Below are 111,098 nucleotides of genomic sequence, written 5' to 3' on the forward strand. Positions count from 1 at the left end.
CATTATTACAGGAGAAGTAGGAAATCCAAATTTTAATGGATTAACCATGATTAACTGGGATCAAATTTTTGAAATGACAAGATCAAATCTAGTAACAGTGGGGACACATACTCATCAGTTACATTACATTGAAAAAGATGAGAAACCACCTTTTTTAAAAAGTGAAAATATATCTAAATTTATTACAGATTCCAAACGAGCAAAACAAGTTTTTTATGATCATTTCGGGTATGAACCTAAATATTTTGCATATCCATATGGATATGGGACACCACAGACCGATAACATATTATTATCTGAGCAATATGATTTACTATTCACTCTATCACCAGGAATCGTTAATCAACATAGTATCCCTTTTTTTATTCAAAGAGTATTAATTGATGATGTTTCTTGGAAAGCGATACAAAATTGGGTCCATACAACTTCATGAAACATGCAGTATATGTTAGGCATCCAATGGGTATTCTATTTCTATATATGTTTCCGTTTGGAAATATATATTCTCTTCTTTCGTCAAATTAAAAAAACGAGATGTCATATATGCATGTTGTTCCATATTCCAAACCTGTCTTTTTGTTTTTGATTGAAAATTATAAGACCTATACGTATTCCACAGAAATATGAAAAAAAATGAGAGAATACCCCATGCTAAAATAATAAACATCATTATTCGAATATGTGATGGGTTTGTATTCAATAAAAATAATAGGAATTCAGTATACTCCATATTCCATTTGAGACAAATCATGATAATAAAAATACCAAACATTATAATATACAACCATAAAAAGAAGGATATGCTATATTGTAAAAATTTCATTTTCGTTAAATTCAAATCATATACAATTATTTCGTTTGTTGTAGACCTCTGTCTGGACTTTCCCATACTGCAAATTTTCCTTTCTGCTTTGTTAAAACTTTCATAATAGCCATTAAAATCACAAAAACATTAATATACCAATAACATATGGGATACCAAGCAGCCCATAAATATTCTCTTATTAAATTCACATCATATTTTTTATCTATCATGATCGCAATGAAAAATTGAAACACGCATATCATCGATAATATCCCTGATGATACTGTAAATAATTTCAAAAAATCAAATGTAAAAGAAATATTTATGAAAAGAGTGACACTCATGAGAAACCATACGATTGACCATACAATACTTACAAGTTGTTCTATATAAATGATATATAAACTTTTATATTTCCAATTTAAAAAGATATCCCTATGTTTGATTAAAACTTCTAAACCGCCTTGTGCCCATCGAACTCTTTGTTTCCACAATCCATATAGGGTTTCAGGAACTAACATCCAACAAATAGCGCGGGGTTCATATTTAATTTGCCAACCTTTCTTCTGTAATTTCCATGTCACCGCAATATCTTCCGTTAAAATATCTCGATCCCATAATTGACAATCTAATAATGCTTGTTTTCGAAAAGCAACAACGACACCCGAAACTGTCATTATACTTCCATATATACTTTGTGTTCTTTTAATCATGCCTACTATACTTGAAAATTCGGATATTTGAATTTTGCTTAATAAGTTATTCCGATTTCTAACTCTTGGATTTCCAGTTACTGCACCTATATTGTCTCCTTGATTAGCAGTTGAAAAATGTGGAATCATATATTGTAACGCATGTACATCTAATATCGCATCTGCGTCTATACAAACTAAAAAATCTCCTTTAGAAGCTAATAATCCGGCATGTAATGCATTGGCTTTTCCAAAATTTTTTTTCACATTGATACATCGCAAGTTCGGATATTTATCAATGAGTTGTTTCACAATAGAAACGGTTTGATCTGTACTTCCATCATTTATCACAATAACTTCATAATGGGGATATTTTTGTTGCATTACATGATCTATCGTTTCTCGAATTGTATGTTCTTCATTGTAACAAGGTATTAAAATTGAAACAAACGGTGTTTCATCTCGAGATAGTATTTGCTTAGATTCTATACAAATATAAAATATAATAGCACCCATCATCCAAATAATAGACATACAAATTGGATACCATATTACAAATTCAGATAGAAAAGACATCATATTATATACACCTCTACAGGTTTATTTCCAGAGAAATGTTATTTTCTCCTATACTAGCATAAATGATTTTCTAACTAATCACTATTGTTAAATAATACTAATTCCCGAACTACTTCTGCTCCTTTTCTTCCTTTTTCTACCACTAACTTTACTGCATATAGTTTAAACTCGTTATCGTATGTTTTTGCCATTATGGACATCTCGTTCTTTTTAGTAAGTTTATTATGCTAAAAACCCCAGTTTGTCGTGTCCACTTTTTAGACTAGCATTATATATCTACATCCCTAATGAATTCATTCAATAGAATGTTTAAACCTCATGCAATAAGCACAGAATAATTGAGAAGTTATTTATGACTATCATGAAGGGGTGTTAAATTTGCATACAAAACGTTGTTCGCATAAAAATTGCCAATGTTTTATTGTACCTAACTATATTTTGGAGAATTTAGCTCAAAACGAAGTAGAAGCCGCACGAATCAGTTTAGCAAAAAGTCATCACATTCGAAAACGCAGAATCTTGAAGGAATATGATATTAATGGTGTTGTTGCTTTAACTGATGCAGGAGCAGGACCACGAGGTGAATCTGCTCGCCATGTATACGATTGTAAAGGAGGGACAGAACTTCGGGTTAATGAGGTTAGGAAAGAAGGAGACCGATCAGGTGGAGATACTGTGGTTAACCATGCGTATGATTATGCTGGAATTGTGCGTGACTATTTCAAGAATGTGTTCCACCGTAATTCTATTGACGACAACGGTTTGGATCTCATTCTGAACGTTCACTATGGGCATAATTTCCAAAATGCCTATTGGGACGGTGATGAAATGGTGTTTGGTGATGGCGATGGAATTATTTTTACCAGTTTTGCAAATTCACTCGATGTCATTGGGCACGAACTTACACATGGTATTACTCAGTTCACTAACGGGTTAGAGTATGAAGGCCAGTCTGGAGCTTTGAATGAACATATTTCGGATGTATTTGGTATTGCAATTAAACAAGCGTATTTAAAGCAAACAGCACAAGATGCAGACTGGCTAATTGGTGCTGATATAATGGGGCCAACACTAAAAGGACAAGCCCTTCGTTCAATGAAAGCACCTGGTACTGCATTTGACAACAAACTAATGGGTAAGGATATGCAACCTGATCATATGAAAAACTATTATCAAGGAGATCGTGATCACCACGGTGTCCATATTAATAGTGGCATACCAAATAAGGTGTTTTATCTTGTATCCATGGAAATTGGAACAGATAAAGCAGCCTTGATATGGTATACTGCAATTCAAAGCTTATTTGCAACTGCAAATTTCAATCAATTTGTACAAATTGTTATCAAAGCAGCACAAAAACTTGTTGATAGTGGAGAAGTTCCTAAAACAGCAGCCAAATCTGTAGAATCTGCTTTTAAAACTGTTGGACTACCTTATTAATGGGGTTCTTTATCATGAATTGGAGGCTCAATAATTAACATGTACATCCAATTTAGCTGTATAGGAGGAATTGCTAACTTTGACCTAACCTTTCAGGCAGATACGGGTGAATTACCAAAGGAAAAAGCTGAAAAATTACTAGATTTAATTAAGCAATCTAATCTTTTCAACCTCAGATTAAGTGAAGGGGAGATTGCTACTATCCAAGGAGCGGATGCTTTTTCTTACGAGCTTAGGATAGAAGATGGTGAAAAGGAAAAGTCCTTCTCATTTACGGATGTAACAGCTCCACAGGAAGTGCGCCCTTTATTAGATTACTTACGTAATCTCGCTGTTGCAGAAAAAATGGGAGAATAACAAAAATAAATAATATTTAACGAAATTATCCGAAAGAATTCTCCTTCCTCAAGTGTGTGAAGGACGGTAGCCCAAGGGTAGGTGGGAGATGAATTTCGGTTTGGTGTTAGCCAAAAACTTTTGATAAACTAGACATATGAAGTTCTTTGATAACTTGATATATAAGGTTGCAGGAAGAAAACAGAGTGCGAAAACCAAGCCATTCGGTTCCTGCGTAAAATATCAACCGTAAAAAAGAACGTTCAAGCGTTGGATATCTAGGGGTGGAATAACCCGAAGTAACGCTCAGGGAGACGAAAGGTTGCTTTCGTCGTGGAACTGAGAAGCTCCCACTTCAAAATTCGTTAGAATTTAAGTGGCGGGTAGTTCACAGTGCTAGTGTATTCTAAAGCGATGACCTTGCTCCATTATATTATTTGAGTACTTTTGTTGTCTAAAAAAGCATACCTCCAGGTATATAGCTATCAAGTTTAGAGAAATGAGTCCGATGCGGAGGCATCGGACTCATTTTTTGTTTTGGGGTTTAATCTGTTTTCTTAAGTTGATGGGTATGGGTTATAATACCATTTCGGGAAAATTGTACGTTTAAGCGCAATTTGGACACAAATTAACTCTTCTATTGTACGCTAAGAGATATTTGTACAGAAATCTCTACTTATAAATAAAGGATAAAACTTAACAAATTCAACATTTTCTAACTATATTCACGTTTATAAAGTGTGTAAATAGTTTAATGTTCAATTAATCGTTGGTTTTTATCTTTCTGAACATGGATATATCCTTTGAAAATACTGTCACGTTAAGGCTTTGCATTCCTTAGCGTGCAATTCAGCTATGGAATGAGTATATATGAATTGAGGTACAACGGTGGAATAGTTCAGTGATCATAGCTTTACATACGGACACTAAAACTGCTTTTTTATTCCTTATAAAGGTGGCAATATATAGTAATACTAATAGTAACATTAGTGATACTATGTGACATAAATGTGCCTTCTTACATAATTTGATTTTGCAATCTATAATTTAAAGAGAAGCACAATTTTTATTAAGCGGAGGAAATGAATATGAAAGCAGTTGGTTTATTGGAATATTTGCCTATCGAAAATGAGAACAGTCTAATCGATATTGAATTACCACGTCCGACACCGAAGGGAAAAGATTTACTTGTGAAAATCTATGCTATTTCGGTTAATCCTGTTGATGTAAAAGTTCGAGCACCAAAAGATAAGAAAGAAGAAGCGTACAAAATACTCGGATGGGATGCTAGCGGCGTTGTTGTAGAAGTTGGAGAAGAGTGTACTTTGTTTCAACCAGGTGATGAAGTTTTCTATGCAGGAAGTATTATTAGACCAGGTACATATAGTGAGTATCATCTAGTGAATGAGAGAATTGTTGGAGCGAAACCGAAAAATTTGACTCATGCACAATCAGCTGCTATTCCTTTAACTGCGATTACAGCGTGGGAAGGCTTGTTTGAACGTTTAGCAATTGACATTAATAATAAGGAAAAGAATAAACAGAAAAATATTTTAATCATCGGCGGTGCAGGTGGTGTAGGTTCTATTGCTATCCAATTGGCAAAATGGGCTGGTCTTAACGTTATTACAACTGCCTCTCGAAAGGAAACGAGAGAATGGGTGGAAAGTTTTGGCGCCGATTATGTTATCAATCACCATGAATCATTTAAAGAACAATTATCGCAAATTGAAATAGATGAAGTTGATTATATTTTCTGCTTAAATAATACAGATCAACATTGGAACAGCATGGCGGAAGTAATCAAACCACAAGGAAAGATTTGTTCTATTGTAGAAAATGAGAAACCGTTAGAGTTAGGGTTATTAAAAAGTAAAAGTGCTACATTTGTTTGGGAATTCATGTTTACAAAATCTATGTACCAGACTGAAGATATGATTAACCAGCACCTTTTGTTAAATCAAGTTAGTGAGTTGTTGGATCAAAAAGTGCTTAAGACGACTTTAAACAAGACGTTATCGCCAATTCATGCGGCTAATATTAGAAAAGCGCATGCGATGATTGAAACAGGAAGTACGATTGGAAAGATCGTATTAGAAACATTTTAAAAGTATATAAGTAGATACTGACGAGAGTGATGTATGAAAAATGGGGCTGCATGTACTACAGCTCCATTTTTATATGTTTGAAAAATATCTCCAAATAAACAGTTGGTTCTCTTTTAATTTTTTAAACTCCCGCATATATATTATTTTAACTTCTATCCGAAATTCATCTCCCACTTCTAAACGTGGAGGGTAGTTCACAGAAAGTTCTTGTAAGTAACGTTTAATCGTTGCAAATGAGTAAGTTTCTTTATTTTTTTATGGAAAGGAAAGTGATGGGAATCGTATGTATATTTTGATCGGGAGTGGAGTTTTAATTGTAGTTCTTATTTTTTTATTAGCAGAAAAAATTGCTCCAAACTCAGCTATGATGGTAAGTTTTCAAGGAAAACAACTGAAAAAGTTTCTTTTAGGATTTACAGTTATTGGTGTTCTTTGTACTGCTTTGGGTATATATCATAAAATGACATATAAACTTCCCTATATTGATATTACGGTAAAAAATGAGAAATATACTGTCTTTGGAAATATTGGAGAGTTAGGATATTATTCTGATGAATTGATTAGAAAAGGAAAAGAAACGCACATGCATATAACACTTTGGGAAGAGATTCGCTTAGCGGATGTTCAAATGGTTATCACTTATCCATCTGGAAAAGTGGAAGTTTGGGAGCCGCAAATGTCTTTGCTTACGGATACAATGAAACAAAACGTGAATAAGCAGTTTAAAATTAAAGAAATTTATGAGATGTCTTCTTACACGTTTAAAGAATCGGGAAATGTAAAAGTAACCTTAAAAAATGGAGCGGATACAATTGGGAGCATGTTAGTGAAAGTGCAAGAATGATTTTTGAAGTGTGTACATTTTGCTTTTTATACAAAAGGATTCACTAGACTTTTTGTCGAATTTACAGGAAATAGGTGAATTTATAGGATTACTAATAAAGTGTAGATAAGAAAGAAGGGATTCGTAGTGAATTATGTAGTTATAAAAAGTCATAGGACGAATTATCCGAATCCTATTAGCTTAGTTCAGGGACAGTCATTTATTATTGGGGGAAAATATAAAGGGCCGGAGCATTGGGATAATTGGTACTTTTGTACAACAGTAGATAAAAACAGTTCAGGTTGGGTTCCAGCGCAACTTATCCAATGGAAAGGAACAGAAGGTATTGCGAAGGAAGATTATACTGCAAAAGAGTTGAATGTTGATGAAGGTGAACATCTAGTAGGGTTAAAAGAACTTAACGGTTGGATTTGGTGTCAAAGAGTTCTAACTCTAGAAGAAGGATGGATACCAAAAGAAAATGTGAAGCTTACCATATAAATATATTTTAATTTTCCGACATATAGGTCGCTGCTATGTAGAATACAGCATGACCTGCACTTGCTTGCTCCCTTTGTTTTAAACCTCGCATGTGGAAGGAAAAGGCCCTGACCGCTTCTATGCACGACCAGATGCTCTCGTCCTCTCCTAAAAAGAAAGGGGTTTTTCTGTCTGTATTTATATAGTAGGAAAGTATATAACTTCAAATAATCGCAAAAATTTTGATAGAAGGGGAAAATGTATGATTAAAGCTATTATTTTCGATTTAGATGGAACGCTATTAGACAGAGATCATTCTCTTAAACTCTTTATTAGAGACCAATATAAAAGGTATATCAATGAATTTAAGCATATACCCGAAGAGCAATATGTAACTAGGTTCATTGAATTAGATAATAAGGGTTATGTTTGGAAGGATAAAGTATATGAGCAATTGCTTAGAGAATATGCTATTTCCAATTTAACTTGGGGGCAATTATTAGAGGATTATATAAACAACTTTCAACATCACTGTACACCTTTTCCTCATATGGAATACGTTTTACAAGAGCTTAAAAATAGCGGACTATTATTAGGTATGATTACAAATGGATTTACCGAATTTCAATTACTGAATATTCGTGCTCTTGGGATTGAGAAGTATATGGATACTATATTAGTGTCCGAACAAGAGGGGATAAAAAAGCCAGAAGCTGAAATCTTCTTAAGAGCTTTAGAAAGATTAGGTGTTAGTCCTGAAGAAAGTGTATACATAGGCGATCATCCAGAGAATGATGTAATAGGAGCCAGGAATGTGGGGATGCATGCAATATGGAAGAAGGATACATTTTGGGGACAGCCTTTTACGGATGAACATGTTATTGAGGATTTAGAAGAATTGTTGAATGTAGTGAATATAGTTCAAAAAGTTTAAGGGCAGAAGAGGTTGCTAAATTCATTCAGGAAAAGTTTCAGTTATAAATTAGTATTGCTAATGTACTACATACAAGGGGTGTTTTATGTTGTATATAAGAGAGGCGACAGAAAGTGATGCAGCGGAAATTTTATGTATTCGAAAGAGCATTATTTCTCAAAATGAGTTTTTTATTCCTACAAACGAAGAATTTCATGTTGATGTTGAAACGCAGAGAGAGAAAACAATTACAAATAGTCAGCAGGGCGGTGTAACATTTGTTGCAGAAGACGGTGAACGGATTGTTGGGTTTTTAGTGTTTACAAGAAACTCAATGAAGCGCTTAAATCATACTGGCTTATTTGGAATGGGGATTTTAGAAGACTATCGTAATCAAGGTGTAGGAACAAAATTGCTTTTACAATTAATAGACTGGTCAAAAACACAAGAAGGCATAGAAAAAATTTGTTTAGGTGTTTTCTCAACAAACGAAAGAGCGATAAAAGTATATGAAAAAATCGGTTTTAAAGAAGAAGGAAGAGAGAAACGGCAAATTAAATTTGAGGATGGACGATATGCAGATAATGTTCTGATGGCATTGCATATACAGCAATAACTCAAAGATATAATTTTGAAATATATGATTTTATGTATTATTTACAATTCAGACAGCTATGATTCTAAAGTTTGTTGTTTCATTAAAAAATATTTCAGACTGAGCATCTTTAATCTAATTAGATTTCTTTATTCTTATTTGTTTAGTTTAATGAAATAAATGAGTAGACGAGATAGTAGGAATAATTATAAATGGAGAGTGACTATTTTGATTCAAAGAAGATTGCTCGAAATAGAACAAATGGTAATCGGAGAAGGTTTACAGACGGAGTATCATAGTCATCTTATTGCAGGTGTTTCTATTAATTCAAAAGTGATAAGCCCTGGCAATTTATTTATCCCAATTGTTAGGTTAAAGAACGGTCATGATTATGTGGAAGAGGCTATACAGCAAGGTGCTGTTGCTTCTCTGTGGGAGAAATCTCAGCCAAACCCACCTAAAGGTATTCCATTAATTTTTGTAGATGATACGTTGATAGCTTTGCAACACTTAGCACGTTCTTACAGAAATCAACTGTCTGTCAATGTAATTGGTGTTACAGGAAGTAACGGAAAGACAACAACAAAAGATTTAATTAACTCTGTACTCAGCACAACTTACAAGGTTCATAAAACAAAAGGAAATTTGAATAGTCAAATTGGTTTACCGTTAACAATCCTAGAGATTGAAGAGGATTGTGAAATAACAGTATTAGAAATGGGGATGAGTGAACACGGGCAAATTCAACGTTTATCAGAAATTGCTGAACCAAATGTAGCTGTCATCACAATGATTGGGCAATCGCACATATTAACATTGGGTTCAAGGGAAGCAATAGCAGATGCAAAGCTAGAAATAGTGACGAACTTAAAGGAACAAAGTTTACTTATTTACAATGGGGATGAACCTCTTTTAAATAAAAAAGTTCAAACATTGCCTAACGCTAATCAAATTAAATGTATCAAATTTGGTGAATCTTCTTTAAATGATGTATATCCTGTGTCCATTAAGGAACATTCAGAAGGGATAGATTTTACATTAAACGATGAATCAATTTATTTTATACCTCTTCATGGAAAACATAATGTTTACAACGCTATAATTGCTATAAAAATTGGTCAACACTTCAATTTAAATCAACAGAGAATGAAGCAAGGATTAAAACAAGTAGAAATAACAGAAATGCGATTTGAAATGTTAAAAGCAAAATCAGGAATTACGATTATTAATGATGCCTGGAATGCTAGTCCTTCTTCCGTTAAAGCAGCAATCGAAACATTTGAACAACTCGTAGGATACAAACAGAAAATTATTGTATTGGGTGACATGTTGGAGTTAGGGCAAGAAGAAGAAAAGTATCACCGGAACATTGGTCAAATATTAAATCCAAATACAATAGATTACATTTTCACAATTGGAGAACGTGCCAAAATGATTGCACAAGAAGCGAAACTTAAATATAAAAAAGGTAAAGTGAAAGCATTTCTTACAAAAGACGAAGTTATTATAGAAATTCTGTCTGTATGTAATCCAGGTGATGTAGTCTTGGTAAAAGGTTCGAGAGGAATGGCATTAGAAGAAGTAGTCCAAAAATTAATATAACCATACAAGGTAATCATTTAACTCCACTGGCACAAGTTAGGAGAACAAAAAGTGTTTTCACATAAGGAAACACTTTTTCAGTCTACAACAATTTTTTAATAGTTTAATATTGAATATAAAATTACAAGAAAATGAAGGGGAGCTATTTTGGATCAAAATAAACGAGCACAAACAGAAAATGGGTTATCAATTATACAGAAAATGAAAAAATGGGCTAGGAATTTAAAGAAACAACTTTTTGTGCTGTATTTGGCATATCGAGATGAAAGGGTCCCTTGGTATGCTAAGTTGTTTACGATGCTTGTAGTTGCCTATGCTTTTAGTCCTATCTCTTGTTCCTTTAGGTGTTTACTTGGCGTTAAAGCTTATCCCTGAAGAAGTATTAGAAGATTGTAAAAGGGAAATAGAAAAGAAATTGCTTATGAATAAACCTAAGAATTGGATAACAGCATTTCTTATCATCTGCATTTGGCTAATTGCTTTTATATGGATTGGAAAATTTGTTTTATCATATATGGGTCTTTAACGGGTTATGTTCACTTTAAAAATGGTGGGAATTAAAAATACCATTTAATGTATAATTCCGTGTATGAAAGATGCCATTCATTAATGTGTATGACATTGTTTTAGAAATAAGTATTCGTATGTACTGAAAAGCGGTATTTGATTGAGCTGAACTAGAAAACATCTATTTTCTCTTATTGTGAGGGGTGTATGTAATCTTAATTTTTTCTATTATATACTTTCTTTTCTATAGAGAATATTTCCATCTTTCTCCGTATAAGCTAAAATAAAGTAAAACTTTCATTTTTGAGAATCTAGGAGACAAAGATAAAACATAAGGAATGGTGTATATGTGGAGGAAAATAGCAATTGTTGTTGTGTTATTAGGTTTAGCTGGTTATGCAATATATGAGCAGTTTGGGAAAGAGAAAGTAGAAGTAGCAGATAATCAAAAGCAAAGTACAGAGGATGAAAAAGAAGTAATTGCGCAAAATGGCATTGAAATTGGAAAAATAGCACCTGATTTTGAATTGTCCAAGCTCGATGGTACTAAGGTAAAGCTTTCTGATTTAAAGGGTAAGAAGGTTATTGTGAACTTTTGGGCAACATGGTGCGGTCCATGTCAGCAAGAAATGCCAGATATGCAGGAGTTTTATAGTAAATATCAGAAGGATGTAGAAATATTAGCGGTAAATTATACAGTGTCAGAGGGAACTGAAGGGAAAGAGAAGGTTCGAAAATTTGCAGAAGCGAAAGGGATTACCTTCCCGGTTCTTCTTGATACAGATATAAAGGTAACAACTACTTATAAAGTTATTACAATTCCAACGTCATATTTTGTTGATACAAAAGGTGTTATCCAGGATAAATTTATTGGACCGATGACGGTGAAGGAATTGGAGAAAAGAGTTGCGAATTTAAAGTAAAAGATGAGAGTAGGAATGGGATGTGTACCATTCCTATTTTCTATTTAAAAGCTATATATAAGGGAGTTAAAAAATGACATAAAAGCTCCTTTCTTTTTAGATGGGCGAGAGCATCTGGCCGTGTATAGAAGCGGTCAGGGCCTTTTTCTACCACATGCAAGGTTTAAAACAAAAGGAGTAAGTCAGTAGCGGTCATATTGTATTCTGCATAGCAGCGACTTAGATGGAGAAAAATATATAATTGAGTTTCTTATATTAAGTTATAATATAAATAAAAAGCTGAGGAGAAGGTTATGGAAACATTTACAGGAGATTATGTTGTAATTGATTTTGAAACAACTGGGTTCAATCCTTATCAAGATAGCATTATTCAAATGGCTGCGATTCGATATCGAAATCATATATGTACAGATCAATTTGTTTCGTATGTGAACCCAGAGAAAATGATTCCAAGTCGCATTACGATGTTGACGGGGATTCGAAATTTTGATGTCGTAAATGCGCCGACAATTGATATTGTATTACCAGAGTTCGTTTCATTTCTTAGAGAAGACACAATTATTGCTCATAATGCTTCTTTTGATATGAGATTTTTAAAGAGTAATATGGAACGATTAAGACTTGGTACACCGAAAAATGTCGTGATTGATACACTTAGTTTAGCAAAACGATATATAAAACATACGCCGAACCATAAATTGGAAACTCTCAAACGATTGTTACAAATTGAGGTAGCCTCTCATAATGCATTAGATGATTGTTTCACTTGTGCAGCCGTATATCAAAAGTGTGTAGAGATAAAGGTTGGAGAAGAAAAAAAGAAAGGTATAACAAAGGAAGAAGAAAGAGCATATGAGATTGTAAAAGAAATATTGGAAAAGCATAATAAAGATACAACAGCCATTCGTTCCGCCAGTGTCGGGAATTATTTGGACATTAAAACAATGTATTCATTTGCAAGAATTAAGCTAAAGGGCAGAAAAAAATATGTATTAACAAATAAAGGACAAGATGAAATAGTAGCATTGTATCCGAACGTTATATGTGAAGCTGCTACGAAAGGTGAATGGGGTCTTACAAGAATGATGATTGATGGACCTGAAGATATAGTTGCTTTTGAAGGTGTGATTCTTGAAGCGTATGAGGAAGTAAATCAAATATTGCAGCATTCTTAAAGTGAAGTTAGTTGAATTGTATGTCCGGAAAATAAAATTTTCTTACAAGTCTGATTAGAGTGTTTTTTTGCTGTTCATACTAGTAATACGAAAGAGAGGGTGAACAGTATGAGAAGAACTCGGCGAAAATCGTTTGAAGAGCTTGTGAAAGAAAATAAACGGCAACTACTTAGTGATCGGGATGCGATTGAACGGATTGAAGAAAAATTAGAAAAACGATATGAAATACGTATTTTTAAACAGGCTGAATAATTCTTGCAACTAGAATGATACTAGTTGTAAGGAGGCGATATGATGGGTAATCCAAAGAAAAAACCACAAGATTTTGCACCAAATCAGATTGGGATGCAATCAAGAACAGCAGGCGGTAATAAAGGAAAACAAATGCAAGATAAATCAGGGAAACAACCGATTGTTGATAACGGTTAGAAAGAGGGAGAATGGAATCATTCTCCCCCTTTTTTGCATACATAATTAAAGGATTTTTTTACAAACTAATGTTGTATGTATTTTCAATAAAGGAGGAAGACAGGATGCCAGAACAATATAAAACAAGTCCAAACCCAGATGATCGCAGTGATAACGTTGAGAAATTGCAAGAGGCGGTATATAACACAATTGAAAATATGAATGAAGCAAGGGAAGCTGCGGAATTTTCAAATGAGAAAGACCGCGAGGCAATTGAAGCGAAAAATGAGCGCCGTATGGAAAGTATCGAAGGAATGCGAAAAGAGATTAAAGAGGAAGCTGCATATCGCAATCAGTAAGAGAAGGCTGACAATTGTCAGCCTTTTTTTGTAATAGAAAAGTTTTCAGTAAGGAGACGCCAATTTTGTGGGAAAGGTAAGCCGATTTTCCAATAACTGATACCTCGAATTCCTTGTTCCTTTATTAAATTAAACTTACTTTGAACAGACCTAGCATCTTCAAACCATACTTCATGTTTTACTCCATTTGCATCGTAATAATTGAAATGAGGAGCTTGAGAAGTGAAATCGTATTGAATTGGGACATTGTGTTTTCGGGCAAGCGCAACGGCAGCAATAGAACTAACTGCTTTTGCAGGAGGATTTCCTGGTTTAAACGGAACAATCCAATCAAATCCGTATAAGTTTTGCCCCATCATAATTTTCCGCGGCGGCATTTGTGATTTTGCATATTGAATAACTTGTTTTACAGGACCAATTGGAGATACTGCAAGAGGCGGTCCACCTTGCCATCCCCAGTCGTATGTCATAATGACAATGAAATCGACAATTTCACCTTGTGCTTTATAATCATGAGCTGCAGCTGGACCTTTTTGAGTTGAACTTGTTTTTGGGACGACAGTTGTACTAAGTGTATATCCTTTTGGTAGACGTGTTTTTACTTTGCGTAAAAATTGATTATATGCTTCGCGGTCTGCCGGTGCAAAGTTCTCAAAATCGAAGTGGACATCACGCATTCCGTATTTTTGAGCGGTTTGTAAAATGTTTGTAATAAACGTATTTTGAATGGTTTCATTGCGTAAAATAATGCTTGCTAATTCAGAGCTAAAACTCCCATTTTCAAGATTTGTAATAACAAGCATTGGAATCGTCTGCCCTTGTTTTGCAATTGAGACGATTTCAGATGTTTGGGTAGGTTCTTTCAGTGTTCCATCACGTTTTGCTTCAAAGCTAAAGTAGGCCAAATAGGTTAAATATGAATTGATCGCTTTGGTGGAAGCAATTAAGCTTTCTTTAATTGGAATTGTAGATGGTTGTAAATAGGCAATGGATTCAATAATTTTTTTTGTTCCTTTTGGTACATATAGTTGCTGTCCGACTTGGAGTGGAGATTTTAATGATAAATGATTCACTTTTGCTAAACTGGCAAGAGGTACGTTGTAAGTTAAGGCAATTTTATATAAGCTATCCCCAGGTTGTACAAAGTAGGTATTTCCTTGTGTATTCACGATTAATGCTTGCCCCACGACGAGTGTTTCAGCTGGGTTTAACCCATTATCTTTCACAATTGTTTCAGCTGTTGTTCCGTACTGCTTAGCTAATTTATACACGTTATCTCCGCTTTTTACAGTTATGATTTGTAGCATATGCTCACTCCTTTAAGGAAAAAAAGATCCGCTGCTTCTATTTTATTTTCAGATTCTCTGTATTATGATTAAAGGTGTAGAAAGAAACGCAAGCGAGAAGGAGTTAAAATGATGTTTATAGCAGAACAGGAGATTGACATCCGTTATGCAGAGACAGATCAAATGGGTGTCGTGTACCACGCAAATTATTTAGTATGGTTAGAACTTGGCCGTACGAAATTAATTCAAGATTTAGGATTTTCGTATGTTGAAATGGAGAATGATGGGGTTGTATCTCCTGTACTTGATTTGCAAATTACATACCGAAAAGCAATGCGTTACGGAGAAAAGGCTATTGTGAAAACATGGGTGGAGTCTGTGAGCCCACTACGTGTTGTATATGGCTATGAAATTTATAATGGAAACGGTGAGCGTTGTATTACAGCGTTTACAACAAATATTTGTGCCAAAAAAGAGGGCTTTCGTCCGGTGTCATTTAAAAAATTGTACCCAGAATGGTATGAGGCATACGAAAAAATTAAAAAGCAATAAAAAACGTGGCGTAGGCCACGTTTTTTATTTTACATAATGAAATTGCGGGAACTCGTCATCAGCGTTAAATGTAACAGACAAGTCATGCCCATCAAAGAACCATTCATCATCGCCTTCAATAAAGAAAGTAATACCATCTCCTTGAAATTGTACAACAGGAGTAGCTGGATCATCTTTACGAATTCCTAATGAAAGACCTTTTTGAACAGTACTACATCCACCATATTGTACGAAAAAGCGAAGAGTATCGCCTGTTTGTAAACCAAGCTCGTTTTTATACCAGTTTAGTGCTTCTTTTGATACTGAAATGTTCATTTAGTATTCCTCCAACATAATCGCTTTTTCTTTTAGTATAAAAAATAACGCAAAAAGACGCCATTTATATGCTTTGCGTTTCCTTTTTGCGTTATGTGGGTCACAATCTTATTTTTGTTTTTTTGTTAATTTTGCTTTTGGTTCTGTTTTATTTATAATTCGTCCAATATTTGCACGGTGTCTATAAATAACCATACCAGCTAATAAACACATGGCAACAATGAAGATTTTATCCCCGTTTATAATTGATGCAATAACAGCGGCGATAGCTGTTATCATAGAAGAAAGTGAAACGTATCTCGTTGTAAATAGTAGGGTGAAAAAGATCACAGCTAATATTAAAAAGGTAAGTGGTGCGTAGCATAATAGTACACCAGCAGAAGTAGCAACTGCTTTTCCGCCGCGGAACTTCGCGAAGATTGGGTATACATGCCCTAGTACCGCAGCTAATCCAAACCATAAGGGATGGATATTTAATCCGAAAATGATCGGTAGCGCTGTAGCCAATGTCCCCTTTAAAATATCAGCAATTGTAACAATAAAACCTGCTTTTTTCCCTAGCGTACGAAATGTATTCGTTCCTCCTAAATTTCCGCTGCCGTGTTCCCGAATATCGATTCCATAACCAATTTTTCCAACAACAAGTGCAGATGGAATCGAGCCAAGTAAATAGGCAACGATAAATAAAAGATATGTAAGCATAAGTTCAGTCTCCTTTATTCAAATGTGTTGATAAAGGGTAAAAAGAGTTTTTCCCGTATATTGTACCACACATTTGTAAAGATCACATTTATTTTTTGTAAGATGAAATTTCGATTTGGAAATATGAGAAAAAAGATTCAATAGATCTTAAAAAAACTTTCACAAGAATGTTACATTTATCACAGATTTACTCTTACTATATGTTGTATCATTTTGATGGTAAATGAACTAGATGTTGTTGGGGGTTAAGGAATGAATCAAGAAATGAAAAAAAACAGTGAATATGATGAGAATCTAAAGGGGATTTTTGCGAAAATTGTTCATGCAAATGAACAAGATTTAATGCAAGAAAATGCGAATGTTGATGGTCGATCTCCAATGGGAATGATGGGGAAATTTGCTTCTGAGAGTGCAAGATATTATGCGATAGAACAATTACTTTCTGAGCCAGTGAAACAAGCAATTGATCAAAATATTTTATATCCACATGATTTAGACTTTTATGCAACAGGTACGACAACTTGTTCGCAAATACCGTTAGCGCAGATGCTTCAAAACGGGTTTCATACAGGTCACGGGCATATGCGACAGCCGCAAGATATTAAAAGTGCATTGGCGCTTTCTTCTATTATTTTTCAAGCAAATCAAAATATGCAGCATGGCGGACAATCATTTGCGCTGTTCGATGTGGATTTGGCGCCATATGTGAGAAAAACGTTTGAACGGAATAAAAAACGTTTAGCAACATATCCGTTAACAGCTGAGCAAATAGAAGAGTTTGCGTGGAAAGAAACAGAAAATGATACGTATCAAGCATGTGAGGCGTTTATTCATAATTCGAATAGCATGCATAGCAGAGGCGGGGGGCAAGTTCCGTTTATTTCAATTAATTACGGAACAGATACATCAAAAGAAGGAAGATTACTAATTAAACAATTATTACGAGCGACTCAAGCTGGATTAGGAAAAGGAGAAACACCAATTTTTCCGATTCAAATCTTCAAGTTGAAAAAGGGAGTAAATTTTGAAGAGAAAGATCCAAATTATGATTTGTTTGAATTAGCAATAGAAACGACAGCGAAACGATTATTCCCTAATTTCTCATTTTTAGATGCACCATTTAATGCGGCGTATTATGATGGGCGTCCTGAAAGTGAAGTGTGTTATATGGGTTGTCGTACGCGTGTAATGTCTAATATTCATGGGGAAGAAACTGCGATTGGAAGAGGGAATTTATCGTTTACCTCTATTAACTTAGTGAAATTAGCATGTATTAGTGGATCAAAAGAAGCGTTTTTTGAAGCTTTAAATTATTATCTTGATCTAGGTATTGATCAATTGTTAGAAAGACTTTCCTATCAAGCAACGAAAAAAGCAAGAGATTTTCAATTTTTATATTCTCAAGGAGTATGGCGCGGCGGTGAAAAACTGCAACCTGAGGATGCTGTTGCTGAAATTTTAAAACAAGGTACATTAAGTATAGGTTTTATTGGCCTTGCGGAATGTTTAGTTGCTTTAACAGGAAAACATCATGGAGAAGACGTAGAATCATGGAAGCTTGGTTATGAAATTATCGAATATATGAGAAAGAAAATGGATCAAGCAACAGAGGAACATCAATTGAATTTCTCATTAATTGCAACTCCGGCAGAAGGATTATCTGGGAAATTTGTCAAAAAAGATCGAGCTGAATTTGGAACAGTTACAGGTGTAACAGATCATAATTATTATACAAATTCATTCCATATTCCTGTTTATTATCCTATTCAAGCAATTGATAAAATTCGTTTAGAAGGACCGTTTCACGCGCTTTGTAATGGTGGTCATATTACGTATATTGAATTGGACGGAGCGGCTATTCATAATCAAAAAGCATTACAGCAAATTGTGAAGGCAATGGCCCAGTATGGCGTAGGATATGGATCTATTAATCACCCGGTTGATCGCTGTAAATGTTGCGGTTATCACGGGATAATTAGTAATGAATGTCCAAGCTGTGGGAATGAAAATGAACATGATTTTGAAAGAATTCGCCGCATCACAGGATACCTTGTAGGAGATATGTCAAAGTGGAACAGTGCGAAGCGTAGTGAAGAAAAGGAACGGGTGAAACATTCATGAGAGTAATGAACATCATTCATGATAGTGTGGTAGATGGAGAAGGATTGCGGACAGTCGTATTTTTTGCAGGCTGTCCGCATCGTTGTTTTGGCTGTCATAATCCACAGTCTTGGAATATTGGTAATGGAACTGAGATGACAAAAGAGGAAATAATAAAAGAGATTGAAAAAAATCCCCTTACAGATGTAACATTTTCAGGTGGGGATCCCTTTTTTCAAGCCAGTGAAATAAAAGAGTTAGCAAAAAACGTGAAAGATTTACAAAAAAATTTATGGATTTACACAGGTTATACGTTTGAAGAGATACAGAATTCACAAAATAATGATATGATAGAGTTGTTGCACTATGCTGATGTGCTAGTAGATGGAAGATTTGAGCTAGAGATGCGAGATCTCACCCTGCCGTTTCGTGGGAGCTCGAATCAACGTATTATTCGATTGAAAGAGTAAAAGGACGGGATAGGATTGAATAAAACAGTTTTACTTGTTGAAGATGAAAGAAGATTACGAGAAATTGTTAGTGATTATTTTCGTAATGAAGGCTTTGAGGTGATCGAAGCGGAAGATGGCAAGCAAGCATTAGAACTGTTTGCAGACCACACTGTGGATTTAATTATATTAGATATAATGCTACCAGAAATTGACGGTTGGTCTGTATGTAGACGTGTAAGAAAAGAATCAGCTGTACCAATCATTATGCTGACAGCTCGTTCAGATGAAGATGATACTTTACTTGGTTTTGAATTAGGAGCAGATGAATATGTAACAAAACCGTTTAGTCCGAAGATTTTAGTTGCTCGTGCCAAGACATTGCTAAAACGTGCAGACGGTGCAGTAGGCCAAGCGGAAGAAAACATGCTCTCGCTTGCTGGTATCGATGTGAATCGTTTGTCGCGTACGGTAACGGTAGATGGAGAAGAAGTAATATTAACACATAAAGAATTTGAGCTACTTGTTTATTTGATGGAGAATAAAGGAATTGTATTATCTCGCCAGCATTTATTAGATCAACTTTGGGGATATGATTATTTCGGAGATGATCGTACAGTAGACACACATATTAAAAAACTTCGTAATAAGTTAGGCGATAAGGCAACACATATTAGTACAGTTATCCGTGTAGGATATAAATTCGAAGAGTAAAATATCGGTTCCCATTTAAGCAACTTTATATTCATTGCATGTACAATTTTTTGTATATGTGTCTACAATGAATATGGTAGTATTTTTTTGTTTGGATTTCACGATGAGTTCACAGAAAGGACACACATCGTGTTTATACTAAAAATACGATTTCAGCAGAGAGGGGATAAGGAAATTATGGGATACTATGATCAAACAGAAACGAATGAAACTCGTACGGAAATTGGAAAATCACGCAGTAAAAAAGGATATTTTTTCACAGGGGTTGTTGGTGCTGTGATCGGTGCTGTTACAATCAGCGTTGCAGCTCCATATATGCCTTGGACAAATAACAGTGTCGTTTCACAATCTAAAATAGAGGGAACAGCGGTTCCAGTTGTGAATAAAACAAAAGGTGAAACGGACCTTCCTGGTATGATTGAAGGAGCAAAAGAAGTAGTTGTCGGTGTAATTAACTTTCAAAAAAGTGTAGATCCATTTTCCGCTGATCCACAAGGGCAAGAATCTGAGGCTGGATCAGGATCAGGTGTGATTTATAAAAAAGTTGGAAATAAAGCACTGATTGTAACGAATAACCACGTTGTAGATGGTGCGAATAAATTAGAAGTAAAGTTAAGCAATGGAACAAAGGTTGAAGCGAAGTTAGTAGGGAAAGATCCATGGTTAGATCTAGCTGTCGTTGAGATTGATGGAAAAAATATTAATAAAGTTGCAACTTTAGGAAATTCAGATAAAATCCGTGCGGGAGAATCTGCAATTGCGATTGGTAATCCGCTTGGCTTCGATGGAAGTGTAACAGAAGGGATTATCAGTAGTAAAGACCGTGAAATTCCAGTTGATATTAACGGGGACAAACGTCCTGATTGGCAAGCGCAAGTAATTCAAACGGATGCAGCGATTAACCCAGGGAATAGCGGCGGTGCACTATTTAATCAAAATGGTGAAGTAATCGGTATTAACTCTAGTAAAATTGCACAGCAAGAAGTAGAAGGAATTGGCTTTGCGATTCCAATCAATGTGGCAAAACCAGTTATTGATTCCCTTGAAAAATTTGGTGAAGTAAAACGACCTGTAATGGGTGTTGGAGTAAGGGGTCTTGAGGAAATTCCAAGCTATGCATTAAGTCAATTAAAATTACCGAAAGATGTAACAGGTGGGGTTCTGTTAGCACAGGTTGATCCAGCATCACCAGCAGAAAAAGCAGGATTGCAAAAATATGATATTGTTGTTGGCTTTGATGATCAAAAAATAGAAAATGCAGTACAATTCCGTAAATACTTATATGAGAAGAAAAAAGTTGGCGATAAAATCGAAGTAACAGCGTACCGAAATGGTGAGAAAATAAAGAAAACAGTTACATTAGCTGATAATGCTAATAAGAATTAATAAAGAAAGTCTCTTTCATGTTGAAAGAGACTTTCTTTATCGGCTATACTAAATGAACAGGAGGGATTACATATGACAATTGAAAATCCAACTCGTACGGAAATTGGAGAGATTTTAAAAAATAGTAAGACGATTGCAGTTGTCGGATTATCCGATAATCCAGAACGTACTTCTTATATGGTGTCAAAAGCGATGCAAGATGCAGGATACCGGATTATTCCTGTTAACCCAACGGTAGATACTGTATTGGGAGAAAAGGCGGTTAAATCGCTAACGGAAATAAAAGAACGTGTTGATATCGTCAATGTATTTCGTCGTTCTGAATTTTTAATGGATGTTGCAAAAGAGTTTGTGCAGATTGAAGCGCGCACATTTTGGGCACAATTAGGTTTACAAGACGAAGAAACATATCATTTTTTGAAAGAAAAAGGCTATACTGTCATTATGGATCGCTGCATTAAAGTTGAACATGCAATGACAAGATAAGGTTTATTTGTGAAGTGTATTGAATTCCTATTCATAATAATAGGGAAAAGCAGATGAACGAGGTGTTCATCATGAAGTTTTTTAAAGGTTGTTTGTGGGGATTGCTGCTTGTCACTCCATTTTGGATAATTATCATTTTGTTGATTATAAAATGGTGGAGTATGTAGTTGTTTTGGAATACATATCCATGTTTCGTTGACAAACGATTACTTTTCTGAAATAGTAGCGTAGAGGAATCCTTGTGACAAACAAGGATTTTTCTTATGAAAATAGTATATAAAAGACATAACGTGACTTGCCAAAAGTAAGGGAAAGGCGTTATTCTATAATAAAGAACATATGTTCTGATTTTTAGATAGGAAGGGGCAAGGAGTTTGGCTAAGCGTCAGTTTCAATATGATGAAGATGCAATTCAAGTGCTAGAGGGGCTTGAAGCCGTTCGGAAACGCCCGGGTATGTATATCGGGAGTACGGATAGCCGTGGATTACATCATTTAGTATATGAGATCGTAGATAACTCCGTTGATGAAGCATTAGCGGGATTTGGCGATGAAATTAAAGTGATCATACATAAAGATAATAGTATAAGTGTAGTAGATAAAGGGCGCGGTATGCCGACAGGAATGCATAAGCTTGGAAAGCCAACACCAGAAGTTATTTTAACTGTACTTCATGCTGGGGGTAAATTTGGGCAAGGCGGTTATAAAACGAGCGGTGGCTTGCATGGTGTTGGTGCCTCAGTTGTAAATGCACTGTCTGAATGGCTTATTGTTACAATTAAACGAGATGGTTACGTATATGAACAACGCTTTGAAAATGGAGGTGTTCCAGTTACAACGCTTGAGAAAATTGGAAAAGCGAAAGATGCCGGAACAACAATTCATTTTAAACCAGATCGAACAATTTTTAGCACAACGAATTATAACTATGAAACGTTATGTGAAAGATTACGTGAATCAGCATTTTTATTAAAAGGTATGAAAATTGTACTTCAGGACAAACGTAACGATTTGGAAGATGTTTTTCATTATGAAACGGGAATTGAAGCATTTGTTTCATATTTAAATGAAGAGAAAGACTCTTTACACCCAGTTGTATATTTTACTGGAGAGCAAAACGGAATAGAAGCAGAATTAGCTTTTCAATTTAATGATGGGTATTCTGAAAACATTCTTTCCTTTGTGAATAATGTGCGTACGAAAGATGGCGGTACGCACGAAGCCGGGTTTAAAACAGCGATGACTCGTGTCTTTAACGAATATGCACGTAAAGTTTCTTTGTTAAAAGAAAAAGATAAAAATTTAGAAGGAACAGATATTCGTGAAGGATTAGCTGCAATTGTTTCTATTCGTGTTCCAGAAGAACTGCTTCAATTTGAAGGGCAAACGAAAGGAAAACTTGGAACAAGTGAAGGCCGTTCAGCAGTTGATGCTGTTGTATCAGAGCACTTAGCGTATTTTTTAGAAGAAAATCCAGATGTGGCAACGCTTCTTGTGAAAAAAGCAATCAAAGCAGCGCAAGCACGCGAGGCAGCACGAAAGGCGCGTGAAGAAGCACGAAGCGGTAAGAAGAAAAAACGTTCAGAAGGCACATTAAGTGGTAAGCTGACACCAGCACAATCACGTAATCCGCAAAAGAACGAGCTATATTTAGTAGAGGGCGATTCTGCAGGTGGTTCTGCAAAGCAAGGTCGTGATCGTCGTTTCCAAGCTGTTCTGCCACTTCGCGGTAAAGTAATTAATACAGAGAAAGCAAAACTAGCGGATATTTTCAAAAATGAAGAGATTAATACGATTATTTATGCGATTGGCGGCGGTGTTGGATCGGAATTTTCAGTTGAAGATATCAATTATGACAAAATTGTTATTATGACCGATGCTGATACAGATGGAGCACACATTCAAGTGCTGCTATTAACATTCTTCTATCGTTATATGAAACCACTTATTGAAGCTGGGAAAGTATTCATTGCACTTCCTCCTTTATATAAAGTAAGTAAAGGAACAGGAAAGAAAGAAGTCATTGAATATGCTTGGTCAGATGAAGAGTTAGATGGCGTTATAAAGAAGGTTGGTAAAGGTTATACAATTCAGCGTTATAAAGGTCTTGGTGAAATGAATGCAGATCAATTATGGGAAACAACGATGAATCCAGAGACGCGCACATTAATCCGCGTGAAAATTGATGATGCTGCAAGAGCAGAACGCCGCGTGACAACATTGATGGGGGATAAAGTAGAGCCCCGCCGCAAATGGATTGAACGCAATGTTCAGTTTGGTATGCAAGAAGAAGGTAATATTCTAGAAAATGAAATGATTATGGCAACGGAGGTGGAATAACATGCAGGCAGAGAAGTTTCATGACCTCCCGCTTGAAGATGTGCTCGGCGACCGCTTTGCACGTTATAGCAAATATATTATTCAAGATCGTGCGCTTCCAGATGCGCGCGACGGTTTAAAACCAGTACAACGCCGTATTTTATATTCCATGTATGTGGAAGGAAACGTGCACGATAAACCATTTCGTAAATCTGCAAAAACAGTTGGTAACGTAATTGGTAATTATCATCCCCACGGTGATTCTTCCGTGTATGAAGCAATGGTACGTTTAAGCCAAGATTGGAAAGTACGAAACGTATTAGTTGAAATGCATGGAAATAATGGTAGTGTTGACGGTGATCCGGCAGCAGCAATGCGTTATACAGAGGCTCGTTTATCACCGATTGCTTCTGAGTTATTGCGTGATATTGATAAAGAAACAGTGGAATTTGTTTCAAACTTTGATGATACAAGTGAAGAGCCAGTTGTATTACCAGCTATGTTTCCCAACCTTTTAGTGAACGGATCTACGGGAATTTCAGCTGGTTATGCAACTGAAATTCCACCGCATCATCTTGGAGAAGTTATTGATGCGACGATGCTGCGCATTGATAAACCAAACTGTAATGTTGATGATTTATTAACAGTCATCAAAGGGCCAGATTTTCCAACAGGCGGAATTATTCAAGGCCTTGATGGTATTAAGAAGGCATATGAAACAGGAAAAGGAAAAATCATCATTCGCGGAAAAGCAGAAGTGGAAACAATTCGCGGTGGAAAACAGCAAATTGTTATTACAGAAATTCCTTATGAAGTAAATAAAGCAAATCTTGTCAAGAAGATGGATGAACTTCGTTTAGATAAGAAATTGGATGGAATTGCTGAAGTACGTGATGAAACAGATCGTACAGGTCTTCGAATTGTCATTGAATTGAAAAAAGATGCAAATGCAGAAGGTATTTTAAATTATTTATATAAAAATACAGAACTACAAATACCATACAATTTCAATATGGTAGCGATTTATAATCGCCGTCCAACCTTGATGACACTTCCTAAAATTTTAGATTCTTATATTGGACATCAGAAGGAAGTCGTAACACGACGCTCACAGTACGAATTAAGAAAAGCAGAGACACGTCAACACGTTGTTGAAGGTTTAATGAAAGCTCTCTCTATTTTAGATGAAGTCATTGCGACAATTCGTGCTTCAAAAGATAAGCGTGATGCGAAAGATAACTTAATTGCAAAATTCTCATTTACAGAAGTACAAGCAGAAGCAATTGTGTCGCTTCAATTGTACCGTTTAACAAATACAGATATTACAGCTCTGGAAAAAGAAGCTGATGAATTACAGAAAAAAATTACAGAATTGCAAGCCATTCTACAAAGTGAGAAGAAGCTCCTTCAGGTCATTAAAACAGATTTGAAGAGGGTCAAGAAAACGTATAGTAACGATCGCCGTTCTGTTATTGAAGAAAAAATTGAAGAGATTAAAATTGACGTTGAAGTCATGATTCCACAAGAAGATGTGATTGTGACAGTAACGAAGGAAGGGTATGTAAAGCGCACAAGTTGGCGTTCTCATAATGCTTCCAATGGAAAAGATTTTGGTATGAAAGAAGGCGATTTATTATTAGATCGCTTTGATACGAATACGACGGAAACAATTCTCTTATTTACAAACAAAGGGAATTATATTTATCTTCCAGTTTACGAAATGCCAGATATTCGTTGGAAAGACTTAGGACAGCACGTTGCGAATATTGTCTCGCTTGACCGTGATGAAACGCTCGTCTTTGCAACTGTTGTTCCAAATTTTGAGGAAGAGAAGCGATTTATTACGTTTGTTACTAGAAATGGCATGATTAAGAAAACCGAATTGAATCAATATAAAGTGCAGCGTTATTCACGTGCATTTGTTGCGGTTAATGTAAAGAAAGATGATGAAGTCGTCGATGTTTTTGTTACAGATGGAACGCAAGATATTCTTCTTGCTACGCACGGTGCATATGCACTTGTTTTCAATGAAGAAGAAGTGAGTCCAGTTGGTGTACGGGCAGCTGGTGTAAAAGGAATGAATGTGAAAGAAGATGACTATGTTGTATGCAGTCTTCCTATAAATCATGAGAAAGATCAGCTCGTTCTTGTTACACAACGAGGCGCAGTAAAACGATTAAAAGCAGCAGAAATTGAAAAATCGACAAGAGCAAAACGAGGTCTTGTTATCTTTAAAGAATTGAAAAAGAATCCATATCGCATTGTCGGTGTGGAAGTCGTTCGAGATGATGAAATAGTTTGTATGCGGACAGAAAAACAAATGATAGAAGAAATTAATCCGCAAACACTTCGAAATAAAGATCGTTATAGTAACGGAAGTTTATTAATAGATGTAAGCGATGTTGGTCTTGTTGTGGAAACGTGGCCGCAGAAAAAAGAACAATAAGAAAACGCCCGATTCATTATATGAGTCGGGCGTTTTTGTCTAAATTTGTCTGAGGAATAGTAGTTGTATAAATAAGACACTTCCATTATTATTTAACTAAATATTTTAAATGTTCAGAAAAATAAGATTGGGGTATATGGGTGATAAAACAGAAGAATCTTGCTTTTGTTCTTTCGGCAGTGTGTATGTTTGGTTTATTAACAGGATGCAGTGGTAAAACAAATGGTAATGCCGATACAGCAAGTACGGGAGGTGGTGGTGGAAAGGTCATAAAAATTGCGACGCAATCACCGCTCTCTGGTGGTTCTGCAACACAAGGAGAAGCAATTAAACTTGGTGCACAATTGAAAATAGAAGAACAAAAAGAAGAGTTTAAAAAATTAGGGTATGAATTAAAGCTTGTGCCATATGATGATCAAGCTGATCCGAAAAAAGGTGTTGCGAACGCGCAGATTATTGGTGCTGATAAAGAAATACTCGGTGTCGTTGGACATATGAATTCAGGAGTTGCAATTCCATCTTCTGAAGTGTATGAAAAAAACAATGTTGTTATGGTATCACCTACAAATACTGCTGTTGAAGTAACGGATCGTAATTTAAAAGTAGTAAATCGTATATGCACAAGAGATGATTTTCAAGGTCCTGCCGGGGCAGAGTTTGCATTGAAAACCCTGAAGGCAAAAAGCGTTTTTATTATTGATGATAAAACAGCTTATGGAACAGGTTTAGCTAAAGCATTTAAAACAGAAGTTGAAAAATTAGGTGGAACAATTGCAGGTTATGAATCTATTACGGTCGGGGAGAAAGATTTTAATGGTGTGTTAAATAAAGTACTCGCGAAAAAACCGGATTTAATTTATTTTGGTGGTCTATATGCAGAAGGTGGACTGCTAGTAAAGCAAGCGCGTGAAAAAGGTCTTACGATTCCGTTTATGGGCGGTGATGGCATGGATTCAGCAACGATGGTAGAAATTGCAGGTAATTCTATCGAGAATACGTATTACACTTCTATCGCTGCTGATCCGAAAACAACGGAAAAAGGAAAGAAGTTTGCAGGTGATTATAAGAGCAAATTTAATAAAGAGGTAGAAGGATATTCGGCTTATGGATATGACGCTGCGGGTGTACTACTGCAAGGAGTGAAAGATGCAATTAAAGCAAATAACAATAAAATGCCAACAAGGGAACAAGTGCGTGACACTGTTCGGAAAACAAATAATTTTGGAGGAGTGGTAACAAACGTAGGTTTTGATAGCAAGGGTGATAATAAATTTGCAAAAGTATATATTTATAAATTTGCAGAGCAAAAATATCCAGGAAGACAAGAAGGAGAAGTAGAGAAAAAGTAAGGTGATAGGGGTACGGTGCTTATGTTCCGTACCTTTTTTAGAGAAAAATAAAGGGGAGGAATTTCTATGTTCGGAGAAATAATGCATACACTTCCTCAAGTGCTAATTGACGGATTAACACTTGGTGCAGTGTATGCGGTTATCGCATTAGGATATACGATGGTATATGGAATATTAGAACTTATCAATTTTGCTCATGGAGAAATTTTTATGACGGGTGCTTTTATTGGTACAACAATTTTCCTTGTTTTTATGGGGTTTGGCCTAATGCCAGCTATGCCGGCTTTGCTAGCATTGTTACTTGTTTTAGTTGCAACATCTCTTATAACAGGTTTTCTTGGGATGGGCATTGAAAGGGTTGCGTATCGACCGCTTCGGAAAGCACCGAAACTTATTACGTTAATCACAGCAATTGGTGTTTCTTTTCTACTGCAAGATATCGTTCGCTTTATCGCTGAATTAAAAAAAGGAAATTACATTATAACAGGTCCTACTTTATTCAATGATCAAATTACGGTACAGGCTTCAGCAATCATCTCTTCTTTTAATAACGCTAAGCTTAAAACATCTTCACTTATTCTACTCGTTCTTGCGGTTATTATGATGTTCTCTTTAGACTTTTTCATCAATAAAACAAAGTGGGGTATGGCGATGCGTGCTGTTGCACAAGATCGTGATACTGCTTCATTAATGTCAGTAAATGTGAATAAGGTGATTTCTCTTACGTTTTTTATCGGTTCCGCACTTGGCGGAGCAACAGGCGTACTGTTTGCTGTGCAATATGGAACAATAGACCCGTACATTGGCTTTATTTTAGGATTAAAAGCTTTTACGGCAGCTGTTTTGGGGGGGATTGGTAATATTCGAGGTGCGATGGTTGGCGGTATATTGCTTGGATTATTAGAAATGTTCGCTGCTGCAAATTTATCCATTTTATCTTCTGGAATATTGGGAGCTGAATATAAGGATGTTTTTGCCTTTGGAATTTTAATTCTCGTTTTAATTTTTAAACCAGAAGGCATTTTCGGCAAAGCAGTTGCCGAGAAAGTGTAGGTGATGATAATGAAAAAATGGTTAGAAATGATAAGGAAAAACACGAAGATGCAACTTATACTATTAGTCCTTTATATGGGGATAACTGCTGCAAGTTTATATTTTGCACAAAAGTCAGTAACGGCATTTCTACTATTATTATTGTCTCTTTTATTATTGTATTATACAAATTTACACAGTAAATGGAAATGGTTAGTAGGGTTATTTGTGTTAGTTATATTACTCCCATTCACAGCAAGCGGTGGTCCTGCTTACCAATCTTATATGGAAGTGGCGACATTAGTTGGAATTTATATAGCAATGGCGCTAGGGTTAAATATCGTTGTTGGGTTTGCAGGATTGCTAGATTTAGGATTTGTCGCCTTTTTTGCAATAGGAGCTTACACATACGGTATTTTTGCAACAGCTCAAGCAAATAACTTTATGCCATTTGGTCACTACCCATTGTCAGGAGAAAGCTTTTGGATGTTTATTTTACTAGGTGGTTTGATTGCAGCGGTATTTGGAGTTTTGCTTGGCATCCCGGTGTTGCGTGTGAAAGGTGATTACTTAGCGATTGTGACACTTGGATTTGGGGAGATTATCCGTATTATTTTTAATAATCTAGATAAACCGGTTAATATTACGAACGGTGCAATGGGCTTATCTTCCGTAAAACCACCTTCCTTATTTGGGTTTACATTTTTGCAATCGAGTCAAGTGTATTACATTGTACTCGGTATTTTATTACTCGTAATTTTTATTGTAAAACGACTAGAGTTTTCGAAAATAGGCCGTTCTTGGAAGGCAGTTCGTGAAAATGAAATTGCAGCCCAAGCGATGGGAATTCCGCTTGTGAAAACAAAGCTGCTAGCGTTTGCAATTGGTGCTTCATTTTCTGGAATGATGGGCGTTGTCTTTGCTGCAAAACAAACTTTTGTCGATCCAACAAGTTTTACATTACTAGAGTCAATTACCATTCTTGTTATGGTATTGCTTGGTGGTATGGGGAGTGTGCCCGGGGTTATTTTAGGAGCAGCTGTTATGACAATTTTAAATTTACAAGTACTTACTGAATTAACAAACTGGCTAAACCAATTAAACTTAAGTGGAACGGTTACGATCCCAGATGCACTTTCTCCAGCTAAAATGCAACGTTTCATCTTTGGAGGAATTCTAATTTTATTTGCCTTGTATCGACCACAAGGACTCATACCTGCGAAAAATCGAAAATTTAATGAAGAGCAGTTGAAAAAAGATAGGATAAAACAAATCGAGTCACAAACACAAAAAGAGAAAGTATTTGAAGCCTAGGGGGAAGAATATGGCGATTTTAACAGTTCAAAATATTACGAAGCGGTTTGATGGACTCGTTGCAGTAAAAAGTGTTGATATGAAAGTAAAAAAAGGATCCATTACAGCTGTAATTGGACCGAACGGAGCAGGAAAAACGACGTTTTTTAATATGGTAACAGGTGTATATAAGCCAGATGAAGGTGACATTCTGCTTGGAGAAGAAAAGGTAACTGGTTTAAAGCCGCATGATATTTCAAAGCATGGCATTGCTCGTACATTTCAAAATATTCGTCTTTTTAACAATATGACGGTACTTGAAAATGTAATGGTAGGACTTCACAATCATTTAAAAAGTAATCTTTTGGGGATTTTGTTACATTTTCCGGGGGTAAAGAGAGAAGAAGAACGAGCGCAGCAAAAAGCATATGGGCTTCTAGAATATGTTGGTTTAGCTCACTTATTAAATGAAGAAGCGCAAAATTTATCGTACGGGGCACAACGTCGCCTTGAAATTGCTAGAGCGCTCGCGGCGAAACCGCAAGTATTATTATTGGATGAGCCAGCAGCCGGAATGAATCCAAAAGAAACGAAGGAATTAACAGCTCTTATTTATCGAATGCGCGAAGAGCTAGACATAACAATTGTATTAATTGAACATGATATGAAACTTGTCATGGAGATTTCTGAGCATATCATTGTATTAGATCACGGTGAAAAAATTGCAGAAGGAAGACCGGAAGATATTCGTAACAATCCTAAAGTTATTGAAGCGTATTTAGGGAAAAGCGCAGTGTTAGAGAAGTAATACGAAATAAAGTAAAAAAATGATACAAAATTGTTCGAAAAAATAAAAAGGAGGGGAGTATTTTGTTAGAGCTTACAAATATCAATGCATATTATGGTGGTATTCACGCGTTAAAAGGTATTAATATTTCTGTCGGAAAAGGCGAAATTGTAACGCTTATTGGATGCAACGGGGCTGGAAAATCAACGACATTAAAGACGATTAGTGGCCTTGTTATACCGAAATCAGGAGAAATTTCGTTTGAGGGTAAACAAATTACGAAACAATCTCCGCACGTAACTGCTTTATCGGGGATTGCTCATGTACCAGAGGGAAGACGTATTTTTTCACGCCTCACAGTAAAAGAGAATTTGGAGATGGGAGCATTTTCAGTAAAGGATAAAAGAATAGTGAAGGAACGGATGGAGCGAATCTGTCACTATTTTCCAAAATTGAAAGAACGGCTAGAACAAAAGGGCGGTACGATGAGTGGCGGTGAACAGCAAATGCTTGCAATTGGACGTGCGCTCATGAGTCAGCCTCATTTACTTATGTTAGATGAACCTTCAATGGGACTTGCACCAATTATTGTTGAGCAAATCTTTGAAATTATTTCAGAGCTTAATAAAGAAGGGATGACGATTCTACTTGTTGAACAAAATGCGTATCAAGCGTTGCAAATTGCACATCGTGGATATGTGATTCAGACAGGGGAAATTAAAATGGTAGGAGAAGGAAAATCATTGATGCATAATGAATTTGTGAAAGAAGCGTATTTAGCATAATATGAGAGCTACCCTAGGCAGGGTGGCTTTTTTGTATGTTAATCTATATAAATCCATTTTAATTTTTCGACATATAATTTGCTGCTATGCAGAATACAGCATGACCGCTACTTGCTTTCTCCTTTTGTTGTAAACCTTGCATGTGGCAGAAAAAGGCCCTGCCCGCTTCTATGCATGGCCAGATGCTCTCGCCCGCCTAAAACGAAAGAGGATTGTTATGTCGATTTTTTAATTTGTATTTATATATGTTGCCATTATAAAATGCAAAACATTATGTAGAAAAAGGATAAGTTGATATAATGAAAGTTCATCATATTCCATACATAATTTGGAGGTATTTTATGAACAAAATCGGTGTTGGTATTGTAGGTTACGGCTTTTCTAGTACAACCTTTCATATTCCACTGCTACAAACAATTGAAGACTACGAAATTCGTGCGATTGTTTCTTCACAAGAAGAGAAAGTAAAAGCATCATTTCCACATGTAGAAGTTGTGACAACAATTGATGAGCTTATTATGCATGAGAACATAGATCTTATCATTATTACATCTCCTAATACAACGCACTTTGAATATGCAAAAAAAGCAATTCTTCATGGTAAACATGTTGTCGTTGAAAAACCTTTTGTTGTTACTGTTGAAGAAGGGGAAGAGTTGATTGTGTTAGCGAAGCAGCATGGCGTTGTGTTAAGTGTATATCATAACCGCCGCTTTGATAACGATTTCAGGACGATTCAAAAACTATTACAAGATAATAAAATTGGTAAAATTTATACGTATGAAGCTCATTTTGATAGATTTCGTCCGCATGTTCGTGATCGTTGGCGAGAGCATAAATTGCCAGGATCAGGAATACTGTTTGATTTAGGTTCACATCTCATTGATCAAGCGTTACATTTATTTGGGATGCCGGAAGCTGTTTATGCAGATGTTGTCAATCAACGTCCAGGGTCGCAAATAGATGATTATTTTCATATTATTCTTCATTATGAAGAAATGCGTGTTATTCTTCATAGCGGTAGTCACGTTAAATATGCAGGGCCACATTTTAGCATTCATGGTGAAAAAGGATCGATTGTTAAATATGGAATGGATTCTCAAGAAGAACAGCTAAAGGCAGGAAAGAAACCTGGTGATGAAGGATATGGAGAAGATGCTATGCATATGTATACTGTTCTTTCTACAGAGGAACAAGAAATTCATATTCCAACAGAAATAGGGTGTTATGAGAATTATTATAAAGGTGTCCGAAACGCGATAATGAAACGAGCAATGCCACCTGTTACAGCTGAGGAAGCTCTAAATGTGATTCGTGTTATTACAGCTTGTTTACAAAGTAGTCAGCAAGGAATGATAGTAAAATGGTAGAGTCAGTGTATACGCTGACTCTTTTTGTATGTTAGCAAATCATGTCAGAATTTTACGAGAAAACGCTAACGATTTTTATTGTGCAACCCTTATGTATAGATTAATATTTTAAATATTAAAAATATTACGAATTTAGGGGGAGTACGGTGAAGAAAAAGATATCGCTTTTGTTATCGGGTGTTTTATTAGCGGGAATGATGACAGGATGTACGAGTAAAGGAAATGATAATTCAGCTACTACGAAAAATGAAGCAAGGACAAATAAAGTAATTAAAATTGCTTCTGAATCGCCTCTTTCTGGTGGATCAGCTGCGTTTGGAGAATCCATTAAGCTTGGAACGCAAATTGCAGTAGATAAACAAAAAGAAGAGTTTAAAAAACTAGGTTTTGAATTGCAATTTGTGCCGCAAGATGATCAAGGTGACCCGAAAAAAGGGGTTGCTAATGCTCAGTCTGTCGCGGCTGATAAAGAGGTATTAGGCGTTGTCGGACATTTAATGTCAGGTGTATCTATTGCCGCTTCTGAAACATATGAGAAAGCAAATCTTGTTATGGTATCACCATCAAGTACGGCAGTTGAATTAACAGAACGTGGATTAAAAACTGTTGCACGCCTTGTTGCAAGAGATGATTTCCAAGGTCCAGCAGCGGCGAAATATGCGCTTGAAACAGTAAAGGCAAAAAATATTTTTGTAATTCAAGATAAAACCGCATATGGTACAGGGTTAGCCGACGCATTTAAAAAAGAAGCAGAAAAGCTAGGCGCAAAAATTGTCGGCTATGAAGGGATTACAGTTGGTGAAAAAGATTTTAGTGGTGTATTAAACCAAGTTGTCGCGAAAAAGCCGGACCTTGTGTATTTTGGTGGTATGTATTCAGAAGGATCCGTTTTAGTAAAACAAGCACGTGAAAAAGGAGTTACAGCGCCAATTATGGGCGGTGACGGTATTGATTCTCCAACAATGGCAGAAGTTGCAAAAGACGGATTAAAAGATACGTATTATACAACAGTAGCGACAGCACCAACAGTAACAGAGAAAGGGAAAACATTTGTAACAGAATATAAGGAGAAGTTTAAAAAAGATGTGGAAGCATACTCTGCATATGGATATGATTCAGCTGGCGTTATTTTACAAGGAATTAAAGATGCTATTAAGAAAAATGATGGTAAGTATCCAACACGTGAACAAGTACGCGATGCGGTTCGGGCTATAAAAGAATACGATGGAGTTATTACGAAAGTAGCTTTCGATGATAAAGGTGATAACAAATTTGCCAAAGTTTACATTTATAAGTATGAAGGTGCGAAATATCCAGGAACGCAAGAAGGGGAGATAAGTAAATAATGAAAAAAAACCCGGCATCTACCGGGTTTTTAGTTTGGATTAGAAAGTCCATAGAAAAACATCGTGAGGATTTCTTTTGTTTGCTGTTCACGATTTTGACCGACTATGTGTGTAACGAATTGATCACTTACCTTAGAAAACGCATTGATATATAACAAAATCATATCTTTTGAAAGATTTGGATTAATTTCTTTTTTCTGTTGCGCTTCTTCAATAAAGCGAAGAAAAAGGGGAAGCGCTTTTTCATTTTGATATGTAAATAGAAAATTACGCAATTCTTCATCCGTTTGCATTGCTTGTTCAATCATTTCAGGATGTAAACGGTGTATACTTTGTAATTTTCGAGTCATAATACGATGCATTTTTTCTTGAAAAGATAAGTCGCTCGTTAGCAACTCTTCATAATAATGGACCTCTTGAATTGTAAACTCTTGAATGAGTTCGCGAAATAAAGCATCTTTACTCCCAAAATGATTATAAATTGTAACTTGCGAAACCTTTGCTTGTTTTGCAATATCTTCTATTTTTACATCTTTATACCCATATTTAGAAAATAACTCTAAGGCAGCGGCTTTAATGGCTTGTTTTTTCTTTTTTTTCACCTTTTCGAAACCGTTCATATTCAATCACCTCCACTTAAATATACAAGATAATACGAATAGAAACAACAATTTTGAAATATAGGCTTTATTAAACTTCAAAAAATATTGATTACTTTGTGATGGAGGAGTATAATAATTTTGAAATATGATATATTAAATATTTCAAAAAGGGGTGATTTTATGTTAATTGTTCAAAATGTAATGAAACAATTTTCAAACGGAAAAGGTTTATTCGATGTTTCATTTCAAGTAAAAGAAGGGGAAGTATTTGGTTATTTGGGACCAAATGGAGCTGGAAAATCAACAACAATTCGCAATTTAATGGGCTTTATACAACCTACTTCTGGAACAGCGACGATTTTTGGACTCGATTGTTGGAAAGAAGCAGCAAAAATTCAAAGAAGTGTTGGTTATTTACCAGGAGAAATTTCTTTTATAGAAGGAATGAACGGACTGGAATTTTTACAACTTATGCAAGGAATGCGTGGGATGAAAAATAATGGCCGCCGTGATGAATTAATTGAACGCTTTCAGTTTGATGTGAAAACACCTATTCGAAAAATGTCTAAAGGAATGAAGCAAAAGGTAGGGATTGTAGCAGCATTTATGCATGATCCTGAAGTACTCATTTTAGATGAACCGACTTCAGGTTTAGATCCGCTCATGCAGCAGTTATTTGTAGATCTTATATTAGAAGAAAAACAAAAAGGGAAAACCATTTTTATGTCTTCCCATATTTTCACAGAAATTGAGCGAACATGCGATCGAGTGGGGATTATTAAAGAAGGACGATTACTAACGGTTGAAAATATTCATGATTTGCGAGCGAAACAACGGCAGGTTATTGATGTGACAGTATCTTCGCACGAAGAATTGCAATCATTAAAGAAAACGGCGTTGCAAATTCAGAATGTGCAAGGGAATACAGCTTCTATTATTGTACAGGGAAATTATAATGAACTTCTTCAAACATTGGCGCAGCATAATGTAATTGGTTTTCAGGTGAGAACAATGGATTTAGAAAATATCTTTATGCATTATTATGATGCGGAAGGAGAAAATCGATTATGAGTAAAGCGTTATTTGTTGCTAGTTTAAAAGCAAATGCGAAAATGATTTTGAACTATGCAGTTGGTTCCGTTCTTTATTTATGGTTACTCATTTGGATCTTTCCATCGTTTTCATCTGTAAAGGGAATAGATGAAATAATGAAAGCGATGCCTAAAGGGGTTTTAAAAGCAGTAGGGTTCGAAAAAGGGATTGAACAATTGAATGACTTTTTAGCTGGAGAATATTATGGTTTAATCTTTGTTTTGCTCTTAATGGTATATAGTATTTTAGCATCAACACAACTTGTTGCTCATCTAGTTGATAGAGGATCAATGGCTTATTTATTATCTACATCTGTTTCGCGCACAAAGGTAATTTTGACACAAGCATCTGTCTTAATCATTGGACTATTTACAATCGTCATGGTTACTTATCTTGGCGGTTTAGTCGGGGCAGAATGGTTAATTGAAAAAGTATCCCTTGATAAAGTGCTATTTTTAAAACTCAATTTTCTTGGCGGACTTGTATTTCTTGTTATTTGTGCCTATTCATTTTTCTTTTCTTGCTTACTGAATGATGAAAAGAAAGCGTTAAGTATTTCTACAGGTATAACAGTATTATTTTATGGATTAGATATGCTAGGGAAATTGAGTGAGAAATTGGAATGGATGAGAAATCTATCTATATTTAACCTATATCGTCCACAAGAAATTGTGGATGGAACTTATAACATATGGCCACCAAGCATTGGTTTACTTGCAGCATCTTGTATTCTTTTTGCAATGGCTGTTATGCTGTTTAAGAGAAGAGATTTACCTTTATAAAGATGTTATGTAAACAGGATAAAAAATACAAACAACCTTATTTCACTATTCAACTGAGATAAGGTTGTTTTTTGATCTGTTATTCTTGTAATAACTGCTATATTTTCAAAATAGGAATGCTTGTTTCTAAGAATACTCATTTAAAATGATATATTCAAGTGGAACAAACGACATAAAAAACCTTTCTATTTAGGGGAGGACGAGAGCATCTGGTCGTGCATAGAAGCGGTCAGTTCCTTTTCCTACCACATGCGAGTACAGGTCATGTTGTATTCTGCATAGCGGCGACTTATATGTCAAAAAAATTAAAATGGATTTATAAAGTGAAAAAAAGAATAAGAAGTTGCTATTGTTGTGAGTAGTAAAAATGAGTTTGTCAGATAAAATATGAGAAAGTTCTTTCAGCGTTATGAGAGGAACAAAGGAGAAGGCCAAAAAGACGATGTGTATAAGAATACAATATTACCCAAATAATTGTTTTATATGAGTTTAACGAAGTAGTAATAAATAAAAGAGTTATAGCATCCATATAGTGAGGGGGGCTTTTTTTATAGTTTATTTCATAGAATGATTATAAATATTACTGTAATAAAATAATTTTTAGAATTTTCAATAATATAACTTTACAAAATAGAAAAAAACAGTAGAATATTAATTAATAGAAATTTCTGATAAATATATAGAGGTGTGAAAATATCAGAAAATTCACAATAATAAGTATTGTACATAAAAATTAGGGAGGGTACAAAATGAAAAAGATGAAAAAAATCACAGCTGTAGTAGCGCCAATGTTAGCGATGAGTGTGGCGCTAGCAGCATGTTCTGGGGCAGGAGACAAAAAATCAAGTACAGAGCCGAAAAATGGAGACAAAAAAACAGAGGGTAAGTTAGCGGCAAAGCAAGTGCTAAACTTAGTAGAGGCACAAGAAATTCCTTCAATGGATGTTTCAAAATCAACAGATACTGTTTCTTCACTTATCTTAGGGAATACGATGGAAGGTTTATATCGTCTTGATAAAGATAATAAGCCTGTTCCAGGCATTGCAGAATCTTATAAAAAGAGCGATGATGGTAAAAAATATACATTTAAACTTCGTAAAGATGCAAAATGGTCAAATGGAGACCCTGTAACAGCAAAAGACTTTGTCTTTGCATGGCAGCGTCTTCTAAATCCAAAAACAGCGGCTGAATATGCATTTATTGCATATGATTTGAAAAATGGAAAAGCGATTAACGAAGGAAAATTACCAGTTGACTCTTTAGGTGTAAAACCAGTAGATGATTACACATTAGAAGTAGAATTAGATAATCCTGTTCCATATTTCCTTGGCTTAACAGCATTTACGTCTTTCTTACCGCTAAATGAGAAAGTTGTAAAAGAACATGGAGATAAATACGGTTTGGAAGCTGATAAGATGGTTTATAATGGACCATTTAAAATGACAGAATGGAAGCATGAACAAGGCTGGAAATTACAGAAGAATGATCAGTATTGGGATAAAGCGACAGTTAAGTTGGATGAAATTAATTGGAGTGTTGTAAAAGAACAATCTACTCGTGTGAACTTGTATGAAAGCGGCCAACTTGATCGTGCTCTTTTAACAGCTGAATACGTTGATAAATATAAAGCAAATAAAGATGAATTTGGAACGCAGCTAGAACCGTCAACGTTCTTCTTACGTTTAAACCAAAAACGTAACGGTCAAGATACAGTATTTAAGAATAAGAAAGTTCGTGAAGCAATTGCAATGGCATTTGATAAAAAAGCATTAGCAAATGTAATATTAAATGATGGTTCTAAACCAGTAGATGCCCTGATTGCAGAAAAATTTGCTGCAGGCCCAGATGGAAAAGATTACCGTGAAACATTTAAATCTACTGGCATCAAAACTGATGTAAAGAAAGCGAAAAAAGTTTGGGAAGAAGCGAAAAAAGAATTAGGTAAAGAAGAAGTAACAGTTGAGTTCTTAAACTATGATACAGATAATGCAAAGAAAATTGGTGAGTACTTAAAAGAACAGCTTGAGAAAAACTTACCAGGTTTAAAAATTAATATAAAACTTCAGCCGTTTAAGCAAAAATTAAAATTAGAAACAGCGCAAGATTATGATCTGTCTTATGCAGGCTGGACCCCAGATTATGCGGATCCAATGACATTCTTAGATATGTTCCAAACGGGAAATCCACAAAACGAAATGAGCTATTCAAATGCGAAATATGATGAGATTATTAAGAAATCTCAAGGTGAATGGCTAACAGATCCGAAAAAACGTTGGGAAGAAATGGGGAAAGCTGAAAAAATCCTACTTGAGGATGAAGTAGCACTCGTACCGATGTTCCAAAACGGAAGATCATTCTTACAACGTCCTACTGTACACAATATTTATAAGCATAACGTTGGTAGCCAATACAGCTACAAATGGGCATATATCACTGAAAAAGAAGGTAAATAATCATTTGAAAAGAGGAGGATGCGATATCGTATCCTCTTTTCGCTGTGCATATTTTGAAGTGTGATGAATACATATGCAGTACGACACGAAATGGAAGTTTCACTTTATTATTTTATAGAATGATTATAAATATTACTGTAATAAAATAATTTTTTGATTTTTTTAATAATATTACTTTACAAAACAAAAAAAATTAGTAGAATATTAATTAATAGAAATTTTCTGATAACTGAATAGAAATAGAAAGTTATCAAAAACTTTCTCATAGGTAGTATCGTACATAAAATTAGGGAGGGTACAAAATGAAAAAGATGAAAAAAATCACAGCTGTAGTAGCACCAGTATTAGCGATGAGCGTGGCACTAACAGCATGTTCCGGGGCAGGGGACAAAAAATCAAGCACAGAACCGAAAAATGGGGACAAAAAAACAGAGGGTAAGTTAGCAGACAAGCAAGTATTGAATTTATTAGAAACACAGGAAATTCCATCTATGGATACTTCTAAAGCAACAGATCAAGTTTCGTTTCTTGTGTTAAACAACGTAATGGAAGGTTTATACCGCCTTGATAAAGATAATAAGCCAACTCCAGGTGCAGCAGAATCGCATGAAAAATCACCTGATGGAAAGAAATATACGTTTAAATTACGTAAAGATGCAAAATGGTCAAATGGCGACCCTGTAACAGCAAAGGATTTCGTTTTTGCATGGCAACGTCTATTAGATCCAAAAACGGCTGCTGAATATGCATTTATTATGTATGATGTGAAAAATGCAAAGGCAATTAATGAAGGAAAAGCACCGGCTGACTCGCTAGGAGCAAAAGCGATTGATGATTATACATTAGAGGTAGAGTTAGAAAATCCAATTCCATATTTTATTCAATTAACATCATTTGCTTCATTCTATCCATTAAATGAGAAAGTTGTAAAAGAAAAAGGCGATAAATATGCCTTAGAAGCTGACAGCTTAGTATACAATGGACCATTCTCTTTAGCTGAATGGAAGCATGAGCAAGGTTGGAAATATAAGAAAAATGATCAATATTGGGATAAGAAAACTGTGAAGCTAGAAGAAATTAATGTTAGTGTAGTTAAAGAGCTATCTACTCGTGTTAACTTATATGAGAGTGGCCAAGCTGACCGTGTTCTGTTAGCTGCGGAATATGTTGATAAATATAAAGGAAACAAAGATGAGTTCAATACAGAGTTAGATCCGTCAACATTCTTCATACGCCTAAATCAAAAACGTGGCGGTCAGGATACACCACTGAAAAATACGAAGCTTCGTCAAGCAATTGCAAAAGGCGTTGATAAAAAGGGATTAGCGAATGTTATTTTAAATGACGGCTCTAAGCCAGCGGACTTCCTTGTGCCAAGAGAGCTCACAACTGGTCCAGATAAAAAAGATTTCCGTGATACATTCGGCGGTTCTATTAAAGATGTAGCATATGATGCAAAAGAAGCGAAAAAGCTTTGGGGAGAAGCGAAGAAAGAATTAGGTAAAGACGAAATTACACTTGAATTATTAAACTATGATACTGATAATGCGAAGAAAATCGGTGAGTACTTAAAAGCACAATTAGAGAAAAACATGCCAGGTTTAAAAGTTAACTTGAAAAACCAACCGTTTAAACAAAAGTTAAAGTTAGAAACAGATCAAGATTATGATATCGCTTATGGTGGTTGGGGACCAGACTATCCAGATCCAATGACATTTATTGATCTGTTCGAAACAACAAACTCTCATAACCAAATGAGTTACTCAAATAAAGAGTATGATGAAATCGTGAAAAAAGGTAAAAAAGAACTATTAACTGATGTGAAAACTCGTTGGGAACAGCTTGGAAAAGCGGAGAAAATCTTACTTAAAGATGCAGCAATTGCACCGCTATTTCAACGTGGTAACTCTTTCTTAGTACGTCCGTACGTACATGACATCGCTTCTCACACTTTTGGCGGCGATTTCAGCTATAAATGGGCATATATTACTGAAAAAGACAATAAAAAATAAAAGTCAGCCACAAAGAGGATACAATACAGCAGTCTGCTAAAAAGTCCTAATAGTTTAAAAAGTGATAGCTTTCTCGATGAAAATGAGGAAGCTATCACTTTTTTATGTATAAATGGTTGTATTCCTTCTAGGTAGTGTCATGGATGATCTCGAAACAATAATTTCGTAACCTTTTTTCTTTGTGCACATTTTGAAGCGTGATGAATACATATGCAGTACTACAATAAAACAAAACTTTCATCGATTTATTTTTTATTATTTTATTTAATTTCATTGCCAAGTATAAGATAGAAGGAGATATTTATGAAACAATGTTCTTATTTAGATTTCCTTGCCGCATTTGGTGTTGGCAGTGCACATCCAGGAGGTTTTACAGTAACAAAGCAGTTATTAGCGCAGTTTTCATTAGGACCGTATACAAAGTTATTGGAAATTGGGTGCGGAACGGGCAGGACAGCCTCTTATATTGTGAAACAATATGGCTCGGTGGTAAGTGCAGTTGAAATGAATGAAACGATGGTTCAAAAAGCAAGAAAGAGATGGAATAAAGATGGAGTAAATATTGAACTCATAAAAGGAAGTATAGAGGCACTAACGTTTCACGATGAAGTGTTTCATATTGTATTAGGAGAATCTGTTCTTGCTTTTACGAATAAAAGGAAAGCGATAGATGAATGTTATCGTGTCTTACAACGCGGCGGGGTACTTCTTGTTAGTGAAGTGGTAACTGAGCAACACCTATCAGTACATGAGGAAGAACAGATTATAGCTTTATATGGAATGGAACAACTATTAACAGAGCAGGAATGGATAGCACTCTTTCAAGAAGCACAATTTACAACAGTGCGTGTGCTTGGAGGCGGAACTATTGCAGAGACGATTTCTGCACACATAGAACAACCAGAGTGGGATATATCAGATTTTATTTCACAAGATTTGTATGAGGCGTGGATCTCGCATGAACAAATTTTACAGCAATATAAGCATAGATTAGGACATCGAATTTTTATGTGCCAAAAATGAAGAAGCCAACACATGTTGGCTTTTTTAAATGAAAAATAAAGCAGCTAATGTAATGCCAAAAATGAATCCAAAACCAAGTTCAACAGCACCAAATCCGCCGCGTCCAAATCCGCCACATCCAAACCCGCAATTATCACATTCGCCTAAACCGCCGCAAACATCACACCCACAGTCAGAATAGCCAAATCCGTAGTCAAATCGTTTTTGATGAACGGGTTCAATCCATACTGATTTATTCGTTACATCGACAATTTTCCCAATATGAATATTGCCGTCATGGTCTTCAACACGTACGACTCGTCCGTGATATCGTCGACATGTGTAATAATGTTGATGAGAACACATATAATTTTTCCCCTTTCTCTTTCCGATATTACTATATGATATAGGGACAACAGTGGCTTGTACGTTTGTCTATTCCTTCATAATTGTGATGAAAAACGGGAAGGATAGGGAAAGAATGATGTTAGTAATGAAAAAACTGTTGCCTGTTAGATGAAACGAAAAGGAGAGAAAAAAATGAATCGTTCAGATACGTTTCAAACGTATGAAATGTCGTGGGAGGAATTAATAGATGCACTGCGAAAAGAAATGGTGCGTCAAGTTGGAGCCGATATTATTGATAGTATTGTTTGTGATTTAAAGGATGGATTTGAAGTGTATACATATGTACAGGGAGATCTTGCGTTTGAGTATAAGGAAGCACTTGAACGAAAATTTGGAACAGATAGCAAAATTCCTAACCTATTAACAGTATTACTGCTAGCGACTATTTATGATACGAAAGAAAGTAATATTCGTCTTCATGCCGACCGAAAAGAAAATCCGGTTGTAGAAGTATATGTGAAACAATAAGAGTGCTTATAGAGGGCACTCTTATTGTTGTTATAATAAAAAGAAAATAAGGATTTGAAAACATAGCAAAATATTTAGAAATAGAAATCAAAAATAAGACATTCACCTCTTTTTCTTTACAATCAGTTGACATAATAATATTATAACTACATTTGTTTTTTGAAATACAAGTCATATCTTGTATTTCTTCTCATAAGTTTAAACATAGGAATTTGTCTACAAAGGTGGCGAAGCTTCAACATGTACACTCGAATCATAGCCACAACTATTTTGTTTTTGCTATTTGTATGTATGAACCCTTTTTCTAATTTAGCGAAAGGAGAAGAGGGAAGGCAGCGTGTCGTTTCACTTGTGTATGATGATTCTGGAAGTATGCGTAATAACGATCGATGGAAATATGCCAATTATGCCCTGCAAAGTTTGATTGCATTGCTAGATGAAAAGGATACGTTTTCTTATGTGCCAATGAGTCATCCAGCAGGGGAGATATCTGTTTCTTTAGAGAATAGTAAGCGACAAGGAGAGATTGACAAGATTCAAACATGGAATGAGCAAGTTAATACCCCTTTTCAATCGGTAGAAACGGCAATTCAATCGATGAAGAGGGAAGCTCAGGTAAATGCCAATCGAGAATTTTGGCTTATTGTTCTAACGGATGGTGCTTTTAATGAGTTAGAAAAGCAAGATGATAGTGCGAAAAAGCGAATTTCAGAAACGCTAAGTAAGTTTAAAAAAGAAATGGAAGCAAAAAAAGTTTCTTTACATGCGGTATTAATTACAATGGAAGAAAATTTAGGAACGCAAGAACAAATACAAATGAACAGCTTTAAAGAGATTTGGAAACAACAAACGAATGGAAGCGTGCTACCTACAAGCGGAGAAGATGGTGTTATTCACAGTGTTAATCAAGCGGCTGCATTGGTAGCGAATCGTGATCCATTTTCAGCAGTAGAAGAAGCAGTGAAAACAAATATAGTGGGGAATAAAATGGAAATTACTACACCATTTCCATTAAAACGAATTACACTTGTTAATCAATCTTCTCAGAAAGTGCCATATCGTATTCAAAATATAAAAGGGTCACTCCAGTTACAATCAAAATTTTCGATTCAAGCACCGGCAGGAATGGGGCTATATGGTGGCATTACACATATTATGTCTAAAAATAATGATGTAATCGAACCCGGTGCATATATAGTAGAAATTGATCAAGTAGTTTCAAAGGAAAATATGAAAGTGCTTGTCGAACCAGCATTAGATTATACGATTTCCACTTATGAAAAAGAGCAGAAAAAGAAAACCGAACAATTCTATGAAGGTCAAACAGCAATTATAGAAGCAAAACCAACAAATGTACCAGTAAATACTTCATATTTTTCCGCACAAATAGAAATAAATGGTCAAATGTATGCGATGAAATGGAGTGGAGAGCGGAAAGCCTTTTACTATGAAACAAAGATAGGAAAAGAATCGGTACGCGGAAATGTACACATGAATATAAAAGGATTTTATCGCCAAACGAAAGAATTTTATATTCAATCTGTTCCAAAACCAAAACTATCATTACAAGTTGTGACAACGAATTATACAGAAAAAGTAACAAATTTAAAGCATAGTGAACCATTTATCATACAGCCGCTATTGAATGATGAAGCAATGTCAGAAGCAGAAGTAAAGGAATTACTGAAAACAGCTACTGTTACATTTCATAAATCTATCAACTATGAGATAAAGCAACATAGAAATCAACTGTACGTCTATCCTCGTCCTTATTACTCCAACACATTTAATTTTACAGATACCGGCACCGTAGAAGCTACCATCACATTACGAGATTCACAATTACAAAAAGTGAGTAAACAAATTTCACTTTCGATTATCGATGTCCCTTTTTTCGAGCGTTATGCGATCATTTTCGGGCTCGTTTTACCGTTTAGTATCATCTTACTCATAATTGCAACTCTTATTGTTGGATGGGTGGTTCGTCCGCGTTTTCATAGGAAGGCGCTTATATATTATGAGTGGGATCAATCTATTGCGGAAGATTGGTTATACAAATCTGAACCAGAACCGCTGCGGACAAAATGGTGGAATCATTATTTTGGTATTCCATTTCGAGCAGAGCGGAAAACCGTGCAGTCCGTTACGTTTATTGCAAAAAAAGGTTCAAAATCTATATTTGTGACGAAAGATTCTCAAGTACCAGGTATGGTGATCGATGGTATGTTTTTAACAGATGAAGAAGCAGGACGTGAACATAAAACGTTATATCCGAACGAAATGGTTGTCATTGATCGTGGATATGGAAAAGAGTTATATAAGTATGAATGTGAATAAATAGGAAGGTGGTTCACATGGATTTTCAAGTGCCGACAATTTTAATTGGACTCGGAGGAATTGGCAGCACGATTACGCATGATATTTATCGAAAGCTTCCACTAGAACGGCGCAAAAAAGTAGCGATGCACGTCTTTGATACAGATATTAATACGTTAAGTCATTTTCAGCATATTCGTAAATTTGTGACGCAAACGAGTTCTAGTAAAACACCGCGCGAATATATAGCAGAAGATCCAACAATCCCAGACTGGTTTCCGATTGATCCAACTATACTAGATAAACCATTAACAGAAGGTGCAGGTCAGCTTCGAGTTATTTCTCGCTTAGCACTTCGCGCGGCAATGAAGGAGGATAAATTAACATCGTTTTGGCAGGAAATTGAGAAAATTTTTCCGGTCACTAGTGATAAAACAGAGTACGGTGTACGAGTTATTATTATTACATCATTAGCTGGCGGTACAGGTTCAGGGATGTTTTTGCAAATCGCTCTTTATTTACGAGAAATGCTTCGGAAAAAGTTACAACATCACAACATTTTAATTCGCGGCGCTTTCTTGCTTCCTGACGCTCTCGTAAAGACGCGCACAATAAGCGGGAAAGAATTTGAAGCAGTGCAAGCAAACGGCTATGCATCATTAAAAGAATTGCATGCTATTACATTAGGATCTACAGGAGAATTATCACGCCGCGGGGGCGTTACAATTGAGTTAGAATACAGGCCTGATCAAGTGGATGAAGATGGTCGTACAAATCATACAATTATGCAACATCACTTACCATATAATTATTGCTTTTTATATGATTATGAAAATTTACATGGACATCATTTAAATAGCTTGTCTGACTATATGGAACAAATGACAAATACGATTTATTTACAACTATTTAGTCCAATGTCAACGAGTCATTTTGCGCAGGAAGATAATCAAATTCAGCAACTTGCTGATTCAAATGGTAAAGCCCGTTATTGCGGGGCGGGAGTCGCGAAACTTATTTATCCATATGAAAATGTTCTTCGTTATTGTGCTTTGAGATGGGCGGTACAAGGGCTAGATGAATCATGGCTTCATTTAGATCGACTCTTTTTAGAGAAGAAAAGTCGGTATGAGCAAGATGTTCGCCGCGGCATGCAACGTGAAAAACCAGAGCGAGGGAAAAGTTTCTTAGAGGATTTAGAACATTTAGCGACTCGTCCAGAACAAGCACATGTATTTTATAAACAAATGTACTATGAAGCACGTGAAGGGGCAGAAGGTGGAAAAATCGGTATATCAAAAGCAAAATTGTTTCTCGAGTCAGTAGAAAGTTATGTGCAGCGTACGGTGCAAAAAGATGAAGAGTTAAATCGTTTGCAGCGTGAGTGTAAAATTTCGGCTGCAAAGTTGAAAATTGCCGAGCAAATGAAAGGAGAAGTCGCACGAGTAGACCATGCGGTGCGGTTATATGCGTATGCAATCCCAAGCCGTGTACATGAGCATGTAACAACATTGGTATATGACATAATTGAAGCAGATCGTTTTACGCCAAGTGGTTCAGAGGGACAGTCATATCAGTTAAATACATGGTTTTTGAAGAAAACTGATCCCGTTCATCCTGTTGCTGCAAGGTATATGTTATATGAAATTCGTAAATTGTTAACGGAGAAAATGAATCGTTTGCACGAAAATAATGAGCAAAAGCGTAATCTCGTTCAAAATTACGATAAAAAGTTTAATGTAAGTAATATTGAAGGAACGGTAACAGCCGTTCGACGTGTTGAACTTGCACAGCAGCAAGGATGGATTGGAAAGGTATTTCATAATGAACAGCGTTTATTCCGAAAAGAATTTCAAGATATCGCTACCCAATATGTACACAAGTTAAATGAGTACCGAAAAGAAATGTTGCTAGAACTTGTGTATCAATCTTTATATCAAGCTGTAGATAAAATGATTCAATATTGGGAGCGTTTCTTTGATAATTTACAAGAAACGCGTGAAAATTTATTATTAGATATTCAAAAGCGAAGTAAAGAATTTGAAGGGAAAACGAATCCAACAAATGTATACGTATTAGCAGATGAACGAATGCAGGAAGAAATATGGAACGATATTCATCACCATGTAAACAATGGTGTGCTGCCAAAAGAGATATCTGCTGAAATTTATATGAGTTTATATCGAGAGTATTGCAGGGAAGCAGGGACGGAGGAAGGGCAATCTCAAAAAGTAGAAGATTTTTACCGAAAACACATTTTAACGTATTGTGAAAAAGAACTAAAAGAACGGTACAGAGATAAGCTAGAATTAAATATTATTGAAGCGCTTCGAAAAGAAGCTGCTATTCAAAGGCGTAATATGACAGAGTATGTCAGTGAAAAAGTAGAAGATTTATTACATCTAGCAAGTCCATTTATACCAAAAGTTGCGCATCACCGTGAATTACAATATTGGGGTATTCATCCATTTGTTCATCAAGAATTAAATGAAGAAGCGCTCCAAGAAATGTTTCAAGAAAAAGAAACTGTTGATAAAGCTTTTTCGCCGTATGAAATTGTATGTTATCGCGCACATTATGGATTATCGTTACAAGATTTTCCGAAGTTATCGTCCGGACATCTTGTAAATGGTTATGTGAATGAGAAGGGAGACTACTTTCAAGCGTATTATCGCCGCGTAAATAAATTAAACATTCGTAAATCAAATTTAACGCCTCATCTCGATAAATATTGGCATTTGCCAGCGTTTATGCCAGATTTAAATGCAACGCAAACGAAGTTAGATTATGAGAAATGTAATCGCGCTTTATTATATGCATATATATATCGCTGGATTAGCCTTGCGGCGGTAGATGGTCAGTTCGTTTACCAATATAACGGAGTGGGCCGAAGTTCTCTTATTCAATCGATGGGAAAAAATGTAACGAATGAAGGGTATAAATTACACCGTGCCTTGCTTCATAATCCATTTATATATGAAAATATCATTTCTCGTTTTGAAGAAGAGAAGGAAAAAGCGTTGCAACATGGAGGACATTTGTATACACATTCATTTGTATTAGGTGCGCAAGATATAAGGTGGCTTCGAAAGGAACATGTTCATAATGTTTTAGATATTATCTTGATGTATGATAAGGAAGCGAAATATGATCCAACGTTAGAAGAAACATCTGATGAGTTATTGCGATTACTTGTTGATGAAATTGAACAGTATTTTAAAGCTTATTACGGGACTGGTGCAGAATCAGCAGCAAAAAAAGAAGCAACTTTATTTGTAAAGCAACTATGGAATCGCTCATACGCAAAAGAATTTGTAGATCCTAACAGTGCACCATATAAGAAATGGTTACATCTTCTTAATATACAAATCGAAGAGGAAGATACAAAAACGAATGTTTAAGAAGAGATAGGGAATCCTTAACTTTGGAATGTATTATTTTGAAAAGAGGGATTCTTATGCCGTTTCTTGGAAGTGTGTACCAAGTGTTTGGATTGTATGCAGAAATTTATCACGCAATGGTTTGTATGGAGAATAAAGATACTCAATCTATTGATAACGGTATTATTAAAGAAGAAAATGAAACTGTAGAAGAATAATAAAGAACATGCAGGTTAACCTGCATGTTCTTTTCGTTTTCTTATAGTTTTACAACATTCTTAGCTTGGATTGCTGTTAACTTATTTGCATGTAATTGTTGTTAACATTACTACCATTTGATGCTTTCATGCATTCAAATCCTTTTTCACTATTAAACCATTGTACTGTCCTGGTTGTTTTCATATAAACAATCTTTAAAATATTACTAAAGGTGTGTCTCTTATTTATATAAACCAAGCAAATATAAGCATATATTTAAATTTGTTATCGTTTTTACGTTAAAACGGAAGATAAGAACAGTAAATGTTCATTATCGTTTTTGAAACCTCAAAACAACGAAAGCCCTACCTCTCTTTCGTCCTTACGGCTCCGATGACCGCGCCAGTATGAATCGGGATATCCAAAAACAATGATTGGATAAATGAACCTCATCGTATACTTAGAAGTATGGGAATAAAAAGTGGTGAGAATAATTCATTTAGAGGAAAAAGAATTTTTTTAGAAGGTAATGTTCCTATAATCAAATCGTAATTTAAACCATATCATATTTACATTCATAAAGCAAAAAAAAACAAAATAGATGTTAGGCTATTTTGTCGTTTTAGGTATCTTGTAATAATTAAAAATCAAGTTCAAAGTGGTTTTAAAAGAAATTCTTTACCTAGCCGACTTTCGTATTTAATAACTCAATTGCCTGATCTTCAGTAATTCCTTTAATTAAACTCAATTCACTAATTAAAATTTTTTGTGCGTTGTCTAACATTTGCTTTTCACTTGTATTAAGTGCCCTTACTTTATTTCTGCGTATTAAGTCACGTACTACTTCAGCGCCTTCTTGGATTTCACCCCTCTTCATTTTTTCCATGTTTTGAGTATATCTCTGCTTCCATGAGAGTGAGTTATCTGATTCGCCGTATTGAAAAATCAGTAGTACATTTTCTAATGTGAGGATATCGGCAATTAGTCGTATGCGTGATTGGATCATTTTTTTCATGGGGATCATTATTTCCATATTACTAATGGGGATTCTTATTACATAATATTTTTGTTTTTCGCCTAGAATTTCTTTTTCTTCTATACCTTCAATCACACCTGCTCCATGCATTGGATAAACAATTTTATCGCCAATTTGAAACAAATAATCCACCTCCATATGTGGTAACCTTCTTAATTCTATCACATATAAGATGATAAGTAAAATTTATTATAATATCACAAAATAATTATCAGAGTCAATAGGTTTAGTTTGTTTTTATATGTTTTTTTGATGAAAGAAAATTACTGCTACATACATTCGTAGAAGCACTGGTAAACCTAACGAATTATGAAATTGATGTACGTGAGCAAAATATGATTCATTCAATGGTAAAGGTGGGGGTCTTACTGCCCGTAAAAGCCCGATTGGGCGGGCTAACCATCAGTGGGGGATGAAGTTTTCCAAGATACAAAATTATTACACCACGCCACTGCCGTTAGCATTGTGGGACAATCATATCGAATTAAGAGTCATTTTAGCGAAGAGAAAGAGTAATTGTGTACATTCTTAAACAAGCGAAAGTGTACATATTTAGGTTGACATTTACAGGATAAAATTTACAATTTAAAAAGGAGGACAAGAGGGGGGAACTGACGATAGTTATTAAAAAAATGTATGAAAGCTATAATCTTTTCTAATAATGACAGGAAGTTATTTAGTAAAGAAGGAGAATAAATCTGTTTTTAAAAGTCAGAAATATAGAAATATTAAAAACAAATTGGTTTATATTCTATATCTGTACATTTTCGTGGTAGTCGTAGTAAAAATAGAAACTTAAATATGAGGTTCGTATATTAAGAAAGCCTGCTAGAAATTTGTTTTTTTGTATGGTTTAAAATCAGGGGAAAAGACTGCAATTTATATGAGATTATATCAGTCAGAGCGTTTCGTTTGATAAATAAACACGAGGGAACAGGGGGAATGGAGATGGGATCTTGGATTCGCTTTTCCTTAAAAAATGTAGGTGTTGTTTTTCTTGCAATGATTTTTATTGTTGTTGGGGGAATATACTCTATTAAAACGATGAAAATGGAGCAGATGCCAAATGTTGATATTCCATATATAGTCATACAGGTTCCTTATATGGGTGCCACACCAGATCAAGGGTTAGAAGATATAGGGAGACCGCTAGAAACTGCACTCTCTAATATTCAAAAACTCGATAATTTATATATTGAATCCCACAGCAATAGCGTAGTTGCTATTTTAGGATTTGACATGGATCGGAAAATGGATGAGGCAGAGAAAGATGTAACAAGTGCCGTTGCGTCTCTAAAATTACCGGATGGGGCAGGAAAACCTGTCATTATAAAAGATAGTCCTTCACCGATGCCAGTATTTACTTTTGCCATTTCTTCAGATAATGCTAAGCAAGCTGATATTTCGCAATACGTGAACGGAAAAATTAAAACGGCTTTGTCTACTGTTGAAAATATAGGTAAGGTGGATGTTTCCGGTGAAACGGAAAAACAGTTATCTATTAAACTTGATGCTGAAAAAATGAAAGAAAAAAATATTACTTATGATGTAGTGAAGCAGGCACTTTTAGCACACAACTTTTCTTTTCCAGCGGGGCAGGTCAATTTAAATGAAAAAACGTTAAATGTTCAAGCAGACTTCAAACTGAAATCACTTACTGACGTGAAAAATGTGGAAATGATGGTGCCAGGTCCTGCAGAAGTACGAACAGTAAAACTATCAGATGTGGCAAATGTGGAGTATGGAAGTAAGACAGAAACGATATATACAAGATTGAAGGATACACCTGCTGTTCTTGTATCAGTTAAAGCACAGCCAGGAGCGAACGCGGTTGAGGTTGTAAAGCAAATTAATCAAAAGTTATCTGATTTACAACTGCCAGATGGATATAAATTGACTAAGCTGTATGATAGTTCGAAACAGGTGGAAAAATCGGTTAACAGCATGCTTAAGGAAGTGTTGCTTGGAACGTTATTTGCTGTCATCGTAACATTTGTATTTTTGCGTAATGTGAGAGCTACGATTGTGGCGGTATTATCGATTCCACTTTCTATGTTAGCGGCAATGATTACAATGAAGTATTTACAATACAGTTTGAATATGATGACGCTGGCAGGTATTGCGGTGGCAGTTGGTCGGGTAATTGATGATTCTATCGTAGTGATTGAAAACATTTACCGAAGAACGTTAAATAGTGAACAGCGTGATGAAAGCATGGTTCTTAAGGCTGCTAAGGAAGTTGGCGGTGCAGTTACATCTTCAACAATCACAACTATGGCGGTATTTGGTCCGCTTTCGTTCGTACCAGGAATTATTGGGAAGTTCTTCGCACCTTTTGGCATTACAATTATTGTGGCACTTGCATTCTCGTTACTTGTTTCATTAACAGTTGTACCACTTCTTGCTAAATTGTTTTTATTGCGTTTGGAACATAAGGAACCACAAGAAACAATGTTACAGAGAACATATCAACGTATGCTGAGCTGGGCGATGCAGAAAAAGGTCATAACACTTATTTTGGCTTTCGTTGTATTTTCTTCATCTTTATTACTTGTGCCGATGATCCCAAAAAACTTTCTACCTGAAGAAAAGGCGGTCTCATATAATTTAACAACAGATTTGCCTGTTGGAACTTCACTTGATAAAGCTAACAGTGTGGCGAAGGATATAGAAAGTATTCTTAGTAAACAAGTGAGTGTAAAAAGTTATCAAACAATCGTTTCAGGAGAAAGGGTTCGTTTATCTATTGACCTGAAGGATAACATGACGAAAGAAGAAGTAACAACTTTTGAAAAAGACGTTAAAGAAAAGATGAAAAATTTGGGGACGGGTATTGAAACAGCTTTGACCCCAATCGGTATAACAGGAGGAGGACAATTTGCTCTTATTGTGGATGGGGGGAATGCTAGAGACCTGGAGAATGCCGGTAATAAAATTGTAGAGAAGATAAGGGATATAAAAGGTTTATCCAATGTGAAAACAAACTTATCCGCAGTAAAACCGCAACTTAATCTAGCAATTAATGAAGAAAAAGCAGCAGAAAAAGGTCTGAATCCGATGATGGTTGCCGCTTTTGTAAGAGGAATTATCTCTGGTGAAAATATTACAGCAGTACAATTAGATGGAAAAACGACTTCTGTGAATGTAAGCTTAAAAAGCGATAATCTTACGTCTATTGAAAGTATTACAAGTCAAAAGATTACGAGCCCTCTTGGTCAGCAGGTAAAGTTGTCGGATGTAGCGACACTTTCTGAAGAGCCTGGACCGACTGCATTGTATCGCTTGAATCAACAAGAGTATGTACAAGTAAGCGCAAGATTTACGACAGATAACGTTTCTGGTGTTCAAGCAGAGATAGACAAACGTTTAAAGGATCTAGATTTACCAAAAGGAGTAAAATACCGCTCGGAGGGACAGTCGCAAGCTATGAATGAAGGCTTTCAAAATATGATTGTTGCTATGGGGATCGCGGTTGTTCTTGTCTTCATGGTTATGCTAGTGACATTTGGGAATGTAATAGCTCCATTTGCGATCTTATTTTCCCTACCATTCCTTTTTACAGGTGGTTTGCTTGGATTATATATGACTAACGAACCTTTAGGTATGCCTGCGCTTGTTGGGTTCCTCATGTTGATTGGAATTGTTGTGACGAATGCCATCGTGTTGATGGATCGCGTTATGCAAAATGAAAAGCAAGGAATGACTATAAAGGAAGCTGTATTAGAAGCAGGGGTAACAAGGCTCCGTCCGATTTTAATGACAGCCCTTGCTACAATTGGAGCACTCATGCCGCTAGCGTTGTCTACTGATGGAGGACTTATCTCTCGATCTCTTGCCATTGTGGTTATTTCTGGTTTATTAACATCTACACTATTAACGTTAATTATTGTACCGACTGCTTATTATGTTATGGATATGATAAAGCGGAAATTCACAAAGAAAAAGGCGGTTTTGGAGGTAGAAGAGACAGCGTAAAGAAAGAAGGGAATGGAAAACTTTTTTCCATTCCCTTCACTTTGTTGAAAAAAGATTATGTCAAAGAAAATGCCAATTTTTTTTGGCATTTTTTGATTTTTATTTGTTTTATAAAGTAGTTTATTCTATTCGTTTTCTTATAGTTAAACGATCTCTGTTCACTCGTTTATACGTAATTCATAATATTATTACCATGGATGTTTTCGTATACTATATACATGTTGATTTAGCAACATATAATTCGCTGCTATGCAGAATACAACGTGATCTGCAGTCGCCTACTCTTTTTGTTTTAAACTTTGCATGTAGAAGAAATAGGCTATGACCGTTTCGATGCACGGCCAGATAGTCTCGTCCATCTTAAAAAAGAATTTTTAGTTGTATTTATATAATTTAAAAACAAAATGAGTGTATAATAGATTGAAATTCTCGTCAGTAAGAAGTTTACTACCTAGTGAGTGTAGGACGAATAGTTTGAAAAGTGTATGAAAGAGGTTTTCATAGTATGGTGAAATGGAGTTATTTTGTTTTTATTAATATTTTTGCTTTTATAATGATGGGACTAGATAAAAGGAAAGCTAAGAAGAAACAGTGGCGTACACCAGAGAGTACATTGTTTTTAATTGCAGCAGCAGGGGGAGGAATGGGAGCTTGGATTGGAATGTATATGTTTCATCATAAAACACACAAAAATAAGTTTGTGTTTGGTATTCCATTACTTGCAGCTGCGGGGGTATATGTGTGGATTTAAAATAAAGTTTGACCGTATTGAAAAAAGATGAACTGAAATCCTTACTTAATACAGAAAGGATTTCAGTTTTTTTATTGTTGATACAGTTAGCTTAGTTCAAGAAGGAGATACATTTAAATGTAGAAGTTAAGCAGGCTTTAAGGAATTCTTTATTCTCCAGAAATGTGTTTATTGAGTATAGATGTTTCTTGGGAAAAGTTGTTTGTTTAATCTTACGTATGGTATTTTATTCCTTCTTAGTTTGTGTTCTAATTAATACAAAGGGGGCAGGTAGATGGATAATGATATTAAACGATATTTAATATGCACTCTCATATTTACGTGGGGACTTTGGGGGATATTAATTAGCTTAATAAAATTGAACATTACTACATTTGGAACTCCATTAGCAATGATATTGTTTGTTTTCGGGGGGATCATGCCAGCGATCATTGAAATTAGTCTAAAGAAAAAATATGGATCGAAAGAGGAGTTTAGGGTTTTTATAAAAAATATTGTTAATCCTAAACATCATTTTGTATGGTATTTTCTGATTATTGTTCTAGCTTTTATTAGCTGTTATCTGCCAACGATATTTGATGGAGCAACGATGCAAAAGCCATTATACGTGGCATTACTTAGTTTTCCGATAATGATCATTGGCGGCGGACTTGAGGAAATTGGCTGGAGAGGATTCTTACAACCTGCCCTTCAGAAAAGGTTTTCGGCATTTTTTAGTACGGTGATTGTGAGCATAATATGGGCTATTTGGCACCTGCCTTTATGGTTCATTCCAGGCACGAACCAATCTCAAAGGAACTTTATATCCTTTACAATTACGATAATCGCCGTATCCTTCTTACTAACTACAATTTATAATGCAACTAAAAGTATTTTTATGTGTCTCATTTTTCATGCGCTTCTTAATTCTTTTTGGAGCGTATACGTGCCAAATGATAAGATTTTACCAGCCTTTGCAACCCTTATTTTTGGAATTTTTGTTTTTATTTTGTATAAATTAGTAATAAAAAGGAATAGTCCTTTTTATAAGAGTCATTCAATTTAACGCAAGAAGAGCATGTTTTATTTAATCTTTTTAAAACATGCTCTTTTCTTTTGAATATTATAAAGAGTTTATGTAGCGGAAAATTGTAAAGTAATAAAAGGACATTTTATAATGAAGAAAAAAGAAAAGAGGAGAGTTAAATGGAAGCGCAAAAAAAAGGGATGATATATGCGACAAGTGCATATATGATGTGGGGAATCCTGCCGCTTTATTGGAAATTGATAGACGACGTTCCGGCAGAAGAAATTTTAGCTCATCGCATTGTTTGGGCATTCGTTTTTATGTTATTCGTTTTATTTATTTGCAGACGTTTTGGCCAATTTACGAACGAGTTTGTAGAGCTTTTTAAACGTCCTAAATTATTCATGTCATTAACTATTGCTTCTATATTAATTAGCGGGAACTGGTTTGTGTACATATGGGCCGTTAATCATAATCATGTTATTGAAGCGAGTCTAGGTTACTATATTAATCCACTTGTTAGTATTTTACTTGGCACGCTTGTTTTAAAAGAGAAACTCAACTTTTGGCAATACATTGCTGTAGGGTTAGCGGCATTTGGAGTTGCAATTTTAACCGTTCGCTATGGATCGATTCCGTGGATTTCCATTTCATTAGCATGTACGTTTGGTTTATATGGTTTATCAAAGAAATTATTGGATTATGATTCAATGATTGGGTTGACAATGGAAACGATGCTTGTAACACCGATAGCTCTTGTATATTTAGGAATGCTTGGTGCCGAAGGGGTTAGTTCATTTGGGACAGTGTCGATTACATCGACATTACTTCTAGCGGGAGCGGGAATTGTTACCGCATTGCCGCTTTTATATTTTGCAAAAGGTACAAAGCTTATTCCGTTATCAATGGTCGGATTTTTGCAATATATCGCACCGACAATTAGTCTTGTATTAGGAATTTTCGTCTTTCATGAACATTTTACTACTGCACACATGATAGCATTTTTCTTTATTTGGATTGCGTTAGTTATTTTTTCAATAGCAAAAACAAAATTTATGTTAAATAAGCAGCCGAAATTTATAAAAAATAAATCTGCAAAAGTTTCGTAAAACGGCATAGTATTATGTATGCCGTTTTCTTTATAATGAAAGTAAAGATATTCCATTATAAGCGGTGAGGTGTGAATTATGGAAACAATTTTACATAACAACCCATTAATGTCTGCGGTCATTGCATGGTTTTTAGCGCAACTTACAAAAGTTATCATCACTTTAGTAAAAAAGAGAGAATTTGATTTTGCACAGTTTTTTGCTTCTGGCGGAATGCCGAGTTCTCATTCTTCCACCGTCACAGCATTAGCAATAGCAATTGGAATTGAAGAAGGAATGACGAGCTCTATATTTGCTATTGCGATGATTTTTGCGATTATTGTCATGTACGATGCATCCGGAGTGAGACTTGCCGTCAGTAAACAAGCGAAAATTTTAAATGATTTTTTCCATGGAAGACAAACGGAGTATAAAAAATTGAATGAACTTGTTGGTCATACACCATATCAAGTCGTGATCGGGGCGCTTTTAGGAATTGTTGTTGCGATTTGTTATTGTTCGTAAGCAAAGTAAGGAATGAATCTTACTTTGCTTTTTGTTGTACACATATTTACGTATGTTTTTGAATATCGTATATGGATTCAGTGAAGAAGGGGGGATATCTATATGCTATTGTATGACAAAGTAAAAAACGAAATAGAGCGACAAGTTACAGCGTTACGTACGATGCAGCAAAGAGATGGAACATGGCGTTTTTGTTTTGAAGGATCCCCGCTTACGGATTGCACGATGATTTTCTTGTTACGTATGTTAAGAAAAGAAAAAGAAATAGAGCCATTTGTAGCAAGGCTTACTTCTTTGCAAACAAATGAAGGAATATGGAAGTTGTATGAAGATGAACCAAATGGGAATCTTTCGGCTACCATTCAAGTTTATGCTGCATTGTTAGCTTCTTTGCAATATAAGAAAGAAGACAGAATTATGCGCCGCGCAGAACAATTTATTCGCGAACAAGGTGGAATTACAAATGCTCATTTTATGACGAAGTTTATGTTAGCATTGCATGGACAATGCAATTATCCTCCATTTTTTCATTTTCCTATGCCTTTTTTCTTTCTACCGGATCAATCCCCGTTTAGTATGTATGAGGTGAGTAATACTGCTCGTATCCATTTCGTGCCTACGATTATTTGTTTGAATAAGAAATTTGTAGTAGATGAAATTGATATTCCTGATTTGAATCATATAGTGGGTGTAAATAAAACAAATTGGTTTCATTCTAAACGTTCTTCAGTTTGGCAAACAATTTTATCGGAAGGAAAAAAGCTAATTTCGTATCCATATACACTTCACCATAAAGGATATAAAGCAGCGGAACGTTTTATGCTAGAACGAATAGAAGGAAATGGAACACTTTACACTTATGCAAGCGCTACTTTTTATATGATTTACGCCCTCCTTGCCCTCGGTCATTCTATACATTCTCCTATTATTGAGAAATCTGTATCAGGGTTACAGTCATACATATGGAATACAAAGAATGGTGCTCATTTACAAAACTCACCTTCAACAGTATGGGATACTGCTCTTTTAAGTTACGCTTTGCAAGAAGCAAATGTGTCAGAAGATGATGCGATGATTGAACGAGCAAATCGTTTTTTATTAAAGAAACAGCATACTTCTTATGGGGATTGGCATGTTCATGCACCTGCTTTACCTCCTGGTGGATGGGGATTTACCGAAACAAATACCATTGCACCAGATTGTGATGATACAACAGCAGCGCTGCGTTCACTTACTTCTATGGCGAAGAAAGATAAGAAAGTAAAACGAGCTTGGGATAAAGGAATACATTGGATTCTTGGAATGCAAAACAAAGATGGAGGCTGGGGAGCATTTGAGAAGAATGTCGATAAGCATATGTTTCTGCATATTCCTCTCGATAGTGCAGAAGATATAATTCTCGATCCGTCTACACCAGATATAACAGGAAGGGTACTTGAATTTTTTGGAACGCATGCATCGAATGAAATAAACAGTTATGATTTACAACGCGGGGTGCAATGGCTTCTACGCAATCAAGAACAAAATGGTTCTTGGTATGGAAAATGGGGAGTTTGTTACATATATGGCACATGGGCTGCTGTAACAGGCCTGCGGGCAAATGGTTTGCCAAAGAATCATCCAGCAATAGAAAAAGCAGTACGGTGGTTAGAAATGATTCAACATCGCGATGGAGGGTGGGGAGAATCGTGTAGAAGTAGTAAGGAGAAACGGTTTATTTCCACGTCTTTTAGCACACCTTCTCAAACTGCATGGGCTCTAGATGCACTTATTACTGTGAATGATACAGAGACAGCAAGCATTCAAAACGGAATGAATTATTTGTTAGAGCATTCTTTTCATAATATTGAATACCCGACTGGAACAGGACTTCCAGGAGAGTTTTATATTCGTTATCATAGTTATCATCGTTTATTTCCTTTACTCACCTTGGCACATTATGTGAAAAAATACAAAAAATAAACCGAGACATATTCTCGGTTTATTTTTTGTTTCGTTGCTGTTTTTGACGTGCATCTGCAGCATCTGCACGCGCCTCTGCTTCTAAGTCATCTTGATCAGCAAGTTCCCTAGAAAATTCAACATCAATACCGTCAGATACTTTGTTTTGTTGTACATTCGTTTTCTTCATCTTACACAATCTCCTTGTGTTATGCTAAGTTGCAATTATAGTGTGACACAAATAGACTTTTTTATACAAAAAGGAAAATGACATACATAAGACGAAATATATAGAAAATATATTAGAAAGTGAGGGAGAAAAATGAATTTTTTAGAGGGGAAAACAGCTGTTGTCACTGGTGCGGCGCAAGGAATTGGAAAAGAAATTGCGCGTGTATTTGGTGCTTTAGGAGCAAAAGTATTGCTAAGTGATATGAATCAAGAAATTTTAAATAGTGCGACAACTCAATTGTTACAGGAAGGATATGATGTAAGAGCGTATGTTTGTGATGTAAGCAGTCATACAGATGCAAAATCACTAATTGAGTATGCCATTCAAACATACGGTGCATTGCATATTTTAGTAAATAATGCAGGGATTACACGAGATGCAATGCTGCATAAAATGGAAAAAACAGCATGGGAACAAGTGCTGCAAGTAAATATAACAGGGGTATTTAACTGCATGCAACCCGCACTTTTACATATGCGTAAACAACAATATGGACGCATTATTAATATTTCTTCGATTAGTTGGCAGGGCAATATCGGTCAAGCGAATTACGCTGCTGCGAAAGCAGGTGTAATTGGATTAACAAAAACAGCATCAAAAGAAGCAGCTGGATTTGGTGTTACATGTAATGCAATTTGTCCGGGATTTATGGATACCCATATGACGAAAGCTATACCGGACAAAGTAAAGGAAAAGATGATCGCCGCGATTCCAGCTGGGCGAATCGGAACGCCGCAAGATATTGCGAACGCAGCGGCTTTTCTAGCATCAGACTTTGCTTCTTATATTACTGGAGAAGTGTTAAATGTAAGCGGGGGATTACAAGTATAAAGTAAAACTTCCATCGGTGAACGGTTGATAGAAAACGTTCATCAATCTTATTAGATTTAGATAAGGAAAAAAGTCTTGCCGATTGGCAAGACTTTTTTCTAGTTTAAGTTAATCCAAACACTTTTTACTTCTGTATAGTTATTTAAAGCATAAGAACCCATTTCGCGTCCAAGACCCGATTGTTTATAACCTCCAAATGGAGAGGCTGCATCAAAGACGTTATAACAGTTTACCCATACCGTTCCAGCTCGTAATTTATTTGCAACATAATGGGCATTTTTCATGTTCTCTGTCCACAAACCAGCTGCTAATCCATATGCTGATTTGTTAGCACGTTCAATCACTTCATCAATGTCATCGAATGGCATTGCAGCAACGACAGGACCGAAAATCTCTTCTTTCGCAATCGTCATTTCATCTTGTACAGCTGCGAAAATTGTTGGGGAAACGTAATAACCATTTTCGAAAGGTTTCGTTCCGCCAACTAATATTTCTGCGCCTTCATTTTTTCCTTTTTCAATATAGCCCATCACTCGATTTTGTTGTTCTTCTGATACAAGGGGACCAATGTTAGTTTGTGGATCCAATCCAGCACCCTGCGTTAAGCTTTTTGAATATAAGGCAAGATCTGCTACAACATTATCATACATTTTCTTTGGAATGAACAAACGAGATCCAGCGCAGCATACTTGTCCTTGATTAAACATAACGCCTGAAAGTGCAGCTGGAATTGCACGAGACAAATCAGCATCAGGCAAAATAATATTTGGCGATTTGCCCCCAAGCTCTAATGTCACACGTTTTAAAGATTGAGATGCTTCTTTCATAATGTGTTTTCCAACTTCAGTGGAGCCTGTGAAAGCAATTTTATCAACGAGAGGGTGACTGACAAGAGCTTGACCAGCTGTTTCACCATATCCAGGTACAATGTTAATAACACCTTTCGGGAATCCAGCTTCTTCAATTAATTCAGCTAAATATAGCGCGGAAAGAGGCGTTTGTTCTGCTGGCTTTAATACAACGGTACATCCAGTTGCTAGTGCTGCTCCCAGTTTCCACATCGCCATTAAAAGAGGGAAGTTCCAAGGGATAATTTGACCAACAACACCAACTGGTTCATGGCGTGTATAGTTAAAATAATCTCCTGAAACAGGAATTGTTTGACCAACTAATTTTGTTGCCCATCCAGCGTAATAACGCATATGTTCAATTGCAAGAGGAAGATCTGCAGTTGTTGTTTCTTGAATTGGTTTTCCATTATCTAATGTTTCAAGCTGTGCAAGTTCGTCTTTATGTTTTTCCATTAAATCAGCAAGCTTGTACATGAGGCGGCTGCGATCGGCACCGCTCATACGAGACCATGGACCTTCATCAAATGCCAGGCGTGCTGCTATAACAGCTTTATGAATATCTTCACGGCTGCCTTCATATACAACTGCTAACGTATCGCCAGTTGCTGGATTTGGTGTTTTAAATGTTTTTCCAGAAGCGCTTTCGATAAAGTCTCCGTTTACATATAACTTTTTTGTTCCTTGTAAAAATTTCTCTACTTTTTCATGAAGGTTCACAGCTAGTTGACTCATTGTATAACCCCCTTAAAAATATATAATGTAAACGCAGCAAAATACTGCGTTTATTCCAAATAAAAGAGGCGGTGTTAGATAAACTAGGTGAATGACATCTAATTTCAATCGTAACTTAAAGAATCAGAAATTTCAATCTTTATTTATGTTGAAATTGTTAAAAATATGTAATTTTTCAATGTATGTCCAATGTTTTTTATGAAATCTATTCATTTTGCTTTTTTGTAGGAAAAACTATACAAAGAATGTTACAATAGTACATCGTGGAAGGAGGGAAAAGAAATGAATCGACATCATGATGATCCGCGTTTTCGCATTGCACATCGTGAAGCGTGGATTGGAATTGGACTTGCTGTTATCAACTTTCTGTTATGGTACGGTTTTGCATATGGATTAGGTAGTGGCAATCCAAAAGAGTATACATACATATTAGGATTTCCAGCCTGGTTCTTTTATAGTTGTATAGTGGGATTTGTTGTAATGGTTTTACTTATTGTCTTTGTTGTTCGTTTCGTATTTCAAGATGTTTCGTTTGACGAGGAAGAAAAGAGTGAGGAATGAAAATGAACTGGTATGTTATTATTCCAATGATGTTATCTTTTATTGTTGTATTTTTAATTGGTGTATACGCATCGAGACGTGTTCAAGCGACCGCGCATAACAAATTTTTGCAAGAGTATTTTCTTGGTGGACGCGAACTTGGTGGATTATTATTAGCAATGACAATGATTGCGACGTACGGAAGTGCGAGTAGCTTTATCGGTGGGCCTGGAATTGCTTATAACATTGGCCTTGGTTGGGTGCTATTGGCATCTATTCAAGTTGTAACGGGTTACATTGTATTAACTGTACTTGGAAAGAAATTTGCGATTATTGCAAGGGAAATGGAAGCTATTACGTTAATTGATTACTTGAAAGGAAGATATAATAGTAAAGTTGTTGTTATTTTATCGGCATTATGTATTATTGTTTTCTTGTTTTCAGCAACTGTTGCGCAGTGGGTTGGCGGCGGAAGATTAATTGAATCATTAACAGGTCTTTCTTATACAACGTCTTTATTTCTTTTTACGTTTTTTGTACTTGTTTATGTGTTAATTGGTGGCTTTCGTGCTGTTGCGCTTTCAGATACAATTCTCGGCCTTATTATGCTGCTTGGTACGACAATTATTTTAATTGGTACAATTGTTGCAGGCGGTGGTATTTCAAATATTATGCACGAGCTTGTACAGATTAATCCAAATCTTATTACGCCGTTTGGAGCAGATGGTAGTTTAACAAAAGTATATGTGTCATCATTTTGGATTTTAATTGGCGTTGGAGTAGTTGGCTTGCCGCAAATTAGCGTGCGTGCTATGTCTTATAAAAATTCAAAAGCGATGCATCAAGCTTTAATTATCGGCACTGTAGTTGTTGGGACAATTATGATTGGTATGCATCTAACAGGTGTATTCGCTCGTGTCGTTTTGCCAGGAGTGAATGTACCAGATAAAGTAATGCCGTTGCTTGCGATGAAAGTATTGCCGCCTTGGCTAGCTGGTATTTTCTTAGCAGCTCCAATGGCAGCCATTATGTCGACAGTGAACTCATTGTTGTTACTTGTGAGTTCTTCTATTATTAAAGATATTTATGTAAATTATATAAACGAAAATGCTGCGGATCGAACAGTAAAAAGGGGAACGCTCTGGATTACAGCAATTGTTGGATTGCTTGTTTATGCTGCGGCAATTAAACCACCTGACTTTTTAATTTGGCTAAATCTATTTTCTTTTGGTGGTTTAGAAGCAGCATTTATTTGGCCGCTTGTACTTGGGTTATATTGGAGAAAAGGGAATGCTGCCGGGGCACTTGCTTCTATTATTGTTGGAGTAGGTTCTTATATGGGATTTCATTTGCTGCTCCCTAATGCTTTTGGTGTTCATACGGTCGTATTTCCAGTCTGTTTAGCGCTTATTGCTTATATTATAGGAAGCATGTTGTTTTCACGTAAGTTGCAATAAAGTGAAACTTCCATCAGTGGAGAGTTTTTTCATCTCCCACTGATGGTTAGTTGAACCAATCGGGCTTTTACGGGCAGTTATCCCCCACCTATCTTCTTCGCTTTCTCTAAATCTTGAGGTGGGGGTCTTACTGCCCGTTAGTGCGGGACAAACTTGAAATCTCTACATAAAAAGAGAACATCATTAAACGTACTATATTTAGAAGAGGATACTATGTTAAATATGAGAGCATAGTTCCTCTTCTTTTTTGGTTCATCACCAAAAGACAGGGGGGACATTTAGATAGATGTACACTCCACTCCGAGTGGACGCTTTCCGCGGGCGAGAGCGAGCCTCCTCGGCAAGCCTGCGGGGTCTCACTTTCCTCGCTATTCCCGCAGGAGTCGTCACTCTCCGTTCCGTGTATTGAAAATGATTCACTTTTAAAAAATCAACCCCATGTTACGGTGGTGAACCTCTTTTTTACGTTATTTACTATACATATCCATTTCGATTTTTTTGAAATCTTTGTCTAGCTCTGCCTCCTAGGCCCTCATGTCTAAGAACCTTCCGCACGAGAAGGTAAAAAACACCTTCTGTGTGAAAGAACCTTAGCCAACAGGCCTAAACAGTCGGCTCCGCTTTTCTTTATAAGTCGCTGTTATGTAGAATACAACATGATCGCTACTTGCTTTCTCCTTTTGTTTTCAACCTTGTATATGGTAGAAAAAGGCCCTGGCCGCTTCTAGGCATGGCCAGAAGCTCTCGTCCACCTAAAAAGAAAGAGGGTTTTTATGTCGATTTTTTAATTTGTATTTATATGCATATTCAGAATTTAGAAAATTAGTCTATGATGTAAAAAATATTAAAGGAACGTATTGGGGTCGATAGACAAAGCTTTTTCAACTAACACATGCTTGAATTGAATGGATCTGTTTAAGAAAATTGCTGTTTTATAAATATAGATAATATAGTATGATAAATTGATAATTACGAAATATCAGAAAAGTCAAAGGGAGTTGAAAAATGAAAATTAATAAAAAGGTATTTGAAATAATAGATTCTGTAGAAAACTTAGATGATGGATTTGAAGATATAGTAGAATTATCCATGAAATGTAAGTTTTCTAACTGCACTCATACAACCGAGCCTGGCTGTGCAGTTAAAAAAGCGATTTCTGAGGGCATTTTCTCAGAGGAAAGATTTAATAACTATTATAGAGTTACAAACGAAGCAGAATATGTTTCTCAGCAAAAGAATAAAACTAAGGCTATTGATTATATGAAACAATTGAAACTTTTTCATAGGTCTTAGCTAAGTTTATTCATAATTAATTACACTGCAATACATATAAATTATAAATAAAGAGCAATACATATTTATATGTATTGCTCTTTATTTATTGGGATTTTTTAAAATTTAGGTTTTGATAAATGTATTCTCCTGCTCTTCTTATTATGCAAATTTACGTGTTCTATATGTAAAACGGTCGTTTTTATGAAATAGTTTTGGAAAGACATAGCCATCTAATCCAATACGTCCAGCATTATAACCTGATACTAAAATAAACATAGTTAAAATAATCATATTTGGATTTGTACTTACAGTTCCACTTAATAAGAAAGATAGATTCATCATAATTCCAAAAAATGCAGCTGTTTTTGTTAAGCCACCTAAAATAAGACCAAGTCCTACTAAAATTTCTCCCCATTGTACAAGGAAGCTGAATAATTCTGCATGAGGAAGAGCAAAATGTTGAAGGAAATCAGCCCACCAGCCTTGTACAGCAGGATGATTGCCAGATGCTTGAGCGATTGCCCCTTTTAAAAAGCCGCTTGCATTGAAAGATTGTCCAGTAAGTTTTCCTATTCCGGCAGATAACCATGTATAGCCTATATATAAGCGTAAAAATAGTAATACAAAGGAAGCGCTTTTATTATTTCTTAAGAAATTAATAAACATGAAAATCCCTCCAGATTCGTATGTGAAATTTCTTTATATATTTATCATGTAACTTTGTGAAAGTAATCGCAATGTATAAAGTGTGAACAATTCACATGAATGGATTATTTTGTAGATAATTCATAATTTGTTTATAATTTTTTTTCATATGAGATAAAAACGCCTATATTTTACTTCTGTACACTTTTTTTTATTCATATAGTAATAGCAATTGATAGGATGGAGTTGAATGCCTTGAAAAAAGTACTGTTTCTTGGAGATCCTGGTATTGATGATTCATTGGCAATCATATACGGTTTATTACATCCTGATATTGATATTGTTGGCATTGTAACAGGATATGGAAACGTTACACAAGAACAAGCTACGAATAATGCAGCATATTTATTGCAAATAGCTGGAAGAGAAGATATTCCCATTATTAATGGGGCAAAGATTCCTTTATCAGGAGAATTTATAACATATTATCCAGAAATACATGGACAAGAAGGATTAGGTCCTATTCGTCCACCTGAAACAATTAAGGCAAATGTGAAACCATTTTGTGAAATATTTGAGGTTATTAAAAGGTACAAAGGAGAGCTGATTATCGTTGATACAGGTCGTTCAACAAGTTTAGCAACGGCTTTTATTTTAGAGAAAGAATTGATGAAAAGTGTAAAAGGGTATTACATAATGGGAGGCGGATTTTTTGTTCCAGGTAATGTTACTCCTGTTGCAGAAGCAAATTTTCACGGAGATGCGATTGCTTCGAATTTAGTCATGCAATATGCTGAACATGTTACGTTAATCCCGCTGAATGTAACGAATGAAGCGATCATTACTCCTCATACTGTTACATATATTGCAAAGAATACAAAAACAAATTTTAATAAATTGATTGAACCAATTTTTAATTATTATTACGTAGCCTATAAAAAATTAAATCCCAAAATAGGGGGAAGTCCGATTCACGATGTTTTAACAATGATGGCTGTCGTGAATCCTTCTTTGGTGGAATATGTATATCGTCGTGTTCAAGTTGATGTAGGTGGTCTTGCAAAAGGAGAAAGTATTGCTGATTTTAGACCGCAGCCAAGTGCAGAGGCGATGAAAAATTGGATAAGAATTGGCTGGAAATTACACTACAAACAATTTCTTGAAGATTTTATTCGGATTATGACATAGACAATATGCAAGTTTACAAGTTACAATAGAGGCGATCTGTAAAAAGATCGCCTCTATTGTTTTGAATATGAATTTTATATAATAGATTAAAAGAGAAAATTTAGGAGAGGAATTCCATTTGAGAACAATTGGATTATGTGTGGGGATAATTGGTTTATTCGCATTTATTATCTCAGGTAATTTTTTAGTGAAAAAAGTATGGAGTTCAAATTATGATGATGCGCAGTATGTTGCGTCATTTGTAGAAGAAAATAAAGAGCAAAAAAACAGCTCATTGTTAGTAAAACGAAATGATAAGTTGGTTTATTCTGTAAATCCTAATATTGTATTACCTGTAGCGAGTACGATGAAGCTTATTGTAGCAATGGAATTTACAAAACAAGTAGGAGAAGGAAAAATTGATCCAAATGAGCTTGTGTCATTGGAAGATGTTAATCGTTATTACATTCCAAAGACAGATGGCGGTGCTCATGAAAGATGGCAAAAAGTTTTAATGAAAAAAGGACTCATTGAGGAAAATGCCGTTACGCTAGAAGAAATCGCAAAAGGAATGATGAAATTTAGCTCAAATGCAAATACAGAGTATTTAATGGAGCGTCTTGGTATCGACAATATTAATGCAAACATAAATAAACTGGCATTACCGTCACATCAGCCATTATTTCCGATTGTTGCGTCTTTGTATATTCCGGGATATTTACACAAGGAATTACATGTTCCAAAACAGCAACTGGAACATAAGTTAAAAAACATGTCGCAAGAAGAATATCGCAAATATGCGATGTTAATGCATGAGCGTTTAAAGAAAAAAGGCACGCAGTTGCAAAATGAAATTCCGCTTTTCTTAGGAGAAAAATATGAAAAAATATGGTCTGAAAGGTTTCCGGCCGCTTCTGCGAATGATTATATGATTTTATTAGAGAAAGCAAATCATAAGAGGGATCTTACAAAAGAAGAAGAGAAAGAATGGGCACAACTTGTAGAATCAGATATGCAAGGGAAAAAGTATCGCCAAGTTTTTCGACATGCCGGTCAAAAAAATGGCTATACACCATGGTCTTTATCTAAAGCTGTATATGCAACAGACAAACAGGGGAACTGCACAGAAATTGTCTTTTTGGCAAATGATGTAAATGAAGACGACAGTGCTGAATTACGTAAACATTTACTTAATTTGCATTTTCAAATGTTACAAAGTGATAAATATAAAGCAACTATTATTAAGTAAAACCGATGTGTATGCATCGGTTTTTTTCTTTGGATAAACACATTATTTTAAGTAGTTGGGTATGATGATTAATAATCAATAGACGAGGGGAGCTATTTGAAATGCAGGAGGGGAACAAGGAGTTTTTGCAACGGGAAGGAGTAAGCTTTCCTGGTAAGACATATGCAGATTGTATATTACAGCACATATTCTATTTTCAGAGAAATTATTTATTGGAGGACATGTTTCGTATTCATCATGCACATGTCATTATGTTGGAAGAAGAAGGTTTGTTAAAAAAACAAGATGCTAAGATAATTGTAACGGCAGTAGAAAAAGTAAAAACTATCCCATTAGACAAGCTTGTATATAGTAAAGAGTATGAAGATCTCTTCTTTTTAGTTGAGCATCTGATTCAAAAAGAAGCAAACAGTGATAGTATTAGCAATATGCATATTGGTCGAAGTCGAAATGATATGGGGGTGGCGATGTATCGGATGAGCTTACGACGTTATTTATTACGATACATCGAACATTTTATGTTACTACAAGAGGGTATTCTAGAGCAGGCTGAAGAGCATATGGAAACGATTATGCCAGCATATACGCATACACAGCCAGCTCAGCCAACAACGTTTGGACATTATTTGCTTGCCATTTATGATATGATGGGGCGTGATATGAAGCGGTTATGGAGGGCGTATCGCGCTGTAAATCAATCTCCTTTAGGAGCGGCAGCACTTGCTACAACAAGTTTTCCAATTAATCGAAAGCGCGTTGCGGATCTTCTTGGTTTTTCAAAAGTAATTGAAAATTCATATGACGCGATTGCAAGCACTGATTATTTATTAGAAACAAGCAGCACACTTATGATAATGATGACAAATACAAGTAGATGGCTTCAAGACTTTTTATTATTAGCTACGAAAGAATATAGTGGCATTACAGTTGCAGATCCTTATGTGCAAATTAGCAGTATTATGCCACAAAAACGAAATCCAGTATCCATTGAACATGCAAGATCTCTTGCGAGTAGCATTTGGGGAGAAGCATTTACGGTTTTTCAAATGATTCATAATACTCCATTTGGAGATATAGTTGATACAGAAGATGATTTACAGCCTCATTTATATGAAGGGTTTGAGAAGGCAATTCGAGTTGTTCGTATAATGAATGCGGTGGTACGTTCAATGAAAATTGAAAAGGAAATTTTGCAAAGTCGTGCAAATAGGTATGCAATTACGATAACTGAATTAGCTGATTCATTAACTCGGAAGTATGATGTTCCATTTCGCCGTGCCCACCACGTAGCTAGCTATATAGCAAAATTTTCAGAAGAACAGAAAAAAGATTTACATGAACTAAACCTTGCCGATATTAATGTGTATTTACAAAATGAACTACAGGTGGTACTAGCAGAAGAAGAGTGGAAAGAAATGATTTCCCCTTATTCTTTTGTTGCAAGGAGAAACGTATACGGAGGACCGAGCCGAGAGCAAATGCAACGGATGATTAGAGAAAGAAAAGACAATGTTGCAGGGCAGGAACAAATGTTAAGGGATGTAAAGAAGCAGCTTAGTGAAGCTGAAACACAAGTCAATACAATTGTTACAACTATTGTAAACTCATAAAATGAAGAAGGTTTTCCTTTTTAAGTCGCCAATATATCACTATATATTAGGAAAGAAGAGATTATAGTGATACGACTCCATTATTTTTAGAATCTGAGCAATAGAAAACTCGCTAATAACGAGTTTTCTATTGCTCATCGATACGTATAATGCCACCTTGATCGAAATGATTTGTTTCTAATAATTCAATAACAGCTTTTGCTACATAATCTGGTGAAAGTAAATGATCATTTTCTTTCAAAGTTAAGAAACGTTCAACCTGAATAAAATCTTCTTTTGGTGTTTGTCTAATTTCTGCCTGCATGTTTGTATCTACTACACCTGGTGCAAAAGAAATAACTTTTACTGGGTATTCTTTGTCAGTTTCCTCTAGCGCAATACATTTCGTGAGCATATTTATACCAGCTTTCGTTGTGCAGTATGCTCCCCAGCCGAAGTACGGTTTTTGTCCAGCGCCAGAAGAAATGTTAATAATACGTTTATCTATGTTCCAGCCTTTCGTATGTTTCATAAACGCTGAAGAAAGTAACATAGGTGCTACTAAATTCACATGAACATTTGCAATTAATTGCTCACTTTCTGACCGCTCAAGTGGTTTCATGGGTGCTAACATACCAGCATTATTAATAAGGTGAATAGAAGAAACGTTTGTTACATCAATATTTGAAAAAATCTTTTCCATGAACGATTCAATTTGATGAATCTCCTGTAAATCAAACGAATAAAAATCAAACGGAATAGTAAGGTATTTTGCTTTTTCAATGAGTTGTTCATTTGGTTTACGTGATATAGAAATGAGTTTCGTCCCTTTTTCTAATAATTGCGTGGCAATTGCCTCACCTAAACCGCGAGAAGTTCCTGTTACTATTATATAACGCATATGATTATCTCTCCTTTTCCTATACATGTATTAGTATAAGGCATTCTTTTGTTTAAGCGAAACGAAACTGAACGAAATAATTGCCCCTACATACAATAAAGTAATGCATTGTTTTGAGGGGGAGTAGACATGTACTATGTAAATCCTAACTCGTATAATCAATTATATCGAGTATATGAAGGAACTTATAAACAAGTATCACAAGCGATTTTAGAAGCCATTAAAGGTGAAGCTGCTGCAATTGATTTTTATAGTCGGCTTGTAAAAGAAGCGCCAAATGCGAAACATAAAAAAGATATTGCACATGCATTAGAAGACGAAAAAGTACATTTACAGCAATTTATACAATTGTTTACAACATTAACGGGGAAACAGCCGACGTATCAAGTGATGCAAACGCAATATTCTTCTTATAAAGAAGGGTTAGAACGTGCGTATGAAGATGAACTAGAAGCGTATGAAGACTATCGGAATGCTTATTTACTAACTCAAAACTTAGCAGTTCGAGATGTTTTTTTTCGAGCGATGACAGATGAAATAGAGCATGCCATACGCTTTGGTTTTTTACGATTTTCTTTATCTTAAAACTAGACGATGTTGTCTAGTTTTTTTATCTCTACTATTCGAGGGCAGTAAAACCCCTATATTAAGATTGAGAGAGAAGAGAGAACCCGCTGATGGAAGTTTTACTTTATCAATGAATGAAGTTGCTGAAAGAGGCAGAAATAGATAAAAAATAATATTATGAGGAGATGTTATAAAAATGAGAAATCGAGGCGCAGCAATTATTGTAAAAGAAGGAAAACTAGCTCTTATAAAACGGATTCGGGATAAAGAGGTTTACTATGTTTTTCCAGGCGGTGGAATTGAGGAAGGAGAAACTTCAGAAGAAGCAACAGTTAGAGAAGTATATGAAGAACTTGGGATACATATACATATTAAGCGGCTTGCACAGAAGGTGAACTACAATGGGACACAATATTACTATGAAGCAACATTTGTAGGTGGTACATTTGGTAATGGAAAAGGTGAGGAATATATATATAATGGCAGTGACTGTAACAAATATATTCCGATATGGGTACCGATAAAGGAGGTATTAAATATAAATATTAAACCGTTAGAAGTGGGAGAATATGTATATCGATTATATGGAAATATGTAATTTACGGAAATGTTATAAAAAAGATTGACAGTACCCTCTGATTTCAGTATTGTATTCAGGTATGTGTTTAAATCAGGAGGGTATTATGGAAAAGCAAACTACACATCATGTGAAAATGACAACAGCAGATCCGTCTGCACTAGGTTTATTTGGACTTGCAATGGTTACACTTGTTGCGTCCTCACAAAAACTTGGCTTAACAAGTGGTGTTTCATTTGTATTGCCATGGGCGATCTTTTTAGGAGGTTTTGCTCAATTATTTGCTTGCATTAACGATGCAAAGCACAATAATACATTCGGTACAACAGCGTTTGGTGGATTTGCATTATTTTGGTTTGGTGTTGGTACTTCATGGCTAATTCAACTTGGCGTATTTGGTGAGAAATTAGCAGCAACTGTGGATCCAAAACAACTTGGAGTAGCATTTGTTGGTTACTTAATTTTTAGCTTGTTTATGACAATTGGCGCAATGGAAACACATAAAGTATTATTTACGATTTTTGTACTTATTGATTTCTTATTTATAGGCCTTTCATTTAGTACTTTAGGTGTTATGCCACATGCAATGCATAAATTAGCAGCAATTTCTGAACTGCTTATTTCACTGCTTTCATTCTACGGATCAGCAGCAGCCGTATTAAACATACATTTCGGAAAAGTTGTATTACCGGTTGGTAAGCCATTCGGTATCTTCAAAAAATAACAGCATAAATGAAACAGAAAAGAGCAGTTAAGTATCTGTAGGATACTTAACTGCTCTTTGTTTCGTGAGAAGCAACTGCAGATGTTCCGATAACTTCTGTAATTTTCGAAGCTTCTGCTGGGTGACCGTCAATTGTAACATCCACTTTTTGATTTTTATTAGTAGTTACAACCCAACAGTTTGGAAGATAACGAGATTTATGAGATAAAGTAGAAGGGATATTTAATATATCTCCTAAGGCATACATAGTTGCAGAAGAACCGCCATCCATAGCCATCGCGTTTTCAGCACCCCTGTCATATAAAAGGTCCTGACAATCTTTTAAAGAAGCGCCAATACTGTGAGGTTGTCTACCATCTACGATAAGGAACATAATTGAGCCATCTGTTTTTTGAGCCATAATGCTTCGCGGGCCATATCCCCAGCCACCGTCATTCGTAAGCATTTTTTCACCATTTACGATAAGTTGGGGCATAAAACCAGCTGCAGAAACAACATTTTTATTCAGCAATTGTTGTGCAGAGTAGTCGCCTGTTATCATTTGTCCGTATTTTGTTAAACCGGTGATAATAGCTGGCGTATTATCATTTTCAGGTGTATGAATAATTTGTCCGTTTTCTATCACAATGCCTAGACCAACTTTACCGCCACCATGTCCTGTTTCATCTGAAAAGCCACTTGCATTTACCGCAACAAGTGCATGATTCCGCTTCGCCATCACGTAAATTTTTTCACCAACATCATTACCTTGTGTACCTTGCTGTGTTACAAGTTTTACATTAAAAGGATTACTAATTGTCATGAGTTTGCCTTCAAAATAATGATCCTCATACTTTTTTTGAACGGTTTCAATTTTTACATGGAGCGGCGTATGTTTTTTTGCTTCTAATTGTTGTTTTGTAAATTTTTGAAGCCCATCGGATTGGCTGTTTTTCCATTTTGGATTATTAATTGAATTTGAAATATCATTCAACTCTTGTTGTGATAAAAAAGTGAATTTTGCTAAATCACGGTGTTGTGAAGTTAGGATACTTTCCGCAGCAATTACACGTAATTTATGTCCATACGGCGTACCAAACAAAACACCAGCACCAATTACAATGAAAATAAGCAATAAAATGGAAGATATTTTTATTGCATTTTTTAGATACTTTTTCATTCTGAAAACTCCTCTTAAATAATTCAGCTTTTAGTTTTTGTGGTGCAATCACTTCTTATTTAACTAGCGTAGATTCCTTTACAATATGATGATATAAACAATTTGACAAGAGAAAAATATGAAAGTGTATCGTTAAATCACAATGAAAACGGTCAGATTAATAATGACGGAAGAAATAAGTGAATCTCATTTAGAAAGACATAGACAAAATAGAGGGAAATAAAAAAACAGAGTTTGTGATTCGTTCACGTCATGAATTATATGAAGTAATGGGTGTTAAGGTACCCTTGACATAAATTTTAAAAATAAAAATTTGCATTTATGTTAATAAAGGTGTATAGTGAAGTTAAACCATTTTACTTTTAATACCATAGAGATTTAAATAAGCTGTAACTTCAGAGGGGATAGCAATGTTAAATCTTCTCCAGGTTACAGTTTTTTTATATCTGATGATTATTTGTAAAGTGGTTGAAAATGGACATGTACATTAGGGTACATATTTTAGGAGGATTTTTTCATGCAAAACGGTAAAGTAAAATGGTTTAACGCTGACAAAGGTTTCGGTTTCATCGAAGTTGAAGGTGGAGAAGACGTATTCGTTCACTTCTCAGCTATCCAAGGCGACGGCTTCAAAACTTTAGAAGAAGGTCAAGAAGTTACTTTTGAAGTTGAACAAGGTAACCGTGGACCACAAGCTACTAACGTAGTAAAAAAATAATTGAAGTGAAAGAGAAGGGACTCCCTTCTCTTTTTTAATACTCTAAATATGAGTGGGTGTTAATACATATTGGAAATAAGGGATATACTGTTAAGAAGAGATAAGGAAGAGGTATTGGGTATGTATGAACCAAAGTATTATATTGTATTTGATATTGAACGAAATTTTAGACCTTATCAATCGGATGCTCCAACGGAAATTGTTGATATCGGAGCTATCAAGATTGAAGCAAGTACAATGAGCATCATCGAGGTCTTTTCTTCATTAGTGAAACCAACGGCATCCCTATCTCGTCATACAACAAAGCTAACAGGAATTACAAAACAAGATGTAAAAGGTGCAGAAAAATTTCCGAAAGTAATTGAGCAATTTCGTAAGTTTCTTGGAGAGGATTATATGCTTGTAACGTGGGGGAAAGAGGATTATGGATTTTTAACAGAAGATTGTGCACGATATAATGTGAAATGTCCTAATCTTGAGAAAGAAAGAAGATTTGATTTACAGAGATTTGTATTTCATGCATATAAAGAATTATTTGTAAATCCACCCAGTTTGAAACTTGCAGTAGCACAATTGGCTTTAGAATGGGAAGGGAAACAACATCGCGCTTTCGACGATGCCAAGAACACGGCAAATATTTTTCTCACAGCAGCTAAGCAAAAGGACATTCGTAAACGGTATAAGAGAAATGTGGAGCTCATTCTTGTGAAAAATGGCGTTTTGACTGATAAGGGTAGAAAGAAAATGAAGAGATGGGTGTTTAAAGAGGTAAAGAGAAGTGGACATTGCCGCTTGACATGGAATACATTCATGAAGAGTAAGACATGGGAGAATGTATTAGAACAATATCATTTTGATAATCCAACCTTACTTCTGTTGCAAAATTATTTTAATACTGCTTTAAAGAAAGCTAAACAGCAACTTCAAATATTGGCAGCGATGAATAACCAGAAGTAACCCTCCATTAGAATGTGCTCCTTTTTGACCCTAAAAATAACCAGCAAATGATCAACTGTAAAATGCTCATCCATGCTATTAATAGTAAGGAATCCCCGTTTATCCCGCCTCAAGATGCAGAGAGAAACGTTGTCTAGTTCCAGTGGCTAGAATGTTCGGTGGCTGCGCTGCTTCCTACGAGGTAAAAAACACCTCTACGTCAGAAGCTCCATCCCCCTCACATTCTGAGCGAGCCACTTCCACATTTTCTTCGTTGTCTAGTTCCAGTGGCTAGAATGTTCGGTGGCTGCGCTGCTTCCTACGAGGTAAAAAACACCTCTACGTCAGAAGCTCCATCCCCCTCACATTCTGAGCGAGCCACTTCCACATTTTCTTCGTTGTCTAGTTCCAGTGGCTAGAATGTTCGGTGGCTGCGCTGCTTCCTACGAGGTAAAAAACACCTCTACGTCAGAAGCTCCATCCCCCTCACATTCTGAGCGAGCCACTTCCACATTTTCTTCGTTGTCTAGTTCCAGTGACTAGAATGTTCGGTGGCTGCGTTGCTTCCTACGAGGTAAAAAACACCTCTACGTCAGAAGCTCCATCCCCCTCACATTCTGAGCAAGCCGCTTCCGCTTTTCTAAAGAAGATAGGTGGAGGATCACTGATGGAAGTTTCATTTTATTGAACGCAGTAATTGAATAACCACCGAAAATGGTTCAGTAAATAAGTGAATGAAATAAAAACGAAGAAATCTTCCTATGAATATTTCAATACTAGAAAGAATAATTTTCTTCACTTAACGTTTGATAAAATAGTATTAATTTGTTTAATCATAAGCATGTATATATACAAGTAAAAAACGACATAAAACCTCTTTCTTTTTGGGGAGACGAGAGCATCTGGCCGTGCATAGAAGCGGTCAGGGCCTTTTCCTATCACATGCAGTTCGCCGCCTGTTAAAACAAAGAAATTCCACCACTCATCAACCACTACTCCTTTTTTAAATTAAATCAATTTATAAAAATATATATTAATTTAGGGTACATATGAGAGTGATGAATCATAGAATATGAGATAAAGCGATTACAAAATTACGAAATCCCGATTAAGGAGAAATGAAATGAAATCATACTTCAATAAAAGAAGAGTAAGTAGAAGAGATATAGAAAAATATAAGCTCATTGGGAGTGGGAAGGATGGGGAAGTATATCAATTAAGCCATGATAAGTGTGTGAAAATATTTTTTCTGGAAGAAACTCAAAAAAAAGAGTTGAAAGCTCTTGTAATTGGACAATCATCGTCGATTATTCCACGACTTTATGAATATGGGGAAAATTATATTGTTATGGAGTATATACATGGAATTTCACTTGCACGTCACTTGAAAAGAGAACAAAAAATTACAGAAGAATTAACTGGGAAAATATTAACAATGTTAAGTGAATTCGAAAATTTAGGATTTACCAGATGGGACACGGAAGTGAGACACATTTTAATAAATGAACAAGGTCAGCTAAAAGTCATTGACCATAAGAGAGCTTTTACTTCGAATAGTAAAGTACCTGGTAAGTTATTAAAGGGGTTTCAAAAATTTGGATTGGAAAAGGAATTTTTAAAAGATGTGAAGAAAATACAGCCTTCTGTTTACAATACATGGATGAAGCATCAATAAAAACGAAGTGTCTGGGACTTGATATTTTAATATTAAAACTATACCTGTATTTTTTATTACTTCGTTTCCGAAATTTGTGGACGATACCTGCTTGTATGTGCCTAATTAGCAAGTAACTTTCATCTGTGATAAAAAGTTTTCTTTGTCACAGAGGGGGAAATACACATATAAATATATAGCTGAACTATTGGTTATTAGTAATAAATAAAAACCAGTTTTCCGCTAATGACAGTTTCTTTTTGCAGCATCAATCATAAATTAGGTAGTACAAGGAGTGAAAATACTAATGAAAGAGTGTATTTTAGTCATTGGCGCACATCCCGACGATGAATTATTAGGATTAGGCGGGACTTTAAAAAGATTAGTAGAAGAAGGACATCAGGTAATTTCAATCATTACTGCTCTAGGAAGAAAAGAGGAAGCTCATCACATACAGCAGCTAGGCCGGTGTGCAAATAAGGCGATTGGTATTGAAGAAGTGATATTCCTCCAACATGCTAATTTAGAGTTGGAATTAATTCCATTACACAAATTAACGAAAGAAATAGAACAATTAATAAAAACCTATAAACCAAGCAAAATCTTCACTCATCATTATGGAGATCTCAATATCGATCACCATATTACTTTTCAAGCGGTTTTGACTGCGACTCGCCCTCTACCAAACCAACAACCAATAGAATTGATTACATTTGAAACCGTTTCCTCTAGTGAGTGGAATATCCACACGAATGATAAATCTTTCAAGCCTAATTATTTTGTTAACATTACCGATCAAATGGATTCGAAGATTGCGGCGCTTAAACATTATGATGTAGAAATGAGAGATTTTCCTCATCCTCGTTCATACGAAGGAATTCAATATTTAGGAAGAGTAAGGGGAATGACGATTGGCGTACCATATGCCGAAGCATTCGAAGTGATAAGGAGGATCTGGCAATGAAAAAGAGATTTGAGTTCCCATATCCCTATGTAATCAAAACAATGGATAAATATTTTGGAATTCAATCATTCTCATTACAAAAAAAGAAGAGTGCAGTGCAAGAACGTTATACACAGAAAAAGGTGTCTAAAAAGAAGAATCTTTCAATATTAATTGCTACATTTTGGGACTATCCTCATACTGGGGGATTATCTAATTATATTACGGCACTTAGTGAAGGATTAAGAAAACAGGGACATCACGTCGATATTATCTCTCCTAATCAATTTTCTAAAAGCCGAGTGGAAAAGATGCGTGAAGTAGTTGTTCCGCAATTAAAAAATTTTTTTAAAACGCGTTATGGAAGTTATAATAACACAATTGTCAAAAATCACAGAAATATGTATATATACGAAAGAATGCTACTTGAAAATATTAACTTTAAAAAATATGATATCTTTCATGCGCAAGATTTATTTACAGCTAATATATTAGGAAGAATTAACGAACGCTATGGAAAAAAAATGCTCTTTACACCTCATGGAATGTATACTTTTAATCGGTTAAAGTTTGGCATATTTAAAAAGGGTTCGCTGGAAGAATTCTATCATACGGCATTAGAAAGAAAGGCCATTGAATTTGCTGATCATCTTATTATTCTCAGTGATTCATTTCGCCGTCCATTAATACAGTTGGAGGCAAAACAAAAGAATATGACAACTGTGTTGACGGGTATTGATTATCCTGATAAGTATCGTACAGAAAATACATCATCAGCACATAAAAAAATTGTTATTACATGCGTGGCTAGATTAGGTCCAAGAAAAGGCCATAATATATTGCTTGATGCTCTGTCACAAATGGAAAGGAAATATACAGATAATGTAAAGTTGCTCATTGTCGGAGATGGTGAGATGAGACATACGTTAGAAGAGCAAGTTAATAATTTGAATCTTTCCATGGTAGAGTTTTTAGGAGAAAGAGATGACGTTCCGGACATTTTAAGTAAAACTGATATTTTTGTACTACCAACTTTAAATGATAGCCTACCTATTTCTATTATTGAGGCCATGCATAGCGGAATTTGTGTCATATCGACGCCATCGGGAGGTATACCTGAACTTGTTAATCACTCTAAGACAGGTATCCTTGTTGAGGCAGGAGATGCAAATAAACTGGCGCGGGCATTGAAATATGTCATTGGAAATCAACAGGCTAGGGAGCAGTTAGGTAAAAATGCAAGAAAGTTCGCTAAGAAGTATTTAACTAGAGAGACAATGATAGCAAATATCGAACAAATCTACAAAAAGTGTTTAGATGAGGAAGGATTCTATGAATCATGAACATGCAGCAGTTGTTCTGGATTTAAGTGCTAATGGAATTGGAATTATTAGAAGTTTGGCGAGAAAAGGAATCAGTGTTTATGCATTTGACGTAGAGAAACCTTATAAAATAGGAAAGTCACGCCTTGCTTCATGTGGAGTATGTCCAAGTCCTTTATCTGAAGAAAAAGAATTATTAACTTTTCTAGTCAACTTGGCTAAAGGATTTAAATTGAAACCTGTTTTGTATACAGGTGCGGATGATTATGTAGTATTTATTTCAAAATATCGAATGGAACTGTCTAACTACTATTTATTTTTGTTTCCTGAACATTCGTTGATTGAGGAAACATTAAATAAACATAAAATGTATGAACTGGCAACTAAGCATAATATTCCGTGTCCGAAAACGTATGAGATTGAGACGGAAGAACAATTGGAAGAAGCGATAGTAAGCTTTGATTTTCCGTGTATATTAAAGCCGGTTCTGGGTCATGAGTTTCGAAAAAAGATAAACCAAAAGGCAATTCTTATACAAAATCCAGACCAACTTAGAGATGAGTATAAATCGTATCAACAGCACGGAAAGCTTATTCTTCAAGAAATTATTCCTGGTGACAATCAATGTTTTTATAAAGTTGCTACATTTTATGACGATAACATGGAGCTACTAGCATTATTTTCTTTACAAAAGAATCATCAATTCCCAGCTGAATTTGGAACAGGAGCTCATATCGTTAGTAAAGAAGTTCCAGAATTAGTAGATATATGTTTACCCTTTTTTAAAAATATTAATCTTAAAGGTATTGCTATGGCAGAGTTTAAAAAGGATCCTCGTGATGGCGTTTATAAGTTTATTGAAATAAACCCTCGTTTTTGGTTAACTCACAGTCTGACAGGACCTGCCGGCATCGATTTTGTTTACATGTATTATTTATATTTAACGAAGCAAAACCCAGCGCCAAGACTTAAACAAATAGATGGTATCAAATGGATCTATCTTGTGCGGTATTATTTAACATTCCGCTATAAGAAAAAAAGAGCTGAAATGACGTTGAAAGATTTTTATGAAGGGTTGCGCGGTAAAAAAGAATATGCTTTGTTTGCATGGGATGATCCAATGCCGTTCATCAGAAGCACATGGTCTCATTTGAAAAACGCCTGGAAACGAAAGCGAAAGGAATGAACACATTGTACGAGGTAAAAACATTATCCCGTCATTTTGAAAAGTTAAAAATTGCAGAAAAACTCTCTTATTCAATGGATAAGAGAGTTGCAATTGATCCCGATAAAATAGAGTGTTTAAAATCAACAAGACGAAGTAGCATTTACAAAATATTTATTCAATCAAAAGCTGAGTACTATCCTATTGTTTTAAAAATATATAATTCAGCAGATTACAAAAATGAAATAGAGATTAATATGTACGATAGAGCATATCCTATATTGAAAGAATTTCTTCCTGAAATATATCATATTGAACAAACTGGAAATGAGACATGGATATTTATGGAGTTTGTACGTCAAATACGCGGTCAGATTACCTTCTCCCCGAAACATTTTGATTACATTATTCCTGCTGTTGCTAAACTTCACGCACACACATTTGAAGACAATATTAAAAAGCATAAAGATGTTTGGAAATATTGGCTTCCTATTTATGAATCGAGCCGCATGAGGAGTGATCGAACTAGAAACATTGAAAAGACGATTGATTTTCTCGACGATGGAATGAAAGACGACCAGTTAAGGGGAATTATTAAACCTTATTATAAATCGCTAGTAAAACTATATAATAGGGGACCAGATTTTTTCCCGGAACTATTTAAAAATGGTTCATCGATAACGCATGGCGATCTTCATTTACAAAATATTTGCAGTAATAATGTAACGTTACATGCACCATGGAATATCCAGTTTATCGATTGGGAGTCAACTAAATATGCACCTGTCTGGTTTGATATGGTTGTTCTAGTTGAAATATTATTAGGTTTCAGAAAAGATTGGCAGAACAATGCAGAAGAAATTCGTACACATTGTGTGGAAGTATATGCAAAAGAAATGCAGAAGAATGGCATAAACTTTAAAACAAAGCCAATTGACCTTTATAAAATGGCGTATTTGCAGAGAACATTAGAAAAGGGATTGCATACCCAATTGCGAAGAATATTTGATAACCGCGGCGGTGAATTATTGCCGTATCATCTTGAAAAAATTTCTACTTGGGGAAGCGAATTAGGTTTATAGCATATACAACTTTTATCATTAACTAAGTTAGGAGGAGATGCTTCTGAATACAACAAGGGAAGAGCGAAATGAATGTAATTCCCCTTTCCATACGAGTCTACTAAAAATCATGGATGAATACTATCAAATAGATCATAAAAAGGATCATATAATCGAACCGTTTCAGACGTTTGGAATCAAAAAAGGTAGTATACTAAGTAACACAAATAAATTAAAAATTCTTTATGTAACATTTTTGAAATATCCTAATACAGGGGGATTATCAAACTATATTACTTCTTTAAAAACAGGCTTTGAAAAGTATGGTCATGACGTAGATGTCATCTCTCCTACTCAAATGACGGCAGTTCATTTAGAGCAAGACATTCCGAAGGATGCAAAATGCGCAAGAGATTTTATGTTACAACGATATGGTATAGTGAATGAAAAAATTATAAAAAACACGAGTTTTTTGAATGTGTTTAAGTCTTTCTTAAGAGAAAAAAGCCTAGAGCAATATGATGTGTTTCATGCACAAGATTTATTCTCTGTCTTTTTATTAGGACAACTAAACCTAGAATATAAGAAACCACTTTTTTTTACACCGCATGGGCATTTTACAAAAAGTCGATTAAAATTTAATAAAATAGAAAAAGGATCAATTGAAGAAGCGTATTTCAGTGAAATTGAAAAACAGGGAATAAGAGCGGCTGATCAAATCATAACGATCAGTAATTCCTTTCATCCTCCTTTAAAAGATTACGGGGCAAAGACAGAACAATTGATTACTGTTCATACAGGTATACATTTTCAGCAAGATTTTATGTCTAAACAGGAGTGTAATAATAATCTTGTAATTTCCTGTATTTCCCGCCTTTCTCCTAGAAAAGGTCATGATATTTTTCTAAAAGCACTCTCGCAAATTCAACAAGATTTATCTAATGTAGAGGTATGGATTGTTGGTGATGGTGTCATGAGAGAAAAGTTAGAAAATCAAGTCATACAGCTTGGTCTTGACAATATTAAATTTTTTGGCAGAAGAACAGATATCCCAGAAATTCTTTCATCTTCTGCAATCTATGTTTTACCTACCATTAACGATAACTTTCCAATTTCAGTTATTGAAGCTATGTTTTCTCGTCAAGCTATTATTACAACAAACTGCGGCGGTATACCAGAAATGATTCAAAACGGAAAAACAGGGATCATTTGTGAACCAGGCAATGTGCAACAGCTTGCCGATGCTCTTAAATTGCTTTTAACGAATAAGGATTTGCGTGAACAATTAGGAAGAGAAGCTCAGGTCTATTCACGACAACACTTAACTCAAGATGTAATGGTTTCAAAGATAGAAAGAATCTATTATTCTTTTATGAGCAATATTTAGAACCTGTATATATAAATCCATTTTAATTTTTGACATATAAGTTGCTGTTATACAGAATACAACATGACCTTTTAACCGCGTATGTGGCAGAAAAAGTTCTATGCACGGCCAGATGCTCTTGTCCTCTCCTAAACAGAAAGGGGCTTTTATGTCGTTTTTTAATTTGTATATATAGAGAGTGCGTGTATAAACTGTACAGTTTAATAAAAAGACCATGAAAAATCAAGCACTAAGAAAGATGGTTTCGGTATTCTACCGGAGCCATCTTTCTTAGTTTCCACTGATAATGATTATAGTTATAGTGGTTTTAACTGTCACCTCAAGAGTCACTAATGTGTCACACCGCTTATCGTATTGACTCATGTCAAAATCAGTTACAAGATGGTCTATCTCAATTAAAACAAATGATGGAAGATATCGATAAAACAACTGATACAATTCAACAATCTAAAACATCTTGGTAGTTTATTTTGTTTGGAGAAAATAAATGTTTTATTGAAGGTGATTTCTTGTACAGATTTTACTTTTCATGATAATGATGGGATTTTTGTAAGTATAAAGAGGGATTTCTCAAAAGTCGGGTTCACCGACTTTTGAGAAATGACCAATATATTTAATATATCCTTTTAAAAAAGGAATCCAAAACAGGATCAAATCTTCTTTAAGATGAGTAAAAAGAAAAAGGAAACCTTTATTTATAGATTTAAGAACATAGATTTTGGTCACAAAAACGTTTTAAATCATGTTTATGGTATCTATATATCTTCTTTTAAACCATGCCCATACTGTTGTTTCTTCTCAATACGCTCAATCACATCCTGAAGCTCATCCGGCTTCAAAAACTCAATCGGAGAGAAGCCTTTCTCAAACGTAAGTGTATCCACTTCAATCATTAGGACATATTTGTCATTCACCTTCGCAATATGAATTTGGTCTCCAAAATCCGCAAGCAACGCTTTCACAGAAATATGGTCTGCTTTTAGCTTTAATTCTATCTCAGGGGTATGCTCCACAATTTGTGCCGTAGCTTCCATAACTTCTTCTGTTGTGAAATGTTCCATAATTTCACGCTTTGGACTCGCAGCCCATACTTCCATCGCTTGGTCGAATTGTTCCCGTTCTTCTGTACCTTCTTCAAAAACGTCTTCGATTTGGTCGTATACCATATCCATTACTTGTGTTTTCATAATTTCAGGCATAGAGCGCTCGTACTCGACAAATTTTAAGAAATCTTCGAAGTAGCGGGCGTGTGATGCTTGGTGGATTTTTAGTTCACCTACTTCCACGATGCCTTCTTCTGGCATGTATGGGTATTGGATTGACTTCATGTTTTTCGTTGTGATTGCCATTTCAACATTTCGAATTAGCGTTGCTTCATCAGAAATAGAAGCAACCTTTGGCTCGAAGTCACATTTCAATATAAAGACGAACGGATCGTCGAAATATTTGCGAAGCTTTGCTTGGACAACGAGAAATACACCGCCGCGTACAGCGCTTGTATCAATATACGTATAGATGAGTGGTTCATTTGTATCTTTAAATGTTTCTTTCGTTTCTGCAAAACGAATGCGGTTGAAAAGGTTGTAGTTCGGGTTAGAATCGAATTCATGCCCAACTTCAACAATGAAGCGGCCAATTTTTGTTGGGACTTGTTCGCTTTTTGGGTGACGATCTACTTTTCGTTTCGAAATTTTTAATAATTCACCGTCTAGAAAGTCTTTTAATGGACTGTCTTCGTATTCTTCAGCATCTAATGTTTGAAAATGTTTATAGCGTTTGTCTGCTTGTTCACCTTGTCCATCTACTTGTACGACGTAAAAGGAAAGAAAATTTATTTCAAAATCCATGATTATCACCTTGTTTCATTTCGTTAACTCTTTTCAGTATAGAGATGGAGAAAACATTCGTCAATTTAATAAAGTGAAACTTTAATCAGTGGGGGGGGCTTCATCCCCCACTGATTATTAGCCCTCCCAATCGGGCGCATGCCAGCAGTTTATCTCCCACCGAACATTCTAGCCACTGGAGCTGGACAATACTTTCGCTGAATTTTGAGGTGGGAGTATTACTGCCCACGAATAGCGGGATAAAGTAAAACTTCCGTCAATGAAGCCTCCATATGTGTAATTGTGAATGATTGACAGGGCGAACACATATGTATAGAATATCTCGTTTTTTTAGAATCATTATTCATTACATTTTTACGTAATATTGGTATAATAAAATATCGGTTGTATAAAAATTGTCTCATTGTATAATTTGGTATATAATGGATGGAAAAGGTTGGTTAAATTTTTAGCAGAGTTAAGAAATTTTTAAGGAAATATATGTAGACTTTTGTGAAAGAAAAGAGTAATTTAAAATATGGAGAAATATTCTATATATATCCACTTTAATTTTTCAACATCTTTGTCTAGCTCTGCTTCCTAGGCCCCCATGTCTAAGAACCTTCCATACAAGAAGGTGAAAAAACACCTTCTGTGTGAAAGCACCTTAGCCACCGGGCCTAAACAGTCGGCTCCGCTTTTCTTTGTAAGTCGCTACTATGCAGAATATAACATGACCGCTACTTGCTTGCTCCTTTTTTAAAAACCTTGCATGTGGCAGGAAAGGGCCTTAATCGCTTCTATGCATGGCATGGCCAGATGCTCTCGCCCACCTAAAAAGAAAGAGGGCTTTTATGCCGATTTTTTAATTTGTATTTATAGAGTAATACATAAAATTTATATTAAGAAGTAATGTAATTATACATACATAGAATTGTTTGAAATGGAAAAAAAGATAGAGAATAGAAGGAGAGAGTAAATTGTTGCGTAAGTTTCGAAGTTTAGTATTAGGTACATTATGCTTAAGTGTAGTTAGCGGATGCAGCGGGAAAGTCAGCGAAGTTGCGTTAGTAAGCGGGGCGGGGGATCATGCTGTAGAAGCAAAAGCAGAGGTAAATAAAAGTATAAGTTTAGTAGATGGTAGAACTGGAAAAGAAGTGAAAAATATAGACTTAGCAAGTTTAGGTTATTTCGAAGATGAAAAGACATTTAAAAAAGAGGTTGCTAAGGTTGTTAGCGAGATTGCAAAGAGTGTAGATACAAAGATGGTTCCTTCTCGTATGAAGAGTGACGGTACATGGGTAGAAGGAAAGCCTTCTTACGAATTAATGGAAAAAGAGTTAATAGATAAGTTGATGAATGCCGGAATGTGGGATTCTTCTTATCAGTTGCCAATTGTAGAGAAAAAGCCTGTAGCAACACCAGAGAATGGAAAGAATAATGGAACAGTAATAGGGAGATTTGAAACGAATTTAGGGGGTTCTACTGGTGGTAGAATAGAAAATATCCGTTTGTCTTCAAACACTGTCAATGGGGTGGTATTAGGAAAGGGAGATAGATTTTCCTTTAACACTTTAGTAGGAGATACAACACCTGATAAAGGGTATCAGTTAGGGAAAGAGATTGTAGATGGTAAACTAGTTGATGGATACGGCGGAGGTGTATGCCAAACTTCTTCGACATTGTTTAACGCTGCAGATCAAGGTGGATTAAAAATGGTAGAGAGATCGACTCATTCCAAAGAAGTAGGGTATGTACCTAAAGGCAGAGATGCGACGATTGCATATCCGTATTTAGATTTAGTATTCGAGAACACAAGCGATAACCCAGTGAAGCTTGTCATGTTCATAGATGGTCAGAAATTAATCGCAGAGGTACATGCTGTATAGGTATTTTATTCTTTTTAGGAAACTTTTTAAAAAGATGTGAATTGAAATAAATAGCTGAATGATGATGAATAAAAAAGGTGCTTCTTGTGTAAGCGCCTTTTTTTTTCATATTTTAAAGCTTTTTGTATAAAGTGAAACTTTAATCAGTGGGGGGTTCTTCATCCCCACTGATTATTAGCCCTCACCAATCGGGCTTTTACGGGCAGTTTATCTCCCACCTAACTTCTCTGCTTTACCGAATTTTGAGGTGGGAGTATTACTGCCCACGAATAGCGGGATAAATGTATCGTTACTTCATGCGCTATAGTTCAATCCAATATCTTTTTATAACATTCCCATCTTCTTCGATATAGTTTGAATCAGGTATACCACCATTTTTGATATAGGTTTTTACTAATGAAACGTTCATTTGTATAATTTTTTTATATATAATATTTATAATATTGACATAATTAAAATGTTATTTACATTCTCAAAATAGTTATAAAGAAGAGGTATAATGGAGTTTTTTGTCTTTTTAAGTTTTAGTAAAACATTATGTCCATGTATTATGAATGATAGATTTTGAAATATTCTCTTTTTCTACGAAATTATTGAGAAAATCTTTCATTTGTTAGGTTTGTATAAAATGGAAAGGTAAAATATTATCTTCTATAGAATTATTCGTACGTTCGAAATAATTTTAAAATTGGGGGAGTGATAGTTTTGTTGAAAAAAGTTGTCGCGGTTGCAACTGCAATTCCTTTGGTTTTTGGTATTATGTCCACTGCTTCGGCAGTAGAGGAAACACAAGTAAATGTACAGGCCGTTCCGCCTCAAGTGCAGGCAACCGAATATTTAAAAGCGAATGCTGCGCAGTATGCTTTGAAGTCGGATTTGTCAGACCTGCAATATGTTTCTACGACAGATACACAGGTGGCATCTTATGTTAGATTTCAACAAACAGTAAATGGAGCTCCTGTATTTTCTAGACAAGTAACAGTTACGCTGAATAAAGAAGGACAAGGTGTACTAGCAGTTTCAGATTACCTTCCTGTACAGAGTGTCAAACAAATTAAGCAAAAGCTGAGTGAAAAGGAAGCTGAAGGTAAATCGACTCAGTATATTGAGGCAGAAGATACAAGTTTATGGGCTCCGACTACACGTGAGTTTGGATATATAATCGAAGAAGGTGTGGCAATTCCAGTGTATCGAGTTGTCATCCATTCTCAAAAGCCGCTTGGTGCTTGGGAAACATTTATTGATGCGGAAAATGGAAAATTACTTAAGAAAAAAGATTTAAACCGAAAAGCAGAAGGACAAGGGAAAGTGTTTCTACCAAACCCTGTAGTAACAAATGGAGTTTTAGCTGGATTAGCAGATAATAATGATGCAGACTCGACTGCTTTGAATAATCAATTGAAAACAGTTACTTTAAAAGGGCTGAATGGATCAGGATATTTGGCTGGTGATTATGTAACAATTTCATCAAAAGTGAAAACATATTCCGCATCTCTTCAATATAATTACACACGTTCAAATGATAGATTTGAAGATGTTATGGTATATTATCATATTGATACCTTGCAACGATATATACAACAACTAGGATTAAGTAATATTAACAACCGTTCTATTAAAGCAAATGTGAATACATCTACAGCAGATAATTCTTTTTATTCTCCTTCGACTAAGGCACTGACATTCGGTTCTGGCGGAGTTGATGATGCGGAAGATGCAGGGGTGATTGCTCATGAATATGGTCATTCTATTCAAGATAATCAAGTTCCTGGATTTGGGAATTCTTCGGAAGGCGGAGCAATGGGAGAAGGATTTGGAGATTTCTTAGGAGCTACTTATGAAGATGCTGTATCAGATACAGGTTATGGAAAAGCGTGTATTGGAGAATGGGATTCGACTTCTTATTCCAATACGAATCCAACTTGCCTTCGTAGATTAGATAACAACAAAGTGTACCCGAAAGATATTGTAAATGAAGTTCATGATGACGGCGAAATATGGTCGCAAGGTGAGTATGATATGGCGCAGGCTTTTGGACGAGATATTGCGACAAAAATTATTTTACAATCGCATTGGTCTCTTACTCCTAATGCTACGTTCCGTGACGGTGCGAGAGCAATTAAGCAAGCGGATGCCCTTCTTTATGGAGGAGTGCACGGTGCAGAAATTGATCGTATTTGGGCAGCGCGAGGCATTAGTACAAACTAGAAAGATAATAGTGAGAAAATGCAAAATGTAAAGGGAATTGAGCTGAAAATCTAGAAGGTAAGAGGATATCGACATCTGTTGATATCCTTTTATATATGTTTGAATTAGAAAAAATATCGGGTAAATTTATTGACAACAAACATTAATGTAACTAAAATAGTTACATTAATGTTTGTTATTCTATATTCTTGTGAAGTGATGCAGGTGAAAAGGATATATGTAATTTGAAACATAATAAAATGAAGCTTCTAGTAATGGGAGTTTGCTTCATTCTGCACGCTGATGCGGGAGAAAAAGGGAGGTTATATGATTGCAAACAGAATTACAAATGAAAGTACAAGTTGCAAAAGATAAGCGAATCATTTTAGCTATCATTCTCGGAAGTTTATCTGCAATTGGGCCACTTTCTATTGATATGTATCTTCCGGCTTTTCCGGCTTTAACAGACGATTTGCATGCGACAAGTGCACTTACGCAGCTAAGTTTAACTGCATGTTTGTTAGGAATTGCGTTAGGTCAATTGTGGGTCGGTGCATGGAGTGATCGCCAAGGAAGGAAAAAACCAATTGTAATCGGCCTTGTTATTTATGCGGTTGCGTCATTATTATGTGCGCTAACACCGTCTGTATGGGTACTAATTGTATTACGTTTTATTCAAGGTGCAGCTGGTTCGGCGGGGATTGTACTTTCGCGTGCGATTGTGAGAGATTTATACACAGGATCAGAGCTTACGAAATTCTTTTCTACTTTAATGTTAGTAAACGGAGCTGCTCCAATCTTCGCACCTATTATTGGGGGACAAATTTTAAGCTTTGCTTCTTGGCACTGGGTATTCATTGTATTAGGTATATTAAGTGGACTTATGTTATTAAGTGTTATTTTTATCATGCCAGAAACATTGCACGAAGAAAAAAGAACCGCAGGTGGATGGGGAGAGAGCCTATCTCATTATAAACGCTTATTAAAAGATCGTGTATTTATGGGATATGCACTTTCGCAAGGATTTATTACAGCAGCGATGTTTGCGTATATTTCAGGGTCACCGTTTGTGATTCAAAATATTTTTGGTGCTTCGCCGCAATTATATAGTTTATTTTTTGCGATTAACGGTTTTGGTATCATTATTGCATCGCAAGTTACAGGGCGTTTGGCAGGAAGAATGAATGAACGTACTCTATTAGTAACGGGACTTTTTTTAGCATTGTTTGGAGGTATAACTCTTCTTCTTCTTATTTTATTGGCACCTTCTTTAATAGGGGTGTTAATCTGCTTCTTTATGATTGTTTCTAGCGTCGGGATTGTTGGGACGACTGGATTTACGTTAGCGATGGAAAATCAGCAAAAAGCAGCAGGAAGTGCTGCAGCTTTATTAGGGCTGTTACCTTTTATCTCTGGCGCTGTAGTAGCACCTTTGGTTGGGATTCAAGGAGAGCATACAGCTGTACCGATGGGAATAACAATTGTTTGTTGTCATATTGGTGCAATGCTTAGCTTCATTATTTTAACGAGACGGAAAAGTATTGAAAAACTTTAATACAATAATGAGATAAAAAGAATAAATTTTGTACATGTCAAAGAGCAATTATATTAAAGTGGAAACGCCATCATGAAAGGATGAATCAACATAGTGAATATGTTGATTCATTTTTTATTTAAACATCATTTTAAAAATTTAGATTATTCTGTATAATGTAAAGCAAAACTTTTTAAATCTCAGAGTGAGGCGGTCAAAGATATGAAACATGTAAAAGAAATGATCAAAATTGAAGATATTCTCGTTGCGTATAATACGTTAAAAGATGTAATTCGAAATACATCTTTAGAGCGCGATTCAATTTTATCTGAGAAATATCAATGTAACGTATATTTAAAACGAGAGGACTTACAAGTTGTTCGTTCTTTTAAAATACGAGGCGCCTATAACTGTATTAGTAGTTTACCGATGGAAGATTTGGAAAAAGGAATTGTCTGCGCTAGCGCTGGTAATCATGCACAAGGCGTAGCTTATACATGTCATAAATTACAGATTCCAGCTAAGATTTTTATGCCAAATACAACACCAAGCCAAAAAGTATCACAAGTACGCTTTTTTGGAGGGGATTGCGTAGAGGTAATGTTGCAAGGAGATACATTTGACAGCTCTTATGAGCAAGCTGTGAAATATTGTGAAGAATATGGGTTAACATTTATTCATCCATTTGATGATCCTCATGTCATTGCAGGACAAGGGACGATTGGTGTAGAAATTTTACATGATACGGATTGTACGATTGATTACATGTTTATGGGAATTGGCGGAGGAGGCTTAGCAGCAGGAGTTGGAACATACATAAAAGGGATTAGTCCTTTAACGAAAATTGTTGGGGTGGAACCAGCAGGTGCTGCTTCGATGAAAGAGGCGTTTGCACGAGGAGAGGTTGTCACGCTTCCACATATTGACTCGTTTGTGGACGGAACAGCAGTTAAACAAGTTGGTTATCTTACATATGAAATTTGTAAACGCGTACTAGATGATATTATTGCTGTGCCAGAGGGAAAAGTGTGCACAACACTACTTGAACTTTATAATAAAAATGCGATTGTTGCAGAGCCATCTGGTGCCTTGCCGATTGCGGCGCTTGATTTGTACCGAGATAAAATTCGCGGAAAGACAGTTGTTTGTATTGTAAGTGGTGGCAATAACGACATTGATCGGATGCAAGAAACAAAGGAAAAATCATTAATTTATGAGGGGCTGAAGCATTATTTTATTGTTAATTTTCCACAGCGACCACGTGCTCTGCGTGAGTTTTTAGATAACGTGCTCGGACCTCATGATGATATTACTCGTTTTGAGTATACGAAGAAGAATAATAAAGATAATGGTCCAGCACTAGTTGGAATTGAATTGCAGAAAATAGAAGATTATGAGCCTCTTATTAGAAGAATGGAAGAAGAAGGAATACGCTATATGGAAATCAATCACAATCCGACATTATTTAATCTATTGATTTAAAAGGGGTATTGAAAATGAATTTAGAAAAAAGGAAATCAGCTGAAGAAGAACTAGTAGAATTAAAGGAGCTTGTGAAAGAGTTACATGGTTCTATCCACCAACTGCAAGCAGAAGTGCAGCAACTGCGGCATGAAAGACCAGTTGTACAAATGAAAAAGGGAATTGAATGGACACCAACAATGGTTGGCAAAGTTGGCGGTATCATTTTAGGTGGTCTTGCAATTATCGGTATTTTTTGGTGAAAAAGAAAGGTTTGCAGCTCATGCCGCAAACCTTTTTACATTAAATAACGTAAATAAATATATGCATGTGATAAAAGTAGTGCAACAATTGTTAATGGTAACCCAATTTTTAAGAAATCCATGTACGAAAAACCGCATCCTTCACGTTTGGCAATACCTGCTACAACGACGTTGGCAGAAGCACCAATTAGCGTACCGTTTCCTCCTAAGCAAGCTCCAAGTGATAATGCCCACCATAATACTTCAATTTGCGGAGAATCTGCCCCAAGTCCAAGTCCGCTTGCTAAGTTTTGAATAAGCGGAATCATCGTTGCGACAAACGGAATGTTATCAATTGTGGCAGAAGCTGCCCCCGATACCCATAAAATTAAGATAGATGCATAGCCGATATCTCCATTTGTTATGTCTAATACTTTTTTAGCAAGTGAGGAAATAAGCCCGATATCAACAAGCGCACCAACGAGAACGAATAAACCTGCAAAGAAGAAAATCGTTACCCATTCAATATGCGCAAATACATTTTCTATTTCATGCTCTTTTACACCAATTAACATTAAAAGAACAGCGCCAAGTAGAGCGATAACGGCAGCATCAACATGAATAATAGAATGAAAAATGAATCCAAGTATTGTTAGTCCTAAAATGGATAAAGACTTAACGAGTAAGCTGCGATCGCGAATATAATCAGTTTCATTTAAAGACATCAGTTTTTGAATTTGTTCGTCTGTTGTTTTTAATTTGTTACGATACATGATATATATAATAAGTAATGTAACGGCAGAAATTATAGCAACGATCGGTGCTAAGTTCAGCAAAAATGCATTAAAATCAAGATGCTTATTTGCAGATCCAATCATAATGTTTGGAGGATCGCCAATAAGCGTTGCTGTTCCGCCGAGATTAGAAAATAATACTTCTGAAATTAAAAACGGAACAGGAGGTACCTTCAAAATACGTGTAATTGATAATGTAACAGGTACAACTAATAAAACCGTCGTTACATTGTCTAAAAAGGCAGAACCAACTGCGGTTAAGAGGGATAGAAGCAGTAAAATTCGAATTGGCTTTCCGCCGGCTGCTTTTGCAGCTTTAATTGCCACATATTCAAAGATACCAGATTGACTTGTAATATGTACGAGAATCATCATTCCTATTAACAGAGTGATCGTTTCCCATTGAATATGTGTAGTAAAGGCAGTATGTAAGTCTACAATTCCCATAATCACCATAATGGCAGCGCCAAGTAAAGCAATAACAGCACGATTAATTTTTTCAGAGATAATAAATCCGTATGTAATTAAAAATACAGCAATGGCAAAATAATATTGCCAGTTTGCAACTTCATGTGCTGAATGATTCAATGTGTTCACCTTCTTTTTAAGTATCCTATACATAGTTGTGTATAAAAACGTCGAAATGTAGCCCTCTGCATAAATTTTACCCCGCATTAACGGGCAGTAATACTCCCACCTCAAAATTCAGCGAAAGCAAAGAAGATAGGTGGGAGATAAACTGCCCGTAAAAGCCCGATTGGTTCAACTACTAATCAGTGGGGGATGAAGAAACCCCCCACTGATTAAAGTTTCACTTTATTGTAGCAAATTCGCATACAGAAAGAAATGAAAATACTGCCTAAAAAAGACAAGTAATTTCACATACCGTATTAAATATAAAAAATGAAAAGCAAAAAAGTATGCAAAGTAATCATTGTCCTCTATTATAAGAGATAGCAATTTACATTATTTTTTCGTAAACTGGTTAAAAGAGGTGAAATCCGATGGAAATAATTACAGATACTTCTGTCGTACAAAACGAAATTGAACGTTTTCTAAATCACGATGTATATCTTCATTTAGAGACGACAAACGGTGCATATGCTTCACATGTAAATGAAAAAGCAATGACAGTTGGGGCGTTCATCCGTAACGCAGTGATTCGTTTTGAACGCGGTAAGATTACAGGTACGAATCCATATCGCATAGGTTTAAAAATGGAGCACGGCTGGGTATATGCAGAAGGTGTGACACATTGGGAAAAAGATGAGAAAAATCGTCTTTTATTAGCAGGTCATGATGAAAAAGGGCGTTTAGCAGTTGCGCTGCAATTAAGTTTAACGCCATTTGCATAAGGAGTGGAGATTATGGAAAGACATGTACTTGTAGTATTTCCGCACCCAGATGATGAATCGTTTGCGGCGGGAGGAACAATTCGTCAATATCGAAATAATGGAGTTCCTGTTACGTATGCTTGTGGAACACTTGGGCAAATGGGACGTAACATGGGGAAAAACGTATTTGCGAATCGCGAAACGATTCCGAGCATTCGAAAACGGGAATTAGAAGAAGCTTGCCAAGCGATGGGAATTGAAGATTTACGCTTACTTGGCTTCCATGATAAAACATTAGAGTTTGAAGACGTTGATTTTGTAGCAGATAAAATTGAAGAAGTGATTCGTGATGTGAATCCTTCCTTAATCATCACATTCTACCCAGAGCACGGTGTACATCCAGATCACAATGCATTTGGACGCGCAGCTGTTCGTGCAGTAGAACGTATGCCAAAAGAAGAACGTCCAGTTATTCATGCGGTAGCTATCACGAAAAATCGTGAGGAAGTACTAGGAAAGCCAGATGTAGTCAACGATATAAGCGATGTATTACCACAAAAATTAGCGGCGCTTCGTGCACATCGTTCGCAAACAGAAGCGATGTTAGAAGAAATGGAAGCAAAGCTGAAAAAGCAGGACCCAGCGACGACAAAACGGTTGCAAATTGAGCAATTTTGGACGTATAAATGAAAATCATAAGCTAGAACCAGCAAACCTTCTAGCTTATGAAACATAACGAGATGCTGAAAATGATGGCATCTCGTTTCTTTTTTACATAGGCACATCTAGCTAATTCCTTTCATACAATACAAACGAATTGTAGAAAGAGGGGGATAATAATGGATTATTCAAAAGAAGATGTGTACGGAGAGTTTCGAAATGGTTATCAGTTAAGCGGAGAAGTAATTTCTAGTGTGGATCCATATGTTGTGCAAACGTTACAAATGATTGTTGGGAAAAATGTTGTTGTCGATACAATGCGCGGCAGCTTGCAGGGCATGTTAAGGGCCGTTAAACCAGACCATATTGTGATTGAAGAAGAAGATACACCGTTCTTTATTCGAATGCAACAAATTGTTTGGATTACGCCAGAAGGATAATGGGGATGAAATAATCTTTATCTTTTATACATTTGTAATGATGGTAATAACCAGGAAGTTGATTGTGATGTATTGTAGGTTTATAAAAAAGTTTGATAAGAATCACCTCGTGAGATATCGCTATCTTAAGAGGTGATTTTTTGTGTAAGAGAAAAAGAGTAAATTCTATAGAAAAGAAGATGAAGATTATAGAATCTTTAGGCTTTCATAGTGTTGTAAAGAGCGAATGTAACTTCTGCTTCACAAGCGATTTCTCCATCTACTGTAGCAACAGCATTTGCTTTTGCGATTAAGCCACGAACTCTTGTTATTTTTACTTCTAAACGTAATTGATCTCCAGGGTGAACTTGTTTCTTGAAACGACAACGATCAATACCAGCAAACAACCCAATCTTTCCTCGATTTTCATCTTTCATTAACATAATAACAGCACTTACTTGTGCCAACGCTTCTACAATTAGAACACCCGGCATTACTGGATAATCTGAAAAGTGACCATTAAAAAATTCTTCATTAGCAGTAACATTTTTAATTCCAACTGCGCGTTTTCCTTCCTCTATTTCAAGAATGCGATCAACTAATAGAAACGGGTAACGATGTGGAATGATTTCTTTAATTTGTTGAGTATTGAACATAAATCCCTCTCCTTTATGCTTTCACAAGTGTCATTTAATTACCATTATTTTCATCTTGAATAATTGATATATATTAGAGCCTGATACTAATATCAGATCATAATACTAAGTGTAATAATAGTGAAGGGGGACAAACAAATGAGGTCAAAAGCAAGAATTACAGCTATTGGTACCTGTGTACCTGAAAAGAAATTAACAAATTTTTTACTTTGTATAAAGCATAGTCACAAGGTTTCTGTCATAGAGCGCAATGAAGAAGATCAAAAAAAGACAATAGTCCGAATATCGACAAGTTAGTAGGATAACCAGAACAGAAATCGAAAACAAATAAATGTAATCACTTATTTACAAAAAGTAATTTTAGGATTACAATAAATGTAAGCAAGTGATTACATTGGAGGTTTTTATTTTTGATCAAAAATCGAATTAAGATTTTAAGAGCAGAAAGAAATTGGACACAGGAAACCTTGGCAGAAAAAGTTGGTATTTCAAGACAAGCTGTAATATCAATAGAAAAATATAAATACACGCCTTCTCTTGAACTTGCATTTAAAATAGCAAAATCATTTGATGTAAGTATAGTAGATGTATTTTTATTTGAGGAGGAAGAACAATGACTATTAATTTTTTTGGTTTAGCTGTAGTGATTATTTTAGGATTTTTCATATGGAAAAACGATCGTACAAGAAGAGAAATGCAAACATCTTACAAAAATGACGAAAGGTGGAAATTGATTTTAATTAAAGTGAATAATGTTACTCTCAAATTCTATAAATTACTTTCGTTGTTAGTTTTGTTAGGCTTTTTTCTTGGAACAGTGGTTGACTTAAACATTAAAGTTACATTATCCAATATTTTTCTTATTATAGCTTTGTTTATAATGTCACGGAATATAGTAGAGTATTTTGCTGTAAAATATTACGACAAAAGAATATAGTTTATTGTGGAGTAAGAAGGAATGAACAAACAAAAAAATTATAAAAGGGGTAACTCATATTGGTTATGTTACTTCGCTGTACCCAGATAAGTTATGGATTAATATTTAAACAAAGGATAAACATTTAAAAAGAGTAAATGCAAGGAAAAGTATTTTAAAGTGGAGATTTAGAGGGTTGTATTTTCTTTAAATGCCCACATATGAATACTTTTGAATATGCTTTAAATAGGAGGGATTGTTTTTGAAAAGAGTGAATGTAGTTTCAGCTTTAATTTATGATAATAATGAAAATATATTAATCGTTAAAAACATAAAGGGTAATTCTTTTTATTGGGGTCTTCCTGGAGGGGCAGTTGAGGGAAATGAGACTTTAGAACAAGCTGTAATTCGCGAAGTAAAAGAGGAAACAGGATTCAATATTGCTGTGGATAGATTACATTCTGTTAGGGAAATGCTCTTTGAAGAACGAGGTCATCATGCTTTAATCATTACTTTTTATGCAAAGATTATTGATGGTGAAATAAACATTAATGATCCAGATCATGATATTGTTGAAGTTAGATGGGCAAATAGTGAAACCATAAAGGAATTCATGCCGTCTTTATTTGAGATGTTAAAAATGAATTGTGATAAGGATAACATACAGGCTTTTTATGCATTTGAAGGTATCCGATAAAATCAAGAAAAGGTTTTATTATTGATAACAGATTAGGTAGGATACATAGTGAAAATTAGCATTTATGTATACGCTTGTCGTAAGTGTGAAGTAGATGAGATATCCACGCCGATTGTAACAGCCAATATGCCAGTTCCTGTCTTTCCTAAAAGTATCGCTTCCCCGTCGATTATGGCGTATATTATGACACAAAAATATATTGTATATTTTAGAATTACTTTACGTTTACTTTTAAATCCACATCCATCAACTTAAGAATTTTATAACACACCCAAAACGAAAAAATGTACATCTCCAGATGAAAATGTACGTTTTTTTGTTTTGGGATACTTGCTTTTCTTATCTTGATAGTGATGTGGTGAGACCTTTTAGTTGTAATCATCATTTTGATAATCGTTATCTAAGCTGAGCACTCTTCCATGTGGACGATATTCTATGTGAAAGGTATTATGCTATTACTTGTACTGAGGCTCTTCTTGTTCAATTTGCTGAAGACGAGGATTTAAAGATTCAATAATTTCTTGAGTTTGTTGTGCTGCACCTTTATATAATTGTTTTGCTTGCTGGTTATCAGTATCAAGAACAAATCCTTCTAGGCATGCTTGAGCACTCTTTAATCCAGCGATAGTTTGTTTAAGTTTAGTGCTTACTGTCATGTAGTATTTCCTCCTTGTAAATGTACTTCAAAATATAGAATGCCTATTTTGTTATCATAGTACGATTTCCAATTTTAGGGTTATGTAAATGAGAAATTTTACATTTAATTATTCGAAGGAGGATTTTTTTAGCTAATAGCTACATGGAATACCATTAAGTGATGTTATGTTAATTTAACGTGAATAGAATATTTATAAGAAAAATCTACCATATAAGAAGGTAAATCATTTGTATATTCTATGGTAAAGATTAGCTTCATGGATGGATATGGAATAGTTTTGTCCCGATAACAAAAACTAACAGAAAGAAAACGATAATATATAAAGGAGATTAAATATGTTGAAAAAGATAGGAAAAACTTTCCTGGTACTCCTCTTTGTATTTATCGGCCTATGTTTTGTTTTGCTTGTTTGGGATGAAATTGACAGAACAGCAGCTGAAAAAAGTGGGAGATTTGGCCAGCAGCCTAGCCAATACCCTATTCGTCAAAGTGATATTACTATGTATACAGACGGGAAACAGTTAAACAATCAATTATTCTCAGATATAAAGAATGCAAAACATTACGTGCATATTAACTTTTTCTCTATTGCTGATGATGAAGTAAGTCATCAGTTTCTAGAGTTATTGAGGAAAAAAAGTCAGGAAGGTGTAGAAGTATACTATGCAGTGGACAGGCTAGGTGGAATTTTACTAAAGAAAAAGGAAAGAGAATTATTAGTTAAAAAAGGAGTGCATTTTACGTATTACAATAAGCCTGCTTTCCCTTATCTTTCTTCTTCTTTGGACCATCGGAATCATCGTCGTATTTCAATTATTGATGGAAAGATTGGGTACATTGGCGGATTTAACATTGGCAGGAAGTATTTAGGAGAAAAAGAAAAACTTGGTTACTGGAGAGATTATCACCTTCAAATACGAGGAGAAGGAGTTCAAGATCTAGAACACCAATTTGTGTTAGACTGGAAGAAAAACTCAGAGAAAGCGATTCCGATACACAGTGCGATAAAGGAAAAGGGAGCAACCTCGCATCGATTTACTGCATATTATAGCGGAGAAAAACTTGGGCAAGATTATGCAATGCTGTTTCAACAAGCAAAGGAGTCCATCATTATATTAACACCTTATTTTATACCAAAAGACAGAACTATTTGGAACGCATTAGTAGATGCAAGAAAGAGGGGAGTTCGTGTCAAAATTCTGTTCTCACCTCATTCGGATGCACTGTTAGTTAAAGAAGCAGCGTATCCATATATCCGAAAAGCATTAAAACAGGGAATGGAAGTATATGGTTATAAAAAGGGAGTGTTACACGGTAAAGTATTTTTGATTGATGAAAAAGTATTGATGGTTGGGACCGTGAATTTTGATTCGCGCTCGTTTCATTTAAATGAAGAAATGAACTGTTATATCCATGACCCTGTCTATATTTCGAAAATAAAGCCAGTCATTAATACAGACTTGCAAAATTCAAAGCGAGTAACGTCCTCTGACGTCAATCAATTATCTATAAAAGAAAAAATGAAAGAAAAAGTTGCAAAAATATTTGAGTATTATTTGTGAAAACAAAGTATTTTTATATTAAGGAGTAGTAAACTGCATTTTATTAGAATAAATTAAATTAATGACACAAGCGAAGAGGTTTAGCTTGTGGACTTTCTATTAAGTGAGAATCTTGTTATCATTAAATTTGTACCTAGAGATGAAAGAGGCTGTCCCAAAAGTTTCATTTTTGGGACAGCCTCTTTCACTATATAAAGGGGGAGTGGAACCTATTTTACACCAACTGCATCATATGACTGTTTCACGGCTGCCACTTCTGCAGAGTTTGCACCGTATAAATCTGCAGCGGCTTGTACTAAACCAGCGCGCGCTTGACTAAAAGTTGCAGATTCAGTTAAGTATACTGTATTTGCACGATAGTAAATTGCGCCTACTTTATCTTTGCCAATACCATTTATGGTTACACCATAATGTGTACCGCCATTTGCCAATAAGTAAGCAGCTTTATTGATAATACCGCTATTTGTATGAACGCCGCCATTATCGCTCGTTCCAGTATAACGTTTAGAATAATGATCTGGGTCATCATACTTTGTTGGATCGCTCATTGAGCGAAGCGCATCTCCAGCTGTACCAGGTGTATAAATATCTTCACCAACTTCCCAATCTGGATTACGGTTATCAGCGTATTCGATTAATGTTCCAAAGATATCAGAAAATGCCTCATTTAATGCACCAGACTCATTTTGATAAATCAGGTTTGAACTATATTCTGTAACGGCATGCGTTAACTCATGTCCGACAACATCAATTCCTCCGGAAAATGGAATAAATGTATATCCATCTCCATCACCATACACCATTTGGGATCCATTCCAGAAAGCATTGTTATAATTTCTTCCATAATGAACTGTAGATTTTAACGGTGCACCAGCATCGTTATAAGAGTTGCGGTTAAACGTTTTCTTATAATAATCATATGTTACACCTGCATAATAATGTGCATCCACTGCTGCTGCATCACGGGTAGCATTAAAGATGTTATCTGTATCTGCCCATAAAGTTCCTGGAAGTGTAGTACGATTCTTTGCATCATATGTGTAAATTGTTGCACCGTGTGTATTATCTTGTAAATAATAACTAGATCGAGATAATGTTGTATTAATAGATTTTGTATCGCCTAATACCCCTTTACCTGTTCCCACTTTATTTGTTCCTGTTACAGGTTGAATCGGTGCATTATTCTCAGTATTAGCATTATGAATTGTATTGTATTTATTTAGTACTTTCCCATTATCAGCTTCAATGAAATAATAATAGTTTCCTGGCTCTGGATCTAAGAAATTCAGTTTCACAACATATGCGTATATTGTTTCCTCACCATTTTGATATACAAATAAGTCCGCCGCCGGCTCTACTTCATATTTTGGATTTAGCCCCAAATCTTTTTGTGCAGCTTCAATTGCTTGTTTTCCGTCAATTTTATTTTTATTTTTTAGCTGCTCTTTCTTATCTAAATCAGGTGCAACAGTTCCTGATACAACTTTTAATACACCGTCTTTCCCAATATGAGCTACTTGAGTAGAACCCCATACTGGCACACCTTCATACATTTGCTGTAAACGGACAACTGTTGCTTCTCCTACAGGATCTTTTACAACCTTTTGTACTTTAAAAGATTCTTCTGCACTTTTTTCGCCTAGTTTATAATCTTTTTTCGCAGCGTTTAAATAATCAAATACAACAGATTCTGCTTTTTTCCCAGACGCACTTGTTAAATCACCTGCTACAAATTCTGGAGACTGGACAGCCTCATTGTATTTCTTTGTAGAGAGTACGTTCTTTGAATCTGCAAACGCAGAGCTTGTCCCCCCGAACGTTGTCACTGCCATTCCCGCTGCTAACACAAACGCTAAACCCTTTTTCTTCATCATTTTTTGCCCCCTAACAAAAATTTTTAAAAGAGTAGATTTATAGTAACATTAAATTTCTATTATTAAAATACTGAAAATTCAAATAATTTTTTCTCAAGTTTTCTTGCGTTTTGATAAACAATTTAAAAATTTAGATTTTCAAAAGAAGAAATTGCAACTCTAGAAAACGTGCAAAGCGATTGAGTGTTTTAGACTATAGTTGTTATTAAACATTATTCACAAGTAAATGTGCAAATCGTAGGGGACAGTATTTTGCCCTGCGCAATGCAAAGAGGAACGGTACATATAAGCATAATTCCCGTTGCTTCAGCATATAAAACTGATAGCATCTATATAAATGATAGAAGTTATTCAGAGTAAGTTTATATAATGAGAGGGGGAATATGAATGAATCAAAAACTTTCTACAAAGCTAGTTGTTGCAATTGGAATTGGTTCAGCCATATATGGTGTATTAGGATTATGGGGATTCTCCATTGCGCCGAATACTTTTATTAAACCAGCACTTGCTTTATTAACGATTTTCGGTGCTATCTTTGGACCAATTGCAGCTTTATTAATTGGACTTATCGGTCATACAATTACAGATGCTATTGCTGGTTGGGGCATTTGGTGGGGCTGGGTATTAAGCTCAGGAATCATTGGTTTATTTATGGGATTTGTCCAAAAGCGCCCTGCATTTAGTGTGAAAAATGGAACGTATAGTAAGGGAGATATTGTTTACCTTTCTATTACGGGTGTAATTGGTATTCTTTTAGGAATCGTCTTTGCTGGTATATTTGACATTTTCATTATGGGCGAACCGTTTGATAAAATTGCTATTCAAGTAGGTGGTGCGATTATCGCAGATGTTCTCGTGTTCTTTATCCTCGGTTTACCAATCGTGTTAGGACTTGCGAAGGCGAATAAAAAAAATACACAATTAAAGGCCGAGAAGTAGGAAGATGCATATGAAACCGATTGTTTCTTTTGAAGAATTCACATTTCAATATAAAAGCGTAGCTGAACCGACTTTGCAGGATATTACCTTTCATATTTATCCTGGCGAAAAAGTGTTAATCGCTGGGCGAAGCGGATCGGGAAAATCTACATTAGCTCATTGTATTAATGGGCTCATTCCTTTTTCTTATGAAGGGACAAGTACAGGGAATCTTTCTGTATGTGGTATAGATCCTAGACATACGAGTATATTTGAGTTAAGTCAACATGTAGGAACGATTCTGCAAGATCAAGATTCTCAATTTATCGGATTAACGGTTGAAGAAGACGTTGCGTTTGCGATGGAAAATGATTGTACGGGGCAAGGGGAAATGAAGCAAATTGTACAACGTTCACTTGAAGAGGTAGACATGATTAAGTTTCATTCACATAGCCCTCACGATTTATCAGGAGGACAAAAACAGTCCGTTTCTCTTGCAGGCGTACTAGCTACAAATGCTGAGATTTTGCTGTTTGATGAACCTTTAGCGAATTTAGATCCTGTAAGCAGCGAAAAAGCAATTCAACTTATGAAAAAGATTCATAGACAAACGAATAAAACAATAATCATTATTGAGCATCGCATTGAAGAAATACTCGATCTTGATTTAGATAAAATTATTATTTTGGAAAATGGCCGTATCATTGCAATCGAAGCACCGCTTGAACTATTGCAGAAAAATGTTTTACAAAAAGCAGGGCTAAGGGAGCCTGTATACGTAGAAGCATTAAAAACATTGGAATATCCACTCTCGAACGAAGAAGTTTATCCGATAGAAAATGTTAATTCTCATACATTGCACGAAACGCTATCAAAATGGATGTTACAAAATCCGATACATACAGCAATATTCGAAAAAGAATGTCTATGTAAAATAGAGAATATATCGTTTGCATATCTAAATAGAAATTTTGCATTGAAGGATATATCTATGTCTATATACAAAGGAGAAATACTCGCTCTTTTAGGAAACAACGGTGCTGGAAAATCAACACTTGCTCATATTATGACGGGAATGAAAAAAACTCATCAAGGTAAAATTCTTTTAGAAGGAACGGATATGACAAGATGGTCAATCCGAAAGCGGGGAGAGGTCGTCGCTTATATGATGCAAAACCCGAATCACATGATTACACAAGCAACGGTTTGGGAAGAAGCTGCGTTTGCTTTAAAACTGAAGAATGCTTCAGAAGAAATGCATAAAAAAGTAGAACATGCATTACAAATTTGCGGTTTGTATCCATTTCGAAATTGGCCAGTACAAGCATTAAGTTATGGGCAAAAAAAGCGTCTAACGATAGCCTCGATTCTTGTTACAAGTCCCAAACTTATTATTTTAGACGAACCCACTGCAGGGCAAGATTATTTTCACTACAAAGAGTTTATGATGTTTATACAAAAATTAGCAAAACGTGGAATTTCTTTTTTATTGATTACACATGATATGAACTTAGCGATAGAATACGCAAATCGCGCGATTGTGCTACATAATGGAGAAGTTATTGCAGATAATGCAGTAACTACCGTGTTGGCGAATGAGTGTATTTTAAAACGTGCAAACCTTCGTGTGAGCTCACTTACCCGTCTAGCGAAACATGGGAACATGCCAATTCCGCAGCAATTTGTTCAATCTTATATGGAAGCAAGAAGGAGGAAGCGTTCATGAGTAAGATGGGGACATTACACATAGAAGGTGAATCCTATTTCCATCGTATGGATGGTGCTGTAAAGCTCATCCTATTTATTATATGGATGATTCTTACATTCCTATTTTTTGATTTTCGTATTTTATTATTCTTATTTCTAATTGGCTGCATACTGTTAGGTATCGCAAAAATCCCAACGCGTAGTATATTACTTATTTTTAGTGTTATTTTCACATTTAGTATTCTGAATTCCATCATGATTTTATTGATTACCCCAACACATGGATCGGAGCTAACTGGTACATATACGCCACTTCTCCACATTGGTTATGCGACTATTACAATAGAAACTCTTTTTTTTGCAATGACATTATCATTAAAATATTTTACCTTATTACCGTTTACACTTATTTTTATTTACACAACACATCCAAGTCAATTTGCTAGCAGCTTAAACAAAATTGGACTGCATTATAAAATTGCCTATGCAGTTAATATTGCACTGCGCTATATTCCGAATATACAAACAGAATATGAACTCATTAAACATGCGCAGGAAGCAAGGGGGATTCCATTTCATAAAGGAGAAGCAACTCTATTTCAACGCATTAAAAATCGAGTGACGATTTTTTTGCCACTTGTAATCAATTCATTGGATCGAATTGATACCGTTTCGAATGCTATGGATTTACGAGGTTTTGGAAAAAAGGAGAAACGAACTTGGTATTATAGAACGGAAATGCAGTCTCTTGATTATATGCCGATTCTTATTGGGATTTGTGTTTTGATTATCGCTATTTATTTAAAAGTTACAATTTTTCATTCGTTTTGGTATCCTTTATGAATAGTAACTGTATATTAGCAAATTTGTAAATAGGCTCTAGGATATAAACGATAACTATAACTACAATTAATGGATGTATCTAACTTCTCTATTCTTTAATGCCCTACAATGAATTCTATGACTGTAGGCTATTGTATTTTAGACAGTAAAAATGAACGGCTTTATTATCAGCTATGGCTTTGAAATAAAGTTCGATAAATTATAAAAAAGTCTGATTGTTATTTCGGTTCTAGATGCCAAACATTTTGTTGTGTAGTTTTCCTTAATTAGTAACTAAATATGCATAATTGCATAAATAAATTGAAAAATATAGGTTATTATTAAAGTATATTTTTAAAGAATTGTTTTTGCTAATGAGTAAAAATTAAATTTAAAGGGGGATTTGTGTATATGGTGTTCCGAAATACAAAACTTGCTATCTTTACTATTTCTTCATTTTTTATTTTAGGTTCTTCATCTTTATCATTTACAGATACCGTGTATGGTGAAGGAGTTTCTTCGTCTTCAAAAATAAATCAAGGGGTAACTTCAACTAATTATGATGATACATATTATAATAGCATGAAGGGGAAAACGGGCTTAGAGTTAAAAAAGGAACTTCATAATATTATTGATAATCATACAAAGATATCATACAGTGCAGTTTGGGAAGCGCTAAGAGATACTGATGAAGATCCAAATAATAAAAATAATGTACTTCTCTTATATACAGGGCGTTCGCAAGGGAAATTTACAAGTGGTTCAGGGGTCGATAATTGGAACCGAGAGCATGTTTGGGCAAAATCTCACGGTGAGTTTGGGACGGCTGCAGGGCCTGGAACGGATCTTCATCATTTAAGAGCTACAGATGTATCTGTAAATAGCTCACGTGGGAATTTGGATTTTGATAACGGTGGTGTGAATCATCCAGAAGCAACAGAATGTAAATATGATAGTGATTCCTGGGAGCCTCGTGATAGTGTAAAAGGTGATATTGCTAGAATGTTATTTTACATGGCTGTTCGTTATGAAGGGGATAACCGTGAAGTAGATTTGGAACTAAATGATAAAGTAAACAATAACAAAGCTCCTTATATGGGAAAGCTATCTGTTTTACTAAAATGGAATGAACAAGATCCTGTTGATGATTTTGAGCGAAAGCGTAATGAAATAATCTATACAAAGTATCAACATAACCGGAATCCATTTATTGATCATCCTGAATGGGCAAATGAAATTTGGAAATAAATAAGTAAAATTATAGCTTGAAAAATATAAAGTGAAAAGGAGTGGTCCTTATGACCACTCCTTTCTCTTCATTAGGAAAGTAAAAGGTTTTTGGCTAAACTTCCATTATTATGTATGATTGAATTATTTGAAAATTATAATCACATACTTACGGAGACGTTATTATGAATTATATGGATTCTACTAATTTTGCTTTACATGCAAAAAGTAAGCAGTTTTATTGGGAAGGGAATGGCCAATTATCTATTAAAACATTTTCTAATGGAAAAGCACATTACAGGACTAGTAAAGGTTTTTTTGCGTAGATATTTACTTCTTAATGAAGGGTCTTATACAATGTAGTGTAGTGCTTTCCAAGAAGAAAATAAAAAATTCTTCTTGGAAATAGCACTATTTTTGTGCAGAAAACAGCTGTTTTTTACTTTTTAAAACACTTACAGGCTAATCTTATTCTTCCTCTGTTTCAATTAATTCAACATCGAACATCGCCAGATATTGAATCCCCGGCAAGCTCTGATGCTTCTTGATAAAATTTCTCCGTGTTGATACCCTTTTTTCTTTTATCATAAACAGAATTACACGGAATACCTGTTGCTTGTGCGTGTTTCAAAGGGTCATATTTTTGCCCTGTTTTAAACATCGTATAAAGGATTTTGGCAATTTTGCCACACATATTGTCCAATTGCTGTTTTCCCATTCATATTACGCTCTACTAGACGATGATAATAGGAACTGAATACGGATGGTTGCTTTTTCATCGCAATGATAATCATCGCCATTTGAAAGAGTACACGACGTGCATCTCGAACACCATTAAAGGTCATTCTTGTCCCCTTTACTGATGTTCCTGATTGTTTATTTTCGGCCGAAACATCGAGATACTTTTTGAACTCTTTGTATGTACTAAATCGTTCAACATCACCAATCGCTCCGATAAGAGTACAAGCCCAGTTATGGCTCATAAAAGGAAAAGAGTACAATATGTTGCTTTGAAATAAAGTTTGATCAAAAATACCTCACAAACCTGTATTTTACGGTAAATAAGAAGAATTCATTTTGAAAAATCTTTTTATCAAGACCTTAATCGTAAAAAGTCAAAAAAAATAAAGATCGATACATATTAGACATTACTAATATGTATCGATCTTTTACTTCTTTTCCAGAATCGCGCCTTTAATGGAATAATGAAAATATGATCTTAATCCTAACATCACTTAATTCTTGTTCAACTGACGAGTGACACAAAAGCCCTGAAAATACAGAGGTGCCCACGGCATGCAATATGAGTATGGGCAGACACCTAAACGTTCAATGCGAAACGGCGAACGTTAGCGTTTTTTTTGCCACGTTTCAACGAGGCGGAAGGCATCTTCAGTCTCATTATATTCTGAATTATATGGCCGCCCCAAGACCGCTCAGACCTTCAACGGAATTTGAGAAATGATGCGCGGCAGAATTAGTAACACTGCAGCTAATAACAGTAACACAGAGCCTAATACTGCCAGTTCCGATAAAGCAAGAATTCCAGGTAAAGTAGTCATGGCATGAAACATCACTACAGCACCTAAAATCCCAAATATCGCCATGTGCCATTTTCGGAGTTGAAAACCCACCACAGAACTCCAGCCTATGAGAAAAAATAGCGGCATATGCAGATAATGTGTAATTACAGACAACAGTGAAATGTTATCAAAGTAAATGATTGAAGTTAAAATCGGTATGAGCAGAAACAGTGATATAATGCTTATTGCTCCAGTATAGGCCCAAAAGAACTGTTTTCTGGTCAGGCCCCGTGACACATATAGTTTTATTGCAACCAGTGGATATACAATTCCCATTACCAGAAGGTATATTTTAGGAGCATATATGATGGAATTCCGTATCAATAAAGTATCATCTATTATTACATTAGAAAACACTATAAGAATAGCCATTGTCAAGGCATAGATGCCTATAAACCAACATGTGGCCTTAGCCTGTGTTGATAGCAGAAGCTTCAAAGCTTTTTTCATCATTACTCTTTTCCTCCTTTTTCGGTCATGTAGATGAATAAATCCTGCAGCGAGGGCTGAGAGAATTCAAGACCTGCTTTTGCGGCGTCAAGGCGGTCCTGTTCTGACAACTCCCCGAACAATACAGCCTCTTTCTGCCGGCCTAAGGTTCGCTGCAACAAGCTTTCACGACCGTTAACGAAGCTGTCTACGGCTTCGCTAAATCCTGTTACGGCTGTTCCTTTTGAACGCAGGGTATCACAGTCGTCGTGGGCAATTACCCGTCCCTTATTAATAATTATAACTTCGCTGAAAAGCCCCTCCATCTCATTGATAAAATGTGTTGAAAACAAAATAAGCTTTGGCCTCTGCGTATAGTCTGATAAAAGTTCGCTGATAAACAGCTTGCGTACGGCGGCATCCATGCCGAGATATGCTTCGTCATAAATGGTAATCGGCGTCTGTCCAGCTAGCCCGATAATCACATGTACCGCTGAACGCATACCGTGACTTAAGGCTCCCATTGTTTTCTTCATCGGTATTTCAAACAGCTTCATAAGTTTTTCTGCATAGGCGGCATCCCAGTTAGGACGGAGCGCAGCCGTTATTTTAAACAAGTCTTTTACATGTAAGGAATTTTCTGTTTCATTCTGATTGTCATAGATATAGGCGATTTGTGGCATTATGTTCCTGTTTTCATAAGGATTTTCGCCGGATATGGTTATTGTTCCTGAGGATGGTCTGCGGTAGGCGCTGAGCAGCGACAAAAGTGAGGTCTTTCCTGCACCATTCCTGCCAATCAGCCCGCAGATTGCCTGCTCGGGAAGGTTTAAACTTATATTATTGAGTGCAAGGGTATTTCCGTATTTAAGCGATACATTTTCAATATTAATCATTTTTTTCTCCTTTCCACGCACTATCGATCATTGCATGAATCTCCCTAAGGGTAAAGCCCAGGGGCTTTGCCAGGGCCGTAAGAGGTTCTACATGTTCCTGGAAAAATGCATCTGAAAAGCGTCTTTTAAGCTTTTCAGGTGCATCGGGGCTCACATACATTCCTAGCCCGCGTTTTTTAAAAATTATTCCCTCATCCACCAGAAGGTTAATCCCTTTCAGTACAGTGACGGGATTTATGTTGTAATGGCTGACAAGCTGGCTGTTTGAGGGTATCTGTTCTTCAGGTGCCAACCGCCCGTTAAGAATATCCTCCTCAATGGCCTCTTTGATTTGTAGATAAATGGGACGGTTACTATCCAGAGCTGACTTCATGACGTCCTCCTTTCATTTATAGTGTTATTGTATACTGGTGTTATATAAGAGTATAATACCTCTTGGGAAATATTTCAAGTGTATATTTAAAATAAAGTTTGATTAAATTAACTTAATAAACCTTGATAAAGGAACAAATAGAAAAAGCGTGTTTTGAAAAAAGATTGATCAAAACACGCTTTTTCTAAATTCAATTGAATCATCCTTTTAACATATTTTCCGAAAAGAAGTCCCTTTCCTCAAGGAGCGAGAAGGGCGTAGCCCAGCGAGTAGGTGGGGGATGAATTTTCGGTAGGTGATCGCCTACATATGTTCTTTGTATGTACTTTTGAGGCTATGCGATATAATAAATATGAAAATACGAAAGAAAGGAGAAAGTATATGGCAACCACAAAAGAGGGTGTACATATAAAAGGAACAAAAAAGTCGTTACCGTATGGATGGTCTACCTATGCATTTCGATACGCTATTTTTCCCACACCTGAACAAGTAACGAAATTAGAAAAATCGTTTGGATGTGAACGAAAAGTGTATAACGAATATGTCTCTGGTTTGTATGAATATTTAGAATCTATCGGTTTTGAAAGTGGATGTATTCGCTATAAAGTTCCAAATTATACAACGATCACGGCCAAATATGATTACTTAGATAAAAGTAATGATTCTTTCGTTTATAATGACGCAAAAATGAGATTCCAGGCAGCCATTAAAAAATATAATGAAACCTACGCGAAACGACCTATTCAATATAAAAAGTCAGTTCGTAAAAAAATGCAAACAATCGGTTATGTTCCTACATTGAAAGACATAAAAGGTATGCCTAAATTCCATAGTAAAAAACAGGGAAAATCAAGTTATACTACGAATCAAACTAACGGAAACATAAAAATCACACAAGAAAACGGTTCTTATTTTTTATGTATTCCAAAGTTTCAAGAAGGTATTTCTATTCATCTACATCGAGAATTACCGATTGATGGAATCATTAAAAAAGCAACAATTAAGCGAGAAGGATCAAAATATGTTGTTTCTCTTTCTGTTGATTATTTTTGTCCAAATGAAAATCAAGTAGAATTAGTGACTGCTGACGAAGTAATTGGACTAGATTACAGCCAAAGCGAATTGTATGTAGACAGCGAAGGACGAACAGCTCAGTACAGTTGGTATAACAAAATCATAGAAAAAAGGCAACGAAGAATAAATAAATCCTTAGCACGCAAAAAGAACAATGCAAAAACAGATGAAACAGGAAATAT

Annotated in this window: 102 protein-coding genes and 6 pseudogenes (1 of these 108 cut by a window edge); 84 read left to right on the forward strand and 24 right to left on the reverse strand. The window is 35.5% G+C overall.

Annotation, left to right across the window (positions count from 1 at the left end; all coding sequences use genetic code 11):
* A protein-coding gene (locus WAZ07_RS11200) for a polysaccharide deacetylase family protein (RefSeq protein ID WP_336472502.1) crosses the window boundary here: on the forward strand, positions 1–433 show its 3' portion. Its footprint begins 428 nt before the window's first position; the window shows 433 of its 861 coding nt (coding positions 429–861); its start codon lies beyond the left edge, outside the window; the stop codon is at positions 431–433.
* Positions 434–849: 416 nt separating this feature from the next.
* On the opposite strand, the gene pgaC is transcribed toward WAZ07_RS11200, so the two are convergent.
* Both pgaC and WAZ07_RS26230 read right to left on the reverse strand, forming a co-directional pair.
* Positions 850–2,076: a poly-beta-1,6-N-acetyl-D-glucosamine synthase gene (pgaC, locus tag WAZ07_RS11205; RefSeq protein WP_336472503.1), complete on the reverse strand. Its 1,227-nt coding sequence runs from the start codon at positions 2,074–2,076 to the stop codon at positions 850–852.
* A gap of 92 nt (positions 2,077–2,168) precedes the next feature.
* Positions 2,169–2,267: pseudogene (locus tag WAZ07_RS26230) on the reverse strand (transposase); the annotation flags it as partial.
* Positions 2,268–2,454: 187 nt separating this feature from the next.
* Between WAZ07_RS26230 and WAZ07_RS11210 the strand changes: the two are divergent.
* The 14 genes from WAZ07_RS11210 (at position 2,455) to tlp (ending at position 13,745) form a co-directional block, all read left to right on the forward strand.
* Positions 2,455–3,516, forward strand: coding sequence for a M4 family metallopeptidase (locus WAZ07_RS11210; protein WP_090913315.1), 1,062 nt, complete (start codon positions 2,455–2,457; stop codon positions 3,514–3,516).
* 39 nt (positions 3,517–3,555) lie between these two features.
* Positions 3,556–3,873: a protealysin inhibitor emfourin gene (locus tag WAZ07_RS11215; protein ID WP_336472504.1), complete on the forward strand. Its 318-nt coding sequence runs from the start codon at positions 3,556–3,558 to the stop codon at positions 3,871–3,873.
* 1,067 nt (positions 3,874–4,940) lie between these two features.
* On the forward strand, positions 4,941–5,960 hold the full coding sequence (locus WAZ07_RS11220; RefSeq protein ID WP_336472505.1) for a zinc-binding alcohol dehydrogenase family protein: 1,020 nt from the start codon (positions 4,941–4,943) through the stop codon (positions 5,958–5,960).
* A gap of 283 nt (positions 5,961–6,243) precedes the next feature.
* On the forward strand, positions 6,244–6,804 hold the full coding sequence (locus WAZ07_RS11225; protein ID WP_336472506.1) for a hypothetical protein: 561 nt from the start codon (positions 6,244–6,246) through the stop codon (positions 6,802–6,804).
* A gap of 126 nt (positions 6,805–6,930) precedes the next feature.
* A complete protein-coding gene (locus WAZ07_RS11230; protein WP_336472507.1) occupies positions 6,931–7,284 on the forward strand; it encodes an SH3 domain-containing protein in 354 nt (117 codons plus the stop codon).
* 241 nt (positions 7,285–7,525) lie between these two features.
* Positions 7,526–8,197 (forward strand): HAD family hydrolase, encoded by a 672-nt coding sequence (locus WAZ07_RS11235; RefSeq protein WP_336472508.1) that lies wholly within the window; start codon positions 7,526–7,528, stop codon positions 8,195–8,197.
* Positions 8,198–8,282: 85 nt separating this feature from the next.
* Positions 8,283–8,792 (forward strand): GNAT family N-acetyltransferase, encoded by a 510-nt coding sequence (locus WAZ07_RS11240; RefSeq protein WP_336472509.1) that lies wholly within the window; start codon positions 8,283–8,285, stop codon positions 8,790–8,792.
* Positions 8,793–8,999: 207 nt separating this feature from the next.
* On the forward strand, positions 9,000–10,373 hold the full coding sequence (locus WAZ07_RS11245; RefSeq protein ID WP_336472510.1) for a UDP-N-acetylmuramoyl-tripeptide--D-alanyl-D-alanine ligase: 1,374 nt from the start codon (positions 9,000–9,002) through the stop codon (positions 10,371–10,373).
* Positions 10,374–10,520: 147 nt separating this feature from the next.
* Positions 10,521–10,748 (forward strand): YkvA family protein, encoded by a 228-nt coding sequence (locus tag WAZ07_RS11250; RefSeq protein WP_336472511.1) that lies wholly within the window; start codon positions 10,521–10,523, stop codon positions 10,746–10,748.
* Positions 10,749–11,227: 479 nt separating this feature from the next.
* Complete coding sequence (locus WAZ07_RS11255) at positions 11,228–11,803, forward strand: TlpA family protein disulfide reductase (protein ID WP_336472512.1); 576 nt, start codon at positions 11,228–11,230, stop codon at positions 11,801–11,803.
* 293 nt (positions 11,804–12,096) lie between these two features.
* The gene (locus WAZ07_RS11260; RefSeq protein ID WP_336472513.1) at positions 12,097–12,978 is read left to right on the forward strand and encodes a 3'-5' exonuclease; all 882 of its coding nucleotides are present in this window, start codon (positions 12,097–12,099) and stop codon (positions 12,976–12,978) included.
* Between the two features lie 108 nt (positions 12,979–13,086).
* Complete coding sequence (locus WAZ07_RS11265) at positions 13,087–13,230, forward strand: FbpB family small basic protein (RefSeq protein ID WP_336472514.1); 144 nt, start codon at positions 13,087–13,089, stop codon at positions 13,228–13,230.
* A 42-nt stretch (positions 13,231–13,272) separates the two neighbouring features.
* Positions 13,273–13,407: an acid-soluble spore protein N gene (locus WAZ07_RS11270; RefSeq protein WP_020061953.1), complete on the forward strand. Its 135-nt coding sequence runs from the start codon at positions 13,273–13,275 to the stop codon at positions 13,405–13,407.
* Between the two features lie 104 nt (positions 13,408–13,511).
* Positions 13,512–13,745, forward strand: a complete 234-nt coding sequence (tlp, locus tag WAZ07_RS11275; protein ID WP_336472515.1) for a small acid-soluble spore protein Tlp — start codon at positions 13,512–13,514, stop codon at positions 13,743–13,745.
* Between the two features lie 17 nt (positions 13,746–13,762).
* On the opposite strand, the gene WAZ07_RS11280 is transcribed toward tlp, so the two are convergent.
* Complete coding sequence (locus WAZ07_RS11280) at positions 13,763–15,052, reverse strand: LysM peptidoglycan-binding domain-containing protein (protein ID WP_336472516.1); 1,290 nt, start codon at positions 15,050–15,052, stop codon at positions 13,763–13,765.
* A 111-nt stretch (positions 15,053–15,163) separates the two neighbouring features.
* Here WAZ07_RS11280 and WAZ07_RS11285 point away from each other — a divergent pair, with 111 nt between their 5' ends.
* Positions 15,164–15,583: an acyl-CoA thioesterase gene (locus WAZ07_RS11285; RefSeq protein ID WP_336472591.1), complete on the forward strand. Its 420-nt coding sequence runs from the start codon at positions 15,164–15,166 to the stop codon at positions 15,581–15,583.
* A 24-nt stretch (positions 15,584–15,607) separates the two neighbouring features.
* Here the strand turns inward: WAZ07_RS11285 and WAZ07_RS11290 are convergent, their stop codons facing one another.
* Positions 15,608–15,898 (reverse strand): HesB/YadR/YfhF family protein, encoded by a 291-nt coding sequence (locus WAZ07_RS11290; RefSeq protein ID WP_336472517.1) that lies wholly within the window; start codon positions 15,896–15,898, stop codon positions 15,608–15,610.
* A 108-nt stretch (positions 15,899–16,006) separates the two neighbouring features.
* Positions 16,007–16,600: a glycerol-3-phosphate 1-O-acyltransferase PlsY gene (gene plsY / locus WAZ07_RS11295; RefSeq protein WP_336472518.1), complete on the reverse strand. Its 594-nt coding sequence runs from the start codon at positions 16,598–16,600 to the stop codon at positions 16,007–16,009.
* Between the two features lie 264 nt (positions 16,601–16,864).
* Between plsY and WAZ07_RS11300 the strand changes: the two genes are divergently transcribed.
* The 14 genes from WAZ07_RS11300 to WAZ07_RS11365 all read left to right on the forward strand — a co-directional run bounded on the left by WAZ07_RS11300 (position 16,865) and on the right by WAZ07_RS11365 (position 34,461).
* Positions 16,865–18,721 carry an anaerobic ribonucleoside triphosphate reductase gene (locus tag WAZ07_RS11300; protein ID WP_336472592.1) on the forward strand — a complete coding sequence of 619 codons (1,857 nt, stop codon included), beginning with the start codon at positions 16,865–16,867 and terminating at the stop codon, positions 18,719–18,721.
* Entirely contained in the window at positions 18,718–19,170 is a 453-nt protein-coding gene (gene nrdG / locus WAZ07_RS11305) for an anaerobic ribonucleoside-triphosphate reductase activating protein (protein WP_090913349.1), read from the forward strand. The genes WAZ07_RS11300 and nrdG overlap by 4 nt, the downstream gene beginning before the upstream one ends.
* A 15-nt stretch (positions 19,171–19,185) precedes the next feature.
* Positions 19,186–19,863: a response regulator transcription factor gene (locus WAZ07_RS11310; protein ID WP_336472519.1), complete on the forward strand. Its 678-nt coding sequence runs from the start codon at positions 19,186–19,188 to the stop codon at positions 19,861–19,863.
* Positions 19,864–20,040: 177 nt separating this feature from the next.
* On the forward strand, positions 20,041–21,249 hold the full coding sequence (locus tag WAZ07_RS11315; RefSeq protein ID WP_090913353.1) for a S1C family serine protease: 1,209 nt from the start codon (positions 20,041–20,043) through the stop codon (positions 21,247–21,249).
* A gap of 72 nt (positions 21,250–21,321) precedes the next feature.
* On the forward strand, positions 21,322–21,735 hold the full coding sequence (locus WAZ07_RS11320; RefSeq protein WP_336472520.1) for a CoA-binding protein: 414 nt from the start codon (positions 21,322–21,324) through the stop codon (positions 21,733–21,735).
* A gap of 374 nt (positions 21,736–22,109) precedes the next feature.
* Positions 22,110–24,074 (forward strand): DNA topoisomerase IV subunit B, encoded by a 1,965-nt coding sequence (parE, locus tag WAZ07_RS11325; RefSeq protein WP_336472521.1) that lies wholly within the window; start codon positions 22,110–22,112, stop codon positions 24,072–24,074.
* Position 24,075: 1 nt separating this feature from the next.
* The gene (gene parC / locus WAZ07_RS11330) at positions 24,076–26,499 is read left to right on the forward strand and encodes a DNA topoisomerase IV subunit A (protein WP_336472522.1); all 2,424 of its coding nucleotides are present in this window, start codon (positions 24,076–24,078) and stop codon (positions 26,497–26,499) included.
* Positions 26,500–26,639: 140 nt separating this feature from the next.
* A complete protein-coding gene (locus WAZ07_RS11335) occupies positions 26,640–27,848 on the forward strand; it encodes a branched-chain amino acid ABC transporter substrate-binding protein (protein WP_336472523.1) in 1,209 nt (402 codons plus the stop codon).
* Between the two features lie 66 nt (positions 27,849–27,914).
* Positions 27,915–28,901: a branched-chain amino acid ABC transporter permease gene (locus WAZ07_RS11340; RefSeq protein ID WP_336472524.1), complete on the forward strand. Its 987-nt coding sequence runs from the start codon at positions 27,915–27,917 to the stop codon at positions 28,899–28,901.
* A gap of 9 nt (positions 28,902–28,910) precedes the next feature.
* Positions 28,911–30,194 (forward strand): branched-chain amino acid ABC transporter permease, encoded by a 1,284-nt coding sequence (locus tag WAZ07_RS11345; RefSeq protein ID WP_336472525.1) that lies wholly within the window; start codon positions 28,911–28,913, stop codon positions 30,192–30,194.
* Positions 30,195–30,204: 10 nt separating this feature from the next.
* Positions 30,205–30,981 (forward strand): ABC transporter ATP-binding protein, encoded by a 777-nt coding sequence (locus tag WAZ07_RS11350; protein WP_336472526.1) that lies wholly within the window; start codon positions 30,205–30,207, stop codon positions 30,979–30,981.
* Between the two features lie 62 nt (positions 30,982–31,043).
* Positions 31,044–31,745, forward strand: a complete 702-nt coding sequence (locus tag WAZ07_RS11355) for an ABC transporter ATP-binding protein (RefSeq protein WP_336472527.1) — start codon at positions 31,044–31,046, stop codon at positions 31,743–31,745.
* A 341-nt stretch (positions 31,746–32,086) separates the two neighbouring features.
* Entirely contained in the window at positions 32,087–33,115 is a 1,029-nt protein-coding gene (locus WAZ07_RS11360; protein ID WP_336472528.1) for an oxidoreductase, read from the forward strand.
* 194 nt (positions 33,116–33,309) lie between these two features.
* On the forward strand, positions 33,310–34,461 hold the full coding sequence (locus tag WAZ07_RS11365) for a branched-chain amino acid ABC transporter substrate-binding protein (protein WP_336472593.1): 1,152 nt from the start codon (positions 33,310–33,312) through the stop codon (positions 34,459–34,461).
* A 29-nt stretch (positions 34,462–34,490) separates the two neighbouring features.
* Here WAZ07_RS11365 and WAZ07_RS11370 read toward each other — a convergent pair whose 3' ends face one another.
* Positions 34,491–35,081: a TetR/AcrR family transcriptional regulator gene (locus tag WAZ07_RS11370; protein ID WP_336472529.1), complete on the reverse strand. Its 591-nt coding sequence runs from the start codon at positions 35,079–35,081 to the stop codon at positions 34,491–34,493.
* Positions 35,082–35,243: 162 nt separating this feature from the next.
* On the opposite strand from WAZ07_RS11370, the pseudogene WAZ07_RS11375 reads away from it, so the two are divergent.
* The 5 genes and pseudogenes from WAZ07_RS11375 (at position 35,244) to WAZ07_RS11395 (ending at position 42,425) form a co-directional block, all read left to right on the forward strand.
* Positions 35,244–36,138 (forward strand): annotated as a pseudogene (locus tag WAZ07_RS11375) (ABC transporter ATP-binding protein).
* Complete coding sequence (locus WAZ07_RS11380; RefSeq protein WP_336472531.1) at positions 36,131–36,937, forward strand: ABC transporter permease subunit; 807 nt, start codon at positions 36,131–36,133, stop codon at positions 36,935–36,937. The pseudogene WAZ07_RS11375 and the gene WAZ07_RS11380 overlap by 8 nt, the downstream one beginning before the upstream one ends.
* A gap of 749 nt (positions 36,938–37,686) precedes the next feature.
* A complete protein-coding gene (locus WAZ07_RS11385) occupies positions 37,687–39,390 on the forward strand; it encodes a peptide ABC transporter substrate-binding protein (protein ID WP_336472532.1) in 1,704 nt (567 codons plus the stop codon).
* A gap of 302 nt (positions 39,391–39,692) precedes the next feature.
* Positions 39,693–41,402, forward strand: a complete 1,710-nt coding sequence (locus WAZ07_RS11390) for a peptide ABC transporter substrate-binding protein (RefSeq protein ID WP_336472533.1) — start codon at positions 39,693–39,695, stop codon at positions 41,400–41,402.
* Between the two features lie 303 nt (positions 41,403–41,705).
* A complete protein-coding gene (locus WAZ07_RS11395) occupies positions 41,706–42,425 on the forward strand; it encodes a class I SAM-dependent methyltransferase (protein WP_336472534.1) in 720 nt (239 codons plus the stop codon).
* A gap of 24 nt (positions 42,426–42,449) precedes the next feature.
* Here WAZ07_RS11395 and WAZ07_RS11400 read toward each other — a convergent pair whose 3' ends face one another.
* Positions 42,450–42,770 carry a hypothetical protein gene (locus WAZ07_RS11400; protein WP_336472535.1) on the reverse strand — a complete coding sequence of 107 codons (321 nt, stop codon included), beginning with the start codon at positions 42,768–42,770 and terminating at the stop codon, positions 42,450–42,452.
* Between the two features lie 174 nt (positions 42,771–42,944).
* Between WAZ07_RS11400 and WAZ07_RS11405 the strand changes: the two genes are divergently transcribed.
* The 4 genes from WAZ07_RS11405 to WAZ07_RS11420 all read left to right on the forward strand — a co-directional run bounded on the left by WAZ07_RS11405 (position 42,945) and on the right by WAZ07_RS11420 (position 49,194).
* Positions 42,945–43,280: a hypothetical protein gene (locus tag WAZ07_RS11405; protein ID WP_090913487.1), complete on the forward strand. Its 336-nt coding sequence runs from the start codon at positions 42,945–42,947 to the stop codon at positions 43,278–43,280.
* A 240-nt stretch (positions 43,281–43,520) separates the two neighbouring features.
* The gene (locus WAZ07_RS11410) at positions 43,521–45,617 is read left to right on the forward strand and encodes a vWA domain-containing protein (RefSeq protein ID WP_336472536.1); all 2,097 of its coding nucleotides are present in this window, start codon (positions 43,521–43,523) and stop codon (positions 45,615–45,617) included.
* 17 nt (positions 45,618–45,634) lie between these two features.
* Positions 45,635–48,997, forward strand: a complete 3,363-nt coding sequence (locus tag WAZ07_RS11415) for a tubulin-like doman-containing protein (RefSeq protein WP_336472537.1) — start codon at positions 45,635–45,637, stop codon at positions 48,995–48,997.
* Positions 48,998–49,053: 56 nt separating this feature from the next.
* The gene (locus WAZ07_RS11420; RefSeq protein WP_336472538.1) at positions 49,054–49,194 is read left to right on the forward strand and encodes a phosphonate ABC transporter permease; all 141 of its coding nucleotides are present in this window, start codon (positions 49,054–49,056) and stop codon (positions 49,192–49,194) included.
* A gap of 662 nt (positions 49,195–49,856) precedes the next feature.
* Here WAZ07_RS11420 and WAZ07_RS11425 read toward each other — a convergent pair.
* Positions 49,857–50,348 (reverse strand): CarD family transcriptional regulator, encoded by a 492-nt coding sequence (locus WAZ07_RS11425; RefSeq protein ID WP_336472539.1) that lies wholly within the window; start codon positions 50,346–50,348, stop codon positions 49,857–49,859.
* Positions 50,349–50,485: 137 nt separating this feature from the next.
* Between WAZ07_RS11425 and WAZ07_RS11430 the strand changes: the two are divergent.
* The 7 genes and pseudogenes from WAZ07_RS11430 to shc form a co-directional block, all read left to right on the forward strand.
* Positions 50,486–50,572: pseudogene (locus WAZ07_RS11430) on the forward strand (IS21-like element ISCbo2 family helper ATPase IstB); the annotation flags it as partial.
* Positions 50,573–51,158: 586 nt separating this feature from the next.
* Complete coding sequence (locus WAZ07_RS11435; protein WP_336472540.1) at positions 51,159–54,185, forward strand: efflux RND transporter permease subunit; 3,027 nt, start codon at positions 51,159–51,161, stop codon at positions 54,183–54,185.
* Between the two features lie 508 nt (positions 54,186–54,693).
* On the forward strand, positions 54,694–54,936 hold the full coding sequence (locus WAZ07_RS11440; RefSeq protein ID WP_336472594.1) for a DUF1294 domain-containing protein: 243 nt from the start codon (positions 54,694–54,696) through the stop codon (positions 54,934–54,936).
* Positions 54,937–55,210: 274 nt separating this feature from the next.
* Entirely contained in the window at positions 55,211–55,981 is a 771-nt protein-coding gene (locus tag WAZ07_RS11445) for a CPBP family intramembrane glutamic endopeptidase (protein WP_336472541.1), read from the forward strand.
* Between the two features lie 140 nt (positions 55,982–56,121).
* Positions 56,122–57,051 carry an EamA family transporter RarD gene (rarD, locus tag WAZ07_RS11450; protein ID WP_336472542.1) on the forward strand — a complete coding sequence of 310 codons (930 nt, stop codon included), beginning with the start codon at positions 56,122–56,124 and terminating at the stop codon, positions 57,049–57,051.
* Between the two features lie 78 nt (positions 57,052–57,129).
* Positions 57,130–57,555 (forward strand): divergent PAP2 family protein, encoded by a 426-nt coding sequence (locus tag WAZ07_RS11455; RefSeq protein ID WP_336472543.1) that lies wholly within the window; start codon positions 57,130–57,132, stop codon positions 57,553–57,555.
* Between the two features lie 102 nt (positions 57,556–57,657).
* Positions 57,658–59,517, forward strand: a complete 1,860-nt coding sequence (gene shc / locus WAZ07_RS11460) for a squalene--hopene cyclase (RefSeq protein ID WP_336472544.1) — start codon at positions 57,658–57,660, stop codon at positions 59,515–59,517.
* 19 nt (positions 59,518–59,536) lie between these two features.
* Here the strand turns inward: shc and WAZ07_RS11465 are convergent, their stop codons facing one another.
* Positions 59,537–59,686: a YfhD family protein gene (locus WAZ07_RS11465; RefSeq protein WP_396547696.1), complete on the reverse strand. Its 150-nt coding sequence runs from the start codon at positions 59,684–59,686 to the stop codon at positions 59,537–59,539.
* Between the two features lie 132 nt (positions 59,687–59,818).
* Here WAZ07_RS11465 and fabG point away from each other — a divergent pair, with 132 nt between their 5' ends.
* Positions 59,819–60,559: a 3-oxoacyl-ACP reductase FabG gene (gene fabG, locus WAZ07_RS11470; protein ID WP_336472546.1), complete on the forward strand. Its 741-nt coding sequence runs from the start codon at positions 59,819–59,821 to the stop codon at positions 60,557–60,559.
* A gap of 98 nt (positions 60,560–60,657) precedes the next feature.
* Here fabG and WAZ07_RS11475 read toward each other — a convergent pair whose 3' ends face one another.
* A complete protein-coding gene (locus WAZ07_RS11475) occupies positions 60,658–62,142 on the reverse strand; it encodes an aldehyde dehydrogenase family protein (protein ID WP_090913510.1) in 1,485 nt (494 codons plus the stop codon).
* A gap of 282 nt (positions 62,143–62,424) precedes the next feature.
* On the opposite strand from WAZ07_RS11475, the gene WAZ07_RS11480 reads away from it, so the two are divergent.
* The 3 genes from WAZ07_RS11480 (at position 62,425) to WAZ07_RS11490 (ending at position 65,432) form a co-directional block, all read left to right on the forward strand.
* Positions 62,425–62,703: a YhdT family protein gene (locus WAZ07_RS11480; RefSeq protein ID WP_090913512.1), complete on the forward strand. Its 279-nt coding sequence runs from the start codon at positions 62,425–62,427 to the stop codon at positions 62,701–62,703.
* Positions 62,704–62,705: 2 nt separating this feature from the next.
* Entirely contained in the window at positions 62,706–64,139 is a 1,434-nt protein-coding gene (panF, locus tag WAZ07_RS11485) for a sodium/pantothenate symporter (protein ID WP_336472547.1), read from the forward strand.
* Positions 64,140–65,144: 1,005 nt separating this feature from the next.
* Complete coding sequence (locus WAZ07_RS11490; protein WP_336472548.1) at positions 65,145–65,432, forward strand: ribosome small subunit-dependent GTPase A; 288 nt, start codon at positions 65,145–65,147, stop codon at positions 65,430–65,432.
* A 141-nt stretch (positions 65,433–65,573) separates the two neighbouring features.
* Here WAZ07_RS11490 and WAZ07_RS11495 read toward each other — a convergent pair whose 3' ends face one another.
* Complete coding sequence (locus WAZ07_RS11495; protein ID WP_336472549.1) at positions 65,574–66,080, reverse strand: DoxX family protein; 507 nt, start codon at positions 66,078–66,080, stop codon at positions 65,574–65,576.
* 219 nt (positions 66,081–66,299) lie between these two features.
* Between WAZ07_RS11495 and WAZ07_RS11500 the strand changes: the two genes are divergently transcribed.
* The 3 genes from WAZ07_RS11500 to argH all read left to right on the forward strand — a co-directional run bounded on the left by WAZ07_RS11500 (position 66,300) and on the right by argH (position 70,085).
* The gene (locus WAZ07_RS11500) at positions 66,300–67,247 is read left to right on the forward strand and encodes a nucleoside hydrolase (RefSeq protein ID WP_336472550.1); all 948 of its coding nucleotides are present in this window, start codon (positions 66,300–66,302) and stop codon (positions 67,245–67,247) included.
* Positions 67,248–67,374: 127 nt separating this feature from the next.
* The gene (locus WAZ07_RS11505; RefSeq protein ID WP_396547778.1) at positions 67,375–68,475 is read left to right on the forward strand and encodes a serine hydrolase; all 1,101 of its coding nucleotides are present in this window, start codon (positions 67,375–67,377) and stop codon (positions 68,473–68,475) included.
* A 101-nt stretch (positions 68,476–68,576) separates the two neighbouring features.
* Positions 68,577–70,085: an argininosuccinate lyase gene (gene argH, locus WAZ07_RS11510; protein ID WP_336472551.1), complete on the forward strand. Its 1,509-nt coding sequence runs from the start codon at positions 68,577–68,579 to the stop codon at positions 70,083–70,085.
* 127 nt (positions 70,086–70,212) lie between these two features.
* Here argH and WAZ07_RS11515 read toward each other — a convergent pair whose 3' ends face one another.
* A complete protein-coding gene (locus tag WAZ07_RS11515) occupies positions 70,213–70,965 on the reverse strand; it encodes a (S)-benzoin forming benzil reductase (protein WP_336472552.1) in 753 nt (250 codons plus the stop codon).
* A gap of 129 nt (positions 70,966–71,094) precedes the next feature.
* Between WAZ07_RS11515 and WAZ07_RS11520 the strand changes: the two genes are divergently transcribed.
* The 3 genes from WAZ07_RS11520 (at position 71,095) to WAZ07_RS11530 (ending at position 72,833) form a co-directional block, all read left to right on the forward strand.
* Positions 71,095–71,550 (forward strand): ferritin-like domain-containing protein, encoded by a 456-nt coding sequence (locus WAZ07_RS11520; RefSeq protein WP_336472553.1) that lies wholly within the window; start codon positions 71,095–71,097, stop codon positions 71,548–71,550.
* 178 nt (positions 71,551–71,728) lie between these two features.
* Entirely contained in the window at positions 71,729–72,130 is a 402-nt protein-coding gene (locus WAZ07_RS11525) for an NUDIX hydrolase (protein ID WP_336472554.1), read from the forward strand.
* Positions 72,131–72,215: 85 nt separating this feature from the next.
* On the forward strand, positions 72,216–72,833 hold the full coding sequence (locus WAZ07_RS11530) for an acetate uptake transporter (protein WP_020062103.1): 618 nt from the start codon (positions 72,216–72,218) through the stop codon (positions 72,831–72,833).
* Positions 72,834–72,879: 46 nt separating this feature from the next.
* On the opposite strand, the gene WAZ07_RS11535 is transcribed toward WAZ07_RS11530, so the two are convergent.
* Positions 72,880–73,992: a phosphodiester glycosidase family protein gene (locus WAZ07_RS11535; protein ID WP_336472555.1), complete on the reverse strand. Its 1,113-nt coding sequence runs from the start codon at positions 73,990–73,992 to the stop codon at positions 72,880–72,882.
* Positions 73,993–74,509: 517 nt separating this feature from the next.
* On the opposite strand from WAZ07_RS11535, the gene cspD reads away from it, so the two are divergent.
* Positions 74,510–74,710 carry a cold-shock protein CspD gene (gene cspD, locus WAZ07_RS11540; RefSeq protein ID WP_020062101.1) on the forward strand — a complete coding sequence of 67 codons (201 nt, stop codon included), beginning with the start codon at positions 74,510–74,512 and terminating at the stop codon, positions 74,708–74,710.
* Positions 74,711–74,830: 120 nt separating this feature from the next.
* A complete protein-coding gene (locus WAZ07_RS11545) occupies positions 74,831–75,667 on the forward strand; it encodes an exonuclease (protein ID WP_336472556.1) in 837 nt (278 codons plus the stop codon).
* A 655-nt stretch (positions 75,668–76,322) separates the two neighbouring features.
* Here WAZ07_RS11545 and WAZ07_RS26235 read toward each other — a convergent pair.
* The gene (locus WAZ07_RS26235) at positions 76,323–76,445 is read right to left on the reverse strand and encodes a DUF1361 domain-containing protein (protein ID WP_396547708.1); all 123 of its coding nucleotides are present in this window, start codon (positions 76,443–76,445) and stop codon (positions 76,323–76,325) included.
* Positions 76,446–76,769: 324 nt separating this feature from the next.
* On the opposite strand from WAZ07_RS26235, the gene WAZ07_RS11550 reads away from it, so the two are divergent.
* The 6 genes from WAZ07_RS11550 to WAZ07_RS11575 all read left to right on the forward strand — a co-directional run bounded on the left by WAZ07_RS11550 (position 76,770) and on the right by WAZ07_RS11575 (position 83,178).
* Entirely contained in the window at positions 76,770–77,321 is a 552-nt protein-coding gene (locus tag WAZ07_RS11550) for an AarF/UbiB family protein (protein ID WP_336472557.1), read from the forward strand.
* A gap of 286 nt (positions 77,322–77,607) precedes the next feature.
* Complete coding sequence (locus WAZ07_RS11555) at positions 77,608–78,264, forward strand: PIG-L deacetylase family protein (RefSeq protein ID WP_336472558.1); 657 nt, start codon at positions 77,608–77,610, stop codon at positions 78,262–78,264.
* On the forward strand, positions 78,261–79,586 hold the full coding sequence (locus WAZ07_RS11560; RefSeq protein WP_336472559.1) for a glycosyltransferase family 4 protein: 1,326 nt from the start codon (positions 78,261–78,263) through the stop codon (positions 79,584–79,586). The genes WAZ07_RS11555 and WAZ07_RS11560 overlap by 4 nt, the downstream gene beginning before the upstream one ends.
* Positions 79,576–80,751 (forward strand): carboxylate--amine ligase, encoded by a 1,176-nt coding sequence (locus WAZ07_RS11565; protein ID WP_336472560.1) that lies wholly within the window; start codon positions 79,576–79,578, stop codon positions 80,749–80,751. Before WAZ07_RS11560 ends, WAZ07_RS11565 begins: the two co-directional genes overlap by 11 nt.
* Before the next feature lie 5 nt (positions 80,752–80,756).
* Positions 80,757–81,812 carry a phosphotransferase gene (locus WAZ07_RS11570; RefSeq protein ID WP_413788884.1) on the forward strand — a complete coding sequence of 352 codons (1,056 nt, stop codon included), beginning with the start codon at positions 80,757–80,759 and terminating at the stop codon, positions 81,810–81,812.
* A gap of 37 nt (positions 81,813–81,849) precedes the next feature.
* Positions 81,850–83,178, forward strand: a complete 1,329-nt coding sequence (locus WAZ07_RS11575) for a glycosyltransferase family 4 protein (protein WP_336472562.1) — start codon at positions 81,850–81,852, stop codon at positions 83,176–83,178.
* Positions 83,179–83,407: 229 nt separating this feature from the next.
* On the opposite strand, the pseudogene WAZ07_RS26240 reads toward WAZ07_RS11575, so the two are convergent.
* Positions 83,408–83,476: pseudogene (locus tag WAZ07_RS26240) on the reverse strand (IS3 family transposase); the annotation flags it as partial.
* Positions 83,477–83,510: 34 nt separating this feature from the next.
* Here WAZ07_RS26240 and WAZ07_RS11580 point away from each other — a divergent pair.
* Positions 83,511–83,642, forward strand: coding sequence for a hypothetical protein (locus WAZ07_RS11580; protein WP_336472563.1), 132 nt, complete (start codon positions 83,511–83,513; stop codon positions 83,640–83,642).
* A 291-nt stretch (positions 83,643–83,933) separates the two neighbouring features.
* On the opposite strand, the gene WAZ07_RS11585 is transcribed toward WAZ07_RS11580, so the two are convergent.
* Entirely contained in the window at positions 83,934–85,025 is a 1,092-nt protein-coding gene (locus WAZ07_RS11585; RefSeq protein ID WP_336472564.1) for a DUF3900 domain-containing protein, read from the reverse strand.
* A 959-nt stretch (positions 85,026–85,984) separates the two neighbouring features.
* Between WAZ07_RS11585 and WAZ07_RS11590 the strand changes: the two genes are divergently transcribed.
* The 5 genes from WAZ07_RS11590 to WAZ07_RS11610 all read left to right on the forward strand — a co-directional run bounded on the left by WAZ07_RS11590 (position 85,985) and on the right by WAZ07_RS11610 (position 92,338).
* Positions 85,985–86,893 (forward strand): VanW family protein, encoded by a 909-nt coding sequence (locus WAZ07_RS11590; protein ID WP_336472565.1) that lies wholly within the window; start codon positions 85,985–85,987, stop codon positions 86,891–86,893.
* Between the two features lie 759 nt (positions 86,894–87,652).
* A complete protein-coding gene (locus WAZ07_RS11595) occupies positions 87,653–89,101 on the forward strand; it encodes a M36 family metallopeptidase (protein ID WP_336472596.1) in 1,449 nt (482 codons plus the stop codon).
* 328 nt (positions 89,102–89,429) lie between these two features.
* Entirely contained in the window at positions 89,430–90,635 is a 1,206-nt protein-coding gene (locus WAZ07_RS11600) for a multidrug effflux MFS transporter (protein ID WP_336472597.1), read from the forward strand.
* A gap of 201 nt (positions 90,636–90,836) precedes the next feature.
* On the forward strand, positions 90,837–92,096 hold the full coding sequence (gene ilvA, locus WAZ07_RS11605) for a threonine ammonia-lyase IlvA (RefSeq protein ID WP_336472566.1): 1,260 nt from the start codon (positions 90,837–90,839) through the stop codon (positions 92,094–92,096).
* 14 nt (positions 92,097–92,110) lie between these two features.
* Complete coding sequence (locus WAZ07_RS11610) at positions 92,111–92,338, forward strand: hypothetical protein (RefSeq protein WP_336472567.1); 228 nt, start codon at positions 92,111–92,113, stop codon at positions 92,336–92,338.
* 35 nt (positions 92,339–92,373) lie between these two features.
* On the opposite strand, the gene WAZ07_RS11615 is transcribed toward WAZ07_RS11610, so the two are convergent.
* On the reverse strand, positions 92,374–93,699 hold the full coding sequence (locus WAZ07_RS11615) for an ArsB/NhaD family transporter (protein ID WP_090913555.1): 1,326 nt from the start codon (positions 93,697–93,699) through the stop codon (positions 92,374–92,376).
* 416 nt (positions 93,700–94,115) lie between these two features.
* Here WAZ07_RS11615 and WAZ07_RS11620 point away from each other — a divergent pair, with 416 nt between their 5' ends.
* The 3 genes from WAZ07_RS11620 (at position 94,116) to WAZ07_RS11630 (ending at position 95,545) form a co-directional block, all read left to right on the forward strand.
* Positions 94,116–94,466, forward strand: coding sequence for a YojF family protein (locus WAZ07_RS11620; protein ID WP_090913557.1), 351 nt, complete (start codon positions 94,116–94,118; stop codon positions 94,464–94,466).
* A 12-nt stretch (positions 94,467–94,478) separates the two neighbouring features.
* Positions 94,479–95,135, forward strand: a complete 657-nt coding sequence (gene bshB2 / locus WAZ07_RS11625; protein WP_336472568.1) for a bacillithiol biosynthesis deacetylase BshB2 — start codon at positions 94,479–94,481, stop codon at positions 95,133–95,135.
* A gap of 149 nt (positions 95,136–95,284) precedes the next feature.
* Positions 95,285–95,545 carry a YuzF family protein gene (locus WAZ07_RS11630; protein WP_090913561.1) on the forward strand — a complete coding sequence of 87 codons (261 nt, stop codon included), beginning with the start codon at positions 95,285–95,287 and terminating at the stop codon, positions 95,543–95,545.
* A 197-nt stretch (positions 95,546–95,742) separates the two neighbouring features.
* Here the strand turns inward: WAZ07_RS11630 and fabZ are convergent, their stop codons facing one another.
* The gene (gene fabZ, locus WAZ07_RS11635) at positions 95,743–96,180 is read right to left on the reverse strand and encodes a 3-hydroxyacyl-ACP dehydratase FabZ (RefSeq protein ID WP_336472569.1); all 438 of its coding nucleotides are present in this window, start codon (positions 96,178–96,180) and stop codon (positions 95,743–95,745) included.
* Positions 96,181–96,590: 410 nt separating this feature from the next.
* Between fabZ and WAZ07_RS11640 the strand changes: the two genes are divergently transcribed.
* The 4 genes from WAZ07_RS11640 to WAZ07_RS11655 all read left to right on the forward strand — a co-directional run bounded on the left by WAZ07_RS11640 (position 96,591) and on the right by WAZ07_RS11655 (position 98,048).
* A complete protein-coding gene (locus WAZ07_RS11640) occupies positions 96,591–96,797 on the forward strand; it encodes a helix-turn-helix transcriptional regulator (RefSeq protein WP_090913563.1) in 207 nt (68 codons plus the stop codon).
* Positions 96,794–97,117: a hypothetical protein gene (locus WAZ07_RS11645; protein WP_336472570.1), complete on the forward strand. Its 324-nt coding sequence runs from the start codon at positions 96,794–96,796 to the stop codon at positions 97,115–97,117. The genes WAZ07_RS11640 and WAZ07_RS11645 overlap by 4 nt, the downstream gene beginning before the upstream one ends.
* Positions 97,118–97,367: 250 nt before the next feature.
* A complete protein-coding gene (locus tag WAZ07_RS11650; protein WP_336472598.1) occupies positions 97,368–97,793 on the forward strand; it encodes an NUDIX hydrolase in 426 nt (141 codons plus the stop codon).
* 48 nt (positions 97,794–97,841) lie between these two features.
* Positions 97,842–98,048 carry a hypothetical protein gene (locus tag WAZ07_RS11655; RefSeq protein ID WP_336472571.1) on the forward strand — a complete coding sequence of 69 codons (207 nt, stop codon included), beginning with the start codon at positions 97,842–97,844 and terminating at the stop codon, positions 98,046–98,048.
* A 200-nt stretch (positions 98,049–98,248) separates the two neighbouring features.
* Here WAZ07_RS11655 and WAZ07_RS11660 read toward each other — a convergent pair whose 3' ends face one another.
* Positions 98,249–98,449, reverse strand: a complete 201-nt coding sequence (locus tag WAZ07_RS11660; RefSeq protein WP_003198197.1) for a DUF1657 domain-containing protein — start codon at positions 98,447–98,449, stop codon at positions 98,249–98,251.
* A gap of 337 nt (positions 98,450–98,786) precedes the next feature.
* On the opposite strand from WAZ07_RS11660, the gene WAZ07_RS11665 reads away from it, so the two are divergent.
* Complete coding sequence (locus tag WAZ07_RS11665; protein WP_336472572.1) at positions 98,787–100,013, forward strand: phospholipase D-like domain-containing protein; 1,227 nt, start codon at positions 98,787–98,789, stop codon at positions 100,011–100,013.
* A gap of 209 nt (positions 100,014–100,222) precedes the next feature.
* Here WAZ07_RS11665 and WAZ07_RS11670 read toward each other — a convergent pair whose 3' ends face one another.
* Positions 100,223–101,884, reverse strand: a complete 1,662-nt coding sequence (locus WAZ07_RS11670) for a M4 family metallopeptidase (protein WP_336472599.1) — start codon at positions 101,882–101,884, stop codon at positions 100,223–100,225.
* Between the two features lie 390 nt (positions 101,885–102,274).
* Here WAZ07_RS11670 and WAZ07_RS11675 point away from each other — a divergent pair, with 390 nt between their 5' ends.
* The 5 genes and pseudogenes from WAZ07_RS11675 to WAZ07_RS11695 all read left to right on the forward strand — a co-directional run.
* Positions 102,275–102,826: an ECF-type riboflavin transporter substrate-binding protein gene (locus WAZ07_RS11675; RefSeq protein WP_090913574.1), complete on the forward strand. Its 552-nt coding sequence runs from the start codon at positions 102,275–102,277 to the stop codon at positions 102,824–102,826.
* 10 nt (positions 102,827–102,836) lie between these two features.
* Complete coding sequence (locus tag WAZ07_RS11680; RefSeq protein ID WP_336472573.1) at positions 102,837–104,531, forward strand: ABC transporter ATP-binding protein; 1,695 nt, start codon at positions 102,837–102,839, stop codon at positions 104,529–104,531.
* Between the two features lie 5 nt (positions 104,532–104,536).
* Entirely contained in the window at positions 104,537–105,355 is an 819-nt protein-coding gene (locus tag WAZ07_RS11685; protein WP_336472600.1) for an energy-coupling factor transporter transmembrane component T family protein, read from the forward strand.
* Between the two features lie 390 nt (positions 105,356–105,745).
* Positions 105,746–106,582 (forward strand): endonuclease I family protein, encoded by an 837-nt coding sequence (locus tag WAZ07_RS11690; RefSeq protein WP_336472574.1) that lies wholly within the window; start codon positions 105,746–105,748, stop codon positions 106,580–106,582.
* A 164-nt stretch (positions 106,583–106,746) separates the two neighbouring features.
* Positions 106,747–106,921 (forward strand): annotated as a pseudogene (locus WAZ07_RS11695) (AraC family transcriptional regulator); the annotation flags it as partial.
* Between the two features lie 133 nt (positions 106,922–107,054).
* Here WAZ07_RS11695 and WAZ07_RS11700 read toward each other — a convergent pair.
* The 4 genes and pseudogenes from WAZ07_RS11700 to WAZ07_RS11715 form a co-directional block, all read right to left on the reverse strand.
* A pseudogene (locus tag WAZ07_RS11700) lies at positions 107,055–107,571 on the reverse strand (transposase); the annotation flags it as partial.
* A gap of 426 nt (positions 107,572–107,997) precedes the next feature.
* Positions 107,998–108,597, reverse strand: a complete 600-nt coding sequence (locus WAZ07_RS11705; protein ID WP_336472575.1) for a hypothetical protein — start codon at positions 108,595–108,597, stop codon at positions 107,998–108,000.
* Complete coding sequence (locus WAZ07_RS11710) at positions 108,597–109,469, reverse strand: ABC transporter ATP-binding protein (RefSeq protein ID WP_336472576.1); 873 nt, start codon at positions 109,467–109,469, stop codon at positions 108,597–108,599. The genes WAZ07_RS11705 and WAZ07_RS11710 overlap by 1 nt, the downstream gene beginning before the upstream one ends.
* Complete coding sequence (locus WAZ07_RS11715) at positions 109,462–109,842, reverse strand: GntR family transcriptional regulator (RefSeq protein WP_336472577.1); 381 nt, start codon at positions 109,840–109,842, stop codon at positions 109,462–109,464. Before WAZ07_RS11715 ends, WAZ07_RS11710 begins: the two co-directional genes overlap by 8 nt.
* Before the next feature lie 381 nt (positions 109,843–110,223).
* On the opposite strand from WAZ07_RS11715, the gene WAZ07_RS11720 reads away from it, so the two are divergent.
* Positions 110,224–111,098, forward strand: an 875-nt coding sequence (locus WAZ07_RS11720; protein WP_336472578.1) for a transposase, incomplete at its 3' end; no start/stop codon positions are given.

Source organism: Bacillus bruguierae, assembly GCF_037104725.1.
In the GTDB taxonomy this organism is placed as follows: domain Bacteria; phylum Bacillota; class Bacilli; order Bacillales; family Bacillaceae_G; genus Bacillus_A; species Bacillus_A bruguierae.

Bases quoted from the DNA above. Each gene is read 5' to 3' on its own strand.
- WAZ07_RS11415 (WP_336472537.1), top strand. From the start codon at position 45,635: ATGGATTTTCAAGTGCCGACAATTTTAATTGGACTCGGAGGAATTGGC.
- tlp (WP_336472515.1), top strand. From the start codon at position 13,512: ATGCCAGAACAATATAAAACAAGTCCAAACCCAGATGATCGCAGTGAT.
- WAZ07_RS11395 (WP_336472534.1), top strand. From the start codon at position 41,706: ATGAAACAATGTTCTTATTTAGATTTCCTTGCCGCATTTGGTGTTGGC.
- WAZ07_RS11455 (WP_336472543.1), top strand. From the start codon at position 57,130: ATGGAAACAATTTTACATAACAACCCATTAATGTCTGCGGTCATTGCA.
- WAZ07_RS11620 (WP_090913557.1), top strand. From the start codon at position 94,116: ATGGAAATAATTACAGATACTTCTGTCGTACAAAACGAAATTGAACGT.
- WAZ07_RS11670 (WP_336472599.1), bottom strand. From the start codon at position 101,884: ATGAAGAAAAAGGGTTTAGCGTTTGTGTTAGCAGCGGGAATGGCAGTG.
- WAZ07_RS11495 (WP_336472549.1), bottom strand. From the start codon at position 66,080: ATGTTTATTAATTTCTTAAGAAATAATAAAAGCGCTTCCTTTGTATTA.
- WAZ07_RS11560 (WP_336472559.1), top strand. From the start codon at position 78,261: ATGAAAAAGAGATTTGAGTTCCCATATCCCTATGTAATCAAAACAATG.
- WAZ07_RS11675 (WP_090913574.1), top strand. From the start codon at position 102,275: ATGAATCAAAAACTTTCTACAAAGCTAGTTGTTGCAATTGGAATTGGT.
- WAZ07_RS11225 (WP_336472506.1), top strand. From the start codon at position 6,244: ATGTATATTTTGATCGGGAGTGGAGTTTTAATTGTAGTTCTTATTTTT.
- WAZ07_RS11350 (WP_336472526.1), top strand. From the start codon at position 30,205: ATGGCGATTTTAACAGTTCAAAATATTACGAAGCGGTTTGATGGACTC.
- fabZ (WP_336472569.1), bottom strand. From the start codon at position 96,180: ATGTTCAATACTCAACAAATTAAAGAAATCATTCCACATCGTTACCCG.
- WAZ07_RS11445 (WP_336472541.1), top strand. From the start codon at position 55,211: ATGGATAATGATATTAAACGATATTTAATATGCACTCTCATATTTACG.
- WAZ07_RS11320 (WP_336472520.1), top strand. From the start codon at position 21,322: ATGACAATTGAAAATCCAACTCGTACGGAAATTGGAGAGATTTTAAAA.
- WAZ07_RS11585 (WP_336472564.1), bottom strand. From the start codon at position 85,025: ATGGATTTTGAAATAAATTTTCTTTCCTTTTACGTCGTACAAGTAGAT.
- WAZ07_RS11290 (WP_336472517.1), bottom strand. From the start codon at position 15,898: ATGAACATTTCAGTATCAAAAGAAGCACTAAACTGGTATAAAAACGAG.
- WAZ07_RS11710 (WP_336472576.1), bottom strand. From the start codon at position 109,469: ATGATTAATATTGAAAATGTATCGCTTAAATACGGAAATACCCTTGCA.
- WAZ07_RS11665 (WP_336472572.1), top strand. From the start codon at position 98,787: ATGTTGAAAAAGATAGGAAAAACTTTCCTGGTACTCCTCTTTGTATTT.
- WAZ07_RS11285 (WP_336472591.1), top strand. From the start codon at position 15,164: ATGTTTATAGCAGAACAGGAGATTGACATCCGTTATGCAGAGACAGAT.
- cspD (WP_020062101.1), top strand. From the start codon at position 74,510: ATGCAAAACGGTAAAGTAAAATGGTTTAACGCTGACAAAGGTTTCGGT.
- WAZ07_RS11235 (WP_336472508.1), top strand. From the start codon at position 7,526: ATGATTAAAGCTATTATTTTCGATTTAGATGGAACGCTATTAGACAGA.
- WAZ07_RS11270 (WP_020061953.1), top strand. From the start codon at position 13,273: ATGGGTAATCCAAAGAAAAAACCACAAGATTTTGCACCAAATCAGATT.
- WAZ07_RS11475 (WP_090913510.1), bottom strand. From the start codon at position 62,142: ATGAGTCAACTAGCTGTGAACCTTCATGAAAAAGTAGAGAAATTTTTA.
- WAZ07_RS11345 (WP_336472525.1), top strand. From the start codon at position 28,911: ATGAAAAAATGGTTAGAAATGATAAGGAAAAACACGAAGATGCAACTT.
- WAZ07_RS11545 (WP_336472556.1), top strand. From the start codon at position 74,831: ATGTATGAACCAAAGTATTATATTGTATTTGATATTGAACGAAATTTT.
- WAZ07_RS11380 (WP_336472531.1), top strand. From the start codon at position 36,131: ATGAGTAAAGCGTTATTTGTTGCTAGTTTAAAAGCAAATGCGAAAATG.
- WAZ07_RS11315 (WP_090913353.1), top strand. From the start codon at position 20,041: ATGGGATACTATGATCAAACAGAAACGAATGAAACTCGTACGGAAATT.
- parC (WP_336472522.1), top strand. From the start codon at position 24,076: ATGCAGGCAGAGAAGTTTCATGACCTCCCGCTTGAAGATGTGCTCGGC.
- WAZ07_RS11690 (WP_336472574.1), top strand. From the start codon at position 105,746: ATGGTGTTCCGAAATACAAAACTTGCTATCTTTACTATTTCTTCATTT.
- ilvA (WP_336472566.1), top strand. From the start codon at position 90,837: ATGAAACATGTAAAAGAAATGATCAAAATTGAAGATATTCTCGTTGCG.
- WAZ07_RS11565 (WP_336472560.1), top strand. From the start codon at position 79,576: ATGAATCATGAACATGCAGCAGTTGTTCTGGATTTAAGTGCTAATGGA.
- WAZ07_RS11555 (WP_336472558.1), top strand. From the start codon at position 77,608: ATGAAAGAGTGTATTTTAGTCATTGGCGCACATCCCGACGATGAATTA.
- bshB2 (WP_336472568.1), top strand. From the start codon at position 94,479: ATGGAAAGACATGTACTTGTAGTATTTCCGCACCCAGATGATGAATCG.
- WAZ07_RS11255 (WP_336472512.1), top strand. From the start codon at position 11,228: ATGTGGAGGAAAATAGCAATTGTTGTTGTGTTATTAGGTTTAGCTGGT.
- WAZ07_RS11660 (WP_003198197.1), bottom strand. From the start codon at position 98,449: ATGACAGTAAGCACTAAACTTAAACAAACTATCGCTGGATTAAAGAGT.
- WAZ07_RS11600 (WP_336472597.1), top strand. From the start codon at position 89,430: ATGAAAGTACAAGTTGCAAAAGATAAGCGAATCATTTTAGCTATCATT.
- WAZ07_RS11705 (WP_336472575.1), bottom strand. From the start codon at position 108,597: ATGATGAAAAAAGCTTTGAAGCTTCTGCTATCAACACAGGCTAAGGCC.
- WAZ07_RS11530 (WP_020062103.1), top strand. From the start codon at position 72,216: ATGGAAAAGCAAACTACACATCATGTGAAAATGACAACAGCAGATCCG.
- WAZ07_RS11480 (WP_090913512.1), top strand. From the start codon at position 62,425: ATGAATCGACATCATGATGATCCGCGTTTTCGCATTGCACATCGTGAA.
- rarD (WP_336472542.1), top strand. From the start codon at position 56,122: ATGGAAGCGCAAAAAAAAGGGATGATATATGCGACAAGTGCATATATG.
- WAZ07_RS11420 (WP_336472538.1), top strand. From the start codon at position 49,054: ATGCCGTTTCTTGGAAGTGTGTACCAAGTGTTTGGATTGTATGCAGAA.
- shc (WP_336472544.1), top strand. From the start codon at position 57,658: ATGCTATTGTATGACAAAGTAAAAAACGAAATAGAGCGACAAGTTACA.
- WAZ07_RS11685 (WP_336472600.1), top strand. From the start codon at position 104,537: ATGGGGACATTACACATAGAAGGTGAATCCTATTTCCATCGTATGGAT.
- WAZ07_RS11610 (WP_336472567.1), top strand. From the start codon at position 92,111: ATGAATTTAGAAAAAAGGAAATCAGCTGAAGAAGAACTAGTAGAATTA.
- WAZ07_RS11575 (WP_336472562.1), top strand. From the start codon at position 81,850: ATGCTTCTGAATACAACAAGGGAAGAGCGAAATGAATGTAATTCCCCT.
- fabG (WP_336472546.1), top strand. From the start codon at position 59,819: ATGAATTTTTTAGAGGGGAAAACAGCTGTTGTCACTGGTGCGGCGCAA.
- WAZ07_RS11525 (WP_336472554.1), top strand. From the start codon at position 71,729: ATGAGAAATCGAGGCGCAGCAATTATTGTAAAAGAAGGAAAACTAGCT.
- WAZ07_RS11515 (WP_336472552.1), bottom strand. From the start codon at position 70,965: ATGCGTTATATAATAGTAACAGGAACTTCTCGCGGTTTAGGTGAGGCA.
- WAZ07_RS11390 (WP_336472533.1), top strand. From the start codon at position 39,693: ATGAAAAAGATGAAAAAAATCACAGCTGTAGTAGCACCAGTATTAGCG.
- WAZ07_RS11500 (WP_336472550.1), top strand. From the start codon at position 66,300: ATGGAGTTGAATGCCTTGAAAAAAGTACTGTTTCTTGGAGATCCTGGT.
- WAZ07_RS11645 (WP_336472570.1), top strand. From the start codon at position 96,794: ATGACTATTAATTTTTTTGGTTTAGCTGTAGTGATTATTTTAGGATTT.
- WAZ07_RS11410 (WP_336472536.1), top strand. From the start codon at position 43,521: ATGTACACTCGAATCATAGCCACAACTATTTTGTTTTTGCTATTTGTA.
- WAZ07_RS11260 (WP_336472513.1), top strand. From the start codon at position 12,097: ATGGAAACATTTACAGGAGATTATGTTGTAATTGATTTTGAAACAACT.
- nrdG (WP_090913349.1), top strand. From the start codon at position 18,718: ATGAGAGTAATGAACATCATTCATGATAGTGTGGTAGATGGAGAAGGA.
- WAZ07_RS11280 (WP_336472516.1), bottom strand. From the start codon at position 15,052: ATGCTACAAATCATAACTGTAAAAAGCGGAGATAACGTGTATAAATTA.
- WAZ07_RS11490 (WP_336472548.1), top strand. From the start codon at position 65,145: ATGAAAATTAATAAAAAGGTATTTGAAATAATAGATTCTGTAGAAAAC.
- WAZ07_RS11300 (WP_336472592.1), top strand. From the start codon at position 16,865: ATGAAAAAAAACAGTGAATATGATGAGAATCTAAAGGGGATTTTTGCG.
- pgaC (WP_336472503.1), bottom strand. From the start codon at position 2,076: ATGATGTCTTTTCTATCTGAATTTGTAATATGGTATCCAATTTGTATG.
- plsY (WP_336472518.1), bottom strand. From the start codon at position 16,600: ATGCTTACATATCTTTTATTTATCGTTGCCTATTTACTTGGCTCGATT.
- WAZ07_RS11265 (WP_336472514.1), top strand. From the start codon at position 13,087: ATGAGAAGAACTCGGCGAAAATCGTTTGAAGAGCTTGTGAAAGAAAAT.
- WAZ07_RS11580 (WP_336472563.1), top strand. From the start codon at position 83,511: ATGTGTCACACCGCTTATCGTATTGACTCATGTCAAAATCAGTTACAA.
- WAZ07_RS11425 (WP_336472539.1), bottom strand. From the start codon at position 50,348: ATGGAGGTGGATTATTTGTTTCAAATTGGCGATAAAATTGTTTATCCA.
- WAZ07_RS11240 (WP_336472509.1), top strand. From the start codon at position 8,283: ATGTTGTATATAAGAGAGGCGACAGAAAGTGATGCAGCGGAAATTTTA.
- WAZ07_RS11360 (WP_336472528.1), top strand. From the start codon at position 32,087: ATGAACAAAATCGGTGTTGGTATTGTAGGTTACGGCTTTTCTAGTACA.
- WAZ07_RS11630 (WP_090913561.1), top strand. From the start codon at position 95,285: ATGGATTATTCAAAAGAAGATGTGTACGGAGAGTTTCGAAATGGTTAT.
- WAZ07_RS11520 (WP_336472553.1), top strand. From the start codon at position 71,095: ATGTACTATGTAAATCCTAACTCGTATAATCAATTATATCGAGTATAT.
- WAZ07_RS11340 (WP_336472524.1), top strand. From the start codon at position 27,915: ATGTTCGGAGAAATAATGCATACACTTCCTCAAGTGCTAATTGACGGA.
- WAZ07_RS11680 (WP_336472573.1), top strand. From the start codon at position 102,837: ATGAAACCGATTGTTTCTTTTGAAGAATTCACATTTCAATATAAAAGC.
- WAZ07_RS11550 (WP_336472557.1), top strand. From the start codon at position 76,770: ATGAAATCATACTTCAATAAAAGAAGAGTAAGTAGAAGAGATATAGAA.
- WAZ07_RS11405 (WP_090913487.1), top strand. From the start codon at position 42,945: ATGAATCGTTCAGATACGTTTCAAACGTATGAAATGTCGTGGGAGGAA.
- WAZ07_RS11435 (WP_336472540.1), top strand. From the start codon at position 51,159: ATGGGATCTTGGATTCGCTTTTCCTTAAAAAATGTAGGTGTTGTTTTT.
- WAZ07_RS11385 (WP_336472532.1), top strand. From the start codon at position 37,687: ATGAAAAAGATGAAAAAAATCACAGCTGTAGTAGCGCCAATGTTAGCG.
- panF (WP_336472547.1), top strand. From the start codon at position 62,706: ATGAACTGGTATGTTATTATTCCAATGATGTTATCTTTTATTGTTGTA.
- argH (WP_336472551.1), top strand. From the start codon at position 68,577: ATGCAGGAGGGGAACAAGGAGTTTTTGCAACGGGAAGGAGTAAGCTTT.
- WAZ07_RS11595 (WP_336472596.1), top strand. From the start codon at position 87,653: ATGTCCACTGCTTCGGCAGTAGAGGAAACACAAGTAAATGTACAGGCC.
- WAZ07_RS11535 (WP_336472555.1), bottom strand. From the start codon at position 73,992: ATGAAAAAGTATCTAAAAAATGCAATAAAAATATCTTCCATTTTATTG.
- WAZ07_RS11215 (WP_336472504.1), top strand. From the start codon at position 3,556: ATGTACATCCAATTTAGCTGTATAGGAGGAATTGCTAACTTTGACCTA.
- WAZ07_RS11220 (WP_336472505.1), top strand. From the start codon at position 4,941: ATGAAAGCAGTTGGTTTATTGGAATATTTGCCTATCGAAAATGAGAAC.
- WAZ07_RS11370 (WP_336472529.1), bottom strand. From the start codon at position 35,081: ATGAACGGTTTCGAAAAGGTGAAAAAAAAGAAAAAACAAGCCATTAAA.
- WAZ07_RS11365 (WP_336472593.1), top strand. From the start codon at position 33,310: ATGATGACAGGATGTACGAGTAAAGGAAATGATAATTCAGCTACTACG.
- WAZ07_RS11400 (WP_336472535.1), bottom strand. From the start codon at position 42,770: ATGTGTTCTCATCAACATTATTACACATGTCGACGATATCACGGACGA.
- WAZ07_RS11465 (WP_396547696.1), bottom strand. From the start codon at position 59,686: ATGAAGAAAACGAATGTACAACAAAACAAAGTATCTGACGGTATTGAT.
- WAZ07_RS11715 (WP_336472577.1), bottom strand. From the start codon at position 109,842: ATGAAGTCAGCTCTGGATAGTAACCGTCCCATTTATCTACAAATCAAA.